The following is a 113,664-nucleotide window of genomic DNA, read 5'->3' on the forward strand; positions in this document are numbered from 1 at the left end:
CGGCGGCGGCGGGAAGGTCGACACGCCGGACCTCGACGGCCCCACGAGCCCGGACACACCGAACAGCCCGGACGGCGTCGACGGCACCCCGGGCACGCCAGGCGCCAGCCGCCCCGGCGACGGTTCCGGGAGCCCGCTCCGGCGGGACGCCGAAGATCCCGACCTCCGTTCCCAGGAACCGGTCGGGCGGTGCGGCCGCCGCGAGCCGATCGACATGGCGACCGGCGAGATGTACCTGGTGCAGAAGGACGTCCAGCTCCCCGGCCTGCTCCCGCTGGTGCTGCAGCGCGTCCACGTGTCGTCCTACCGCTCCGGCCGCCTCTTCGGCCCGTCCTGGGCGTCCACATTGGACCAACGATTGGAGCTGGACGAGCGCGGTGTGTGCTACGCCGGTCCCGACGGGGTGATCCTCGTGTATCCGCACCCGCCCGCGGAGGGCGAGGTCTTCGCGGAGGCCGGCGCCCGATGGCCGTTGGCGCGGGCGGCCGATGGCGGGTACACGATCCGCCAGCCGCAGAGCGGCCGCGTGCTGCGGTTCGCGCCCGCTCGGGGTGGTACCGCGGAACTCACCGCGATCGAGGAACGCACCGACCGGATCGACTTCGACCGTGACCCCTCCGGGATGCCCGTCGCGGTCCGGCACTCCGGTGGGTATCGGGTCGACGTCCGGACCTCCGATGGGCGCGTCACGGAACTCAGCCTGCAAGATCCGCCGTCCGGCGGGATTTCCCTGGTGCGGTACGGCTACGACGGTGGCAACCTCGTAGAGGTCGTCAACTCGTCCGGCCGTCCGCTGCGCTTCGCCTACGACCAGGCCGGCCGGATCATCCGCTGGGACGACCGCAACGGCGAGTGGTACGCCTACACCTACGACCACCGCGGTCGCTGCGTCCGCACGGAGGGCTCGGGCGACGCGCTCGCCGGCACGCTCGAGTACGACCTCGAGAACCGGGTGACGACCGAGACCAACTCGCTGGGCCACGTCCGGCGGTACCACTTCAACGAGTTCAACCAGCTGGTGCGGGAGATCGACCCGCTGGGCCACGAGACGCGGTTCGACTGGGACCGTTACCACCGGCTGCTCGCGCACACCGACCAGCTGGGCCGCACCACCCGCTACCGGTACGACGACCGGGGCAGCCTCACCGAGGTGACGCGCCCGGACGGTACGCGGGCGCTGATCGAGTACAACGCACAGGGTCTGCCCGCGACCGCGGTCGACCCCGACGGGTCGGTGTGGCGGTACGAGTACGACGATGCGGGCAACCGCACGCTCGTCGTGGATCCGACGGGCGCGGTGACCCGGTACGGCTACAACGAGTCGGGGCACCTTGCGACGATCACCGACCACTTCGGCAACGTGGTCCGCCGTGAGACCGACTCCGCAGGCCTGCTCACCGCCCTGACGGACCCCGACGGCGGCGTCACGCGTTACCGGCGGGACCAGTTCGGCCGGGTGATCCTCGTCCAGGACCCGGTCGGCGGCGAGACGCACCTCCGCTGGACGGTCGAGGGCAAGCTGTTGTCCCGCACGTTGCCGGACGGCACTACCGAGCACTGGAGGTACGACGGCGAGGGCAACGAGGTCGAGCGGGTCGACGCGAACGGCAACGTGACACGCGTCGAGATGACGCACTTCGACTTCTTCGCCTCGCAGACGGGCCCGGACGGTGCCCGGTTCGACTTCGTCTACGACAGTGAGATGAAGCTCCGCGCGGTTCGCGACCCGCTCGGCGACGAATGGCGGTACGAGTACGACGCGGCCGGCCGCCTGATCGCCGAGACGGACTTCACCGGTCGCGCCATCTCCTACGAGCGCGACGCGGCGGGGCAGCTGGTGTCCCGGACCAACGGTGCGGGCGAGACCACGGTCTTCGTGCGCGACGCCCTCGGCAACGTCGTCGAGCGCCGGTCCCGTGACGGTGTCGCGACGTTCGAATACGACCCGGCGGGGCGGCTTGTCCGCGCTCGCAACGCGGATGCCGACGTTCGTTTCGAACGGGACGCGGCGGGCCGGGTGCTCGCCGAGACGATCAACGGCCATTCCACCGTTTTCGCCTACGACGCTCTGGGCCGCCGCACGTACCGTCGCACACCCTCGGGCACGGAGAGCTTCTGGGACTACGGCTCGAGCCACCGGCCCGCTTCACTGCGTACCGGCGGGCGGACGTTCACCTTCGGGTTCGATGCCGCGGGCCGGGAGATCGAGCGGTTGCTCGACAGTGGAACGGCGCTGGCGCAGACGTGGACGCCCACGCACCGGCTGGGTTCGCAGACCGTGGCCGGCGTCGCCGACCGGGCGAACGGAACCATGCGGCACCTCTACGAACGCCGCTACCACTACCGGCCCGATGGTGTCGTGAACGCCATCGAGGACGACATCGCCGGAGTCCGGCGCTATGAGCTCGACGCGAACGGCCGGGTGGAACAGGTCGGCAGTCCGGACGGCTACGAGCGGTACTCCTACGATCCGGCGGGCAACATCCGGACCGCGGAGTGGCCGGACACCGACACGGACGGCCAGGGACGGCGCGACTACCAGGGCGCGCTCGTGGTTTCGGCGGGTCGCGTGCGGTACGGCTACGACCGTCAGGGCCGGATCACGTTGCGGCAGAAGAAGCGGCTGTCGGCGAAACCCGACACGTGGCACTACACCTGGAACTCCGAGGACCGGCTGACCTCGGTGGTCACGCCGGACGGCACGCGGTGGCGCTACCTCTACGACGCGCTCGGGCGCCGCATCGCGAAGCTGCGCCTCGCCGCGGACGGGGTCACGGTCGCGGAACGCACGGACTTCTTCTGGGACGGGTCCGTGCTCGTCGAGCAGATCAGCAGTGATGCCACCGCGATCTCCTGGGAGCACGAGCCGAGCGGACGGCGTCCCCTGGCTCAGGTCGAGCGCGTGTTCCGCGGGGACGGTTCGCAGCAGTGGTTCGACCGCGCCTTCTGCGCGATCGTCACCGATCTGGCCGGAACGCCGACCGAACTCGTCGACGGGTCCGGCGCCGTCGTGTGGCAGGGGCGCCGGACGCTGTGGGGCAAGGCATTGGCGCGCCTGGAGAACCGGGCCGGGACACCGCTGAGGTTCGCGGGTCAGTACTTCGACCTCGAAACCGGTCTGCACTACAACTTCCAGCGTTACTACGACCCGGAGTCGGGGCGCTTCGCGAGCAACGATCCACTCGGGCTCGAGGGCGGGTTCAACCCGCAGGCCTACGTCCCCAACCCGGTCAGCTGGATCGACCCGCTGGGGCTCACGGCCGCGGACGGATGCGGCCCGGACACGCCCGACGGCGAAGACGAGTACGTGCCGCTCTACAAGGCGCCGCAGCGCGGCCTCGGGCAGCAGCAGTACGAGCACGGCTACCGCGCGGACGATTACGGGGGGACGGGACCGTGGGAGGCGGGAGCGTTCTTCGCGCGTGATCGCGAGCTCGCGGACACCTATGCGGGCCACTACGGTGAGGGGGTCATCGAGATCCAGGTCCCGGCTTCGGAGTACGCGGATCGGTTCGCCCGGTTCGAACAGCCGTACCAGGGCGGGCCGCTGACCGAAGTCGAGATTCCCGCGTCTCGTGTGGAAGAACTCAACCAGTACCCGAGAAAGTGGCATCGATGATGAACGACGCGGAATGGGCGGCCGCGAAGGAACGCTTCCCGATCGGCTCGGTGGTGGAGGCCGTGGTCGCGGAGCACCTGCCGTTCGGCATGATCGTGACCCTGCCCGGGGAGGTGCCCGCGTTGATCGACGCCATCAGCTACCGGCCCGGCGGCGAAGACGTGTTCGACCATTCGAAGTGGCCTGCGGTCGGCGAACCGGTCCACGGCACGATCGCCGACCACCGGGACCGCAACCGGCAGATCCAGGTCCGGGTGGGGCCGCCCGTGTGGGAGAAGACCGGGAGTGACCGTTCCTGACGAGCTGCGGCGCCTGCCACCCGAGGAGCAGCGCGCCCGCTTGCGCGCGACCGAAGGTGGCGGCAACTGGCTCGGTCTCATCCAGACCGCGACCCTCTACGCCACCACCCCCGGCGAAAGCCGGGAGTCGTGGGCTCGTCTCGCGGTGGCGGCGCTCGAGGTCGCCCGGGAGACGGGCGCCCTCGCGGATCGGGAAGTCCGGCCGCGGGAAGCCAACCTCGCCCGCAACCTCGACGACCCGGTCGCCGCCGGGCTGCGGCCCGACGACGTGGCGGCCGCGTGCCTGGCCCTGGCCGGGATGACCCCGGCCAGGGCGGCGGCGGTGGAGTGGTCCCTGCGCTCCGAGGACGTCGGCAAGATGCGCACGCTGCGCCGGGTCCGCAACGTCGTCGTGCCCGCGGTCGAGCTGAGCGACCGGGTGGCGAGCGAGGAGCTGCGCCGGGAGCTGGAGGAGTGGCGCGCGGTGCTGCCGCGCCTGCCCTGACCTCGCGCGTACCGCCTGAGTCGTAATCCAAGAGCCGCTCTTCGACGGACGCGCGGGGCGGCCGTCTGCCGTAGCTTCGGGGGCGTGCGTGACCCCCGCCGGTGGCCGGCTCTCGTGGACGTGGTGCTCACCCTCGTCCCGCTGGGGTTCGTCCTCGTGACGACCACCGTGGCGGGCCGGGCGCAGCAGGATCCGCTCGACCTGTCCGGCTACCTGTGGCTCACCGCGGCCGCGTTACCGTTGTTCGCCGTGCGGCGGGTGCCGTTGCCGGTCTTCGTCGTCACCGCCGCGCTGACCTGGGCCTACTACAGCACGGACCACCCGGGCGGCCCGGCGGTCGTGGTGCCGACCATCGCGCTGTTCGTGCTCACCCGCGCCCGCGGGCCGCTCGTCGCGGGCATCGCCGGGTCGGCCGTCATCCTGGCCGGGCTGGTCGTCTACTTCGCCCGCGGCGGTGAACTCGTGCTCGACGCCCGCGCCGGGTTGTTCGTCGTCTGGCTGGTCGCCGTCCTCGGCATCGGCACCGCCGTCCGCAACCGCGTCGCGGCCAGGCTCGCCGCCGAGCAGGAGGCCGCCGAACGGCAGTCCCGCCTCGCCGAGCAGGAGCGGCTGCGCATCGCCCGCGAGGTGCACGACGTCGTCGCCCACAGCCTGGCCATGATCAACGTCCAGGCCGGCGTCGCGGTGCACGTCGCGGACCGGCGGCCGGACCAGGCCGTCGCCGCGTTGCAGGCGATCAAGGAGGCCAGCGCGACCGCGCTCGCCGACCTGCGCGCCACCGTCGCCGTGCTGCGCTCCGGCCAGGGCCTCGGGCCCGCGCCCAGCCTGAAGCAGCTCGGCGAACTGCTCGACCACACCCGCGCGACCGGCCTGACCGTCCGCGTCCACGGCTCGCCCGGCGACCTGCCCGCCCCGGTCGACGGCGCGGCCTACCGCATCCTGCAGGAGTCGCTCACCAACGTCGTCCGGCACGCCAACCAGCCCCGCACCGTCGACATCCGCTTCGCCCGCCGCGACGGACAGTTCCGGCTCGTGGTGCGGGACGACGGCCGCGGTGCGGAAACCCCCACCGTCGGCAACGGCCTGCGGGGCATGCAGGAACGCGCCGCCGCGCTCGGCGGCAAAGCCGAGGCCCACGTGGTCGACGGCGGTTTCGAGGTCCGCGCGGAACTACCCCTGGAGGAGACATGATCCGGGTCGTGCTCGCCGACGACCAGGCGCTGGTGCGCGCCGGGTTCCGCGTGCTGCTGGAGACCGAGGACGGGTTCGAGGTCTGCGGCGAGGCCGCGGACGGCGCGCAAGCGCTTGCCCTGGCGCGGGAACACCGGCCGGACGTGGTCGTCATGGACATCCGCATGCCCGGCGTCGACGGCCTCACCGCCACCCGCGAGATCACCGGCGACCCGGACCTGGCCGAGGTGAAGGTCCTGGTCCTGACCACCTTCGACGTCGACGAGTACGTGTTCCAGGCCCTGCGTTCCGGCGCCAGCGGGTTCCTGCTGAAGGACACCGACCCGGTCGAGCTGCTCCGCGCGCTGCGCGTGGTCGCCTCCGGCGAAGCCCTGCTCGCGCCGACCGTCACCCGGCGGCTGATCAGCGAGTTCGTCGGCCGCCCGGAGAACCGGCGCATCGACACGGCCGCGGTGCAGCGGATCACCGACCGCGAACGCGAGGTGCTGGCGCTGGTCGCGGGCGGTCTGTCCAACGACGAGATCGCCGCCCAGCTGGTGATCTCCACGGCCACCGCGCGCACGCACGTCAGCCGCATCATGACGAAACTCGGCGCGCGGGACCGCGCCCAGCTCGTCGTGCTGGCCTACGAGTCCGGCTTGGTCACGCCGCGCGGCTCACGGTGACGCAGCACGGCCACCAGCCGCACCAGGAACACCACGGCGATCAGGCCGACGAGGCCGATCTGGATCCACATCCGCGCCTCCTTCCCGTGCCCGATGCTCTGCTCGTTAGGCGCGCGGGAGTGGGAGGAGGTTGCGTGACACGCCGAAGTCACCCGTTGGGGGTGACCGGCTCACCTGCGAGGATGCGCGTCAGCGACCAGACGCGGTGCGGATCGAGGTCCACCGGGCGGGGCGCCGGATCGGGCCGCAACCGGCTCAGCAGGACCTGCTGGACCAGCGCGGTCGGCACACGGCGGGTGGCCAGCCGCCGCCAGAAGACGTGGTCCTCCAGGCCGTCGGCCAGCGGGTCCTCGGTCCAGCCGCCGAACGACTCGGCCAGTTCGCGGCGCACCAGGTACCCGCTGCCGAGGTAGGGCAGCTCCGCCAGCCGCCGCTCCTCCGGGGGCAGCGCGGCGACCAGTCCTTCGACCGGGTCGGCGACCGGGCAGTGCACCACGTCGACGTCGGCGGAGGCGGCGACCAGCCGTTCCAGCAGCCGGCGCGAGGCCCGCAGCCCGCCGTCGAGCACCAGCAGCCACGGCGCGGCCGAGCGCTCCAGCAGCCGGTTGCGCGTGTACCCGCGGCCCAGCGGCAGCTCGTGCCGCAGCAGGTCGGCGGGCCGGGGGCGGGGCCGCGGCGCGACACCGTCCTCGCCGACGAGGATCCGGCGCGGCAGCACGGTGCCGGCGAGCAGGTCGCGGACCAGCGGGTCCGGATCCGGTTCGCCGGGGCGGCGGACCAGCAGCACGTCCACCTCGGCCCGGTCGGCGTCCGGGAACACCGTGGGCACCGCCGAGGGCAGCCACTCCACGCCGGACGTGCGGCGCGCGTCCACGGTCTGCTGGCCCATGCGCGTGGCCAGCGGCGGGTTCTCGGCCGGCGCCCCCAGCGACCGGGTGCCGGCGAACCGCACGTCCCAGGAGGGGGTGTCGATAGCCAGCGGCCGCGGCTCCTCGACGGCTGTGGTCTCGGCGAGCGGGGCGCTCGCGGGCACCCCGGGCGAGGCGGTCAGCACCCGTTCAGCCAGTTCGACGAGCGTCTTCGCGGACGCCAGCGGGTCCAGCGCGGTGCGCACGAACTCGTACCCCGCCAGCCGCAGGTCGCGTTCCCGCTGCGGGTCCGCGGCCAGCGCCGCGGCCGCCGCGCCGAGCGACTCCGGCCGCGTCACGACCAGGTGCGTGCCGGACACCAGCGGCGCGAGGTCAGTGGACGGCTCGGTCAGCACCACGCAGCCGTTGCACAGCGCCTCCAGCACCCGCACCCACTCCAGCGCCCGCGAGCGCTCGCGGTGCAGGTTGAGCAGGAACCGCGAGTTCGCCAGGTGCGCGAACTTCGCCTCGCCGGGCAGGAAGTCGACCCGCCGCGGGCCCATCGGCTCGTGTGGCGGGGTGAGCAGCCGGACGCGCAGGTCGGCGAGGTCGCCGGCGTAGGACGCGAGCAGCTTCGACCGGCGCCGTTCCGCGGTGCCGAGGTAGGTCACGTCGATCTCGCGGGCGCTGTCCGGGTCGCCGCCCCACGCGTCCCAGAGCGGCGAGTACCCCAGCTGGAAGTGTTCGACCGGGATGCCGCGGCGGCGCAGTTCGGCGGTCGAGTCGTGGTTGATGTCCACCGCGCCTGCCAGCCCCGGCAGCAGGGCCGCGCTGCGCTCGAAGGTCGCCGTGCCCGGGTGCTCGACGCAGAAGGCGATGGTGCGGCGCCGCTGCTCCTCGGTCGGCTGGTCGGCCTCCGGGGTCACCACGAAGTACTCGTGCGGCACCACGACGTAGACCGTGTCGGCGTCCGCGTCCGGGTAGCGGCCGGTCGCGGTGGTCGCGTGGAACCCGGCTCGCCGCACCGAATCGGCGACCACCTCCAGCAGCTCCGCCATGAACCCGGAGCCGCCGGTCGCGGACACGAAGCAGAGCTGCGCGGTCATGAAGTCCGCCGCCGCACGGCCCGCAGCGGCGCGGTGACCCGCCAGCTCACCGTCGCCCGCGTCGCGTCCAGTTCCCGCGCCAGCTCGGCGGCCCGCTGCTCGGCGGCGAGCGTGCCGCTCTCGGTGAGCGGCGCCTCGGCAGGCGCCGCGCCGGACAGCTGCAGCTCGGCGTCCAGCAGCCGCAGCCGCAGCCGGTCGCGTTCGCCGCGGGTCTCGGCCAGCTCGGCGCGCAGCGAATCGCGTTCGGCGCGGGCGACCAGCACATCCCGCGCCAACGCGTCGGCCTGCTCGGCGCGGTCGGCGACGCCGGCCAGCTTCTCCACCTGCTTCACCAGCTGGTCGCGGTGCTTGGTCAGCTCGCGGATCTGCAGTTCCGACTCGCGCAGCTCGGTGCGCAACCGCTCGCGCTCCTCGGTGAACGCGACCCGCTCGGCCCGCAACCGGGTCAGCTCGGCGCGCACCGCACCTGGCAGCTCGTCGGTCATCCCCGCTCCTTCACCAGCTCGGTGAGCACGTCGGCGTACTCGGCGGCGTAGCCCGCCGGGTCCAGCCAGCCGCGCAGCTTTTCGTAGGCGTTCGCGGCGATCGCGCGCCGCCGGTCCGCCGGGGTGTCCAGGGCACGCAGCAGCGCGACGGTGAGCGCGTCCGCGTCGTTGGGCTCGAACAGCCAGCCGCTGTGCCCGTCGGCGATCATCTCCCGCGCGCCGAACACGTCGCTGGCCACGACCGGCAGGCCGCAGCACACGGCCTCCAGGATCGAGCGCGGCAGCGACTCCACGTCGGAGCTGTTCACGAACAGGTCCGCCGCCTCGAACCACGGCGCCGGGTCGCGCTGGATCGGCACCAGGTCGACCCAGTCCCGCAGCCCGGTCCGCTCGGTGAACTCGGCCAGCGCCAGCCCGTACGGCGACGGGTGGTGGCCGACGATGCTCAGCCGGATCCCCGGGTGCGCCCGCCGGACCCGGTCCATCGCGCTGATCAGCAGGCCCTGTCCCTTGCGCGGCTCCAGCACGCCGACGTTGAGCAGCAGCGTGGTGTCCTCGGGGATGCCGAGTTTCCGCCGCGCCGCGCGACGGTCGCGTTCGGACACCTGGCCGCCGTAGGCGACCATCGGCGTGCCGTAGCGGATCGTGCGGCAGCGCGCCGGGGACGAGAACGGCAGGAACATCTCGCGCGTGGCGTCGGCGACGAACAGCAGCCGGTCGGCCTCGCCCAGCGTGCTCACCCAGCGCTCGCGCACCGGCGGCAGCAGGCCCGCCGGACCCCAGTTCTGGTACGAGAAGTCGTTGAGGTCGAAGCTCTCGTGCAGCACCCACGCGGTCGGCAGCCCGGCCCGGATCGCCGCGTCCGCGCCGGGGAACGCGCCGAGCGTGTTCACCAGCGCGACCGAGGCGTCGGTGCCGCGCGCGAACTGGGCGAGCTCGGCGATGTGCCCTTCGTAGGATGCGACGTCGTGCACCCGGTACGGCGAGGTGAGGTGCACGTCGATGCCGTGCGCTTCGCAGTCCGCGCGCAGTTCGCCGTCGAGCTGGGTGACGACCGTGATGCGCCAGCCGTGCCGGGTCGCGAGCCGGTCGAGCAGTTCCTGCAACCACAACTGCCCGCCGCCGACCGCGAGGCTGTGCGTGAACACCAGCACGTGCCGCGGATCCGTGCCGCCACGCGGCCGCGCCAGCGCCTTCCGCGTGCGGTCGGCGAGCCGGGCGGCCAGCGCGACATCGGCGTCCTCGGCCGCCGGGTTGGACAGCACCACCTCGCGCGCCTCGGAGGTCCACTCGCCGGACAGCTCGCCGCGGACGCGGACCCGCACCGACAACGCGCGGTCCTCCCCGGCGGGCAGGTCGACCGGCACCCGCGCCTCGAACCCGCTGACCCCGGCGTCCGGGAAGTCCGGCAGGTGGTCGGCCACGTCCGGCCGCGGCAGGCGCGTGCGGGCGCGGACCGGTTCACCGCCGTCCACCAGGACCTCGACCAGCGACGGCGCCCGCGAGTCGAGCAGCACCCAGCCACGCACGAACACGACATCGCCCTGCGGGTTGTCGCCGTGCTTCGGGGTGTCGATCTCGTACAGCCGCAGCGGTTCCTCGTCGCCGAAGCGACCGACCTCGACGACGGCGCCGGTGAGCGCGTCGCCGTTCGCGGCGCGGACGACGACCTCGTGCCTGCCGGTCGGCACCGGGTCTTTCGTGCGGATCAGCAGACCGGTCGTGCCCGGCGGTTCGGTGCCCGTGTCGTGGCGCCGCACCTCCGCCTCGGACCCTCCGATGTGGACGGTCACGGTCTCGCCCGCGGTGACCCACCCGCGCAGCTCGAACAGGTGCCCCACCGGCCGTCCCGGCCGCACCAACCCGGCCGTTGCGTTCATCGTCCCGCCTTCAACGTCTCTTCGGCGTCCTTGACCAGGATCAGCACGTCCTGGTGGCCGTCCCAGCCCGCCTCGACGTACCCGGCAAGGCGCAGCCGCGGGGTGAGGACGTGCCCGGTCACCCACTCCGGCGTGCTCAGCGAGATGCCGTACCCGGGCTGGCCGGGGTAGTCGGCGTAGCCGAACCCGTGGTCACGGTAGTCCGCCAGCACCCGGGCGTGGTCCGCGGCCGTCAGGCCGTATTCGCCGCCGTTGGCCATCCGCCACGCGACGCGGCGGCCGTGCGTGGTGACCACCGCGACCCCGCCCGGCGCGAGCGCGCGCTCGAAGTAGCCCAGCAGCGCGTCCCACGCCGCGATGTCCAGGTGGGTCAGCACCGAACCGGACCAGATCAGGTCGATGTCGCTGACCTGCGGGATCTCCTCGATGCGCACCGACGCGGGCAGCCCGATCGCGCCGAAGAACCGCACGCAGTGCTCCACGCCGTCCAGTTCGATGTCGGAGGCGACGAGTTCGGCGTCCGGGAAGGCGGCCCGGAACGTGCGCAGCACCCGGCCGTAGCCGCAGCCGAAGTCGAGCACCCGCCGTGGCGCGGGACGGCCGGCGGCCTGCAGCCCGTGCAGGCACGCCCGCAACGCCTGCCCGGCCACCGCGAAGTAGTGCTCGGTGTTGCCGCGGAACATCGAGTCGCCGGACGCGATGATCCGGTCGACGCGGGCCATGGTGCGGGCGACCTGCGCGTCCAGTTCGGTCGGGGCCGGCGTGTGCCGCGTGGTCTCCTCGGCGAGACGGCGGCGCCAGGCCAGGCGCATCGCGTCCCGCTCGTGGTCCAGACCGGAACCGGAGGTGACGCCGCAGCGCCGGATGGCCTGGAACTCCGCCTCCCGCTCGGCGGCCGCGTCGACGAACGCCGTCGGGCGGTCGAGCAGGACACCGAGCCAGGCGGCCAGGTCCCGCACCGTCGTGCCGGGCGCGGCGCCCGCCCAGCCCGCGCGGGCGAGTTCGTCCGCGAGCAGCAGCAGGCCCCGGTCGATCACCTCGCCGGCGGTCGTCCCAGCGCGCTCCCACTCCAGGTCGATCGCCCGCGGCGGGTCGCTGACCAGCACGTTCGACGGGATCAGGTCCCACGACGGGTTCGCCCGCACCAGGTCCGCCCACGCGGTCAGCAGCTCCGCGGCCCGCCACGGCTGTTCCGTCAGCACCTCGGGCAGCGTCGGGGCGTCGACCACGACGTCCGTCCACTCGCGCACCGCGACCGGCCCCGGTTCCTGCGGCAGCAGGGGAGTGCGGCGGATCTCGTCGCCGACCACGTCCGCGCGGGTGCACCAGCGGGCCGCGCGGTCGGTGTTGAAGTAGGTGGCGAGCAGGTCGTCCGGCCACAGCCGGGCGGCCGGTTCGCCTGCCGAGGCGAGGAACAGCAGGCCGTCCACGGTGTCCAGGCCGAGGCCGCCCTCGACCATCTCGGCCCATCGCTCGTCGCGGCCGGCCAGCTCCACCGCCAGCCGCGGGTGCCGGTCGAGCAGTTCGGCGGTGATCACGGCGCGGGTGATCCGGTGACCGGGGAGGCAGCCGAGGACTTTGTGGACGGTCAGCCCGGCCGCGGCCAGCCGCCGCTCCCAGTGGCGGCGGGACTGCCCGCCCGGCCTGCCCACGCCGAGCCGGTTCGGCACCGCCAGGCACAGCACCCCGCCGGGCTTCAACCGGTCCGCGTGCTCGACGTCGGACGCGACGAGAAGGTCGTACCGCTCGCCGGGGACCTCGTCCAGCACGCGCACGCCGGGCAGATCGGCGGTGCGGGCCCGGACGGCCTCCGCGTGGTCGGGCTCGACGGCGTCGACCCGCGCCACCCGCTCGCCAAGGTACCGCGTCACCGCGCCGTGGCCCGCGCCCACTTCGAGCACGTGCGCGTCCGGCGGCAACCGGAGCGCCCGCAGCGCGTTGGCCCGGCCGTGGTCGAGCTGGTCCCGCTCGCCGGGCGCCAGCGCCGCGAAGTGCAGCTCGTCGGACAGCGCGGTGTGGTCGGCGGCGTTGCGGATGATCTCGGCGACCAGGTCGCTCACGATCAGCCCACCGGATAGGGCAACAACATCGAGCGGACGGTCCGCTGGTAGGCGCCCGACAACGCGGCCTCGTCGGCCAGGTCGCCCTGCGTCACGTTGACGCGGATCAGGTTCTCGCCCGACACCCAGGTGGCCCGGTACACGATCGGCGAGGCGACGAGCTTGTGGAACACCACCTGCGGCGGGATGTTCGGCAGCTGGTCGCTGATCAGCACCAGGCCGTTGCGCACGTAGTACTGGCGCAGCTGGCCGGCGAGCGCGGTCGCGGTGGCGGAGCTGTCCAGCGGGATGACCGTCACCGAGATCTTCTCGTTGCCGGGACCGCTGGCGTCCGGCTGGCGCTGCGAACCGCGCCAGGCGACCTCCTGCACCGAGCGGCTGCTCAGCAGCGTGGCCTCGCCCTCATCCATGATCCCCAGGTCGACCAGCCGGTTGACCGGCAGCAGACCGCTCTGGCCATCCGCGGTGCCCTCGGTCGGCGGGATCTTGTCCAGCAGCGCCTGGTTGGGCGAGTTGCTGGCGGCGCTCGAGGTGGGCGGCGCCTGCGTGGTCGTGGTGCCGGCCTGGGTGTCGTCACCGCCGGAGGTGGTCAGGAAGATCGTCAGGCCCGCGGCGACCAGCACCACGACGACCGCGACGGAGATCCAGACGGCCTTGCCCTTGCCCTTGGCCGGCTTGTCGTCGAAGGCCTCCGGACCCTGCGCGACCGGGCTGATCGGCGGGAAGTCGGAGCCGCCCCACGGCGGGCTCGCGTCGGACTCCGGCGCGTTCCACGGCTGCTGCACCGGCTGCGGGCCGGACTGGGGGAACCCGGCGGGCGGGGAGGCCGGGAAGCCCGCGGGCGGCGACTGCGGCGCGGGCGGGTTGGCGACGTACTGGGTGCGCTCCGGGTCCACCGGCGGCCTGGCCTGCCAGTTCGGCGAGACGGCCTGCGTCGGCTCCGCGGAGAAGTTCTGCGGCTGCTGCTGGGGCGGCTGCGGCGTGCCCTGCGGCGGGCTGATCGGCGCGATCACCTGCGTCGAATCCGCGGAGTTGTCCTGCTGCTGCGGCGCCGGCTGCTGTGGCTGGGACGCGCTGTCGCTGTAGGACACCGCGGACGAGAGCACCTGGTCCCGGCGGACGCGGTAGTCGTCCGCGGAGAGACGTCCCGAGGCAAGCTCTTCGTCCAGCTTGCGCAACTCCTCCTGCCAGGACACCCGGTAGCCCCCTAATCTGCTCTGGACGAGGCGGAACGCGTCCGCCGGATAGCGCTACGGTGACGACGCACATTGTGCACGCCTACCCTGCTCATCGCCGGTGAGGGTCATTTCGTGACCTTGTTCTGGTTAGGGTGTGACGAGGAGGGGGCGAAATGGCGGCACGCTGGCCCGCCGTGGCCGCGGTCGCCGGGGGAACCGCGCTCATCGGCCTGCACGGCTGGTCCTACGGCAACTGGATCAACGACGACGCGGCGATCACCTTCGCCTACGCGCGGGACCTCGTCGACGGCGCGGGGCCGGTGCTCCAGCCGGGTGCCGAACCCGTCGAGGGGTTCTCGAACCCGGCCTGGCTCGTCCTGCTGGTACTGGGGAAGGTGCTGCGCCTCTTCGACACCGGCGCGATCTTCGGTGTGCCCGACTACGTCCTGTTCCCGAAAGCGCTCGGATTGCTGTGCTGCGCCGGTGTTCTCGCCGCGTGCCACTTCGCGGTGAGCCGTGTCACGCGGTGGGCGTGGCTGGTGACGTTGTTCGCGGGCGGGTTGCTGGCCGCGATCCCGTCGTTCGTGATCTGGTCGCTGTCCGGTTTGGAGAACCCGCTGTACGCGCTGGCGGTGGCTTGGCTGGCGGCGCTGTTGTTCGGCGCGGTGGCGGACGGGCGGGTGGCTGCCGTGCGGGTCGGTCTCGCCGCCGGTCTGCTGGCGGTGGTGGCGGCGCTGACCAGGCCGGACGGGGCGATCTTCCTGGTCGCGTACCCGGTGGTGGCGCTGGTGTTCGCGCGGCGGTGGCGGACGCTGCTCCCGGCGGGGGTGTCGGTGCTGGCGTTCGCGGTGCCGTACGGCGCGTACCTGTTGTGGCGGCACGCGGAGTTCGGGCGGTGGGTGCCGAACACGGCGGTGGCGAAGAACCAGCAGCCGCCGTCGTGGTCGAACGCCGGGCGGGTGGTGGAGCCGGTGGAGTACCTCGGCTGGCCGGTGGTGCTGGCCGGGCTGGTGACTGTGGGGCTGGCGTTCTGGCTGGTCCCGGCGTTGCGGCGGCCGTTGGTGGCGTGGCTGGTGCCAATGGTGCTCGCGCTGGCGGCGTACTGCGTGCTCAACCCGGAGCCGGGCGGCGAGTTCCGGTTCGCGACTCCGTTTTGGACGTTGGCGGCGCTGGTCGCGGCGCTGGCGGTGGTCGAGGTGATGCGGGCGCTGTCGGTGCGGTGGCGGGCGGTGCTGGCGGTCGTGCTGGTGGCCGCGGCGGTGCCGAGCGCGCCCGCGCTGGCGGACTCGGGGCGCGGGTTCGCGAGCGGCCCGGTGGTGCCGCTGTGCCAGATCGCGGACCGGTACGGGCGGTTGTTCAACGGGTACGCGGACACGATCGGCTTGCGGCAGGGGTCGGTGCTGCTGCCGGACGTCGGCGGGACGGCGTTGACCAGCCGGTTGCGGGTGGTGGACTCGGTGGGGCTGGCGGACGCGCGCATCGCGGACCTGGTGTCCACGGGGGACTTCCAGGGGTTGCGGGACTACGTGTTCGACGAGGTCAAGCCCACGTTCATCCACACGCACGTGCCGTGGACCGACCTGACGGGGCTGACGTCGGACGGGCGCCTGGCGGTCGAGTACGCGGCGGTGGTGCTGGACCGGACGGGCAAGAACGGCGACTGGGTGCGACTGGACGCGCTCGACGGCGACGACCTGGTGAACCTGCGGGCGTACGCGCGGGTCACCGTGCCACGCGTGGAAGCCTCGCGCGCGGCGGCGGTGACCGGGCGGTGTGGTGACGTGCTGCGGCCCGGCCAGGTGCCCTAGTTCGGCGGGAGGGCCGTGGCCAGGGAGGTCTTGGTCTGGGCGAGGCGTTCGGCCAGCGAGTTCGGGTCGCCGTCGAGGCCCTGGGACACCCAGATCGCGACGGCGTAGCTGCCGGAGGTGTACCACGTGCCGCTCATCTGGCCTGCCGAGTTGCTGCCGGTGACGGCCTTCGCGTCGGTCGACCCGGACGGGACGGTCTGCAGGCCGGCGGTGAGGGAGTGCTCGTAGAGGCCGCGGGTGATCGAGGCCGCGGCGGCGGGCGAGCTGGCGGGGACGACCAGGACGAGGTAGCCCTGCGGGCCCTGGGAGGAGCCGCGGAAGATGACCTGGTTCGCGCCGTTGTCCTTAAAAAGCTGGCCTTCCTCGCGGGAGTACAGCTTGAGGTCGATGCCCTGCTCGACGGTCAGGGTGCCGTTGTTGGTGCTCGGGGTGCCCGGCAGGGTCGGCAACCGCGCCTCGACGGCCTCCGGCGAGCTGACGGCGGAGGTGGTCGGCTGGGCGGTCGTGGTGGTGTTGTCGCCGCGCAGGAACCACACACCGGCCGCGACCATCGCGAGCACGACGACGACGCCGAGGGTGATGAACAACCAGGTGGGCTTGCGCTTCGGCGGCGCCTGCAACACGGGCGCGGCGTCGAAGGGAAGCTGCTGACCGGGCCCGTGCAGCGGCGGCGGCGGGGACATGCTGGGCAACGGCCGGGCAGGCGGAGGCACCGGATTCGTGACGACCGTCGGAGCGTCCTCGATGGAGGGGAAGCGCATCGAATCGGTGGCCCGCTCGTCGGCCGGGCTGGGGGCGCTCGTGGGCTTCTTGGTGGCGAGCAGCTGCGCCGAGATGCTCTGGGTGGGCCCTTCCTCCGTGGCGAGCGCACTGCCCACCTCGGGAGCCTGCTCACCCTGCGGTTGGCTCTGGGATTGGCCGGCTTGCGGCTGATTCTGCTGCTGGCCCTGCGGTTGGTCGGCCTGCTGGCCCTGCGGCTGGCTCTGGCCGCCTTGCTGCTGCCCAGCCTGCGGCTGCCCGCCCGGCTGCCCAGCCTGAGACTGGCCGCTGTGCGGCTGCCCCTGCGCGACCTGCGCGTGCCCGGCTTCAGCCTGCGGCTGGCCGGCCTGCGGCTGCTCCTGCTCCGTCTGGCTGCCCCCACCCTGGGGCTGGCCTTGCCCGGGCTGCGGTTGGGCGCCCGGCTCAACCTGGCCGCCCTGACCCTGCCCGACCTGACCCGCCTCGACCTGAGCCGGACCAGCCTGCGGCTGCCCCGCCGGAGCTTGCCCCGTCGCGCCGGTCTGAACCTGCCCGTACCCGTCCTGCGGCTGCCCGACTCCAGCAGGCGCCTGCCCCACCTGAGGCTGAATCCCCACCTGCTGCCCCGGCGCACCCGGAGCCTGCGGCTGCCCCGGCACCCCGGCGGGCCCCTGCGGCACCCCACCCACCGGCTGCTGCCCGTACTCGCCCGGCGGAACCTGCCCCTGCGGCCACCCCTGCGGCGCGAAACCCTGCGGCACCCCGCCCTGCGGCACCCCGCCCTGCGGCACCCCGCCCTGCGGCGCGCCCTCCTGAGGCCACCCCTGCGGCGTCTGCGGCCACGGCGCCTGCCCCGGCTGCGGAGCGAACCCCGCACCGGCCGGATTCGCACTCTGCCACTGAGGCGCCCCGTCCACCCGCCCCCGCGGCGAGGCGACAGACGCCGGCGCCACATTGCCCGACGCGGCGGCGAGCAGCTCGTCCCGCATCTTGCGGTGCTGGTGCTGGGTGATGGTCCCGTTGGCGAGCTCGGCGTCCAAACGGCGCAGCTCGTCCTGCCAACTCATCCCGGGGCTCCTCGGTCAACTTGCGCACGGTGGACGTCACCGAGAAGATAGCGCGATCACCGGTTCGATGGGTGTGGATGTGTCCGATCCGCCCTGCTTACCCCGCCGGCAGCAGCGGCTCCACCTTCTCGGCGAACGTCCGTGCGTCCGGGCACGCTCGAATGCCGTCGGCGGTATCGGACAGCGTGGCTATGACCAACACCCGTGCGTGCTCGGTCACCTCGAGTGCGATAGCGCAACCGCCGGTTGTGGTCTGCGCCTGCATCGCCCTTCGGCCGTTGATCGAGGAATTCACCACACCGGTGTTGGCCCTCGCGAATTCACTGAGTCCCTGTTCGGGATCCATGGCCAACGCGAACGATCCCCAACCCGGCTTCACCGCGACGCACTGGTTCCGCGCGCTCTTGTTTTCCCCCGGGTTGAACCCCTGGCCTGCGTTGAGCTGATCCAGGAGCCGGCAAGCGTTCAGCCCGTTGAACACGTCCGCGCTCGCTGTCGGTGCGGTCGTGGGCGCGGGTGACGCTGTGCCGGCCACGGTGCTGGTACATCCTGCCGCCGCGGCCGCGAAGCACACGAGACCGGCCACAGCGTTGATGGTGCGGAACTTTGTGCTCACCGGGGTTCCTGGTCCTTGAAGGTGCTGAGAGTCTCGCTCACCGCGTCGTCGGCAACCTGGTACTTGCTGATCGCGATTTCGACCGCCTGCTGCAGGGTGGTCAGCAAGTCGACGGCGGCCGTGAAAACCTGGACGAGCGACTGGTCGTCCGAATCCATTGCGGTCAGGAAGTGGGCGGATGCCTTTTTGGCGTAGTCGTCGTTGCCGAATTTGGGCGCTTGCTGGAGCAGGTAGATCCTCGGCCGGATACCGTCCAGGCGTTCCTTCATCTGCTCGATGGCCCGGCGCAGGTGTGTGCCCGTCTCCTCGTCCACTGCCCACCGGCCGGCTTGCGCGTCCGCCAGCATGCGCTTCGCGTCGGTGTTCATCGTGTTCAGTTGTTGCTCGCCGCCGAAGACGTTGGCCACCTGGGTGGCCACGTCGCCGGAGTTGTCGCTCATGAGCCCTCCCTCGCTCGGCCAGCACGATATCGCCCGGGCTGCCCAGCTGCCAGCGACTACGCCGCCTCCTCCAGGTACGCCGCCGCTTGCAGGGTGAACAGTGACGCGTAGTCGCCGCCCTGGGACATCAGCTCCTCGTGCGTTCCTTCCTCCGCCAGGCGGCCCCGGTCGAGCAGCAGGATCTTCTCCGCCTGCCGCACCGTCGAGAACCGGTGCGAGATGTACAGCGTCGTCCGGCCCTCGGACAGCGCGCGCAGCCTCGCGAACAGGTCGTGCTCCGCCGCGGCGTCCAGCGCCGACGTCGGCTCGTCCAGGATCAGCACCGGCGCGTCCCGCATGAAGGCCCGCGCCAGCGCGATCTTCTGCCACTCCCCGCCGGACAGCGACACCCCCTGGTCGAACCACCGGCCCAGCGGGCTGTCGAAACCCCGCGGCAGCCGGGAAATCCGCGAAGCGACCCCGGCCCGCTCCGCCGCGTCCTCGATCCGCGGCCGGTCGTCCAGCGCGCCCAGCTGCCCGAGCCCGATGTTCTCCGCCGCCGTGCCCTGGTACGTCACGTAGTCCTGGAACATCGCCGAAATCCGGGACCGCAGCTCGTCCGGGTCGAACTCCCGCAGGTCCACCCCGTCCAGCAGGATCCGGCCCCCGGTCGGGTCGTAGAGCCGGCACAACAGCTTGATCAGCGTCGACTTGCCCGCCCCGTTCCGCCCGACGACCGCCACCGTCTCCCCGGGCCGGATCTCGAACGACACGCCGTCCAGCGCCTTCTCCCCGGCGCCCGGGTAGCTGAACGACACGTTCTCGAACTCGATGTGCCCCCGCACCGGCTCGGGCAGCGGCTTCGCCACCGCGGGCGCCGTGATCCGCGGCGTGGTCCCCAGGAAGTCGTACAGCGTGTCCAGGTACAGGTTGTTCTCGTACATTCCGGAGAACCCGCTGAACAACCCCTGCACCGACGTCTGCACCGCCGCCGCGGCCGCCGTGTACAACGCCAGGTCCCCGATCGTCAGCCGCCCGGCCACCGCCTCCAGCGCGATGTACAGCGCGATCCCGGAACCGGCCAATGTGGACAACAGGCTCCACGCCGTCCCCACGAAGTTGCGCCGCGTCGTCAGCTTTCGCTCACGCGCGTAGTAGTTCTGCCCGAGCCGCCGGAACCGGTCCACCAGGTACGGCCCGAGCCCGAACAGCTTGGTCTCCTTGGCGTAGGTATCGGTGGTGACCAGCGAGTTCAGGTAGTCCATCCGCCGCCGGATCGGCGACATCCACAGCGACAGCACGAACGCCCGGGACCCGTACTTCGACTGCGAGATGAACGCGGGCACCGGCGCGAGCAGCGCGACGACCGCCAGCAGCGGGCTCACCGACACCAGCAGCACCACCATGCTGCCGAACGTGATCGCGGTGCGCCCCAGCCCCAGCGCCGAGGTCAGCATCGACACCGGCCGTTGCGGCGCCTCCTGCGACGCCTGCCGCAGCTGGTCGTAGGACTCCGAATCCTCGAAGAACTGCAGGTCCAGCCTGCTCGCGTGGTCCATCACGCGGTGCCGGATGGTCAGCGTCATCCGCTCCTGCAGCAGCTGCTGCGCCGCGTTCGTCAGCGCCGTGCTGATCGCGGTCATCGTGAACACGCCGAACTCCAGCGCGGCCAGCTCGACGATCCGCGTGGTCGTCCCGTGTCCCTGCACCGCCGCGACCACCGCGTCCAGCAGCAGCTTCGCCACGTACGCGGTCAGCGTCGGCATCAAGCCGCTCACCACAGTGGACAGTGCGATCAGGACGGTGGTGAGCGGGCTCGCCTGCCAGGCCAGCCGGAACACCCGCGGCAACCCGCGCACCGTCCCGCTCGTCGCCTGCCGCAGCCGGGCCAGCCGGGACCGCAGGTCCTTCGGCTCGTCTGCCCGCGCCGGGTCCGGGATGTCGACCGGGCCGGTCAGGCCGCTCTGGGCGACCGAACTGCTGCGCCGCCGCATCTGCCGCCGCAAGCTGATCGACGGGCCACCGCCGTGCATCACGCCGCCACCGCCCCGTGCAGGAACACGTCGATCAGCTCCGCCGTGGCGAGCCCGCCCTGGTCGTCGCGGCGCCGGGCGAGCAGCAGCGACAGGAAGATCGCCGCCAGCTTGTCCGCGGGCAGCCGCAACGCGTCCTCGTCGGTGAACAGGTCGGCGAGGGACTCACGCATGGCGCGGAACGACTCGCCCCGCCTGCCCTGCTTGAACTCGCCGCGCTTGAGTCTGCCGGAGGAGTGCAGCGCGCCCATCAGCGCACCCATCCGCTCCAGGTGTGCCGACAACGCCTCCGCAGCTTCGGTGAGGCGGTCCGCCAGCGGCTGGTCGAGCGGGATCTCGGCGATCACCGCCAGCGCGCTGTCCGGTTTGAGCGCCTCGGCGACACACGCGTCGAGCAGTTCGTCCTTGTCCTTGAAGGCGCGGAAGATCGTGCCCTCGCCGATCCCCGCGGCGCGCGCGATCTGGGCGGTCGTCACGGCGGCGCCGTGCTCGACGACCAGCGGCAGCACGGCCTGCACGATCATCCGGCGCCGGTCTTCGGCGCTCATGCCGGGCGCGCGCCGGCGGGGAGGAGCGGTCATGGCACCAGTGTGCGGAGTGAGCGCTCACTCCGTCAAGCGGGTAACGGAACGGGGCCGCGCCGGAACGCGGCCCCGAACCGTCAGTACGTGATCGCCATGGCCGGATCGGCCAGCAGCGCGCCGACGTCGGCGAGGAACTGCGAGCCCTGCTGCCCGTCGACCAGCCGGTGGTCGAAGCTCAGCGACAGCTGCAGCACCTTCCGCACGGCGAGCTGCCCGTCCACCACCCACGGCGCGTCCTTGATCGCGCCGAAGGCCAGGATCGCGGCCTCACCCGGGTTGATGATCGGCGTGCCGGTGTCGACCCCGAACACCCCGACGTTGGTGATGGTGATCGTCCCGTTGACCATGTCCGCGGGCGGGGTCTTGCCCTCGCGTGCGGTCGTGGTCAGCTGGTCCAGCGCCCGCGCCAGCTCGGGCAGCGACATGGCGTCCGCGTCCCGGATCTTCGGCACCACGAGCCCGCGGGGCGTCGCCGCGGCGATGCCCAGGTGCACGTAGTCCTTGTAGACGATCTCGCCGGCCGCCTCGTCCCAGGTGGCGTTGACGTCCGGCGTCCGCTTCACGGCCATGCACACGGCCTTGGCCGCGAAGGCCAGCGGGGTCAGCTTCACCCCGGCGAAGTCCGGGTGCTTCTTCAGCCGCTCGCGCAGTTCCATCATCGGCGTGACGTCGATGGTCAGGAACTCGGTGACGTGCGGCGCGGTGAACGCGCTGGACACCATCGCCTGCGCGGTCGCCTTCCGGACGCCCTTGACCGGCACCCGCCGCTCACGCGACCCGGCCACCGGCGCGGGGGCAGCGGGAGCAGCCGGACGGGCCGCCCGCTCGACGTCCTCGCGCGTGATGATCCCACCGTCCGCCGACCCGGTCAGGGTCGACAAATCGACACCGAGGTCCTTGGCGAGCTTGCGCACCGGCGGCTTGGCCAGCGGCACGTAGCCACCCCGCGCCGCCGCGGGAGCCGGCGCTGGAGCAGCCGGAGCAGCCGGAGCGGCAGGCGGTGCGGCAGGCGGCGCGGCGGACGGAGCGGCCCGGCGCGGCCGGCGCCGCGCCTCGGTCGTCTTCGAGCCGTAGCCGACCAGCGGCTTCATCTCCTCCTCGGCGGCGGCAGGCGCCGGCGCGGACGAGCCGTTCACCGCCTGTGCCGGAGCGGCGGACGACCCGGCCGGGTCGACGTCGACGGTCAGCAGCGGCGCCCCGACCTCGACGGTCGCGCCGGGCTCGGCCAGGACCTCGGTGATCACACCGGCCCACGGGATGGGCAGCTCGACGGCGGCCTTCGCGGTCTCCACCTCGACGACGATCTGGTTGACCGTCACCTCGTCGCCGGGCTGCACCCGGACGTTCAGGATCTCGGCTTCGGTCAGGCCTTCGGCGGTGTCGGCGAGCAGGAACTGCTTGTACTCGGGCACCCCGCCTCACCAGCCCATCGCGCGGTCGACGGTGTGCAGCACCCGGTCCAGGTCGGGGAGGAAGTGCTCCTCGAGCTTGGACGGCGGGTACGGGGTGTCGAACCCGGTGGCCCGCAGCACCGGCGCCTCCAGCGAGTAGAAGCACTCCTGCTGCACGCGCGCGGCGATCTCCGAGGTGATCGACGATTCCGACGACGCCTCGCTGACCGCGACCAGACGCCCCGTGCGGCGCACCGACTCGAACACCGGCGCGAGGTCGAGCGGCGAGATCGTGCGGAGGTCGATGACCTCCAGCGACCGGCCCTCTTCCGCCGCGGCCTCGGCAGCATCCAGGCACACCTTGACCGACGGCCCGTAGGCGACCAGCGTGCAGTCGGTGCCCTGGCGCACCACCCGCGAGGCGAACAGCGGCCCCGGCGGCGTGCTGGTGTCCACTTCGGACTTGAGCTGCCCGTTGTGGTAGAGCCGCTTCGGCTCGAAGAACAGCACCGGGTCGTCGCAGTCGATGGCCTGCTGGATCATCCAGTACGCGTCGGCCGGGTTGGAGCACGACACGACCTTCAGCCCGGGGATGTGCGCGAACAGCGACTCCGGCGACTCGGAGTGGTGCTCGACCGCGCCGATCCCGCCGCCGAAGGGCACCCGCACGACCACCGGGACCTTGACCTTGCCCTGCGTCCGGTAGTGCAGCTTCGCCAGCTGCGAGGAGATCTGGTCGAAGCCGGGGAAGATGAAGCCCTCGAACTGGATCTCGCACACCGGCCGGAACCCGCGCACGGCGAGGCCGACCGCGGTGCCGATGATGCCGGACTCGGCCAGCGGCGTGTCCAGCACGCGCTGCTCGCCGAAGTCCTTCTGCAGCCCGTCGGTGATGCGGAAGACGCCGCCGAGCTTGCCGACGTCCTCACCGAGGACGATGACCTTGTCGTCGGCCTCCATCGCGGCACGCAGGCCCAGGTTCAGGGCCTTGCCGATGGTCAGCTTCTGCATCGCGGGCACGGCACCGTCCACAGGGGACTTGACGGGGGCGGCCATCAGCGCTCACCCGCTTCCACGAAACCGGCGAGGTAGGACAGGTACTCGTCGCGCTGCGCGTCGAGCACGGGCGACGGTTCGGCGTACACGTTGGCGAACACGCGTTCCGGCGGCGGTTCGGGCATGTTGAAGCAGAACTCGCGCAGGTCCGCGGCGAACGCGTCGGCCTCGGCCTGGATCTGCTCGAACCACGCCTGGTCGGCGAACCCGCTGCGCGCCAGGTGCACGCGCACGCGCTCGATGGGGTCCTTGTGCTTCCACACCTCGAGCTCGTCGGAGAGCCGGTAGCGGGTAGGGTCGTCGGTGGTGGTGTGCGCGTCCATCCGGTAGGTGAACGCCTCGATCAGCACCGGGCCGTTGCCGTGGCGGCACTCTTCGAGCGCCCACCGGGTCACCGCGAGGCAGGCCAGCACGTCGTTGCCGTCGACGCGGATGCCGGGGAACCCGTACCCGCGGGCGCGCTGGTACAGCGGCAGGCGCGACTGGCGCTCGGTCGGCTCGGAGATCGCCCACTGGTTGTTCTGGCAGAAGAACACCAGCGGCGCGTCGTACACCGCGGCCCACACGAAGCCCTCGTGCACGTCGCCCTGCGAGGTGGCGCCGTCGCCGAAGTAGACGATCGTGGCCTCGCCGTCGTCGTCGCCGACCTTGCCCTCGAACTTCTGGCCCATCGCGTATCCGGCGGCGTTGAGAACCTGGTTGCCGATCACGATGGTGTACGGGTGGAAGCCGTGGGCCTGGAAGTCCCAGCCACCGTGGTCGGTGCACCGGAAGATGCCCAGCAGTTCCTTGAAGTCGACGCCGCGGGTGTAGGCCACGCCGTGTTCCCGGTAGCTGGGGAAGGCCATGTCCTGCGGCTTGAGCGCGCGGCCGGAGCCGACCTGCGCGGCTTCCTGGCCGAGCAGCGGGACCCAGATGCCGAGCTGGCCCTGGCGCTGCATGGCGTTGGCTTCCCGGTCGGCCCGGCGGACCAGCACCATGTCGCGGTAGAGCCCGCGCAGCGCTTCCGGGTCGACGTCGGAGATGTAGCGGTCGAACTGCGGCGAAGCGATCCGCTCGCCTTCGGGGGTGAGCAGCTGAGTCACCTCAGCGCCACCAGCGTCCGTGTTTCGCAAACCGGCGATCACCTGCTCCCGCGATGGTTGTGCGGCCTGTGCGGCCGGTCCTTCGCCGGGCTCCGGGTGCGTCCACTGTTCGGGGGACGGCATGCGCGTTCTCCTCGGTGTCCTGCCACGAGGCCGCTTGTGGCGGCCGCTGATGGCTGACCGGCGGCCACCGACGTTTCGGATCCGAAGCGCTCGGCAGCCGTCGGCCGTGACGGCTTACGGGGAACATCCTGACACGAACCAGGCCCGCGAGTGCAGGTCCGCGCCTGATTTGTTGCTGTGGAAGTCCGCCCTGAGCTGGGCAAACGCTCGGAAGCCCGACCGACGACCCACCGATAGTCGGCCCTGGAGGCGCGCGCTCACCTGCCCGGAAGTGACGGACGGGCCACCTCCGTCGCGCGGAGCGCTCGGGAGGTGGCCCGTCTCGGTGGTGCTGGTGACCTGCGTCACGCCACCCGGTTACAGGTTGGCCTTGGTGAACTGGTACTGCTGTGCCGCCTGTGAACTGAAGTTGTACTTGAGGGTGGCGAGTCCGAACGGCTTCGACGGGTCGACCTTGAACAGCGTGCTCGACCGCGGCGGGTTGCGGGTGTCGGCCGGGCCGTACTTGTAGTCGCCGGTGAGGCCGTCGAAGGACACCGTGCCCAGCTCGCTGGACGCCTTGAGGATGCCGTCGCGGGACAGGTCGCCCAGCTCGACGGCCTTCTCCAGCACCGCGGTCATCGCGCGGGCCTGGTTGTAGCCGAACGCGAAGTAGTAGTCCGGCTCCTGCTGCGGCGCGAACTGGTTCTTCCGGTTGACCATGTCGGCCATGCCGGGCACGGAGTTGTCGCCCCACTCGGTGCCCTCGGCGACGATCGTGACGTACTGCTGCAGGTACGGCGCGATCGCGGACTTGGCGAACGCCGACGTGTAGCTCGGCGACTGCCCGTACCACTTCGGCGCGAACCGGGCCTGCGCCGCGGTGCCCCAGATCTTGGCAGCGTCCGTCGGGGTCGCGGTCAGGAACACCATCTGGCAGCCCGCGCCGGCGAGCGCGCCGATCTGCCCGGCGTAGTTCTCCGTGCCCGACTTGAAGCGCTGCGTGTTCGCCACGGTGAAGCCGTAGCTCTTCGCCGCGAAGTCGATCCCGGCCTGGCCCGCCTCGCCGTAGACGTCGTCCTGGACCATCGTGCAGATCCTGGAGTCCTTGGTGCCGCCGCCCTCGGTGAGGTAGTGGTCCATGGCGTTGATCGACTGCACCTGGTACGGGCCGCCGACCGGCAGCAGGTTCTCCTCACGCACCCACAGCGCGTCCAGCGACGCGGGCGCGGCGAGCATCTTGTCCGCGCGCAGCTGCGGCAGCACGGCCAGCGTCGACGGCGTGCCCAGCAGCTGGGTGAACGCGACGACGTCGCCCTTGACCTTGTTGTACTGCTGCACCGCCACTTCCGGCCGGTACTGGGTGTCCTCCTGGACCAGCTCGACCTTGTACTTGCCCGCGATGCCGCCGCGGGCGTTGAGCGCGTCGAACCAGACCTTGTTGCCCGAGGTCAGCGGCTGCCCGATGACCGCGACCGGCCCGGACAGCGGGGACAGCACGCCGAGCTTGATCGTGGTGCCGTCGAAGCCGGTGGTGGCGCCGGGGTTGCCGGCCTGCCCGCCGCCACCGCCTTCGTCGTCGCCCGCGCCGCCGCACGCGGCGAGCACGAGCGTCGCCGCGGCCAGTGCCGCCGCGATCCGCGTTCTCTTCATGGACGCCTCCTCGACTGGGTTCTGTTTGATAAGCGGCGGAGCCGCTTGCGGTGGGCCGCCCGCCGGCACCGCCGCGGGTTCTGAGGTGGTTCCTGGCGAGGACAGCGCCGACGTGGTGACCTGGCGGTCATGAGGAGGCGATCCCACAGCCAGGGGCCGCCTCAGGTTCCGCCACCCGCACCGCCACGCAAGCCACTTCGACAGCCTCTCTAGTAGGAAAACGGCCAGGCCTTGAAATAGGTCTTGACGCGCAGCCAGATGCCCGCGAGCCCGCGTGGTTCGAGCACCAGGAACAGCACGATCAGCAACCCGAAGATGGCCTGGTTGAGGGCGAACACACTGATGAACCCCGAATCGCCCACGCTCGTCTGGACGCCGGGAATGACGTCGCTGTAGCGGTCGATCAACGCGGGCAGCGCGCCGACGAACAGCGCCCCGAGCACCGATCCGAAGATCGTGCCGAGACCGCCGACGATGATCACCGCGATGTACTGGATGGACAGCAGCAGGTTCCACTCGTCGGGGCTGACGAACTGCTGGTAGGACCCGAACAGCGCGCCCGCCACGGACGCGATCGCGCTGGAGATCATGAACGCGCCGATCTTGTACCGGCCCGCCCGCACGCCGATCACCTCGGCGGCCTGGTCGCGGTCCCGCACCGCCTGCAGCGCGCGGCCGGGGCGGGTGCGGGCCAGGTTCTTCACCAGCAGCGCGACCAGCCCGACCAGCGCCCAGACCAGCCAGAACCAGCCCTGGTTGCGCGAGTAGCTCTCGCCGAAGATCGACAGGTCGGCGAAGTTCACCGGCCCGATCGCGACGTCGGCGTTGACCGAGGTGCCGGAGTTGCCGCCGGTGAAGTCGTCGAGGTTGCGCCACAGGTGCTCGCCGACGAACACCAGCCCGAGCGTGACGATCGCCAGGTAGTGGCCGCGCAGCCGCAGCGTGAACGGCCCGATCAGCCCGCCCAGCAACGCGCCGATCCCGGCGGCCGCGAGCAGCCACAGCGGGAACGGCAGGCCGAAGTCGCCGCCGACCTTGGCCGTCACGTACGCGCCCGCGCCGATGAAGAACGCGTGCCCGAGCGAGATCTGCCCGCAGTAGCCGGTGAGCAGGTTGAGGCCGATCGCGCCGACCGCGGTGATCCCGGCGTAGATCAGCACGGACAGCCAGAAGTCGTCCTGCAGCACCGTCGGCAGCACCAGGAACGCCGCGATCATCAGCGCCAGCCCGAACTTCGACATCGGCGAGCCGAACAGGCGCAGGTCCTGGGCGTAGTCCCGGACGAGGTTGCGGTGCGGCTTGGGCATCAGATCCTCCGTACGTCCTTGGTTCCCAGCAGGCCGTACGGCCGGATCAGCAGGATCACGATCATCAGCAGGTAGGGCACGATGATCGACACGTTGTCGCCCGCCCAGGAGAACAGCTGGTCCTGGTAGCCGCGGGTGAGCGCCTCGGCGAGCCCGATCACGATGCCGCCGAGCACCGCGCCCGCGGGCGAGTCGAGGCCGCCGAGGATCATCGCCGGGAACGCCGCGAGCGCGATGAACCCGATCGACGGGGACAGCCCGCCCGGCCCGGCCGCCATGGTGATGCCGGCGAGCGCGGCCAGCGCCGACGCGATGGCCCACGAGACCGCGTACACCCGGCGTGCGCTGATCCCCTGCGCCAGCGCCGCTTCCGGGTCGAACGCGGTGGCCCGCATCGCCAGGCCGAGCGAGGTGAAGCGGAAGAACAGGAAGAACCCGACGACGACCGCCGCGGTCAGCCCGATCGTCCACAGGTCCCGGACGCCGAAGACGATCCCGCCTGCTTCGACGGTCTGGATGTTCCACGGGTTCTCGACCTGCAGGTTGTCGAAGCCCCAGATCGCGGTGATCAGCGGCTCCAGCACGAACAGCAGGCCGATGGTGATCATGATGACCGCGAACGGCGGCTGGCCGACCATGCGCCGCAGCACGATCCGCTCGAACCCGGCGCCCACCAGGGCCGCCGACGCGCACGCCAGCAGGATCGCCACGCCGAAGGCGATCGCCAGGTTGTTGGCGAAGGTGAAGCCGAGGTAGGCGCCGAGCGCGAGCAGCCCGCCCTGCGCGAAGTTGATCACGCCGGTCGACTTGTAGATGACCACGAAACCCAGCGCCACCAGGGCGTAGGTGGACCCGAGGGCGAGTCCGGCGAAGCAGTTCTGCAGGAACGTCGTCACCGGTACATCGCCTCGATCTCGTGCTCGAACCGCAGCTCGATGGCCCGTCGCTTGACCTTCTGCGTCGCGGTCAGCTCGCCGGCCTCGTGGTCGAGTTCCTTGCCGATCAACGAGAACCGCTTGATCTGCTCGACCTGCGAGAACTCCCGGTTGGTCTCGTCGACCACCTGCTGGATCAGCACCACCACCTCGGGTTTGGCCGACAGGTCGGCGTAGGTCGTGTACGCGAGGCCGCGGCGGGTCGCCCAGTTGCCGACCGTCTCCGCCTCGATCCCGATCAACGCGGTGAGGTACTTGCGGCGGTCCCCGATCACGATCGCCTCGCGCACGAACGGCGAGACCTTCAGCCGGTTCTCGATCTCCGACGGCGAGATGTTCTTGCCGCCCGCGGTGATGATGATGTCCTTCTTGCGGTCGGTGATTCGCAGGAACCCGTCGGCGTCGATCTCGCCGACGTCGCCGGTGTGCAGCCAGCCGTCCGCGTCCACCGCCGCCGCGGTGGCCTCCGGGTTGCGGAAGTAGCCCTGGAACACCCCGGCCGAGCGGGTGAGGATCTCGCCGTCCTCGGCGATGCGGACCTCCACGCCGGGCAGCGGTCTGCCGACCGCGCCGAGCCGCACGTCGCCGTCCGGGGTGAGCGTGGCCAGCGCGGTGTTCTCGGTCTGGCCGTAGCCCTCGCGCACCGGAACCCCGATGGCCCACAGGTATTCCAGCACCTGCGGCGCGATCGGCGCGGCGCCGGACAACGCGGTGCGGACCCGGACCAGTCCGAGTTTCTCCCGCAGGGCGCGGAAAACGAGGAACTCCGCGAGCCACAGCCGGAACCGGTCGCCCGCGGACAGCCGCCCGGTCATGCGGCGGGGCGCGATCCGGCGGCCCTGCTTGAGCCAGAACCGGTAGAGACCGCGCTTGAGCCGCGAGGCGTCGGCCATCCGGATCTCGGTGCCCGCCAGCATCTTCTCCCACACTCGCGGCACGCCGAGGAACACCGTCGGCTGCACGTCGCGCAGGTCGTTGAGGAAGGACGGGCCGCCCTCGCCGAAGTTGACCACCGAACCCGCCCACACCGAGTCGATCACCGAGGTCAGCCGCTCGGCGATGTGGCACAGCGGCAGGTAGGACAGCACCTCGTCGTCCGGGCCGCCGCCGAGCGCGTCGATGAAGGTGCGCCCGGCCGCGACGAGGTTGGCGTGCGAGATCATCGCGCCCTTGGGCGGTCCGGTGGTGCCGGAGGTGTAGACGAGGATGGCGGTGGCGTCCGGGTCGAGCCGGGACACCGACTCCTGGTAGTCGCGCAACGCGTTGTCCCGCGGGCGTTCCAGCTGCTCGAACGTCATCAGGTCGGGCAGCGCCTCCACGCGCACCCCGCGCGGGTCCATCACCACCAGACGCCGCAGGTCGGGCAGTCTGCCGCGCACCGCGAGCGCCTTGTCCAGCTGCTCCTCGTCCTCGGCGATCAGCACCTTCGCGCCGGAGTGCGACAGCAGGTACTCGACCTCGGTCTCGGGCGAGGTCGGGTAGACGCCCATGCTGATCGCGCCGATGCCCTGCACGGCCAGGTCGGCGACCACCCACTCGGGCCGGTTCTCGGCGTGGATCGCCACCCGGTCGCCCGGCTCGACGCCGAGTTCGCGCAGGCCGGCGGCGACGTTGGCGACCCGCTCGGCGTAGGCGGACCAGGTCCACTCGCGCCAGCGGCCGCGGTGCTTCTCCCGCATCGCGGTCTTGTCGCCCAGCGTGCGGGCGTGTTCCAGCAGGCGCGCGGGCAGCGTCCGCACGTCCGGGGGAGCGGCCAGTGCCGTGCTCATCGCGCACCGCCCAGGTAGGCCTCGATGACAGCGGGGTGGTTCTGGATCTCCGACGGCTTGCCGGTGGCGATCGCGACGCCGAAGTCCAGTGCGAGCACCCGGTCGGCGAGGTCCATGACCAGGCGCATGTCGTGCTCGACGAGGATCATCGCCAGGCCCAGCTCCCGCCGGACCTCGACCAGGTAGCGCGCGGTGTCCTCGGTCTCCTCCAGGTTCATGCCGGCGACCGGCTCGTCGAGCAGCAGCAGCGACGGTTCCATCGCCAGCGCGCGGCCCAGCTCGGCGCGTTTCGCGACGCCGTAGGGGAGCATCCCGGCGGGCATCCGGCGGTACGGCTCGAGTTCGAGCAGTTCGACGATCTCCTCGACGGCCGCGCGGTGCCGGACCTCCTCCCGCTTCGCGCGGCCCCACCAGAGCATCCCGGTGCCGAACCCGGTGCGCATCAGGTGGTGGCGGCCGAGCATCAGGTTCTCGATGAGCGTGAGGTGCTCGAACAGGCCGAGGTTCTGGAACGTGCGGGCGACGCCCATCGCGGCGATCGCGGCGGGCGCGCGGCCGACCAGCCGTTGGCCGTCGAGCGTGATGCTGCCCTCCTGCGGGCGGTAGACCCCGTTGAGGCAGTTGAAGATCGACGTCTTGCCCGCGCCGTTCGGGCCGATCACGGCGAACAGCTCGCCGCGGCCGACCTCGAAGCTGACGCCGTCCAGCGCCGTGACCCCGCCGAACCGCAGTGTCAGGTCGCGGACTTCGAGGATCGGTCGATCGGTGTCGGCTTCGTCCTCCCGGGCGGGTGCGGGGTCGCTGGTGGTCACGCGCTCCATCGCTTCTTCCTCCGGTAGCTCTTGACTTCGGCGAAGCTGCGCCGCTCCTCGTGCTGGGCGGCGCCGAGGTAGAACTCGCGGATGTCCTCGTCGGCGAGGAGTTCGGCGGCGGGGCCGTCCTTGACGACCTTCCCGGTTTCGACGACGTAGCCGGACCCGGCGATCGACAGCGCCATCACGGCGTTCTGCTCGACCAGCAGGACGCTGGTGCCCTGGCCGTTGATCTCGACGATGATGTCCCGCACCTGCTCGACCAGCTTGGGCGCGAGACCGAGCGAGGGCTCGTCGAGCAGCAGGAGCTTCGGCGACGCCATGAGCGCGCGGCCGATCGCGAGCATCTGCTGCTCGCCGCCGGAGAGGTAACCGGCGATCGAGCGGCGGCGCTCTTTCAGTACCGGGAACAGGTCCATCACCCTGGCGTAAGACTCGCGGACCTCGGTGCGGGAGCGGCGGGTGTAGGCGCCGGTGCGCAGGTTCTCGTCGACGGTGATCTCGGCGAAGATCCGCCTGCCCTCCATCACCTGCGCGATGCCCTTGCGCACCACGACGGCTGGGTCGGCGCCGGTGATGTCCTCGTCGCGGAAGCGGACCGTGCCCTTGGTGATCTTGCCGCGGTGTGGCACGAGCAGGCCGGTGATCGCCCGCAGCAGGGTCGTCTTGCCCGCTCCGTTCGCGCCCAGCAGCGTGACGATCGCGCCGTCGGGGACCTCCAGGCTGAGGCCCCGGAGGACCAGCACCACGTCGTCGTACACCACTTCGAGGTTGTTCACCGCCAGCACGGGTGGTGACAAGGCGTGCCCTCCGTTCCTCGTCGAACCGGGCGTTTTGTCCCCAATGTGGGTGATTGAGATCACATTGAATACGGAAGGTGGCTAGCGGTCACGGGTGGAGGCCAATGCGGAGCCGAACTGTGACCTGGCGATGGCTGGCAGAATGGCCCGGGTGGAGCAGACGACCGTGCGTGAAACCGTGCAGCGCCTCTGGGACGGCGAGGTGCTGACGAGCCTGTCCGGCCTGGTGGAGATCCCCGCCCTGTCGCAGGCCTTCGACCCCGACTGGGCCGGCAACGGGCACCTCGACGCCGCGGTGCGGCACGTGCAGAACTGGATCGCCGGGCGCGGTCTGCCCGGCGCGACGCTCGACGTGGTGCGGCTCGACGGATGCAGCCCGGTGCTGCTCGTCGACGTCCCGGCGACGCCCGGCGCGGAGGACCGCGGCACCGTGCTGCTCTACGGCCACCTCGACAAGCAGCCCCCGGTCGGCGGCTGGGCGGAGGGGCTCGGCCCGTGGACCCCGGTGGTCCGCGACGGCAGGCTGTACGGCCGCGGCTCGGCGGACGACGGGTACGCCGGCTACGCGGCGACGGCCGCGCTGGAAGCCGTGCACGCGGCAGGCGGCGCCCACGCGCGATCGGTGATCCTGCTGGAGACCGGCGAGGAGTCGGGCAGCCCCGACCTGCCGCGGTACCTGGAGCACCTGTCCGAGCGGCTGGGCCGCGTGAGTTTCGTGGTGTGCCTGGACTCCGGCGGCAACGACTACGAGCGGCTGTGGCTGACGACGAGCCTGCGCGGGATGACGCAGGTGCACGTCACGGTGCGGGTGCTCCAGGCGGCGGCGCACTCCGGGCTGGCCAGCGGCGTGGTGCCGAGCTCGTTCCGGGTGCTGCGGCAGCTGCTGGACCGCATCGAGGACGCCGAGACGGGCGAGATCAAGCTGGCGGAGCTGAACGTCGACATCCCGGCCAACCGCCGTGAAGAGGCGGCCGCGACGGTCGCGGTGGCCCCCGGTGCGATCAGTGGTTCGTTCCCGCTGATGCCCGGGATGCGCCCGGTGTCGGACGACGAGCTGGAGCTGCTGCTGAACCAGTCGTGGCGGCCCACGCTGTCGGTGATCGGCGCCGAGGGCTTTCCGGAGCCGGCGAACGCCGGCAACGTCCTGCGCGACCACACGACGCTGGCGCTGAGCTTCCGCCTCCCGCCGACGGCCGACGCGGCGGCGGCGCTGAACGCGGTGGAGAAGGCGCTGACCACGGACGTGCCCTACGGCGCGGTGGTCGAACTGTCCGGTTTGGAGTCCGCGAACGGCTGGAACGCGCCCGACCCGTCGCCGTGGCTGGCTTCGGCGCTGGAGCGGGTCAGCGACGAGGTCTTCGGAGCGCCGTGGCGCAGCGTCGGGCTCGGCGGGTCGATCCCGTTCATGGGCCTGCTGGGCGAGAAGTACCCGGAGGCGCAGTTCCTGGTGACGGGCGCGCTGGGGCCCGACTCGAACGCCCACGTCCCCGACGAGTGGCTGCACCTGGCCCAGGCGAAGCGGCTCACCGAGGCGGTGGCGCACATGCTGGACGCCCACGCCCGCGGCTGATCGCGACCCCGGCGCCGACCACCAGCAGGGACGACTGCTGGTCCGGCGCCGGGAGCCGCCCACCCGACAGCCCCCCAGTCCCCGAGGACGAACACGCTGGCGGCGGGCGCCGCGGTGAAGCGGTAGGTGGGTCGGTCGCGCAGCAGGCCACGGTGCGAGCCGCCGGCCCGCCACTCGCTTGATGAACAGCAGCGGCCGCCACCGTGACGACGTTGGCGCCGCGGTTTCGGCCACAGCCGGCCTGTGCTCCGGGCCACGCAGGGTCACCCGCGTGTTACCGACTGGTTACCGGGTAGACCCGAAATGCGGCCGTAACCACTCGATGCTGTGCGTGACCGTCAACAAGTGGCAGGATGCGTGCACTCGATAAGTATGACCTACTAGGAGTAAACCGTGTCGCGTCGATCGTTACGCAATGCGCTTGTTCTGTCGGCCACGCTCGCCATCGCGGCGACCGCGACGGCCTGCGCGCAGGAGGTCAACACCGGCGGCGACACCCAGGCCGGCGGTGAGATCAGCCTCAAGGAGACCGGCTTCCTCACCACGTGCACACACCTGCCGTACGCGCCGTTCCAGTTCACCGAGGGTGACAAGACCGTCGGGTTCGACGTGGACCTCGTGGACATGGTCGCGCAGAACCTCGGGGTGCAGCAGAAGATCTTCGACACCCCGTTCGAGGGCATCGAGTCGGGCGAGTCGCTCAACACCGGCCAGTGCGACGTCGCCGCCGCGGCCATGACGATCACCCCGGAGCGGCAGGCCGTGATGGACTTCTCGGTCGGCTACTTCGACGCCAACCAGGCGCTGCTGGTCAAGAAGGGCTCCGGCATCGACAGCCTGGAGAAGCTGCGCGGCAAGAAGCTCGGCGTCCAGCTCGGCACCACCGGTGAGGACTACGCCGAGGCGAACAAGGCCCAGTACGGCTACGAGATCGTCCAGTTCGAGGACCTCGCGCTGGAGCAGACCGCGGTCAAGACCGGCCAGGTCGACGCGGGCATCAACGACAACTCGGTGCACTACGAGTTCCTCAAGACCAACCCGGACGTCGAGGTGACGACCGAGTTCAAGACCGGTGACCAGTACGGCGTCGCCGTGCGCAAGGGCAACGGCGCGCTGCTCGCGAAGGTCAACGAGGTCATCAACGCCGCCAAGGCGGACGGCCGCTACGACGCCATCTACCAGAAGTGGTTCAACAAGCTGCCGGAAAGCAAGTAACCGGAAGCCACTTCTGCGAGGAGTTCCACCGTGGCGATGTCTCGCCGTAAACGCGCCCAGCTGTTCCGGGGCGCGCAGTACGCGCTGCTGGTGATCGTCATCCTGGTCGCGGCGTTCGTGGCCGACTGGGGCGAGATCCAGCGCGCGTTCTTCAACGTCGACGCGGCCCGCGCGCAGTTCCCCGGTGTCATCACGACGGCGCTGGTCAACACCATCGTCTACACCGCGCTCGGGTTCGCGTTCGGGCTGGCCGTCGGTCTGGTGCTGGCCCTGATGAAGCTGTCGCCGGTCGGGCCGTACCGCTGGATCGCGACCGTCTACATCGAGTTCTTCCGCGGGGTCCCGGCGCTGCTGGTGTTCATCACGCTGGGCTTCGGTGCGCCGCTGGCGTTCGGGTTGAAGTTCGACATCTACTCGACCGTGATGCTGTCGCTCGGCCTGGTCGGCTCCGCCTACATCGCGGAGACGATCCGGGCCGGCATCCAGGCGGTGCCGGCGGGTCAGCGGGAGGCGGCGCGGTCGCTGGGCATGTCCCAGGGGCGGGCGATGATCTCGATCGTCATCCCGCAGGCGTTCCGCATCATCCTGCCGCCGCTGACCAACGAGCTGATCCTGCTCACCAAGGACTCGTCGCTGATCTACCTGCTGGGCCTGGCCCGCGACGAGTACGAGCTGACGAAGTTCGGCCGCGAGGGCCTGAACGCGACCGGGTCGCTGACGCCGATCCTGCTCGCCGGGCTGTGCTACCTGATCATCACGATCCCACTGGGCTACCTGTCCCGGTACCTGGAGCGGCGCACCGGGCGCAAGAGCCAGCGCGGACTGGAGGTCGAAGCGTGACCGGCGACGTGATCGTCCAGGTGTCCGGACTGCACAAGGCGTTCGGCAGGCTGGAGGTGCTCAAGGGCATCGACCTGGAGGTGCGGCGCGGGCAGGTGGTCTGCATCATCGGGCCGTCCGGCTCGGGCAAGTCGACGCTGCTGCGCTGCGTGAACCTGCTGGAGGAGCCCAACGAGGGCTCGGTCGTGGTGAACGGGTTCGAGATCACCGACCCGGACATCGACATCGACCGCGCGCGGCGGGGCATCGGCATGGTGTTCCAGTCGTTCAACCTGTTCAGCCACCTGTCGGTGCTGGACAACCTCACCATCGCGCAGCGCAAGGTCCTCAAGCGGGACAAGGCCGAGGCCGAGCGGATCGCGATGGAGAACCTGCGCAAGGTCGGGCTGACCGGCAAGGAGCGCTCGCTGCCCACGCAGCTCTCCGGCGGCCAGCAGCAGCGCGTCGCGATCGCGCGTGCGTTGTCCATGGACCCGGACGTGATGCTGTTCGACGAGCCCACGTCGGCCCTGGACCCGGAGCTGGTCGGCGACGTGCTCGCCGTGATGCGCCAGCTGGCCCGCGACGGCATGACGATGCTGGTGGTCACCCACGAGATGCAGTTCGCGCGTGAGGTGGCCGACGTGGTGCTGTTCATGGACGGTGGCGTGGTGGTCGAGCAGGGGCCGCCGTCCCAGGTGATCGCGGACCCGCAGCACGAGCGCACGCAGACGTTCCTGTCGCGCGTGCTGAACCCGGCCCACGTCGACGAGTAGTAGCGCGGGACCCCCCTCGTCCGCGACGATCGTCCGAACCAGGTGGCGATCGTCGCGGGGAGGGGTGCCCGGATGCCGGTGTTGTACTTCGCGCACAGCTACCGCGAGCGGGACGCGCGCATCGTGGACTACTTCGGCCGTCTGATGCGCAGCGAAGGCCTGGTGCCCAGCCTCGATCCGCCATCGGACTCGGTGAACGGCGCGAAGCTGCAGCGCCACCTCAACGCCAGTGACGGGATGATCGCCGTGCTGAGCCGCCGCGAGGACGGCACGTCGCCGCACATCCTGTTCGAACTCGCGCTGGCGATGCGGGCGGGGTTCCCGGTGCTCGTCTTCATCGAGGACACGCTGCCGAACGACGCGGTATCGCCGCACGTTCCGCAGCAACGGTTTTCTTACCGGTCGTTCCTGCGCCAGGCCCCGGCGCACCGCCAGGCGTTGAGGTTCTTCAAGGCCTACCTGGCCTCGACGCCACCCGGCGGTTACGTGCCGCTCGGCCGCCGCCGTTCCTGCCTCATCGTCCAGTCCGCTCCGGAACCGTTGGTCGAGGCGACCGCGCGCTGGATAGCGCAGTACGCGGAGTACGAGGTGGGCGTCCTGGACCAGCGGACCGACGCACCGCCGTGGCGGCCGTTCGACGAGATCCGGTCCGCTTCCGTGCTGGTCACCTTCGCGTCCAGCGGGCAGCCCCGGGATCACCTGACCGGCTTCGCGACGGCCGCGGGCGTGCCGACGATCGAACTGACCGCCGATCCCGGCTACCGTCACCACCCGGCGATCCCCGACGAGTACCAGCCTCGGCTGGTGCGCGGGACGGAGGAGCTGCCCGGAGTCCTCGCCACCGAGTTCGAGCTCTTCGAGCAGGACTTCCTGGAGCTGACCGACCAGGACGCGGTCGACCGCTACACGTCCTTCCTCGTCGATCTCGAGGGGGACTACGACTCGACGACCCGCGAGACCGCGATGGAGGTTGTGATGGGCGACAAGTACGAGGTCTCCGGCCAGACGGGCGCCGTCGGCCGGAACGCGCGCGCGAAGGACATGACGTTCCAGCAGGTCTGGCAGGGCGAAGGTGACCGCCTGGATCTGCCGAGGCTGGCCGGTGAACTGGAGATCCTCCGGTTGGAGCTGAAGCGCCAGGCGACGACGCGCGAGCACGACGCCGTCGTGGCCGAGATCGGTGCGGCCGCGGAGGCGGCCGAGCGCGGCGACGGCCCGGAGACCCTGAGCCGTCTGCAGCGGGCGGGCAAGTGGGCCCTCGGAGCGGCCACCGCGATCGGCACCGGAGTTGCTGCCGCGGCCATCAAAGTGGCGATAGGCTTCTAGCGCATCCGCCCGGGAACCCGCGGCGTCGCCTGTTCGTCGGAGCCTTGTGGGCAGGCGGGTGAAGGAGGGGGATTCACGGATGCCGGTAGGCCAGCCGGGTCAGGCGGAGCGGGAGTTGCCTGCCCTGGATCCCTTCCGCGGAGTGCCGGACCGGCGCTACCACCTCGCCGCGGAGGAGCTGCTCAGACCGTTGCTGGAGCCCGGCAGCGGCGGCCTGCTGCGCTGGCGCAAGCAGACCAGCAACGCCCCGATCGTCGCCGTGGAAAACGCTTACATCAGTGGGCGGCTCGACCTGCGCGGGGCGGACCTGGACTGCCTGTTCCGCTTCGAGAACTGCCGCTTCGAGCACCCGCCGGACGTGCGCGAGGCCAAGATCCTCGGGCTGGTCTTCCGGCGCTGCTGGCTGCCCGGGCTCAAGGCCCGCAACCTGCGCAGCCGCAACGACGTCCGCCTCATCCGCTGCGTCGTGCAGGTCCTGCCGGGCAGCGACGACGGCGAGACCGCGGTGCAGCGCGGCGACACCCGCGAGCGCGGCGTGCCGGACGCCGCCATCAACCTGACCGACGCCGTCGTCGAAGGATCCGTAGTCCTCACCCGCACGGCGGTCGACTACCCGCAGGGCCGCGCGATCCAGGCCGACCGGCTGATCATCGCCGGCGCGCTGCTGGCCTACCGCATGCAGACCGAGGGCGAGGTCCGGCTCCCCGGCATGCGCACCGGCGGCAACGTGAACTTCTCCGGCGCCAAGCTGCGCAACCCGGACGGCTTCGCGCTCGACGGGAACGGCGCGCACATCGGCGGCAGCCTGCTGTGCGAGGTCGACAACTACGGCGCGGCCAGCACGCGGCAGCCGTTCTCCGCGCACGGTGTGCTGCACCTGCCGAGCATGCGCGTCAACGGCGACATCGTGCTGCGCGCCGCCGAGCTGCAGAGCGAGCAGCAGGGCCGGATCGTCGTCGAGGCGTGGAAGTCGAGCGACCCGTACGTCGACCCGTGGCCGGCGCTGGTCGGCGACCGGTGGCAGGTGGACGGCAACGTCGAGCTGTCCGACGGGCTGTCCGCGGTCGGCACGCTGCGCATGATCAACGCGAAGATCGGCGGCACCCTGCGCCTGGCCCGCGCGCGCATCACGGTGCCGCGCGGTTCGGTCGAGCCGTACTACGACCGCGCGCTGCACCTGGACGGCTCGCAGATCAGCAGCGATCTGGAGGCGACCGGCCTGGAGATCCCGTCCGGACAGCTGCGGATGGCCGACGTGACGGTCCGCGGGAACCTGCTCGCCGGGCGGGTGCGCCTGCGGCACGCGGAACGCGACGTCCTGTCCGCCCGCCGGATGACGGTGGCGGGCAACTTCCACCTGCACGAGGCGACCATCGAGGGCACGCTGCGGCTTCAGGGCGTCGAGGTCGGCGGCAGCGTCTACCTCTACGGCACCGACGTCACCAAGCCGGCGGTGCGCAACCGGACCAGCTTCTCGGTGGACCTGCGCACGGTGAAGGTGGGCCGCGACATCACGCTCACCAGCGCCGGTGAGCAGCCGTTCCACGCCGAGGGCGGCGTCAACATGGACGGCGCCACCGCGGGCCGCCGCATCGACTTCACCGGCGCGGTGCTGGGCTCGTACAACAAGCACGCGATCGCGCTGGACGCGAGCGACGTGGGGGCGGACGAGTTCCTGCTCAACTTCGCCGAGCCGGCCACCGGCAGCATCGTGCTGCGGCACGCGCACTGCCAGACGCTGGAGGACAACGACAACTTCTGGCAGGCCGAGGGCGGCATCGAGCTGGAGGACTTTCGCTACGACGTCCTCAAGCGCCCGATCGACATGAAGGACGACGCCGCGGTGCGGGACCGCATCGAGCGGCTGCGCACCGCGATGGCCGGGTACCGGCCGGGCCCCTACGACCAGCTCGCCGCGATGCTGCGCAACAGCGGCAACGAGGAGCACGCCTCGACGGTGCTGTTCAAGAAGCAGCAGTACCGCTACGAGGCGCTCGCCCAGGGCTACCGGGTGCTCGGGCCTGGTGTGCGGTTGTGGAGCTGGCTGCAGCGGTGGATGGTCGGTTACGGCTACCGCCCGGTGCGGGCGCTGGCCTGGCTGATCGCGCTGCTGGCCGCGGGCAGCGTCTACTTCGGCACGGGCACCGACTCGTGTGTGAACGACCCGGTGCGGTACATGGTGAGCGGCCCGCGGTGCGCGGTCGACCAGCAGGAGACGGGCCTGGAGTGGAACCCGGTGCTGTACACGCTGGACCTGCTGGTGCCGATCGTCGACTTCGGCAACAAGGGCCGCTGGTACATGCACGACCTGGACAAGTGGGTGTCGAACGGGTTCACCGCGATGGGCTGGGTACTGGCGACGACCGTCGCGGCCGGCGCCGGCCGCATGATCCGCCGGGAGACCTGAGGGCCGCCGGAGCGGCCCCCAGGCCCGGGTTCAGTGGCAGAGTTCAGTGGCGGGGCAGCCGGGGCCGGTGGCCCTTCTCCTGGGTGGGCGGTTCGCTGACCGTCGGCGGCATCGCCGGGGCGGGCAGGTTCGCCGCCTCGTACCGGGACAGCGTCAGCGGCCCGCTGGTGTCGGGCAGCGTCGGCGGTTTCGTCCCGCCCTCGTGGAACCGGAACGCGGAGGTGAGGTCGCCGAAGGTGGACCGCCGCCACGCGGAGATGTTGGGTTCCGCGACCCCGGTGACGCGTTCGAGGAGCCGCAGCTGGGAGGTGTGGTCGAAGTTCTCGCTGCACACCCAGCCGCCCGCGGTCCACGGCGACACGATGATGCACGGCACGCGGAAGCCGCCGCCGATCCACAGCCCGTTGCCCTTGGTGCCGCCGGGTGAGGTGCCGGTGACGAACTCGCCGGGGGTGCCCGCGGGCGGGATGGGCGGGACGACGTGGTCGAAGAGGCCGTCGTTCTCGTCGTAGCTGAGGATGAACACGGTCTTGGCCCACACGTCCGGGTTGGCCGCGATGGCGTCGATCTTGCTGGCGACGAACGCGGCGCCGTCGGCCGGTGTGTAATCGGGGTGCTCGGACTGGGTGCTGGTGGTGATGATCCAGGAGACGGTCGGCAGTTTGTCGTTGCGCGCGTCGTACTCGAACTGGCCTTCGGGCCGGTGGGTGAGGCCGTTGACGGCGAGTTCGGAGTCCGGCGCGGCGTTTTTGAAGGCCGTGAAGTTCTCCAGCATGTTGCAGCCGTAGGTGTCGTCCTGTTCGTAGACCTTCCAGCTGATGCCGGCTTCGGTGAGCCGTTCGGCGTAGGTCTTCCAGGTGTAGCCGCCAGCCGGGGCCTTGTTGTCGAGGATCGGCCCGCCGTGTTCGCCGTCGGGGTCGATGGTGCCGGTCATCCACATCATGCGATTGGGCCAGGTGGGGCCGAGCACGGAGCAGAAGTAGCTGTCGCAGATGGTGAACGCCTCGGCGAGGGCGAACTGGAAGGGCAGGTCGGCACGGGTGTGGTAGCCCATGACGTAGGGCCCGTTCTTGCCGTCGGCCTTGCGGTGGGCAGGCAGCCAGTTGTCCATCTTGCCGCCGTTGAGCGAGTCGTGCTGGACCTGCCAGGCGTGTGAGGTGGACGGGATCTTCTGGGCGTTGGTCGCGTGCGTGTCGAGGTGGAACGGCAGCGCGTAGCCCGCCGGGTTCTGCGCGTCGGGCTGGTAGAACACCGACCGCCCGGACGGCAGCCGCACCGCGTCCGGGTCGTCGAACCCGCGGACGCCGGAGAGGGTGCCGAAGTAGTGGTCGAACGAGCGGTTCTCCTGCATGAGCAGGACGACGTGCTCGATGTCCCGCAGGGATCCGCGTTTCGGCGCTTCCTGGGCCAGCGCCCGTTGCACGTTGGGCGGCATCAACGCCGAGGCCGCCGCCGCAGCCCCAGCCCCCAAGACCCGCCGCCGAGTGACTCCAGACAAGAAAACCTCCAGTGGACGAGAAACCCCACCCACCCTGACCCCAGCCATCCACACGATCAGGTGAATCTTGGGAACGGCAGCCGAACACTGGCCAAAAACCAACAAAGACCCCGACAAACAAGAAAAACCGCAGCTCAAACCACGCGAAGGCGACGACCGCACCGATCCGGCGCCGGGAAGGGGTTCAGGGGACGGCACTGGCGAGATCCGCACGATCCGGCGCCGGGAGGGGGTCCAGGGGGCGGAGCCCTCCTGGCGGGGGTTTGGGGGTCGACCCCCAATGCAATGGCGAGTAGCCCCGGCGAAGCGCAAAGCGCGAGCAGGGGTCGGCCAGCTACGAGCGGACGACGGGATTCGAACCCGCGACCCTCACCTTGGCAAGGTGATGCGCTACCAGCTGCGCTACGTCCGCGTGCCCCGGGTCAACCGGTGCGATGGACAGTCTATACGGGCGCGATTCGCCGGGTTGACGGGGTGGCCATTTTGGGGTGATCTTGGGTGGCTGCGAGGTGTGCGTCGCCCTGTCGGAGGGAACTCGGTCACTCCGGGAGTACAAGGGGTGACGGCGAGCGTTTCGCTCCGTATGGTGTCTCCATTCAACCGAACGGGTTAGTCCCGCGGGGGAGGAGGTGGCTGGCCGCATGACGGACGACGCGGCGGTGCCGGAACAGCGCATGGCATCGGAGGATGAGCAGGCTCTGTTGAGCAGGCTGCGTTCCGGTGAGGATGCCGCGTTCCGCGAGTTGTTCGAGCTGCACGCTTCCGCCGTCCGCAGGCTGGCCCGCAGTCTGGCCGCCGATTCGTCCGAGGCGGAGGACATCACCGCCGAGACGTTCTTCCGCGTGTTGCAGGCGTTGCGCCGCGGGAACGGCCCGAAGGAGCACATCCGCGCGTACTTGCTGACGGTGGCGCGCCGGGTGTCGTGGGAGTGGCACGGCGCGCGCCGCGATGTGCCGGTCACCGACGACGAGCTGACGCACCGCGCGGGGGCGGGCGCCGACGCGCACGCCCGCACCGCGGAGCACAGCTTGATCACCACCGCTTTCACCAGCTTGCCGGAGCGCTGGCGGACCGTGTTGTGGCAGACCGAGGTCGAGGGTGAGCAGCCGGCGGTGGTGGCTCCGCACTTCGGGTTGAGCGCGAACGCGACGGCGGCGCTGGCGCGGCGGGCCCGGCAGGGCCTGCGTGCCGCGTACCTGCAGGCGCACCTGGCGATGAACCGGATTTCCGACGTCAGCTGCCGCGGGGTCATCGAGAAGCTCGGCGGCTACACCGCGGGCAGCGTCACCGGCGCCGAGGCGCGGCGGATCCGCGGTCACCTGCTGGGGTGCGCGTCCTGCCGGGCGATGCACGCGGAGCTGCGGGACGTCTGCTCGTCGCTGCGGGCGCACGCCGGTGCGGTGGCGTTGCTGGTGCCGGCCACCGCCGTCGCCGCGGGCACGGCCGCCAGTGGCGGTGCGACGTCGGGTGTGCTGACCACGTTGAAGACCGTGCTGGTGTCGAAGCTGAAGATCGGCGTGGCGCTGGCGTCGACCACGGCCGCGGGTGTGGTCGGGTTCGCGGTGGGCCCGGCGATGGTCGACGATTCGCAGCCGATCGGCTTGCCCGAGCAGGGCGGGGTCGAGTTGCGGATCGCGGAGCCGGAGTCGCGGCTGAGTTCGCCGCCGCAGGTGCTGATCGCGCCCGACGAGGTGACGCTGCCCTACCCCGGCGCGCCGTTGCCGAGCACGGTCGTGGAGAAGTCGCAGCCGCCCGCGAAGCCGATCGAGCCGGCCGGGCCGCCCGCGCGGCAGCAGCCGCAGACCGACGGTTCGAGCACCGGTGGCGAGCGGTCGGACCAGGTCGAGCCGACGCAGTCGTCGTCCCGCGGCAGTGCGCGCGACGACCTGCCGACCACGGACGCCACGCCGTACGAGAGCGAGGACTCGCCGACCCGGGACAAGCCGGGCAAGGGCTGGGGCCGGGACAAGGACAAGCCGACGCAGGCCGAGTCGCACGGGCCGCCGTCGTGGTCCGCGCCGTGGTGGCTGTGGCGGGACCGGGATCACGGGCACTCCGGCCGGGGGTCATCCGAGTAGTCGATCTCCGTCCGCGTCTCGCGCGGCGGGCCGCGGCCACGCTACGGTTGGACGGGCGAACGACCGTGGCGGGAGGCAGCGAAAGATGAACCGCGTGGTGCGGGGAGGCGACGGCCGCGAGTGGGTCGTCCGGGCGCAGATGGAATGGCGCCGCCCGGCAACCGCCGAGGACTTCGAGCGGGACATCTCCGGCAGCTACACCTCGGGCATCGCGATGCTCGCCGTGTGCGTGCTGCTGGCGGTCATCCTCGTCGCCTGGCTGCCCGACACCGTCGTGGTGCCGCCGTGGGTGATCTACGGCCTGCTGCTGATCGCGGTGTTCTTCCCGCTGCGGTGGGTGCTGAACCGGCCGTGGACGGTCGTCGCGGAGACCGACGGCGGCGTCACCGGCGAGCCGCCGCCCGAGCGCTGGGTCGGGATCATCTCCGGCATGTTCCGCGTGCGCAGCGAGCTGACCAGGCTCGCGAAGACCATCCAGCGGGAGGCGGGCCCGGACTTCGAGGGCCCGCTGCGGCCGATGGAGTAGCGATGCCGGAGTTGCCCGAGGTCGAAGCGCTGGCGTACCACCTGCGTGAGCACGCGGTGGGGCGGCTGGTCAGCCGCGTCGACGTGGCGTCGCTGGCGGTGCTGAAGACGTTCGACCCGCCCTACACCGACCTGCACGGGCGCGAGGTGACGGGGGCGGGCCGGTTCGGCAAGCACCTCGACCTCGACTGCGACGGCCTGCACCTGGTGGTGCACCTGGCGCGCGCCGGCTGGCTGCGGTGGGCGGACAACCTCTCGCCGGCGCCGCCGAAACCGGGCAAGGGCCCGATCGCGCTGCGCGTCCACTTCGGAGACCGCGGATTCGACCTGACCGAGGCGGGCACGAAGAAGGGCCTCGCGGTGTGGGTGGTGCGGGACCCGCAGGAGGTGCCCAGCATCGCCCGGCTCGGCCCGGACGCCCTGTCGCTGCACCGGGATTCGCTGGCCGAGCTGCTGGCAGGGCGGACCGAGCGGCTCAAGTGGGCGCTGACCGACCAGTCGCTGATCGCGGGCATCGGCAACGCCTACTCGGACGAGATCCTGCACGCCGCGCGGCTGTCCCCGTTCGCGACCGCGGGCAAGCTGTCCGACGACGCGCTGGACCGGCTCGCCGAGGCGGTGCACCAGATCCTGACGAGCGCGGTGGAGCGCTCGGTGGGCCAGGACGCGGCTCGCCTCAAGGGCGAGAAGCGGTCCGGCCTCCGGGTGCACGCGCGGACCGGGCTGCCCTGCCCGGTGTGCGGGGACACGGTGCGTGAGGTTTCCTTCGCCGACAAGTCCTTCCAGTACTGCCCGACCTGCCAGACGGGCGGCAAGCCGCTCGCGGACCGTCGCCTGTCGCGCCTGCTCAAGTAGCGCCTCACCCCGCAGGGTGGCGAAGTCAGCACAGAAAGTGCGCTGAAGAGCTTGCACCTTGCGTCACGAGCGCAGAGCATTGACGCCGTGTCCGGTCTGCCGATCTCGCAAATCATCCCGTGGAGCGTGTCGGGTGTGCTGCTGATCGTCCTGATCGTCGTGCTGGCGCGGACCCGCAAGCCGAGCAGCTCGATCGAGGACGCGGTTCTGGAAGCCGTCTACCACATGTCCCGCGCGACACCGGACCTCCGCGAGGGCTTCGACCAGGCCAGCGCCGACCGGATCACCTCGCAGCTGCTCGAACTGCTCAAGTGCGTCGCCGTCGGCATCACCGACAACGAGGGCACCCTGGTGTCCTGGGACGGCGAGGCCAACGACCACTACCTCGACCTCAGCAGCGCCGTGATGATGTCCATCCGCAAGGCCCGTCGTGAGGTCGTCTCGCACGACGACGTCCCGTGCGACCACCGCGGCACCTGCAAGATGAAGACCGCGGTGATCGTGCCGCTGCTCGTCGAGGACGAGGTCGAGGCGGCGCTCATCGTGGTGGGCCGCAGCTCCGGCAAGCGCCTGATCCAGATGGCCGACGCGGTCGCGCAGTTCGTCACCACCCAGTTCGAGCTGGCCCGCTTCGAGGAGTCCAAGCACCAGTTGCAGCAGGCCGAGATCAAGGCGCTGCGCGCGCAGATCTCGCCGCACTTCATCTACAACGCGCTCAACACGATCTCCGCGCTCATCCGGACCGACCCGGAGGAGGCGCGCGAGCTGCTGCAGGAGTTCGCCGACTTCACGCGCTACTCGTTCCGCACCTCCGGCATGTTCACCACGCTCGCCGACGAGCTGCGCAACATCGACCTCTACCTGACGATCGAACGGGCCCGGTTCGGCGGCCGCCTCGAGGTGCGGCTGAAGATCGCGCCCGAGGTGCTGTCGGTCGTGGTGCCGTTCCTGATCATCCAGCCGCTCGTGGAGAACGCGGTGCAGCACGGCCTGGCGAACAAGCCGACCGGCGGCATGGTCACCGTCACCGCCTCCGACTACGGCACCGAGGCGCTGATCAGCGTCGAGGACGACGGCATCGGCATGGACCCGGCGCGGCTGGCCGACCTGCGCAACTCGCACCGCACCGGCGCGCACGTCGGGCTGGGCAACATCAACGCGCGCATGCGGCAGCTGTTCGGCGACGAGTACGCGCTGATGGTCGAGACCGCGCCGGGCGCCGGGATGAAGGTGACGCTGCGGGTGCCGAAGTTCGCGCCCGGCGTGCGCACCGACCTGCCGGACTACGCGGAAGCCCCGCCGGAGCCCGCCCGCAACGGCCGTCTGCACAAACCGGACGGAGTCCGTAACCTGGCGCCATGACCAGCGTGACGGACAGGCTGAGCAGCAGGATTTCGCGCATCGGCGACCGGGGCGACCGCAAGGACGTGGTGGCCGTCGTCAAGCTGCACGGGGTGATCACGCCGACGCCCTCGCCGCTCGCGCGCGGCACCATCAACCTCGCGGCCGTCGAGTCCGCGCTGACCCGCGCGTTCGACCACGACCGGCTCAAGGCGGTCGCGTTGCAGATCAACTCGCCGGGCGGCGCGCCGACCCAGTCCGGGCTGGTCGCGGAGCGGATCCGCCAGCTCGCCGCGAAGAAGCCGGGCGTGCCGGTGATCGCGTTCTGTGAGGACGTCGCGGCCTCCGGCGGTTACTGGCTGGCGTGCGCGGCGGACGAGATCTACGCGCACCGCACGTCGATGGTCGGTTCCATCGGCGTGATCAGCGGCGGGTTCGGGTTCACCGGTCTGCTGGAGCGCTTCGGCATCGAGCGGCGCGTGCACACCGCGGGTGAGAACAAGAAGCGGCTCGACCCGTTCGCCCCGGAGAAGCCGGAGGACGTCGAGTGGCTGAAGAAGATGCACGCACAGTTGCACGAGATGTTCGTGGAGTGGGTGAAGGAACGCCGCGGCGACCGGCTCGCCGACACCGAGGAGCTGTTCACCGGTGACGTCTGGCTCGGCGCGAAGGCCGTCGAGCTGGGCCTGGTCGACGGGATCGGCAACCTGCGGGAGGTCGTCGAGCAGCGCTGGCCGGACGCCGAGATCACGATCGCCGAGCCGAAGAAGCCGCTGCTGGCCCGGCTCGGCATCGGCGCGCCGGCAGCCGCCCAGGCGCTCCTGGACGCGGTCGCACAGCGAGTTGCTTGGTCACGCTACGGGATTTGAAAGCGCTCGCCCGCTCGCGGTATGGACATCACAACCTGCAATAGGCAGGATGCGAGTCACTGTGAGTGCGCAACAAGACACCAGAAGACTGCTCGTCCTCGCGGTGGACGACGAGCCCCACGGGTTGAACCTGCTGGTCGACACGCTGCGGGGCAACCCGCACATCGGTCGCGTGTTCACCGCGGTCGACGCCTCCGAGGCGCTGCGCGTGCTGGCCTCGGAGGACCCGGAGGTGCGTGAGCGCAAGGAGCGGGGCCTGCCGCCGATCGACGCGGTGTTCGCCGACCTCCAGATGCCCGGCCTGTCCGGCATGGAGATGGCGCGCGTGTTCTCCGCGATGAGCCCCGCGCCGGTGCTGGTGTTCGTCACCGGGCACGCGCACGAGGCCGTCAACGCGTTCGACCTGGGCGCGGTGGACTACCTGCTCAAGCCGTGCAACCAGCACCGGCTGGACCGGGCGGTCGAGCGGGTGCTGGAGAAGCTGAAGACGGTGGCCCCGCCAGGGCCGGGCGCGGCCGCGCCCGCCGCGCCGGACGACGACGAGGTGATCCCGGTCGAGCTCGCCGGGACCACGAAGCTCGTGCCGCGCTCGTCGGTGCGCTGGGTCGAGGCGCAGGGCGACTACGCCCGCCTGTTCACCAAGGACGGCAACAGCCACCTGGTCCGCATCCCGCTGACCCAGCTCGAGGAGCGCTGGGAGAAGGCCGGGTTCGTGCGGATCCACCGGTCGTTCCTGGTCGCGTTGAACCTGATCACCGAGCTGCGCATGGGGCAGGGCGGCTACCAGGTCGTGATCGGCAACGAGGAGAAGCTGCTCCCGGTCTCCCGGCGGCACACCCGTGAGCTCAAGGACCGACTCACGGGTGGTCGATGACCGAGGACTTCTACCGTCGGGCCGACGGGGTGCGTGAGCCGGACCCGACGCTGGGCAAGAACTACCAGCCGGCGTCGGTGGAGCCGATCCCGCCCGCGCCGCCGCCCGAGGCGCCGCCGGAGCCGGCGAAACCGCCGAAGCGGCAGCGGGTGGTGCTGGCGGATCCGCGTTCCCGCAAGACGACGCCGACGCTGCGCGCGCGCCTGGAGCTGGAGCAGCAGACCAGCTGGGGCGAGCTGCTGATCCGCGACCTGGTCAAGCACCAGCTGCGCACCGCGCTCGGGTTGAGCGCGCTGGTGCTGGTGCTGCTCGGCGCGCTGCCGCTGGCCTTCTACCTGTGGCCGGGGTTCGCCGCGCTGCGCGTGGTCGGCGTGCCGCTGGCGTGGTTGTTGCTGGGGCTGTTGCCGTTCCCGTTGCTGCTGCTCGCGGGCCTGGCCTACAACCGGCTGGCCGAGCGGCACGAGCGGGACTTCGTGGACATGATCGAGTCGTGACCGGCCCGCGGAGCCGGAGCCGGGGCAGGGGACAATCCGGATCGTGCAGCTGAACCCGTGGGCGCTGAGCGGCATCGCGACCGTCGCCGTGCTGACCTTCTACCTGGGTCACCGCTCGTCCCGGTTCGCCAACACCACGCACGACTTCCTGGTCGCACGCCGCACTGTGCGGTCGCGCCGCAACGCCGCCGCCATTTCCGGTGAGTACCTCTCCGCCGCGTCGTTCCTCGGCATCGCCGGGATCATCCTCAAGGACGGCGCCGACGGGTTGTGGTTCCCGATCGGCTTCACCGCCGGCTACCTGGCGCTGATGCTGTTCGTCGCCGCGCCGCTGCGCCGCTCGGGCGCCTACACGCTGCCGGACTTCCTGGAGGCGCGGCTGGAGTCGGTCGCGCTGCGCCGGTGCGGCACCGCGTTCGTGGTGTTCATCGGGATCCTCTACCTGGTCCCGCAGCTGCAGGGCGCCGGGCTGGCGCTGACGACGGTGCTGAACGTGCCGGGCTGGGTCGGCGCGGTGACGGTCACCGTGCTGGTCGGTGTGAACGTGATGGCCGGCGGCATGCGCGCGATCACCGTGGTGCAGGCGTTCCAGTACTGGCTGAAGCTGTTCGCGATCGCGCTGCCCGCGTTCGTGCTGTGCGCGGTGTTCCTGGCAGGCGGCAAGCCGGGGCCAGCCGGTTCGCTGGGGTCGCCCGCGCCGCCGGTGTTCGCCGCGCAGACCACTGTGGACATCCGCACCGACGTCGCCTTCGAGGTCGGCACGCTGACGCAGGTCGTGATCGAGCACCCGGGCGACCCGGCGCCGCACGACGAGATCTGGGTGCAGGGCTCGACGCAGGAGCTGCCGCAGGGCACCCGCGTGTGGTTCGCGGCCGGCACCCCGGTCCCGACGGTGAGCGACGCGGAGGTCACCAACTCCGACTGGCTGCACCCCGGCTCCGAGGGCGTGCGGGACCTGCTGCAGACGTATTCGCTGATCTTCGCGACGTTCCTCGGCACGATGGGCCTGCCGCACGTGCTGGTCCGCTTCTACACCAACCCGGACGGCCGGGCGGCGCGCCGGACCACGGTGCACGTCCTGTTGCTGCTCGGGCTGTTCTACCTGTTCCCGACGATCCTCGGGGCGCTGTCCCGGATGTACGTGCCGGAGCTGCTGGTGACGGGCCAGACGGACGCCGCGGTGCTGCGGCTGCCGTCGGCGATGGTGCCGGGGGTGGCCGGGCAGGTGCTGGGGGCGGTCGTGCTGGCCGGGGCGTTCGCGGCGTTCCTGTCCACGTCGTCGGGGTTGCTGGTGAGCCTGGCGGGTGTGGTGTCGACGGACCTGTCGAAGGGCCGGGTGCTGGACTTCCGGATCGCCGCGGGTGTGGTCGCGCTGGTGCCGCTGGCGCTGGCGCTGCTCCTGCGGCCGAACGACCTGTCGCTGAGCGTCGGGATGTCGTTCGCGCTGGCCGCGTCGACGTTCTCGCCGTTGCTGCTGCTCGGCGTGTGGTGGCGCGGCCTGACCTGGCCGGGCGCGATGGCGGGCATGATCATCGGCGGCGGGCTGGTGCTCGGTGCGCTGGTGGTGGACCTGGTCAGCCGGTTCACCGGGGGCTGGGCGCCGTGGTTCGCCGACCAGCCCGCGTTGATCACGGTGCCGGTGGCGTTCGCGGTGACGATCCTGGTCAGCCTGGCGACGCCGAACGGCAAGCCGGCCGACGTGAACGCCGTGATGCTGCGGCTGCACGCCCCGGACCGGCTCGGGTTCATGCGCGATCGGGCGGTCGCGCGGTTCGGGCAGGCCGAAGAGCGTACCCGGATGGGACGCGGCCGACACCGCAAGTGACCCCGGTTCTCACCCGGGCGACTTTCACTCCATTGGCGGTTTCGTTTACCGTCGGTTGACATTTCGGCAAATCTTGCCCGTTTGGTGATTCGCGAAATGGACATTCCTACGTCTAACCGGCGTAAGATCGTCAACTCTCCGTAAGATCATTCACTCGAAAGGATTAACAACAAGACTCACGTTTCGCGGCAAGATCTACCCGCATCACACGACCGGAAGAGGTTGAGACCATGCACAGGGAGGTTGTCCCGTGAGCACCAGCGACCAGGACCTCGTCGACGAGACGGGTCCGGGTGACAACTGGCAGAAGGTGCAGGCGAGCCCCGAGTTCGCCGAGCTCCGCAAGAGGTTGCGGACCTTCGTCTTCCCGATGACCGTCCTCTTCCTCGTCTGGTACCTCGTCTACGTCCTGCTCGCCGACTACGCCCACGGCTTCATGTCGACGAAGCTGATCGGCAACTTCAACGTCGGCCTGCTCATCGGCCTGCTGCAGTTCGTGTCGACGTTCCTCATCACCGGGCTCTACGTGCGGTACGCGAACCGCAAGCTGGACCCGATCGCCGACAAGATCCGCGGTGAGATCGAAGGAGACGCGCAGTGAGGAACCTGGCGCAGGGCGTCGAAGGCAGCAACCCGACGCTGAACATCATCATCTTCGCGATCTTCGTCGCGATCACCCTCGTGATCGTGTTCCGCGCCAGCCGCAACACGAAGACCGCCTCCGACTACTACGCGGCGGGCCGCTCGTTCACCGGTCCGCAGAACGGCATCGCGATCTCGGGCGACTACCTGTCCGCGGCGTCGTTCCTCGGCATCGCGGGCGCGATCGCGGTCAACGGCTACGACGGGTTCCTCTACTCCATCGGGTTCCTCGTCGCGTGGCTGGTCGCGCTGCTCCTGGTCGCCGAGCTGCTGCGCAACACCGGCAAGTTCACGCTCGGCGACGTGGTCGCGTTCCGGATGCGGCAGCGGCCGATCCGCGCCGCGGCGGCGGTGTCCACCCTCGCGGTGTCGTTCTTCTACCTGCTCGCGCAGATGGCGGGTGCCGGCGGCCTGGTCAACCTGCTCCTCGGCATCAAGAGCGACTGGGGCCAGAACGCCGTCATCGCCATCGTCGGCATCCTGATGATCGTCTACGTGCTCATCGGCGGCATGAAGGGCACCACCTGGGTCCAGATCATCAAGGCCGTCCTGCTCATCCTCGGCGCGCTGGCGATGACGCTGTGGGTGCTGGGCAAGTTCGGCTTCAACCTGTCGAACCTGCTGCAGGGTGCGGTCGAACGCGGCGGCGCGACCGGTGACGCCCTGCTCAACCCGGGCAAGCAGTACGGCAAGACCGAGACCAGCAAGCTGGACTTCCTGTCGCTGGGCATCGCGCTGGTGCTGGGCACCGCGGGCCTGCCGCACGTGCTGATGCGCTTCTACACGGTGCCCACCGCGAAGGACGCGCGGAAGTCGGTCGTCTGGGCCATCGTGCTGATCGGCATCTTCTACCTGTTCACCCTGGTGCTGGGCTACGGCGCCGGTGCGCTGGTGGGCCCGCAGGCGATCAACTCGGCGCCGGGCACGACCAACTCGGCGGCGCCGCTGCTCGCGCTCGAACTGGGCGGTCCGATCCTGCTCGGGTTCATCGCCGCGGTCGCCTTCGCGACGATCCTCGCGGTGGTGGCCGGCCTGACGATCACCGCGTCGGCGTCGTTCGCGCACGACGTCTACGCCAACGTGATCAAGAAGGGCCAGGTCGACAGCAAGGCGGCCGAGGTGCGGGTCGCCCGCATCACCGCGGTCGTGATCGGCGCGCTGGCCATCGTCGGCGGCATCCTCGCGAAGAACCAGAACGTGGCCTTCCTGGTCGCGCTGGCCTTCGCGGTGGCGGCCTCGGCGAACCTGCCGACCCTGCTGTACTCGCTGTTCTGGAAGCGGTTCAACACTCAGGGCGCGCTGTGGAGCATGTACGGCGGCCTGCTCGTCTGCATCGTGCTGATCGTCTTCTCGCCTGCGGTCTCCGGCGGGTCGAAGCCGATGATCAAGGGTGTGGACTTCCACTGGTTCCCGCTGGAGAACCCGGGCCTGGTGTCCATCCCGGTGTCGTTCCTGCTGGGCTTCCTCGGCACGGTGCTGTCGAAGGAGCGCAACGAGAAGAAGTACGCCGAGATGGAGGTGCGTGCGCTGACCGGCGCACACGCCGAGAAGGCCACCGCGCACTGACCTGACGGACGGCGGAAAGGGCCACTCCCGCGACGGGGGTGGCCCTTTTTCGGGCTCACGTGCAGTTGATGGGTGCGCGTGCCAGTATGTGAACGTGCAACCAGGTGACATTCCGACCGCGTCCGTCTCCGAACTGCCCGCGGACGGGCTGGTGTTGCTGGACGTGCGCGAACAGGACGAGTGGGACGCCGGCCACGCCCCCGGCGCGGTCCACATCCCGCTCGGCGAGCTGCCCGCGCGCACCGACGAACTGGCCCAGCTGCCCGACGACCAGCCGCTCTACGTGGTGTGCCGCACCGGCGGCCGCTCCGCGCGGGCCGCGGCGTGGCTCAACGCGAGCGGCTGGGACGCGATCAACGTGGCGGGCGGCATGAAGTCCTGGGAGACCGAGGGCCGCCCGGTCGTCGGCGAGCACGACGGCCCGCCCGAGGTCCTGTAGGTCCCATGCACCCGACCCCGAGGCCGTACCGCCCGCGACCGCGTGTCAGCTGGGTGGCGAACCCTCCACCGGGTGCGATCCGTCCCCGGCCGGCGCGCCCGGCCGAGCGCTACGACGGCCCGCCGTCGTACCACGTGCCGCCGCGCTGGGGTTTCCCGCACCTGGCCTGGCGGGTGCCGACGGCGGTGCCCGGCACCCCGTCCGGCTATCCGAGCCCGGTCGAGCGCGTGCGGGTGCTGCACCGCAATGCCGTGACGATCCTGTGGTTCCTCGCCGGGCTGGCCGCGGTCGCGGCGGGTGCCGAGTTCTGGCGCTACGGGCTGCTCGTGATGAGCCGGTCGACGGCCCTGCACGCGGCGACCGTGGCGTTCTCCGACGCGCTGGAGATCATCGCGTCGCTGCTGACCGTGGTGTTCGGGCTGATCGCCGTCGCCGCGACGCTGTGGTGGCTGCTGGTCGCTCGCAGTGCCGCCGCGGAGGCCGCCGGACAGGAACCGGCCCGCTCGACGCGCGAGGTCGTCGCCGGGGTGCTGGTGCCGGGGGTGAACCTGGTGATGGCGGGCTCCATCCTCGCCGAGCTGGAGCACCTGGTGCTGGGCCGCGAGCCGGACCGCCGCCCCCGCCCGTCGCGGCTGGTGCTGGCCTGGTGGGCGGCCTGGGTGGTCAACGAGGTGCTGATGGTGCTGGTCATCGGGTGGCGCTTCAAGGACGGCGTGCAGGCGATGGCCGACGGCGTGCTGCTGACCGGCCTGCTGAACACCTCGGCCGCCGTGCTGGCCGGGTTGACCGCGGTGCTGGTGTACCGCCTGACGACGCTGCTGGCGCCGGTCCGCACCGACCGGCTGCGCCCACTGCAGGTGCGGTCCGTGAAGGGCGCCCCGGCGCCGGAGCTGCGCACGGCACGCCCCACCGGCGCGGCGCGCTGATCTGGGCTGCCGCTCCGCAGGACGAGCGCCGCCCCTCGCGCGGATCCCGGGACCGGCCGCGAAAGCGCGGCTCGCTAGACCGTCACCGGCAGGTTCTTCAGCCCCCGGATCACGAACTCCGGTCGGCGCTCCGGCTCACCCGCCAGGCGCAGGCCCGGCAACCGCTTGGTCAGCGCGACCAGCGCCGCCGCGATTTCGATTCGTGCGAGTGGCGCGCCGATGCAGTAGTGGATCCCCGCGCCGAAACCCAGGTGCGTGCCGTCGCTGCGGGCGACGTCCAGCGTGTCCGGCTCGGCGAACACCTCCGGGTCCCGCGCGGCCGCGCCGAGCAGCGCGGCGATCTTCTCGCCCTTCGCCACCCGGAAGCCCGCGATCTCCACGTCCTCGGTCGCCGTGCGCTCGAACAGCTGCAGCGGCGAGTCGAAGCGGATCAGCTCCTCCACCGCGGCCGGCATCAGGCCCGGGTCGTCCACAAGACGCTGCCACTGGTCCGGGTGCCGCAGCAGGGCCCAGACCCCGTTGCCGATCACGTTGACCGTCGCCTCGTGGCCGGCCATCAGCAGCAGCACCGCGGTGGCCACCACCTCGTCCTCGGTGAGCTCGGCCCTCAACAAATCCGTGATCAGGTCCTCGCCCGGCTCCCGGCGGCGCCGCTCGGCCAGCTCGCGCAGGAACTCGACGAACTCGGTCGCCGCCCGCTCGGCCGCCACCCGGCCCTCCTCGGGCAGCCCGTACTCGTACATCTTCACGATCGCGTTCGACCACGGCACCAGTCGCGGCCGGTCGGCCTCCGGCACGTCCAGCAGCTCGGAGATCACCGCGACCGGCAGCGGCTGCGCGAGCGCGTCCAGCAGGTCGGCCGACCCCGCATCGGCGATCCCGGCCACCAGCTCGTCCGCCAGTCGCATCACCGTCGGCCGCAACCGCTCGACGTGCCCGCGCCCGAACGCCGACGAGATCGACCGGCGCAACCGCGTGTGCACCGGCGGCTCGTTCTCCAGCAGCGAGTTGCGGTGCAGCAGGTTGAACGACACGAACTGCTCGGCCGGGCTCGCGTCGGTCCAGATCCGGCCCAGCCCGCGGTGCCGCAGCACCGCCGACGCCGCCGCGTGGGACACCGCGATCGCCAGGCCCAGCCCGTCGTGCTGGTGCACCGGCGCCTGCGCGCGCAGGCGGGCGAACTCCGGGTACGGGTCGGCGAGGAAGGCGGGGTCACGGGGATCGAACACGACCCGAGCCTAATCCCCCGATCCGGCGGGCCGTGCCTGGTTCGGTAGCGTCTGCGGCCTGTAGTCCGAGGAGGCGAGATGGGCAAGGGCGCGCGCAAGCGGGGTCCGAAGAAGGACAAGGCACCGAAGGTCCGCGAAGTGTTCGTGGGGCAGCCGTTCGAGGGGCTGGCCGCCGAGCCGGAGCTGATCGCGCTGCGCGAGTTCGTGCCGTCGGCCACCGCGCCGCTGTCCCTTGTGGACGCGGGCGAGCGGAAGATCACGCTGGCGACCGTGCTGCCGATGGCCGCGGCCGCGTTCGTGCGCACCGACGGCGAGGTGTTCGTCGGGCTCCAGGTGCAGACCCGCTCCAGCGACGTGAGCCGCGACCTGGGCCGCGCGATCCGCTGGGCGCTGACGGCCGAGCCGGGCGACGTGCTGCCGGTGCCGGACACCACGAGCCCGCCCGCCGATGGCGAGCGCCTGCAGGACCTGCTGGTGGCCGACGCCGAGCTGGACGTCACCCTGCACTCGAACTTCGACTGGTGGCTGCCCGAGGACACCGACCCCAGCGGCGAGGTCAAGGTGTCGCTGGAGCGGGCCAACGAGGCGATCATGCCGACCGAGCGCCTTGGCACCGGCTCGTACTGGGTACTGGCCGGCGAGAAGGCGCACCTGCGCTGGGTCCGGCCGGAGCCGGAGGGTCGCCTGATGCAAGCGCTTGCGCGCCTGTCCGCGGCCGGTGAGCTGTCGCTCGGCGAGGGCTCCCGCTACGCCGGGTCGTTCCGCGCGCACGGCCTGCTGGTGCCGGTGTGGGACCTGGACCCCGAGGCGCACGCCCGCGAGTGGGCCGAGCCTGCCGAGCAGCTGGGCGCCCGCCTGGAGGAGGCCCTGAAGTCGGTCGACGCCGAGCCGCTGACCGCCGCCGAGCGCCGTGCGCGCGACGGCCTGGTCGGCAGGCAGCTGACGCTCCGCTAGTGATCCTGCACCTCTGCGCGGCCGCGGAGTGGACGGGCGCGGACTACCGCGCCCCGTCCCTGGACACCGTCGGCTTCATCCACTGCTCCGACCCGGGCACGGTGGCGATCCCGGCGAACGCGCTCTACCGCGGCCGCACGGACCTGGTGCTGCTGGAGATCGACCCGGCGCGGCTGGATGTCCCGCTGCGCTGGGAGGCCGGCGACCCGCCGCATCCCGACGGCATCCTGTTCCCGCACGTCTACGGCCCGATCCGCGCCGAAGCCGTGGTGGCCGTGCACCCCTTCCCGCCGAACGCGGACGGCGCCTTCGAGCTGCCCGCGCGCCTCGCGCAACGAGACCCACGCTGAGGCGTCCACCTCAGAGCGCGCCGGACAACCTGAGGGGGCCGTCATGCGTGGACTCGGCGAAGGGGTAAGACACACGGTCGAGGGAGGCGATACGGTGACCTCGGCCGCGTCGGCCATCGCCTGGGGAGGCGGCCGCGCGGCGGGGAGGGGGTCAGCGGTGAGCGAGGAGCTGGCGGACTTCGGAGAGTTCGTCCAGGCGAGCCTGCCCGGGCTGCTCCGATACGGCCACGCGCTCACCGGCAACCCGCACGACGCAGCCGACCTGGTGCAGACCGTGCTGGAGAAGATCGGCTCCCGCTGGACCCACGTGCAACGCAAGACGGCCGACCCGCTGGCCTACGTGCGCCGTGCGATGGCCAACGCGCACATCAGCCGCTGGCGGCGCCTGAAGCGGGAGAGCCTGGTCGCCGACCTGCCCGAGCAGCGCACCGCCGAACCGGTGGACCCGTTCGAGCACGAGCCGCTGTGGCAGGCCCTGCGCGAGCTGCCGCCGCGCCAGCGCGCGGTGATCGTGCTCCGCTACTACGAGGGCCTGTCCGAGGCCGAGATCGCCGCGTCACTCGGCGTCAGCGCCGGCACGGTCAAGAGCCAGGCCAGCAAGGCGATCGCGACGCTGCGGACCAAGATCGGTTCGATCTCCGGAGGGAGGGACGACTGGTGAACCCCGACGACGAGCTCGGCGACGAGCTGCGGCGGTTGTTCGACGACGACCGGCTGGCGATCACGCCCGCGCCGGGCGCCGAGAGCGCCATCGTCCGCGGCGCCCGCCGTCGCCGTCGCCGCCGCACCGCCGTCGCCGCCTCCGGGGGTGTCCTCACCGCCGCCCTGCTCGTCACCGCCGGTCTCGTCGCCGAGCGCCACGACCCCGGCGTCCACCAGGCCGCCCAGCCCACGACCACCGCCCCCACGACGACCTCGGAAGCGCCCGGGCCGGTCGTGGTGCCGCCGTCGTTCTCCGAACTGCCCACCCAGCCGCCCGCGCCGTCGTCGACCACCACGGTCCTGCCCGCGCCGCCGCCGGCCGGCACGTCCACGCCTGCGCCGTCGAGCAGCAGCCGCACGACCGTGCGCCCCGAGCCCGCGGCGGTGGTGCTCGGCCCCACCGGCTACGGACCGTTGCGGCTGGGGATGACCTTCGACGAGGCCAAGGCGACCGGGCTGCTCGCCGACGCCGGTACGGCGCCTGCCGAATGCACCACCTACCGGCTCACCGAAGGCACGGCGAACGTCGCGTCGGTGACGATTTCGCCGACCGGGGGAGTGGTGGTCTTCACCGCGACCGGCGCGCGTACTCCGGAAAAGGTGGGCACCGGTTCCACGGTGACCGAACTGAGGAATGCCTATCCTGATCTAACGGCCGGTGCGGGGAATTACAGCGCCGCCGCCGGGTCGGGCGCCAACTACACGTTCTACGTCGATTCCGCGGAAACCGTCGTGCACTGGGAACTGGTCGCCCCGCCCGGCTGCTGACGCGAAAGAGCCCGGGCCGAAGCCCGGGCTCTCGTGCGCTCCGCGGTATGGCGGTGTCCTACAGGGCGCCACCGGCGACCGGCGGCATGTCGGGGGCGCCGTCGTCGCCGACGGACTCGCGGGCCAGCCAGGTCTCCACCTCGAACATGTTGCCGTTGGCGCGCTTGACCACGTTGACCAGTGTGGACATCTGCGACACCTCCTCGACCTGCTCCTTGAGGAACCACTGGAGGAACTGCTCGCCCTGGTAGTCGTCCTCGGCGCGGGCGGCCTTCATCAGGGTGCGGAAGTCGGCCGTGACCTCCTTCTCCTGCTCCAGCGCGAGCTCGACCAGTTCGAGCGGCTCCGCGAAGTCGTTGCGGACCTCGCCGGTGGGCGGGATGTCCACGTGGTGATCGGTGTCGATCAGGTACTGCACGATCGCCAGCGCGTGGTTCCGCTCCTCCACCGCCTGGCGGTAGAAGTGCTTGGCCAGCTGGGGCAGGTCCGCGTTGTCGAACCAGACCGCCAGCGCCACGTACTGCTGGGAAGCGTGGAACTCGTTCTGCACCTGCTGCTGCAGGAGCTCGTAGAACTTGGAGCGCGGTTCTTTCTTCAGCATCGCCATGACTCAAGAATAGGCCATTTTGCTGATCGTTAACCCCTTGGCCCTGGTGATTCCGATTTCGTTTGGGTAGGCTTACCGAGATTAGGAAGTGCTTATTTAGGACGTACTAATTCAGCTTAGCCTTTCCTAATTACCCGATCGGGTCACGGACAACGGGACAGGACATGCAACGCGGCCCGCCCCGGCCGGAGCCCAGCTCGGAGCCGGCGATGGCGAGCACCTCGATGCCGGCGTCCGCCAGCCGCGCGTTGGTCTCCACGTTGCGTTCGTAGCCGACCACCACGCCGGGCGCGAGCGCCAGCGTGTTGTTGCCGTCGTCCCACTGCTCGCGTTCCGCGGTCACCGGGTCCAGCCCGGTGTCGATCACCCGCAGCTTCTCGATGCCCATCGCCTCGGCCGCCGCGTGCAGGAACGGCTCCGGGCCGTCCACGCGCAGCGAGCCGTCGCCGTCCGGGCGCAGCGTGAAGGCCACCAGCTCGTCGCGGGCCAGCGGGTACATCACCACGGCGTCCGGCGCGACCATCGTGCAGACGGTGTCCAGGTGCATCGTGGCTCGGGCCTGTGCGATCGGGACCGCGAGCACGGTGTGGGCGATGTCGTCGGCGAACAGCGAGCGCGCCAGCGACTCCGCGCCTGCGGCCGTGGTGCGCTCGCCGATGCCGACGGCCAGCACGCCCGGCGCGAGCAGCAGCACGTCGCCACCCTCGACCGGCGCCGAGTGGGCGCCGTACGCGCGCGAGGCGTGGGAGAACCGCGGGTGGTAGGCGTAGACGAGGTCGAGCAGCGCGGTCTCGCGGCGGCGGGCGGGCATGGCCAGCGACGAGATCGCCACCCGGTCGCCGATCCACACCGACGAATCGCGGGTGAACAGCAGGTTCGGCAGCGGGTCGACCGCGAAGTCGTGCGGGTGGTGGATCTTGCGCACCAGCGACGCGCCATCGGCGGCGGGCAGCTCCTCGAATGTCAGCCCGGCCATCAGGACCTCGGCCAGGGTGGCGGCGTCCACACCGGACAGGTGCGAGCGCAGCGCGTCCCCAAGGTCCTCGCCGAGGCGCCGGTCGTCGACCGCGGCGTGCACCCCGGCGGCGTGCGCGCGCGGATCGGTGAGCGCCTCGCGCAGCACCTCGGCCAGCAGGAGCACCTCGACGCCGCGGCCGCGGAGCACCTCGGCGAACGCGTCGTGCTCCTCCTGGGCGCGGCCGACCCACGGGATCGAGTCGAACAGCAGCTTGTCGTTGTTGCGCGGGGTGAGCCTCGTGAGCTCGTTGCCCGGCCGGTGGAGCAGGACGGCGCGCAGCGGCCCGACCTCGCTGTCCACCCTGGGGGTTTTGGTGGTCACGCGCTGAGCGTAGTGCGCTGAGTGCCTGTTCAGGGCAGCCAGCTGACGTGTCCGCGGAGCAGCGAGTACCCGACGAACGAGACCACGTCGAGCAGGGTGTGCGCGACGATCAGCGGCACCAGCCGGTTGGTCCGCTGCCACACGCGGCCGAACACCAGTCCCATCACCAGGTTGCCGACGAACCCGCCGAAGCCCTGGTAGAGGTGGTAGGACCCGCGCAGCACGGCGGCGGCGAACAACGCGGTGTTCTCGCGCCAGGCCAGCTGCCGCAGCCGGGTCAGCAGGTACCCGACCACCAGGACTTCCTCGGCGAAGGCGTTGCCGAACGCGGACAGCGTCAGCGCGATCGGGCGCCACCACGTGTCGTCCAGCCGGGACGGGACGACGGCGAGGTTGAAGCCGAGCTTCCAGCCGACGAAGTACAGCACCAGCCCGGGGATGCCGATCAACGCCGCCGATCCGGCGCCCCAGAGCACGTCCCGGCCGGGGCGGGTGCGGTCCAGGCCCACCTCGGCCAGCTTCATCCCGCCGCGCCACAGCAGGTACGCGCCGAGCGCGCCCCACCCGACGAGCTGCACCGCGGACAGCAGCTGGGCGAGCAGGTCCAGCAGATCGGCGGCGCGCTGCGGGACGTTCAGCGCGACCTGCTGGTCGGACAGCGGTTCGGGCTGCAGGAGCGAGTCGATCAGCGACAGCAGGCTGCGCGCGCCGGACAGGCCGAGCGTGATCGAGAAGACGACGACCAGCTCGATCTTCAGCCGCCGAGCGGTCCCGGCGTCCACGGGTTCGGGCATCGCGGGACGTTCGGGGCGGAGCCAGGAGCTGAGCACGTCCGCACGCTACCGTCTGGAGACATGGCCAAGATTGCGACCGCTGACCGCGTCGACCGCGCCGAACTGCTGGAGTTCCTCCGCCCCCGGCACCGCGCGATCCTGATGACCACCCGCGCCGACGGCACGCCGCAGCTGTCGCCCGTCACCGCCGGGATCGACCCCGAGGGCCGGTTCGTCGTGGCGACCTACCCGCAGCGCGCCAAGACCCGCAACGCCCGCCGCGACCCGGCCGTTTCGGCGTGCGTGATCTCCGACGACTGGAACGGGCCGTGGGTGCAGTTCGACGGCACGGCCGAGGTGCTGGACGTGCCCGAGGCGGTCGAGCCGCTGGTGGAGTACTTCCGGTCGATCTCGGGCGAGCACCCGGACTGGGACGAGTACCGCGAGGCGATGGTCAAGCAGAACAAGAGCCTGATCCGCGTGACGATCGAGCGGTGGGGACCGATCGCCACCGGCGGTTTCCCGCCGGAGCTCGGCTAGGGCTGCACGCGCACCTGGTTCCGCGCCAGGAACGGGCAGCCCACCAGGCGCCGCAGCTCGGTGCTGAGCTGGGCGGGGCTGTGCACCGGCTTGGCGAAGGCCAGGCGCACGTCGTGGTCGCCGTCGCCGGACTCGACCCGCAGCCGCAGCCCGAACTGGTCCAGGCCGAGCGGGCGGATCCGGCCGCCGCGCAGCTCCTCGGGGATGTGCCGGGCGAGCTGGCCGACGACGTCGGCGTGGTCGGTCTCCAGGTGCCGCAACCAGCCGGACTCGTAGCCGGTGAACGGGTCCGGCGCGGCGGCGGAGAACAAGTGCGGCCGCAGGGAATGGGTGCCCTCGGCGTCGGCGAGGACGAGCGAGGCCGGCGTGAGCCGCAGCAGGCTCAGGCCGTGGCCGAGGTCCAGCAGGCGCGGATCGGGCCGCGTCTCGGCGATGGACAGTGCCCTAGCGCGGGCCGACTCCGGGCTGAGGTGCCGCAGCCAGCCGGTGATCCAGAGCAGCCCGCGGATCGGTTCCCGCAGGTCGACGGGCGCGTGGTCGGCGAGTTCGAACACGACGGCCAGCTCGCCGCGGTCCGCCTCGCGGGTGCGGGTCAGCAGCGGGTGGTCGTCCGGCAGCAGGACGCTGACGCTGCCGCTCGGGTGGACGTGGTGCAGTTCGGGCACCACGCGGTCGCTGCCGGTCGGGTCGCCCGCGGTCGGCAGCAGCGCGCCGGGGCCGTTCCGCACGGCGATGGTCTTCGCACGCTCGGCGGGGCTGGGTGCGGGCGGACGTCGGATCTCGGTCACTGGGCCACCACCTCCTACTTAGGTGAGCCTAACCTGAGTGACGGAGGAAGGGAAGTGGATCAGTAACGTTCCCCGTTGCCACTCCGACTGGCGGACCGTGGAATTCACCCGGCAGCGTGTCTACGAGCCGCACCTCGGCGAACCGGCGGCGACCGATCCACTCGAGGTCGAGATCGTCGAGAAGACCCGTGGTCGTCTGATCACGTCGAGCGTGTTCTACGCCTTCCCGGTCGCACTGGCGGTCCTGTTCCGGCTCACCGGTCCCGCGGTCTGGACGGTGACCGCGGTGTTCACCGCGCTGGCGGCGTTGTCGGTGTGGACGCTGGCCTGCCGGACCCGGCCGCTGGGCCGGCTGCTCCGGATGCCCGCCGTCGTCCTCACGCCGGGGCCGGGGCACCTGCTGGTGTCGGGCCGGACGGTGAGCATCGCGTTGCCCGGGCCGCAGCCGCGCTGGGTCGTCGCGCGGATGCCCCGCTCGAAGCGGCTCCTGCTGGCGCGCGAGCGCCGCGTGTTCATGCTCGGGCCGGACGCGCGCGGCCGGCTCGTGTTGCGGGTCCCGGGCAGCATCATCGGGCAGTTCGGCCGCGTGCGGACCGCACCCGCGCCCGGCTCCCGGGCGCCCGACGAGGTCGCACCGGACGCGGTGGTGATCGCGTTCGTCCGTGAACTCCGGCTCCGGGCGGCGCTCGTGTCCACGGCCTTTCTGGTCGCCGGCGCGTTCGTGTGGGTGCTCACCGAAGCGGGTGCGGAGGCGTTCGGCTTCCCGCGCCCGAACGGCGTGACGGCCGTGTTCTGCGTGGCTTACGCCTTGCTCGGGGTCGCCCGGCCGCTGCAGGTGCGGAGCATCGCGCGGGCGGCGCGCACCCAGCCGTGGACCGAACTCGGCGTCACCCTGGACACGCCGGTCGAACCACACGCCACGGGCACCGGGAACACGATGGGGCGGGCGACCCTGCCGGACGGGCGGGTCGCGCGGGTCCGGTTCGGCCGCCAGCCGCTCGACCTCCTGGTCAACGTGCGCGAGACGCAGCGGCTGTGGGTGCTCGGCGCGCCGGAGCGGGGCCGCAAGCTCGCGGCCGGGGTGCCCGGTCACCCGGTGCTCGGCCAGGTCCGGCTGGACTGACGGGTAACGCCGGTGGCCGCTTGATCGACTCGGAGGTGTGGAACCCACCCAGGAGCGCGTCCTCGTCCACGAGCCGCGCCACGGCGAACCGGCCGCGGCGGACTCGCTCGACGTCGAGATCGTGACCAAGCAGCGCAACCGCCTGATCAACTCGATGGTCGTCTACGTGGTGGCGGGCGCTGCGGTGGTGGCGCTGGACCCCGGCCCGCTCTCGGCCGGCTTGGCGACGATCCTCGCCGCGGTCACCGTCGCGCAGCTGTGGCTGCTGTTCTTCCGGGTGCTGCCCTGCCGGAGGCTGCTCGCGCACCCGGTGGTCCTGCTCACCCCCGGCCCCGGGCAGTTGCTGGTGGCCGGGTCGAAGGTCAGCGTCGCGCTGCCCGGTCCCGAGCCGCGGTGGCTGGTCGTGCGGCTGCCTGCGTCGAAGCGGGTCCTGCTGGCCGGGTTGCGGCGCCTCTACTTCATCGGCCCCGACCCGCGCGGCCGCGTGCTCGTCGGGTTGCCGGGCGGGATCAACGGCCGGTTCGGTCGCATCCGGACGGCACCCGAGCCGGGCTCGGTGGAATCGGCCGAGCAGCCGCGGCCCATGGTGGCGGCCCTGCGGGACCCGGTGGTGACCACGTTCCTGCGCGAGGTCCGGCAGCGGTCGTGGGGGATGGCGGGGTCTTTCGTGCTGCTGGCCGCCGGGATCTGGGCGCTGGGCAACCTCGCCTCCGACCTGCCCGGCACCCGCACGTTCACGATGATCCTCGCGGTCGTCTACGCCGTGACCGGGCTGCTGATGCCGGTCCGCGTCGCCACCCTGTCCTCGGCCGTGCGCGAGCAGCCCTGGCAGGAACTGCACGCCACGCTCGACACCGCGATCACGCCGGGCACTTCGGGCGCGGTCGGCAAAGCCACCGGCCGCGTGATGCTCCCCGACGGCGAAGCGGTGGTCCGGTTCCCGCGGGTGCCGCTCGACCTGCTGGTCAACGTGCGCGACACGCAGCGCCTGTGGGTGCTCGGCGTGCCGGAGCGGGGCCGCCGGGTGGTGGCCGGGCTGCCCGGGCATCCCGTTCTCGCGGTGGTGAACCTCCGGTGAACTGTCCGGGGAGCGTACGCGTTTGTCCGGTTCCCGTACGCTACTAGCGTGTCCCATGTGTCAAGCGCTGTGGAACTCACGCCCCCCGGCCCCCGCGGAATTCCGCCCCTCTTCGCGCGGCTCGTAGACGACTCGGCGCTCTTCCCGCCCGGAACGGCCACCATGCCGGACGCGCTGCGGAACTACCTGGCCGGCCGCGAGGGCGACCACGCGGGCCTGCTCGGTGTGTTCCTGTGCCAGGCCTCCCGCCTGCCGGAGCTGATCACCGAGCTGATCAAGATCAAGCCGAAGCAGCCGCTGCCGCTGTCGCTGATCATCGACACCGGTCTCGGCGGCGTGCCGAAGGCGATCTCGATCGTCGAGTCCCGCAGTGAGCTGCTGTCGCTGCGCATGGTCGAGATGCCGGCGCCCTCGGACGTCGACGAGGTGTGGCTGGAGCGCGTCTCGGAGTTCGTGCCGGAGGACGTGATCCGCGTGGTCGAGCCGCGGCGCGGGGTCGGCTGGCTGGACGGCGTGCGGCGGGTGATCGAGCACGGCAGCTGGCCCAAGATCCGCTGCGGCGGCCAGTCCAGCGAGAACTTCCCCAGCGTCGACGAGGTCGCCGACTTCCTCGCCGTCCTGTCCGGCTCGCCCGGCGCCTCCTTCAAGGCCACCAACAGCCTGCACCGCGCGGTCCGGCACGACGACCCGGACAACGGCATCGCCCACCACGGCTTCCTGAACCTGCTCGTCGCGGTGGCGCGCAGCCTGTCCGGCGGGGACGTCCGCGAAGCGCTCGCCTCCACCGACGGCGAGGCACTCGCCGCGGAGGCGAAGTCGCTGTCCGAGCCCGCCGCGAAGGCGGTGCGCGCGCTCTTCGCGTCCTACGCCTGCGACAGCTTCGAGGCTCCGGTCGCCGACCTCGAGGCGCTCGGCCTGCTGTAGTGAGCGCCGAAGGCTCGCTGACCCTCGACCGCGGCCTGGCATTGCTGCAGGCCGTGGCCGACGCCGACGGTGACGCGGCGACGATCTCGGAGCTGGCGACCGCGATCGGCGCCAGCCGCGCGGCGGTCTACCGGCTGCTGGTGCCGCTGTCCGCGCGCGGCCTGGTGTGGCGCGACGGCAGCAAGGTCCGGCTGGGCATCGGCGTGCTGCGGCTGGCCGGTCAGGTCGTCCCGCAGCTGCGCGAGGCGGCCCGACCCGCTCTGCGCGAGCTGGCGGAGAAGGCCGGCGCGACCGCCTACCTGTCGATCGCCGAGGGTGATCTGGTCGAGCCGGTCGTCACGGTGGAGCCGTCGTGGACCGATTTCCACGTGTCCTACCGGGTCGGCGCGCGCCACCCGATCGGTGTCGGCGCGGCCGGGAAAGCGCTGACCCTGCGTCGCGGCAGCCGCGGCTGGGCGGCGGTCACCGGCGAACCACAGCGCGGAACCTCGGGTGTCGCCGCGCCGGTGCGCGGCGTGCCGGGCCTGCGCGCGGCGGTCGGGGTGATCGCGCTGGGGCCGCTCAACGCGGACGCGGTGGGCCCCCAGGTGGTGGCGGCCGCCGCCGCGGTCGCCGAGGTCCTGCGCGGGGACTAACGGGTGCGGCGGTACTCGGCGGCCGCTGCCTCGTACTGCCGGTGCTCGGCCTCGTGGTCCGGCGCGTCGTCCGGGTCGGCCGAGGTGACGAACTCCTGGAGCGCCTGGTTGGCGCCCACCGCGAGTTCACCGGCCCGCGCGAGCATGCCCTTCTCGTAGCGGGTGATCGCGGCGTCCAGGGTGGGCTCCGCCGCGATCGCGTGCGCCAGTTCCGCGCCGTCGAGCAGGGCGAGGTTCGCGCCGAACCCGCCGAACGGGGCCATCACGTGCGCCGCGTCGCCGAGCAGGGTCACGCCCGGGGTGTGCGGCCAGGTCATCGGCGCGGGCAGGACGTGGATCGGCCGCTCGACGACGGCGTCCCAGTCGGTCAGCGCAGGCCGGAAGACGTCGGCCCAGTGGGCGAACTCGCCGAGCAGGAAGCGCTTCAGCGCCTCGGGGTCGTGCAGCGCGATGCGGTCGCCGCGCACGACCAGGTAGCCGCGGATGTGGCCGTTGCTGTTGCGCTGCAGGATGATGCCGTGCCCGTCGCCGTCGTTGGCGAACATCTGCCCGGGGCCGGTCAGCGCGGCGACGCCGGGGTGGCGGGTGTCGACGTCGTCGAAGCGGACGTCGAGGAAGCTGACGCCGGTGTACTGCGCGGTGGCGTCGGTGACCAGCGGCCGGACCCGGGACCAGGCGCCGTCGGCGCCGATCACCAGGTCGGTCTCGGTGGCCGAGCCGTCGGCGAACTCCAGCCGGTGCCTGCCCCCGCCGATCGGTTCCGCGCGCGCCAGCTTGTGTCCCCAGTGGACGGTGCCGGGTTCGACGTGCGCGGCCAGCAGCGCGCGCAACTGGCCGCGGTCGATCTCCGGGGCGGCGAGGTCGTCGTCGGCGGGCACGAAGGCCTTGAGGACCGTGCCGTGGTGGTCGAGCCGGCTCCCGGCCTGTGACTCGGGGCGGGACAGCACCAGGAACTCGTCCAGCAGCCCGGCGTCGGACATGGCGATCTGCCCGGTGTCGGCGTGCAGGTCGAGGCTGCCGCCTGCGTCCCGGGCGTCCACGGCGGCGTCGGCGTCGTACACGGTGACCTCGATGCCGTGGCGCTGGAGGACGCGGGCGCAGAGGAGGCCGCCGGGGCCGGCTCCGATGATCGTGATTCGTGGAGTCATGGTTACTTCTCCTATCTACTGAACGGGCGGTCGGTCAGTGGATAGGCTAGCTGAACGGGCGGTCGGTCAGCAACTAGACTGGGCGCATGGCCACGAGGGAGGACCGGCGCAGCGGCGCCGAGACGCGAGCCGAGATCCTGCGCGTCGCGCTGCGGTTGTTCATCGAGAAGGGGTACGAGGGCACCTCGACCAGGGACATCAGCACCGCGCTCGGCATCACGAAGTCGGCGCTCTACTACCACTTCCCGAGCAAGGAGGCGATCGTCACGAGCCTCCTGACCGAGCGCCGGAAGGAGCTGGCCGAGCTGGTCGAGTGGATTCGCGCGCAGCCGGCGTCACCCGATCTGCTGCGCCGGGCCGCGTTGCGCTGGATCGACGGCACGACGCCCGAGCGGCTCGACGGCATGCGGCTGATGCACGCCAACGGTCCCGTGCTGCGGAACCTGCTCGACGACGGCACCGACGTGCGATCGGAGTTCGAGCAGGTCGTCGACCTGCTCGTGCCCGGCGACGCGACCCCGGCCGACCGGCTGCTGGTGCGGATGGCGTTCGACACCGTGGGTGCCGCGCTGCTGTCCGCTCAGCGGACGGACGCGAGCCGCGAGGATGTGCTGGCCGCGGCCCGCCGGGCCACGATCGCGTTGACCGCCTAGACGAACGCCTGCACGACCGCCAGCAGCGCGAACACCGCGAACGCGAACCCGGCGATGCGCTGCAGCAGCTTCGGCTTGAGCCGGCCGCGCACCTTGTGCCCGATGAACACCGCGACCGCGGCCACCGTGATCAGCGCGAGCAGCGAGCCGGCGCCCACCATCAGCGGATGGCCGTACCGGGCGCTCAGCCCGGCGGTCGCCAGCTGGGACGCGTCGCCCCATTCGGCGGCGAACAGCACGCCGAACGAGGTGGCGGCCGAGCGCAGGAAGGTCACCGGCTTCACGCCCTGCCGGGCCGCGTCCTCGCCGCTCTCGTCGGCCGTCGAGAAGCCCTCGCGCAGCAGCAGGAAGGCCCCGAGCCCGAACAACGCGGCGACGACCGCCGCGACCAGGCTCTCCGGCAGCAGCGTCAGCGCGCGGCCGAAGAGCACCGCGATCGTGGATTGCACGGCGAACGCCAGGGAAACCCCGACCAGGACCGGCCACGCGCGGAAGCGGGTGGTCAGCACGAGGGTGGCGATCATCGTCTTGTCCGGCAGCTCCACGGCCAGGACAAGGACGTACGCGCTGAGCAGTGCCAGCAGTGCGGTACTCACGGTGATTTCCACTCCCCTTTCACTGCAACGATAAAGGGGAGCTCCGGCAATTACCAGCAGATCGGTTTCGCGAATTGCCGGTTTTCGGTTCGCCAGAATTATTTCTGGCTCGGGCGCAGATTTTTCTTCGTTGCGCCGAAACCTGCCTTGAGCTGGGCAGAACCGGTCCGCTCCAGCCACTGGGCGAAGGTCATCAGCGCTGGTAGGAGCGCTCGTAGCGCGGCGATGTCGACGGGCGGCTCGGGGTTGTTGTTGAGGTATTCGTAACCCTGGGCGAAGCGTGGATTCACGCGGCGCAACTCGTCGATCGGGAGCTGTTCGTAGGGCACTGTGACGCCGATCGCCGCGCTGATGGCGGCGGCCACCTCGCCCGGGGTCAGCGCGTCCCCGGCGAGGGTCAGCGTGCGACCGTCGAGCCGCCCCGCGAACCCGTCCGCGGCGAACGCGGCGATGTCGTCCAGTGCGATCAGCTGCTGCCGGACGTGCGGCGCGAGCGCGGTCCGCAGAGCGCCGTCCCGCAGGCCGAACAGCGGGTTCAGGTAGTTCTCCATGAACGACGACGGCCGCAGGATCGTGTACGGCATCCCGCTCGCCGCCAGGTGCTGCTCGACCTCCCACTTCGCTGCCTGGAACACGTCGGCCGCGAGGGCCGAGCTGTAGACCAGGCGCCGTACGCCGGCCCGCCGCGCGACGTCGATGAGCAGTTTCCCGGCGCGGACCTCGTCCTGTCCGGGCGCCAGCGGTCCGGGGTGCACGCTGAACACGCCGTAGGCGCCCGCCACCGCGGCGGCCACCGAAGCCTCGTCTTCCAGGTCGCCGCGCACCACCTCGGCGCCCGCCGCCGCCAGGTCCTGGGCCCGTGCCGGGTCGCGGGTGAGCGCCCGCACCCGCCAGCCGTCGGCCAGCAGCCGCCGCGCGACCGCCCCGCCCTGCTGCCCGGTGGCTCCGGTGACCAGTACCAGCTCGTTCATGACTTCCTCCAGAAGCGGGGCGACCGCCCCGGCTAATCCGGAAGATACGGAACGATCGCCCCGCTTGTCAAAGCCGTGTCGGTGACCGGGACCTAGGTCCCGGCAAGATCAGGACCCCGGGACCTGATGCCCGGCCGGGGAACAGAGCAGTCTGAATGACGTGGACGTGCTCCAGCTGGCGCGGTGGCAGTTCGGGATCACCACCGTCTACCACTTCCTCATGGTCCCGCTCACCATCGGACTGTCGGTCCTCGTCGCGGGGATGCAGACCGCCTGGGTCCGCACCGGTGAGCAGCGCTACTACAAGATGACCAAGTTCTGGGGGAAGCTCCTGCTGGTCAACTTCGCCATGGGCGTGGTGACCGGCATCGTCCAGGAGTTCCAGTTCGGGATGAACTGGAACGCCTACTCCCGCTTCGTCGGTGACGTGTTCGGGGCGCCACTGGCGATGGAGGGCCTGGTCGCCTTCTTCGTCGAGTCGACGTTCCTCGGCCTGTGGATCTTCGGCTGGGACCGGCTGCCGAAGAAGGTGCACCTGGCCTGCGCCTGGGCGTTCTCGCTGGCCACGATCGCCTCCGCGTACTTCATCCTCGCCGCGAACTCGTGGATGCAGCACCCGGTCGGCGCCGAAATCGTCGACGGCAAGCCGACGCTCAACTCGATCTGGGCGGTGCTCACCAACAACACCGCGCTCGCCGCGATCCCGCACACCATCGCCGGCGCGTTCTCGGTCGCCGCGGCGTTCCTCGTCGGCATCGCCGCCTGGCACCTGTGGCGCAAGCGCAAGACCGACGACGAGCACCGCGCGGTGTGGCGGTCGTCGATCCGCCTCGGCGGCTGGACCGGGATCGTCGCGTTCGCCGTGCTCGCCATCACCGGCGACGTCCAGGGCAAGCTGATGTTCGAGCAGCAGCCGATGAAGATGGCCTCGGCCGAGGCGCTCTGCCACACCGAGCAGCCGGCCAGCTTCTCGATCATCGCGATCGGCGACGTCACCTCGGAGAACTGCGAGGACGTCAAGACGTTCAACGTGCCCGCGCTGCTGTCCTTCCTGGCCCACAGCGACTTCACCACCGAGGTCAAGGGCGTCCAGGACCTGGTGACCGAGTACCAGGCGCGCTACGGCACGAACTACCCGGACGACCCGGCGCTCGGCGAGCTGGCGGGCAAGCCGATCGACTACGTGCCGAACCTCCCGGTGACCTACTGGGGCTTCCGGATCATGATCGGCTTCGGCGCGATCTCGGCGGGCACCGGGCTGCTGGCGCTCTGGCTGACGCGCAAGAACAAGATCCCGGACACCAAGTGGTTCCCGCGCCTGGCGCTGCTGAGCATCGCGACGCCGTTCATCGCGAACAGCGCGGGCTGGATCTTCACCGAGATGGGCAGGCAGCCGTTCGTCGTGGTGCCCAACCCGTCCGGTGTGGACGGTGTCTGGATGTTCACCGCGCAGGCCGTGTCGCGGATCTCCACCGGTGAGGTGTGGACCTCGCTGATCGCGCTGACCACCCTGTACGCCGTGCTCGGCGTGGTCGAGGTGTTCCTGATCCGCAAGTACGTGCGCGGCGGCATCGAGGGCGTCATTCCGCCCAAGAAGACCGATCACGACCAGGAGGGCAAGGATGAGCTTGCCTTCGCCTACTAGGGAACGGCCATGACCCTGGAAACCGTCTGGTTCTGCATCATCGTGCTCTTCTGGCTGGGGTACCTGTTCCTGGAGGGCTTCGACTTCGGCGTCGGCATGCTGCTGCCGATCCTCGGCCGCGACAACACCGAGCGGCGGGTCATGATCAACACGATCGGCCCGGTGTGGGACGGCAACGAGGTCTGGCTGATCGTCGCGGCGGGTGCGATGTTCGCCGCCTTCCCGGGCTGGTACGCGTCGTTGTTCTCGGCCACCTACCTGCCGTTGCTGCTGGTGCTGCTGGCGCTCATCGGCCGCGGCGTCGCGTTCGAGTACCGCGGCAAGGTCGACTCGGAGCGCTGGCGGTGCAACTGGGACCGAGTCATCATGATCGGCTCGTGGGTTCCGCCGCTGGGCGTCGGGCTGATCCTGACGACCACGATCCTCGGGCTGCCGCTCGACGAGCACGGCAACCGGATCGGCGGAGCGTTCGAGTCGGTGCGCTGGGACACGCTGCTCGGCGGGCTCGCCGTCGTCGGGTTCGCCCTGGTGCACGGCGCGGCGTTCCTGGCCCTGAAAACCGCGGGCGACCTGCGGGAACGGGCGCGGCTGTTCGCCATCCGCGCGCTGCCGGTCGCGTTGGTGCCACTGTTCGCCCTGCTGGCGGTCGTCCAGTGGCGCGAGGGTGCACTGTGGACACTCGTCGCGCTCGGCGTCGCGGCGGTGGCCGCGGTGGTCGCCTGGCGCAAGCTGGTGGCGGACCGGGACGGACAGGCCTTCGCCGCGCTCGGCGTCACGATCGCCGCGGCCGTGGTCACCCTGTTCGGCGCGCTCTACGCGGACGTGCTGCCCTCGACACTCGACCCGGCGAACTCGCTGACCGTCGCGGACACCGCGTCCAGCCCGTACACGCTCGAGGTGATCACCTGGGTCGGCGCGTTCGGCGCCCCGGCCGTGCTGGTCTACCAGGGCTGGACGTACTGGGTGTTCCGCAAGCGGATCAGCGCCGCCCACATCCCGCCGGTGCACACCCCATGAACTTTCCCGGACGCTCCGTCCTTCCCGCACCGGTGTCCACAACGGACACCACGCGTCCGGGAAAGGGTCCGCTCGGCGCGCTGCCCCTGTTGTCCGCGGCCGCGCGCCGGGCGCTCGCCCTCTCCGGTCTGCTCGCGCTCGGCAACGCCGCGGCGCTGGTCGCGCAGGCCTTCCTGCTGGCTTCGGTCTGCGCGGCGGTGGTCGCCGGGCACGGCGTCGGCGCCGGTCGACTGGTCGCCCTCGCCGGTGCCGTCGTCGCCCGTGCGCTGATCGCGTGGGCGCTGCGGGTGGTCGCCGCGCGCGCCGCGGCCGGGGCCAAGGAAGAACTGCGGGCGAAGGTCGTCGACCACGCGCTGCGGCTCGGTCCGGAGTGGATCGCGCGGCGCGGGCCGGGCGAGCTGACGACGCTCACCACCAAGGGCCTGGACGCGCTCGACGCCTACTTCACCGACTACCTGCCCGCGCTGGTCACCGCCGCGGTGGTGCCCCTCGGCGCGGGCGCGGCGGTGTTGTTCGCCGACTGGCCGTCCGCGGTGATCATCGCGCTGACCGTGCCGTTGCTGCCGATGTTCGCGATCCTCGTCGGCAAGTACACCGCCGACCGCTCGGCCGCCGCGAGCGATGCGCTGCAGCGGATGTCCGGCCACCTGCTGGAACTCGTGCGCGCGTTGCCGGTGCTGGCCGCGTTCCGCCGCGCGGAGGCGCAGGCCGAGGCGGTGCGGCGGGTGTCCGACAAGCACCGGCAGGCGACCCTGAAGACGTTGAAGGTCGCGTTCTCCTCGGCGTTCGTGCTGGAACTGGCGGCGACGCTGTCGGTCGCGCTGGTCGCCGTGGTCATCGGCGTGCGGCTGGTGGGCGGCGACCTGTCGCTCGCGATCGGGCTCAGCGTGCTGATCCTCGCGCCGGAGTGCTACCAGCCGCTGCGCGCGGTGGGCGCGGCCTTCCACGCCAGCGAGGACGGGGTCGAGGCGGTCCGCCGCGTCACCGACGTGCTCGCCGAACCGGTCGCGCCGGAAGGCACCGCGATCCCCGGCCGCGGCGAGGTGCGGGTCGAGGGGCTGCGGGTGGCCCGCCGCGGCGGGTTCGCGCCGGATGGCGAGACGTTCACGCTGCGGCCGGGCACGCTGACCCGGCTCGATTCGCCGAGCGGCGCCGGCAAGTCGACGACGCTCGCCGTCCTGCTGGGCTTCGTGCGGCCGTCCGCGGGGACGGTGCTGGTCGACGGTCTACCGCTGAGCGAGGTCGACATGTCGGCCTTCCGCCGGGACATCGCGTGGGTGCCGCAGAACCCGGCGTTCACCGGGGGCACCGTGCGGGCCGAGCTGGACCTGGCGGTCGAGGAGCCGCCGGACCCGGTCGAGGTCGACGCGCTGCTCATCGAACTCAACCTCGCCGGCCTGGCCGACGCGCCGGTGCACGAGTTGTCCACCGGCCAGCGGCAACGGGTCGCGGTCGCACGGGCGCTGCTGCGGGTCCGGCATGGAGCCTGGCTCCTGCTGCTCGACGAGCCCACCGCGCACCAGGACGCCGCCAACGCCGCACTGGTCGACGCCGCCGTCGCGTCGACACTGCCGCTGGGCACCGCGGTCCTCCTCGCCGCGCACCATCGGGACAACCACGTCGCGGTCACCCACGCGGTGGCACCCGCGCCGCACACCGCGACCGCCGCCGAGGCGCAGACGTCGACGTTGCGCGGCGTGGTGAGCCGGCGGTTCCTCGGCGGCGCCGCGGTCGGCGCGCTCGCGTTGCTGGCCGGCGTGGCGCTGACCGCGACCTCGGGCTGGCTCATCGCCAAGGCCTCGTTCCAGCCGCCGATCCTGACGCTGACCGTCGCCGTCGTCGGGGTGCGTGCCTTCGGGCTCGGCCGCGCGGCACTGCGGTACCTGGAACGGCTGATCACGCACGACGCCGCGTTCCGCATCGCCGGGCAGCTGCGGGTCCGGCTGTGGCGCGGGCTGGTCCGGCTCGGGCCCGCCCGTGCGCTCGGCCTGCGGTTCGGCGAGGGGCAGCGGCGGCTGGTCGCCGACGTCGACACGGTCCGCGACCTGCTGCCGCGCGTGGTCACGCCGCCGCTGGTCGCGGTGCTCGTGCTGGCTGGGGCGATCGCCGTGCAGACGGTCCTGCTGCCGGCCGCCGGGCTCGTGCTCGCCGTCGCCGTGCTGGTCGGGGCCCTCGCCGCGCCCGCGCTCGCGTTGCGGCTGGAGCGACGGGCGACCATCGTGCTCGCCGAGGGGCGCCGGACGGTGAGCGCCCGGGTGCTCGGCCTGTTCGAGTCAGCGGCCGAGCTGATCGCGTCCGGCGCGCACCGCAGGCGCCGCGCCGAGCTGGCGGAGGCCGACGAGCGGCTGGTGCACCAGGCGCGGCGCCAGGCCTTCGGAGCGGGCGCGGCCGACGCGTTGATCACGCTGGTCACCGGCACGGCCGCGGTCGCCGGGGTCGGTCTGGCCGCGGGCTCCGGCATCGACCCGGTGCTCGCGCCCGTCCTGGCCCTGGTGCCGCTGGCACTGGCGGAGGTCCTCGCGACGCTGCCGCCGGTGGCCCAGCACTGGGACCCGCTGCGCACCTCGATGGCCCGGATCGCCGACGTCGAACGCGCGCGGCCGCAGCCGCCCGTGCCGACCGGGCCGATCGCGTTCGAGCACGCCGACATCGGCTGGACCGCACCGGTGCTGCGGGACGTCGACCTGCGCATCCCGGCGGGCGCGCACGTCGCCGTCGTCGGCCCGTCGGGCGCGGGCAAGTCGACGCTGCTCGCCGCGCTGCTCGGGTTCCTGCCCGCCCAGCGCGGAAGTCTCACCACCGCCGCCGAGGTCGCCTGGGCGCCGCAGGAACCGCAGCTGGTGTCCACGACCGTCGCGGAGAACCTGCGGCTGGCCGATCCGCACGCCGACGACGACCGGTTGCGCGAAGCCCTGCGCCTGGCCTGCCTGGACCTGCCGCTGGACACCGTGCTCGGCGGCGCGGGCAGCGGCCTGTCCGGCGGGCAGGCGCAGCGCCTCGCGGTGGCGCGGGCGCTGGTCGCGGCGTCGCACGCGGATCTCGTCCTGCTCGACGAGCCGACCGCGCACCTCGACGAGCCGACCGCCCGGCGGCTGCGGGCCAACTTGCGCGCGGCGCTGGCCGGCCGCACGGTCGTGCACGTGACCCACCACCCCGAGGAGGCGGCCGAGGCCGACCTGGTCGTCGAGGTGGGTGACGGGCGCGTCAGCGTGCGGGAGCCCGCCCTGGAAGGCGGCTACGCTTGACCCTGCTCATGGAACCCACCCTCGCCGCCCGCGCGTTGTCCGCGGCCACGGAGATCACCACCGCCGCCCTGTCCGGCGGCGACCCCGACGCGGTCCTCGATTCGGTGGTGCACAAGGCCGCCGAGCTCGCCGGGGCCGACCTGTGCCTGGTGATGGTCCGCGCGGACGACGGCAAGGTGTCCGTCGAGGCCGCCCACGGCAGCCACCACGAGGACCCGCGCGGCGTCGTGCTGCCCGCCGAATCCGCGGCTGGGCAGGTCGCCCGCGGCGGTGTCACGGTGGTGGCCGACGACATGACCACCGACCCGCGCACGGCGCCGTACGTGCCGTCCGAGCTGCGCCGCTTCGGCCCGTTCGCGGCCGCGCCGTTCGGGTCCGGCGGCCGGGTGCTCGGCGCGCTGGCGGTGTACCGGGAGCGGTCCGGGCGGCCGTTCGACGAGGCGACGGTCGAGGTGCTGACCGCGTTCGCCGCGCAGGTCGGCGTCGTGCTGGCGCTGGCGGAGGCCGCCAACGACCGGCATCGGATCACGCTCTACCAGGAGCGCGAGCGCATTGCCCGCGAGCTGCACGACGTGATCGTGCAGCGGTTGTACGCGGCGGGCATGCAGCTGGACCGGGTGCGCCGCCGCATGCGCAAGCGGTTCGCCTCGACCGACGCGACCCGGCTCGGCGAGGCGATCGACCAGCTCGACCAGACCATCGAGGAGATCCGGCACACCGTGCGCGAGCTGCGGTCGCCGGAACCGGAGACGGCGGAGAAACCCGCGGCCACCGATCTGGCCGAGTCGGCGCGCGCGGAGGTGCGGATCGCGGGGGAGCTGCTCGGGTTCCCGCCCACGCTGGAGCTGTCCGGCGAGCTGGCCGACATCCCGGCCGAGCGGGCCGACCACATCCGGGCGGCGCTGCGCGAGGCACTGTCCAATGTGGTCCGCCATTCCGGGGCCAGCGAGACCAGGGTGACGCTGGTGCGCGACAACGACGGCGTGAAGCTGCGGGTCCGCGACAACGGCGCAGGCGTGCCGCAGGACGTGCAGACCCGCGGCCTGCGGCACCTGGAGGAACGCGCCAAGCGCGCGGGCGGGAAGTTCTACCTCAACTCCTCGCCCAGCCTGGGCACGCTGGTGGCCTTCGAGCTGCCGCTGGACAAGCGCGCCAGCTGATCACGCGACGCCGCCGCCACGTCGGCCGCGACGCCCAGCTCGCCCAGCATCTCCGCGGCGGCGGCCATTTCCGCGGTGCGGCGCTTCGCGTGCTTGACGCTGCCGGTGACCAGACGCTCCACAGTGGACTCGTCGGCGCGGGTCAGCTCCTCGACGATCACCCCGCGCAGCCAGTCCTGGACCCCCGCCGCGCGGGCGGCTTCCAGCGCCTCGACCACGGCGGCGGACATGCCCTTGAAGAACACGCTCCGCAGCAGCTTCCGTTCCGCGGCCACGCCGGCTTCGCCGGGCAGCACCTCGACCGTCGCCCCCAGCGCGCCGAGCAGCTTCGACACCGCCGCGGCGGCCGGACCGCTCGCGAGCATCGGCACCCGCAGGCCGCGGCCGGGGACCGGAGCCATGATCGCGACATCGGCGAAGTCGATGGCCGCTTCGGCGGCGATCGCGGCGAGCTCGCGCTTCTTGCCGGGCGACGCGGTGTTCAGGTCCGCCCAGACGCCGCTGACCTTCGGCAGACCGGCCCGCAGCGCGTCGACGGCGGCGGCCGAACTGTTGACGCTGAGCACCAGGTCCGCGCCCTCGGCGGCGTCGGACTCGGAGTCGAACCCGGACGGCACCACCGGGTCGTAGCCGCGCACGACGGCGCCGGCCGCGCGCAGGTCGCGGGCGAATTCACTGCCCGCTTCCCCGAGGCCGAGAATGGCGACGACGGGTGGCTCATCGGACATTGCGGACTCCTCCTCGACACCGACTACCATCCGAGTAGACGATGTGCTCGACAAAATTGTCAACAAAGCGTGTGGGGAGCGGGCGTGGGAGAGCGGGCCGAGATCGAGAAGCCGGTGGTGGACGCCATCCGGGAGGCGATCATCCGCGGCGAGTTCGTGCCGAACCAGCGGCTGGTCGAGGCCGACCTGTCCGCCCAGTTCGCCGCGAGCCGCGCCAACGTCCGCATCGCGCTGCTCGAACTCGCCAACGAGGGCCTGGTCGAGCGGGTGCAGAACCGCGGCGCGCGGGTCCGGGCGGTGTCGCTGGAGGAGGCCATCGAGATCTCCGAGGTGCGCATGGTCGTGGAGAGCCTGTGCGCGGAGAAGGCAGCCGAGCGCATCAGCGACGAGGAGATCGGCGAGCTGAAGGCACTCGGCAAGGCGATGCGCAAGGCCGTGGCGTCCGGGGACGTCATGGGGTACTCGGGGCTGAACCAGGAGCTGCACCGCCGGGTGCGGGAAATTTCGGGCCAGCACACGGCGGGCCAGGTGTTGGAGCGGCTGCGCGCGCAGAGCGTGCGGCACCAGTTCCGGCTGGCCATGCGCCCCGGCCGGCCGTCGGTGTCGCTGCCCGAGCACCTGGCGATCATCGACGCCATCTGCGCCCACGACGCGGCCGCGGCCGCCGCGGCGATCCGGCAGCACCTGAGCAGCGTGATCGAGGCGCTGCGGGAAGCCGAGCAGGCCTGAGGCGTGATCGCGGCGCCGCGGGAAGCCGAGCAGGCCTGAGGCTCAGCCGACCCCAGGCCGAGCCGCTCGAGCCGGTCGAGCCGCTTGGTGACCGCAGCGCTGCGGGAAGCCGAGCAGGCCTGAGGCGTGATCGCGGCGCTGCGGGAAGCCGGACAGGCCTGAGCGTCAGCCGACGCCTTCGACGGTTTCCAGCATCACCTTGAGCAGCCGGGCCAGTTCTTCCTGCTGCTCCGGCTCCAGGTTGGCCAGTGCGGCCTTTTCGCCTTCGAGGTGGGTGGGCAGCAGTTCGTCGATCAGCTGGACGCCGCGGTCGGTCAGCCGGACTTGCACCACGCGCCGGTCGCGTTCGCTCGCCGTCCGCGACACCAGGCCCAGCCGTTCCAGGCGGTCGAGCCGCTTGGTGATCGCGGCGCCCGAGGACAGCATCTCGCGGCTGATCTGGCCCGGGTTGAGCACCTCGTTGCGCCGCAGCGCGCACAGCACGTCGAACTCGGCGCGGTTCAGGTCGTTGGCCAGCAGGAGGTCGTCGGTCGCGCGGCGGATCAGCGACGCGAGCCGCAGCACCCGGCCGACGACCGCCATCCCGGTCGTGTCGAGGCCGGGGTGCACGTCCAGCCACTGGCGCCGCACTCTGTCGACGAGATCACTCACCGCTGAGCTCCTTCGTACACGAATCGTTCGGTAGTATTTTACTCGTGAATGATTTCGGCCGCCACGACCTGTTCCGCGCACTCTCGCCGCGCGGCTGGTGGCGCCTGCGCCCAGTCGACCGGGCGCTGGTGTCCGCGTTACGGGCCATGACCGGGGCGAACATAGTCCTGGTCGCGGTTGTGATCGCAGGGCACACCGAGCTGGCGCCCGCCGCGGCGTTCGGCGGGATGACCGCGGTGCACGCCCGGTTCGAGCCGTACCCGGTGAGGGCCCGGCTGCTCGCCGTGATCGGCGCAGGTCTGACGCTCGCGGTCGGCCTCGGCGGGGCGGCGTCGGCCGCCGGGTGGGGTCCGCTGCCGATCGCGATCCTGGTCGCGGCGGTCGCCGCGGTGGCGAAACTGGTCACGGACGGTATCCGGTCGGGCCCGCCCGGCGGGCTCATGTTCGTCTTCGCCGCGGGCACCACGTCGGCGTTCCCGGTCAGCTGGCCGGGTGTCGCCGCGCAGGTCGGCGCCGCGGCCGCGGGGGCGCTCGTCGCGTGGGTGGTCGCGCTGTCCGGGTGGCTGTTCTTCGACCACGACGGCGACCGGACGACGTCGTGGCGCGCGGGCTTGCGGGCCGCGGTGGACCGCTCGTCGCACGAATGGCCGCGCGCGGTGAAGGTGTTCGCCGCGGTGCTGGCGGCCGGTCTGCTCGCACACGCGCTCGGGCTCGGGCACCCGTACTGGGCGACGGTCGCGGCGGCCGCGGTGCTGCAGGCCACCCACCTGCAGCACACGATGCACCGGTTCGTGCAGCGCGTCACGGGCACGGTCGCCGGCGTCCTGGTGGCCGCGCTGCTGCTGACGCTGGACCTGCCGCAGCCGGTGAAGCTCGCGGTGATCGTCGTCGCGCTGCTCGGCGCGGAGCTGACCGTCATCCGCAACTACGCGCTCGCGATGGTGTTCGTGACGCCGCTGGTGCTGCTGCTCGGCTCGATGTCGGCGCCGGTCGACACGGTCGCCGTCACCGCGGACCGGCTGGTGGACACGGTGCTCGGCGCGGCGATCGGACTGGCCGCCGCACTGGTCCGGCCCGGTCGCGGCTACCAGCTGGCCTGAACTACTTGGCGCGCCGCGCCACCCACGCCACCGCCTGTGTGCGGCGCTGCATGCCCAGCTTCGACAGCACCGACGTGACGTGGTTCTTCACGGTCTTCTCGGCGAGGAACAGGCGCTCGGCGATCTCCCGGTTGGACAGGCCCTCGCCGATCAGCTCCAGCACCGTGCGCTCCCGGTCGGTGAGGCTCGCCAGCTCGTCCTCGGCGGGGTGGCGCAGCTTGTCCAGCACGCGGGCGGTGGTGACCGGGTCGAGCAGCGACCGGCCCGCGGCGACCTCGCGCACGGCGTTGACGACGTCCTGCCCGCGGACCTGTTTCAGCAGGTAGCCGGATGCGCCGGCCATGATCGCACCGACCATGGCCTCCTCGTCGTCGAACGCGGTGAGGACCAGGCAGTACGGCGGGTTCGGCCGCGCCCGCAGCTCCCGGCACAGCGCGACGCCGTCGCCGTCCCCGAGCCGCACGTCGACGACGGCGACGTCCGGCTCCACGTGCATCGCGACGGCGAGGGCCTCGTCGGCGCTCCCCGCCTCGGCGACCACCTCGATGTCCGGTTCGTCGCTCAGCATTTCCCGCAGGCCGCGCCGCACGACCTCGTGATCGTCGACGAGCAGCACCTCGATGGCCATACCACCGAGCCTAGTCAGCCGGAGAGTTCTTCGACCGCCTTCGCGATGCGGCGCTGCCGGGTCGCGTCGGTCTTGGCGTCCTCGATGGCGAGCGTGTACCGGCGCTGCTGGCTGTAGGAGAGCTTGTCGAAGGCCGCCCGCGCCCCGGCGGCTTCGAGCGCCTCGGCGAGGTCCGCGGGCACCTCCACGACGCGGGGTTCGGTGTCCACGGCGAGCTCGACCTCGACCTCGTCGCCCGCGGTCAGTCCCGCGGCCGCCCGGACCTCGGCGCTGACCGGCAGCATCGCCCTGCCGTCCATGCTGCCGACGCTGGTCCGGTACTCGTAGCCGTTGAGCCGGGCCCGGACCTTCGGCCGTCTGCCCGCGTTCAGGCCGTCCAGCACGTCGGACGGGACCTCGATCCCCGTCGCGGTCTTCTTGCTCTGCTCGAGCGTCGCCTGGAACTTCATGCCGCCGCCTCCCAGATCCGCCGGGACGCGGCTATCGGGTCGCTGGTGACCGAGACCGGGACGTCCCAGATCCGGGTGATCCGGTTGTCCTTGTCGTACTCCGGCCAGCCCGGGTCGCCGGTCGTGGCGAACGAGACCCACGCCTTGCGGATCTCCTGGGACAGCGTGTCGGCCTCGGGCGGGGCCGGGTTGCCCAGCAGCATCTCCGCGAGCGGGCCGGTGTAGTTGCCGAACGTGAGCGGCACGTCGAGCGCGTGGCAGGAGCGCAGGAGCCCGCCGAACGCGGGCGAGCGCCAGGTCAGCTCGTAGCACCAGCTGCGGCCGGGGTGGTTCTGCGCGGACCACAGCGACGGCAGGCGGAAGGTGCGGTCGGACAGGATGAGGACGTGCAGGTCGGCGTCGGAGATGCCGGGGTGGGCGGCCCGGTACTCGGCGACGGCGCCGGCGGGCAGGCCGACGGCGTCGGCGGTCGCGGCCGGGTCCACGCCGGAGAGGTCCTGGCCCGCGACGAAGAGGGTGAACTCGTCGTGGTTGAAGCCGGCGATCAGGTCGACCTCGGCGCGCAGGTTGTGCCAGGGCAGGCCGGTGAGCAGGTCACCGTCCACGACCGGCCCGAACGGCGTGATCTCGCCGGGCGCCATCTGCACGGCGTGGATGGCCTCGGACGGCACCTGCGCGAAGCCCTCGAGCGTGGCGGGGACGCCGAGGGCCGCCGCGATGCGCTCGGTGGTGCGCCGGACGCGGTTCTCGGAGAGGAACCCGTGCGCGACGCTCTGCCCGATGGCGCGGCGGAACAGACCGCGCCCGGCGTCCGAGGCGGTCAGCGCCGCGACCGACGTGCCACCGGCGGACTCGCCGAAGATCGTCACGTTGTCCGGGTCGCCACCGAAGTCGGCGATGTTCTCCTGGACCCAGCGCAGGGCCGCGAGCTGGTCCAGGAAGGCCCGGTTGGCGGGCGCCCCGGGCAGCCAGCCGAACCCCTCCAGCCCGACGCGGTAGTTGAAGGTCACGACGACGACCCCGGCACGGGCGAGGTTGGCGCCGTCGTACTCGGGCTGCCGCGCGGTCCCGATCAGGTAGGCGCCGCCGTAGATCCAGACCATGACGGGCAGACCGCTGCCGCCGGCGTCCGGAGTCCACACGTTGACGCTCAGGGAGTCGTCCCCTTCGTCCGGCCGCCAAGCCGACGGCATGCCGGGAAAGAGCGACCCCTGCGGCGGCGAGGCCGAAAAGCGGACCGCATCACGCGTCCCGTCCCACGGCTCCGGCTCGGCGGGCGCCTGGAACCTCGCGGGACCGGTCAACGGCCCGGCGAACGGAATGCCCTTGAAGGAGCTGACCACCCCGTCAGCCACGCCACGAACGGCACCGGAACGCGTCTGCACGATGGGATCCACCGGTCGTGGATATCACACGTTCTGCGACGAAGTCACTCGCAAGCGGTTCCGTCGCCGTCGCGGTCCAGCCCCGAGCGGTAGCCGGGGTCGCCGCGGTGAAGGGGAGCCGCGCCCGCGGCCCGCGCTTCCGAGCAGTTGGCGTAGTAGGCGCTGGAGACGTCCGGTTCCTCGGTTGGCTTCTGCGTGCTGGGCTTCGGCGCCGCGGGTTTGGGGGTGCTGGCGGGAGCGGGTGGAACGGTGACCGGCGGCGGCGCGACCGGCGGTGTGGTGGGGCTGCCGTTGCAAGGCGGTCCCCACAATCCTGCCTTCGCCGTGCTGGCCGCGCTTTCCGCGGACCGCAGGACGTTCGCGTAGGAGTCGGTGACCGCATCCGCGACGAAACGCGCGTAACCACCCTGCAGGGCGGCGACCGCGTAGTCCGTTCCATCGGCGAGCAGGACGTGCGCCAGCGTCCGCCCAGCCTCCTCGGTGACCGACTGCAAGCTCACTTCCTTGCCGACCAGAAATGCGGTGGCCCAGCTCGCGGTCTCCGTTCCGTAACAATCCGCGGCCGGCTGGATTCCGGGGACGTAAACGGTTTTCGAGATTCCCGCGGTATCGCTTACCACGATGCTAGATCCGGTCACCCGCGTGACCCGGAGAACGGGCTCCACGGGCGGACTGCTGCTGGTGGTGGCCACGGTGGTGGTAGTCGGCGCGGGCTGCGCGACCGGTTTCTCCGTGGGCTTTCCGAACACCGCGCCGAGCACGAAGAGCACCGCGAACACGGCTAGAACGATCTTGATCCAGGTGGGCACTCGCCGTTTCGGCGTGGCGGGAACATCGGGCACGGCTCTTTTCTCGCTGCGCGTCCCGAATGCGTTACAGAACCGCCGATGATCACGATTGTGTTTCACCAGGAACGTTTTCGCGCCCGCCGCGATGGACTACGCGTCAATCCTCGACCAGGGAAGCCGGAATGCTCATCGACATCATCCCCATGTCCGGTTCCGGCCGATTTCCGGCCGTCGGCACCGAGTTCACCGCGATCGACTTCGAGACGACCGGCCTGCAGCCCGGCCGGATCATCGAGGTCGCGGCCGTGCGCGTGCGCGCCGACGGCACAGTGCTGGGCGAGTTCTCGACCCTGGTCGATCCCGGGCCGGGAGTCGACTCGGGGCCCGCGCGGGTCCACGGCATCACGCGGGCGCAGCTGGACTCCGCGCCCGCGCTCGGCCAGATCGCGGGGCACCTGCTCGACCTGTGCCAGGGCAGCGTGCTCGTCGGCCACAACCTGGCGTTCGAGCAGGGTTTCCTGGCCGCGGAGCTGGAGCGGATCGGTCTGCGGCTCCCCACGTTGCCGGGCGTGTGCACGCTGGCTGCCGCGCGCACCGCCCTCCGGTTGCCGAACTACCGGCTGGCCACTGTCGCGGAAGCGCTCGGCCTCGGCGGGTTCCCCGCGCACCAGGCGGCTCCCGACGCGCGGGCCTGCGCGCAGGTCCTCGCGGCACTGGTGAGCACGCACGGCCTGGCCTTCGAGCGCCGGTTCGACCTGCCGCGGTTGCCGCGCCTGGCGGTCACCGGTCGCGTGGTGAGCCGTCCCGAGCCCGCCCGCGCGACCGCCGGGACGTGGCTCTCCGGCCTGGTCGACCGGATCGAGTCGGCGGACACGCCGTACGCGGACCTGCTCGCCGACGCGCTCGCCGACCACCACCTGTCCGACGCCGAAGCCGCCGACCTGGCCGCGCTGGCCACGGCGGCCGGCATGTCCTCGTCGGACGTGCACCGGGCGCACCTGAACTTCGTCGCCGCGATGCGGGCGGTGGCCGAGTCCGACGGCATCGTCACCGACGACGAGGAACGCGAGCTGCGGCACGTGGCCGAGGCGCTGGGCGTGCCCGAGGCGCTGCGGGACCTCCGCCGGGCGCCGTCCGCGGACCGGACGCGGGTGCTCGTCCTCGGACGCACCGCTGCCGCCGACGCGCTGCGCGCCGCGGTGCTCGCGGCTCGGATCCCGCTCGCCAAGAACCTCACCGCGTCGGTGACGCACCTCGCGGTCGCGGACGACGTGCCCGCCGCCGAACCGCGGCTGGCGCGGGCGCGGGAACTCGGTGCCGCCGTGCTCGACCTGCCTGCCGCGTGGCAGTCGCTGGGCCTGGTCCCGGTGCAGCCGCGGACGGCGCCCGCACCGCCGGTCGCCGTCGCGCCCCCACCGCCGGTCGCCGTCCCGCCGCAGCCGACTGCGGTGCTGCCTCCGACGCCCGTGCCCGCCTGGCCACGACCGGCCGCCACACTCCCGCCGGTTCCGCGGGACCGCCAGTGGATCGCCTGGATCACGATGGGCACGGGCCTCGTCCTGATGATCCTGACGGTGATCGCCCTGTTCGGCGGCGCCGGCCTGGCCGCGGGCATCCCGCTCGGCGCGATCGGCGTCGGTCTCCTGCTCGGCGGCTGGACCGTGGGCGACCCCAAGAGCCGCTACCCGGCCATCTCCTCGAGGAAGGCCTGAGTCTCCGGGTCCGTCGAGTACACGCAGGTCCCCCGCATCCCGCGGGTCAGCAGCACCTTGTACGTGTTCCGCACGAGCCGGCCGAACTCCAGGTCGTCGGCCTTCTTGGCGTCCGGGTCGTGGGAGTGCTCCCGGCGCGCGACCCAGCGTCCGTCGCGGCGGACGAGGTCCGGGCCGAAGATCACGCCGGACCAGTCGTACTCGAAGCCCTGCGCCGTGTAGATGCAGCCGACCTGCCCGAAGCCGCGCTCGTCGGAGGCCCAGTAGTACGACTCGGGCACGTCCGGCACCCGCTGTTTCGGCTTGGCGTTCCACGGACGGCGCCAATCCCCGATGACGACGTCGTCCACGAGTCGCTTGCCGTCGGGGGTGGACGCGGGGTCGCTCCACCGCCAGCAGTAGCCCGCCGACAGCCGGCCGGTGCCGCCGTGGGTCTCCATCCGCTGCCGCAGCCAGGCGTCCAGCGCGTCCGGCGTCGCGGCGCTGGCCACCACGAAGTCGTCGCCCAGCTTGCTCCACGGCACGGGCGGCAGCCGGTCGAGACCGAGCAGGCGGGCCACCCAGCTGTCGAACGCGTCCGACCCGCCGCACCGGAACTGCCCGGACAGGCGCACGACCTCCAGGCGGCAGCCCAGCGACTCGGCCGCCGCGGAGATCTCCGCGAGGGAACCCATTTCGCCGGGCCGCACGGTCTGGTTCTCGTCGAGCAGGAACACCGGCACCGACGCCACTTCGATCAGCTCGTCGACCTGCCGCCCGGCCTTCGCGCGCTGGTCGCGCTTCGTGTAGCGGTTGACGCTGGTCTCGCGGATGCGGTGCGCCTCGTCGCAGATCAGCACGTCCAGCTCGCGGGGCGGCGAGTCGATGTAGTTGTTGAAGTACTTGAACAGGGTCTGCACGCGCCGGTTCCGCGCCCCCGCCACCTTGCGCATCGTGTTGGTGAACGCGCTGGACCCGGTCGCGTGGTGCACCCGCCGTCCGCGGCGGGCGAGTTCACCGAGCAGGCTCAGCGCGATCACGCTCTTGCCCGAGCCGGGACCGCCCAGCACGACCACGACCGTCCGCGTCGCCGCCGCCTTGGCCCGCTCGACCGCCTGCATCACCACCTCGGCCGCGACCTGTTGCTCGTCCAGGAGCACGAACTGCTCCCGCTCCTGGATCTCCCGCGCGGCGAGGTCCAGCAGGGGCTTGGTCGGCGCGTGCTCGAAGCCGAGGAACTCGTCGGCCGAGCGCCGGGCCGCGTCCCGGCCGGCGGCGGGGTCGAGCAGCGACCGCAGGCGGTCGGCGAGCTTCGCCTTGTCGTCCTTGGTGAACAGCGTGCCGAACTCGCTGGGCTGGTACTGCCGCAACGACGAAATGCCGGCGGAGTCCGCGTTGTGCAGATACGCGACCCCGTGCACCGCGTTCGGCCGCTCGGCCAGCGCCGGGGTCGAGTCGACCAGGTACTCGCAGTACCGCCGGACCTGCTCGACCGGGTGCAGCACCGGATCGCGGCGGGAGGCGATCCGCACGAGGTCCGCCGCCAGCAGTTCGGCTTTCGACCACTGCTTCAGCTCGACCAGGACGTAGCTGGTCTCGCCGGTGCGCGGGTGCAGGCCGCAGAGCACCGCGTCGACGCGCTTCGGGCTGTGCGGCAGCTTGTGCTCCAGCAGCACCTCGACCTCACCGAGCCCGGCGTCGACGAGGTCGGCCAGGAACGGTCGCAGGCTGCGCTCCCAGGAGTCGATCTCGCTCTGGCCGGGGCGGTGGCCCCACTGGTGCCTGGCCTGCTCCGTCAACGTCGTGGCCAACTGACCGGCCTCCGCGAGAAGGTGCTCGGCGCTGTGCCGGACAAGAGCCACTTCGTTTCCCCCACTGGGCACGCGTCATGCACGTGCGGGTGGGGGCAGCGACGAAGTGGCTACTTCGGTGCCCGTCGGGCCGCGGGTGCCAGGTTAGTCGAAACGATCAACCGGGAACCGCGACTCGTTGCGGTTCACCTTTGCTTCGGCGGCTTCCAGGAGGTCCACGCCGAGCACGTCGGCCAGCCGGGCGAGGTAGATGGTCACGTCGGCCAGTTCGTCGAGCACCGCGGCGCGGGTGGCCGGGTCGTCGAGCACCGAGGCGGACTCCGCGGGCGTCAGCCACTGGAACAGCGCCGTCAGCTCGCCCACCTCCCCGGACAGCGCCATCACCAGGTTCTTCGGCGTGTGGAACCGTTCCCAGTCCCGGGCGGCGGCGAACTCGGCCAGCCGCCGTTGCAGATCGTCGAGCGTCACAGGGCGCAGTATCCGGTGCCGCACGACCCGATCGGGTTGCGGTATCACTGTGGGTATGTCGCCGATCCCCGAGCTCCAGCAACGCCAGATCGATCGCTGGTGTGAGCGGCGGGTTCCGGCTGGTCAGCGCGGTGAGTACAGCGTGATGTCCCGCTGGCGCGGGCGCATCGTGACCCTCGTCGAGCGGCGCGCCGAATGGGCCAGCGGCGGTGCGGCCGAACGGCCGTTCGCGCAGCTCCGCTACGGCCTCGACGAGATGTGGTCGCTCTACTACCTCGCCGACGCGGGACGCTGGCGCCCGTACCCGCGCAGCGTCCCGGAGATCTCGCCCGTCCCCCTCCTGGACGACCTCGATCGTGGCGCGGAGACCGGTTACTTCTTCCAGTGGCTCAGCCCCTGCTGATGCTCACGCAGCGTCAGAGAAGACGACGCTGTTGGGTGACGGTCTCCTTCCATCGGGTGCGGCAGGATTGTCCGCATGACCTCGGCCCCGGATCTGCGTGCCTACCTGCGCACTCTCGACGCGGAGACGCTGGCCGAACTCCTCCTCGAACAGGCGGACCGTGACCCGCGGTTACGACACGAGCTGGAGTTGCGCGCCGTCGCGCACGGCACCGTCGGTCCGGTTCTGGACACTCTGCAACGACTCCTCGACGCCGGCACCCAGGCCGACCTGACCCCGCTGGCCCGCCGGATGGCCGACACCGGAGCCACCGGCGCCGAGCTGCGCCGCGCGATCGGCCTCTACGCCCGCGCCTGCGCCGTCCACCCACCCGACCCGCGCGAGCTGGCCGACTGGATCCTGGAAACGCAGCTCGACCGGCCCGGCTGGCCCGAGATCAACCTCGCCGACTTCGCCGCCGCGCTCGGCGACGAAGGCTTCACGCACCTCAAGGCCGCGCTCGGCGAGGCCCCGGAGAACGACGCCACCCGCCGCCTGACCGAGCAGCTCGCCGAGGTCACCGGCGACGTCGACACCCTCCTCGCGATCCTATCCGCCCAGCCGCCCACCCCGGCCACCACGCTGCGCATCGTCCGCCTGCTGCGCTCCGCGGGCCGCCACGGCGAGGCCATCGCCCACGCCGCCCGCACCGTCGTGCACCCGCGCGAGGGCGTGCTCGCCCTGCGCCGTGCCGAGTTCCGCCGCCACCCGTCGCCGGACACCTACCGCGCGCTGCGGGCCGCCGCCGAGGAGCTCGGCCGCTGGCCCGAGGAGCGCGAGCAGGCGTTGTCCCGCCTCGCCGAACACGACCCGGCCGAGGCGATCCCGGTCTACCGCCTGCACGTCGACGAGCTGATCCAGCTCAAGGACCCGGGCGGCTACCGCGAGGCGGCCCAGCGGCTGCGTGAGCTGCGGGCCCTGCACAAACGCGCGGACCGGGTGCCGGAGTTCGGCGAGTACCTGGCCGGCCTGGTCGAGACGCACAAGCGCAAGACCCGCCTCCTCGTCGAGGTCCGCAACGCCCGCATCGCGCTGCCCAGGGTGGTCTCCGGCCGCGGAGCTGCCACCATGGGCGCATGAGCCCGGTCAGCCGGAAGCGAAAGCCCGCGAAGAAGAAGTCCGCCGTCTCCGACGAGCGGCGGCAGCTGCTCAAGACCGTGCTCGCCGACGCGGAGGACGCGCTGGCCGAGCGCGACCCGGTCGAGGTCGAGCTGATGGCCTCGACGATCCTCGGCGACCTGTGGCACCCGTCCGACGAAGGCCGCGACGTCGTGCTGCCGCTGATCGACGACGCCGCCCGCCGCCCGAGCCCGGCCGCCCGCGCGCTGCTGCGGATGCTGCAGCACCTGGCCCTCACCGAGGAGCAGCGCGACCGCGCCGCGGAGGCGGCCGACGCCTTCTCCGCCATGCCCGAACCGCCCTGGGACCTGGGCGACCTCACCGTCACCGAGTGCTGGCAGCAGGCCGACGTGTACGGCGACGGGGCCACCCTGCTGCTGTGTGCGGCCCGGGCCGGTCACGCGCACGGGCTCGTCGCCGAGGTCGAGCTCAGCGGCGGCGGCCTCGGCGACGTCTACCTCACCGACCAGGTGGGCGACCTGGTGGACAGCATGCGCGCGGGCGAGGAGGCCAGCGAGGTCTTCGTGACCGAGCGGATCCCGCTGCCGAAGGCACGCCGGATCCTGGAAGACGCGGTCGCGGTCAACGACAGCGCCGCGGCCCTGCTGCCGGACGTGATCGCCGAGGACCCGCTCACCCCGCTGCGCGCGCTGGTCGCCGCCCGGCTGCGCGCCATGCCGCCGGCCGAGCCGCCCGTGGAACCGCCGACGTTCACCGAGCAGGAGCGGGACGAGCTGGTGCGCGCCTTCCTCGCCGAGGCCGACGGCGTCCGCGACGACCGCTGGTTCACCGACTGCGTCCGGTTCGTCGTGGACTACGGCTGCGACGACGACTTCGGCCGCCCGCTGCGGGTGGGCCCCGGCAAGTTCGACCTCCTCCTGGAGGACGTCCTCAACACCGAGGGCTTCCCCGAGGAGTTCCTGGCGACCCTGCCGGAGGTCCTGCCGCCGTGGGGCCGCTGGGCCGGCGAGCGCTCCGGGCTGCGGCCCGCCGCGATCGAGCGGCTGCTGGAGGAGCTGGACGAGATCACCGAGGAGTTCCGCGACCTGCTCGCCGAGGAAGACGCGGATTTCGATCATGAAACAGGCGGTGCCGCGCCGATCGCGCTGCGACGCGAGTAGGCCAGGATGTGCGGGGTGACGGATCTCCGCGCCTACCTGTCCTCCCTCGACTCCGAGACGCTGGCCGGACTGCTCCACGAACAGGCCGAACGCGATCCGGAACTGCGACGGTCGCTCGAACTGCGGGCCGCGGCGCCGGAGCCGCAGGCCGAGGTCGCGAAGATCGGCCCGGTGCTGGACACCGTGCAGCGGCTGCTCGACTCCGGCACCCGCGCCGACGTCGCCCCGCTGGCCCGCCGCACCGTGGAGCGCATCTGCCGGGACGAGGGCGACGGCGCCGAGCTGCGGCGCGCCCTCGGCCTCTACGCGCGGGCGTGCGCGGCCCGGCCGCCGGACCCCGTCGAGCTGGCCGACTGGCTCGCCGGCATCGCGTTCGACGGGCGCACCGAGATCGACCTGGCCCAGTTCGCCGTCCCGCTCGGCGAGACCGGGCTGGCCCAGCTGCGGTCCCACGTCGACCGGGCCGGCCGCGACCGGGCGAAGCGGCCGGTCGCCGAGCGGCTGCACGAGCAACTGGTGGAGATCTCCGGCGACGTCGACGGCCTGGTCGCGATCCTGTCCAAGCAGCTGCCGACCATGGAGGCGAGCCTGCGGATCGTGCGCGTGCTGCGGGCCGCGGGCCGCACGAGCGAGGCGATCACCTACGCGGCGCGGGCGCTGAAGCAGGACCCGGCGGCCACCGAGCTCGCCGACGACGTGCTGGGCCTGCGGCGCGCGGAGTTCGACCGCGAGCCGACTGTCGCGAACGCCGACGCGCTGATCGAGGCGCTGGTCGCGGCAGGCCGCGAGGACGAGGCCGCGGAGCTGCTGGAGGTCCACCGGGCCCACGTGGAGGAGCTGATCGGCAGCCGGACCGTCGAGCACTACCGCGAGGCGGCGCGCGCCCTGCGCCGGCTGCGCAAGCTGTACCGGACGGTCGGCCGCGGGGCGGACTTCGCGCCCTACCTGGCCGAACTGGTCGGCAGGCACAAGCGGAAGGTCCGGTTGATCACCGAAATCCGGAACGCCCGGATCGCGCTGCCCAAGGAGTGAAACGCCGATCCCGCGCGTCGGCCCGGCCGCGGCTGGTGCGAACATGAGCGCATGACCGAGGTGCCGCAGCCGGAGACCGCTTTCGACGAGGTTCTGAACGCCTTCGCCGAACTGGGGAACGACGCCGATCCGACCCGCGTCGAGCTGGTCACCTCGGAGATCCTCGGCGAGTGGTGGGAGGCCGACGACGACCTCGCGGCCGGCCTGATCGACCTCGCCGCGAGCACCGCCGAGCCGGAGCGCCTGGTGGCGCCGCTGGCCGCGCTGCGGGTCCTGGCCGCGGACGAGGACCAGCGCGAGGCCGCGGGCCTGGCGCTGGAAAAGTTCGGGCTGCCCGAGCCGGCCTGGGCGGCGAAGCTGAACCAGGTCACGCCCGGCGCCTGCTGGCGCGCCACCGACGTCTACGGCGACGAGAGCTCGGTGCTGGTGTCGTTCGGCGACCACGGGCTGGTCGTGTCGATCAACTACGGCAGCTTCGGCGGCTGGGTCACCGACGCCGCGATCGTCGAGTCGCCGCAGGACGTGCTGGCCGAGCTGCGGGCGGTCGGCGAGTCCGCGGAGATCAGCCCCGAGCAGGCCCACGAGGTGATCGCGGACGCCTTCGCGGGCACCGAGTGGCAGGCCGAGCCCGAGGTGGGCGAGGACTTCGTCCGGTTCCGCGCGCTCGCACTGGCCCGGCTGCGCGCGTTGCCGGAGCCGGCGGAGGTCGCGGAGCCGGAGCCGCTGTCGGTCGAGGAGCAGGCCGAGGTCATCGACTCGTTCTTCGCCGCGGCCGGGAACGAGGTCGGCGACACCGAGGACGCCCGCGTGGTCGCGCTGCGGCTGATCGAGTTCGGCCTGGAGCACGACGCGCGGCGCCCGCTGCGGGTCGGCCCGGCCAAGCTGGAGTCCTTTGTGGACTTCGTGGACGACGGGCAGATCGAGCTGACCGAGGAGCAGGACGCGGCGATGGCCGCGCTGCTGCCGGTGTGGGCGCGCGTGTTCGGCGAGCGCCAGGGCCTGCCCGAGGACGCGCTGACCGCGCTGGTCGAGGCGGTCGAGGACCGGCTGGACGACCGCGAGCCGGAGGAGGAGTCCGCATTGGACGCCTACCTGGCCGGCTCGGAGGACCTGACTCCGGAGGACGTGCAGGACCTGCTGGAACGCCGCCAGTTCGCGCTGCCGTCGCTGACGGTCGAGACCGAGGACGACGAGGTCGAGCTCGACCCGTCCGACCCCGAGCAGCGCCGGATGCTGGTGCTGAGCGAGTTCGCGGCCGAGTTCGAGGACGACGACGAGTCCGAGCTGCGGGCGGTGGCGCTGACGACGGTGGTCGACCAGCTATGGGACGGCGAGCCCGCCGAGACCTGGATCGCCGCCCAGCGCCTGACCGAGTCGGGCCTGGAGCGCGACGAGGTGCTGGCCGAGCTGACGGCGGTCCTGGAGGAGCACCTCACCCAGGACGAGGACGGCGAGCTGGAGTTCGACCTCGACGACTACGTCGCCGCCCTCGACGAGCTGGACCCGGGCTCGGCGGACGAGTGAGGCAGCGGCAGTGACCCGGACCGTCGCGATCACCGGCGCCACCGACGGCCTCGGCCGGGCCCTCGCGGTGCGTCTCGCCGCCGAAGACGTCCGTCTCGTCCTGCACGGTCGTGATCCCGGCAAACTCGACCGGATCGCCGCGGAGGTGCGTGCCGCCGGGGCCCCGCGCCGGTCACAGTGACCGCCGACCTGTCCGAACTCGCCCAGGTTGCCCGGCTGGCAGGCACGATCGCGGAGGAAGCCGGCCGGCTCGACGTGCTCGTCAACAACGCCGGCATCGGGTCCGGCGAGCCGGACGGCCGCGAGCGCCGCACCAGCCGGGACGGCCACGAGCTGCGCTTCGCGGTGAACTACCTGGCGACCTTCGTGCTCACCGAGAACCTGATCCCGCTGCTGCGGGCCTCGGCGACCGCGGACCACGCCGCCCGCGTCGTGCACGTCGCGTCACTGGGCCAGCACCCGCTCGACTTCGACGACCTCATGATCGAGCGGGGCTACTCGGGTACGCGTGCGTACGGGCAGAGCAAGCTCGCGCAGATCATGCACTGCCTCGACCTCGCCGGGCGGTTCGCGCCCGCCGAGCTGACCGCGACCAGCCTGCACCCGGGCACCTACATGCCGACCAAGATCGTCCTGTCCGAGATCGGCTTCAGCTCCGACACCCTGGACACCGGGGTGGCGGCCACCCGCAGGCTGGCGGTCGATCCGGAGGTCGAGGGCGTGACTGGCCAGTTCTTCGACCGGGACCGGCCGGCCCGGGCGAACGAACAGGCCTACGACGAAGCGGCGAGGGCGACGCTGCGCGCCCGGAGCCTCGCTCTCGCGGGCGCGCACCTCACCGGCTAGGGAACGGCGGTCGTCGGGCTGTCCACGGCCACGGGGTCGAGCGGGCGCTTGCGGCGGCGGTCGGCGAGAGCGTCTTCGAAATCGAGGACGAACGCACCGAAGGCCATCACCAGCAGCACCGTGATACCGAGCACGGCGCCGATCCACGTGAAGATGATCGCGAACATCGGCGTGCCTCCTCCCTGGTCAGGGCGCATTTCCTGCACTCCAGGGTGAGCTTTGCGAGGTGCCGGCGGTATCGGCCAACCGGTTACCGCTCGGTCGCCGGGGTCAGCCGTTCGGCCGAGGCCGCGCCTACAGTTTGCGCAGGCGCACCCGGTTGATGCTGTGGTCCGGGTCCTTCCGGAGCACCAGCGTCGCGCGGGGGCGCGTCGGCAGGATGTTCTCCACCAGGTTCGGCTCGTTGATAGTGCGCCACAGGTGCCGCGCCTCGGCGCGGGCCTCGACGTCGTCCAGCGTGGCGAAGTGGTGGAAGTGCGAGGCCGGGTCGGCGAACGCCGTGCTGCGCAGCTTCAGGAACCGCTCCACGTACCAGCGCTCGATGTCCTCGATGTGCGCGTCCACGTAGATGGAGAAGTCGAACAGGTCCGACACCGTCAGGCTCGGGCCGGGCTGCAGCACGTTCAGGCCCTCGATGATGAGGATGTCCGGCCGGTTCACGACCTGCTCCTCGCCGGGCAGGATGTCGTAGGCGAGGTGCGAGTACACCGGCGCGCTGACCGACTCGGCGCCGGACTTGACGTCGGAGACGAAGCGCAGCAGCGCGCGGCGGTCGTAGCTCTCCGGGAAGCCCTTGCGGTGCATGATGCCACGGCGGACCAGCTCGGCCTTCGGGTAGAGGAACCCGTCGGTGGTGACCAGGTCGACGCGCGGGTGGTCGGGCCAGCGGGCGAGCAGGGTGCGCAGGATGCGTGCGGTGGTCGACTTGCCGACCGCGACGCTGCCGGCGATGCCGATCACGAACGGCACCTTCGTGCCGCGGCAATCCTCGCCGAGGAAGGTCGTGGTGGCTTCGTAGAGACGTTGACGCGCCGCGACCTGCAGGTTGATCATCCGCGACAGCGGCAGGTAGACCTCGGCGACCTCGGTCAGATCGATCTGCTCCCCGAGCCCCCGCAGACCGCGCAGCTCCTCGGCAGTCAGCGGCAACGGGGTGCTGCGACGCAGCTCCCGCCACTGCTCCCGGTGGAGCTCGACGTACGGGCTGAGCTCACGTACCCGTGGCATTCCCACACTCCTTGCCCGTCGGTGGGCTGGGCTGGCGTCGACATCTCCGGTAACGCAGGTTCAACGGTAGGTCTTACGGCGCGTAAATGCGCTGTGACCTTCTACACGCACCCCGGAAAGCGCCGCTGACCAGCGCGGGAGTGTTAGGGCGTGTCCGGAAGGGGCTTGCGTGGCGGTGCGGGTGGCGGCCCCTCCCGCCAGCCCGCCACCACCCTCAACGGACGCGCTTCGCGTGGCGGTCTCCATCTGCGTCACCCACCACCACCCTCAACGGACGCGCTCCGCGCGGCTCCGCCCGTTCAAACCCGCGGCGGCGCCAGGTGACGGCCCACCGCAAGCGGCTCCGCCGCTTGGGAAACAGAACCTAGTTGCGCCGGAAGACCTCGTCCCAGGCCGCCGCCACCTGGCGCGCGCAGGTCTCCGGGCTGACGCCGCCGACGCCGGTGCCGAGACCGGGCATCGCGATCGTCCCCACGACCGCGCGCACCGCCACGCCCTGCTCCAGCACGCCGTCGCGCCACTGCAGGAACACCGCCCGCGCCGCCAGGTACGGGTGGACCGTATCGGCGGGCAGTCGCTCGCCGGGTTCACGCATCGTCGGCGCGCTGATCAGCCACGCGGGCGCGGGCTCGCCGGTGGGGACCACGACCGCGCTGCCCACCGGCAGTTCGCCGCCGTGGTAGGCGAGGATCGTGCTGCGGACGTTCTGCTCGACGTTCGGGAAGGCGCGCGCGTAGACGGCGTCGATCCCGCCGCGCATCCAGCCGAACGAGTTCGCCGGGCTCACCACGGCGTCGGCGACGACGTCCAGCACCGAACCCTGGTGCACGCGCACCGATCCCGTCATGGTGTCCACAACGGAGCGCCACGCGCTGGCGAGTGGTTCGTCGACGGCACACAGCACCAGGGCGGGAGTCGAGGGAGCGACCTGGTCCTCCGTTCGGTTGCCGGTGGGTTGGGTGCCCGATTCGGCAGTCACCTCTACACCATGCCAAAAAACGCGACCCCGCGTAACCACGAGACGCACTCGAATGCCTGAACAGACCAAGTCCCGGCGCGGTGCGTAGCCTGTCCGCGTGTCACGGATCGCATACTTCGGGCCGGTCGGGACGTTCACCGAGCAGGCGGCGCGCACTTTCACGACGGCGGGGGACGAACTCGTCGCCGCCGAGACGATTCCGAAGGCGCTGGACGCCGTTCGGCGCGGTGAAGCGGATGCGGCGTGCGTGCCGGTCGAAAACTCAGTCGAGGGCGCGGTTCCCGCGACGCTGGACAGCCTCGCCGTCGGCGAGCCGTTGATCGGTGTTGCGGAAGCCTTGCTGCCAGTGCACTTCAGCGTCCTCACGCGGGACGACGTCGGCGAAATCCGTACTGTGGCGAGCCATCCGCACGCGCTCGCGCAGGTCCGGAAGTGGCTGGAGGACAACCTGCCCGGCGCCCGCGCGGTGGCGGCCGGCTCGACCGCGGCGGCCGCGGTCGCCGTGCAGGCAGGGGAGTTCGACGCCGCCGTGACCGCGCCGGTCGCCGTCGAGCACTACCCGCTGAAGGTGCTGGCGACGGAGGTCGCCGACGTCCGGGACGCCCGCACCCGGTTCCTGCTGATGCGGCGGCCACCGGTGACGTTGCCGGAGCCGACCGGCGCCGACCGCACCTCGATCGTCGCCGCGGCCGCCAACCGCACCGGCGCGCTCGCCGAACTGCTCACCGAGCTCGCGACCCGCGGCATCAACCTGACCCGCCTGGACGCCCGCCCGAACAAGCAGAACTTCGGCGAGTACCGGTTCTTCATCGACTTCGAGGGACACGTCGCCGAGCCGCGCATCGCCGACGCGCTCGCCGCGCTGCGCCGCCGCTGCCGGGATGTCCGGTTCCTCGGCTCGTTCGCCCGGGCCGACGGGGTGACGGCGACCATCGAACCGGCCGCCCGCAACGAAGACTTCACCGACGCCGCGGACTGGGTCGCCGCGGTGCAGAGAGGGGAGCAGGCGTGAAGCTGTACCTGGTCCGGCACGGGCAGACCCCGGCCAACGTCGCGAAGAAGCTGGACACCGCGCTGCCCGGGCCGCCGCTCACCGAGCTGGGCCACGAGCAGGCGCGGCAGCTTGCCGAGAAGCTCTCGACCGAGCCGGTGGAGGCGGTCTACGCGTCGCACGCGATCCGCGCGCAGCAGACGGCGGCCCCGCTGGCCGAGGCGCTGGGCATGACGGTGGAGCGGGTCGAGGGCGTGCACGAGATCGTCGTCGGCGACCTGGAGGGCCGCCACGACCGGGAGGCGATCGAGCACTACCTGACCGTGGTCAGCCACTGGACCCGCGGCGAGCTGCACGTCTCGATGCCCGGCGGGGAGACCGGCGAGCAGGCCAGGGCGCGGTTCACCGGCGCGATCGCCGGTCTCGCCGAGCGTCACGACCTCACCCGATCGGACGGTGTCGTGGTGCTGGTCTCGCACGGCGGGCTGATCCGCGTCGGCGCGGAGTGGCTGGCCCCGAATGTGCGGCTCGAGCTGGCCGATCAGGGCCTGATCCCGAACACCGGCATCGTCGAGCTGGAGATCGCCGCGGACGGTGGCTGGCAGTGCCTGAACTGGGTCGGTTTGCCCATGTAGGCGACTTCCCGGGCGGTGACGCAGGGTGGTTTGTTGTAGTTTCACCGCATGTCGCGATGGGTCGTCGGAAAATCGCGTGACACCACGCAACCCGGCGTGTGGACCGCACGTCTCCCGGGTAGTGCTCCGATCGGCACAGGGAGGGGAAAGATCGTGGTTCGAGGACATTTCCCGCGCATCGGGCTCGGTGTGGCGACGGCGGCACTGGCGGCCGTCCTGGCCGGCTGCGGCACCGCGGGCACCGAGAACGCCCAGCCCCAGTCGGGGGCGCCGACGACGCCAGGCTCCACCTCGAGCAGCCCGTCCACGTCCGAGTCGTCACCCGAACCGGACGCGGCGACCAGCACGAAGGCCGGCGAGACGCTGTGCAAGTCCAGCGACCTCAAGCTGACCCTCGGTCACGGTGACGCCGGCGCCGGCACGGTCTACCGGCCGCTGATCTTCACCAACGTGAGTGACCGTCCGTGTGTGATCCAGGGCTTCCCGGGCGTTTCGTACGTCGCCGGGGAGGACGGCCACCAGGTGGGCCCCGCGGCGGTCCGTCAGGGCGAGAAGGGCGGCGCGTTCACGCTGAACAACGGCGACACCGCCTACGCCGAGATCGGGTTCGTCAACGTGCAGAACTACGACACCGTGACGTGCCAGCCGCAGCCGGTGCGCGGCCTGCGGGTCTACCCGCCGCAGGAGACGGCGTCGATGTTCGTCGAGCTGCCCACCACGGGCTGCGCGAGCGAGAAGATCCCCGGTGACCAGCTCACCGTCCGGACGATCCAGAAGGGCAGCGGCGAGTAGCTAGACGGTGCCGCAGATCTCACGGGCCTGGGCGAGGTGCCGCCGGCCGTTGGGGTCGGCGAAGTTGAGGCTCAGCGCCATCCGCCGCACGCCGTCGATGTGGTCGGCGAGGTCGTCGTAGGTCGAGCTGACCTCGGCGGCCGCCGAGGCCAGCGCGTCCGCCGCCATGATGTGCTGCAGCACGCCCGGTTCGAGCGTGCCCCGGCCGACGCGGCCCTCCGGCAGCGGCTCGGCCCTGGCCAGCGCGGCGCACGCGGCCTTCGCGTCCGCGGTCGGGCCGCTCACCGCGGTGGTCGACGCCCACAGCACGCCGATCATCCCGGCGCCGACCGCGAACCCGGCGACACCCGCCAGCACCAGCCGGCGCCGCGCCGCGACCGGCTCATCGGAGTCGCTGATCCGCATAGGACATTCCAGCACCGACCGGACGCCCGCACCAGACGCTGATCGGCCCCCATCCGGGGGTGGCACGCGCGGGCCCCGGCGACGACCATCGGCTCCATGACATCGACGTCCCCCTACGACCGGCCGGACGCCTGCGTCGCCCGGCTGCTTTGCGACGACCACCCGGACGGCGACGTGGCCTTCACCGTCATCGAACCGGACCTGACCAGCCGCGACCTCACCTTCGGCGAGCTGCGGGACGCCTCCGCGCGCTTCGCCACCGCGCTGGCGGAACTGGGGGTCGGGCGCGGTGACCGGGTCGCGACGCTGATGGCCAAGTCGGCCGAGTTCGTCGTCGCCGTGCTGGGGATCTGGCGGCTCGGCGCGGTGCAGGTGCCGCTGTTCACGGCCTTCGCGCCGCCCGCGATCGAGACCCGGGTCGGCGGCGTCCAAGTGGTCATCGCCGACCCGTCGCAGCGCGCCAAGCTCGACGAGGTCCCCGGCGAGCGGCGGGTGATCGTCACCGGCGAGGCGAGCGGGGACGACCTCGCGTTCGCCGACCTGCTGCACGCGGAACCCCAGCCGGAGCCGGTCGCCGTCGGCGGCGACGGGACGATCGTGGAGCTGTTCACGTCCGGCACGACAGGTGCGCCGAAGGGCGTGCCGATCCCGGCGCGGGCGATCGCCGCGTTCCGGATGTACCAGGAGTTCGGCCTGGACCACCGGCCGGACGACGTGTTCTGGAACGCCGCCGACCCGGGCTGGGCCTACGGCCTGTACTACGCCGTGATCGGCCCGCTCGCGCTCGGGCAGCGCAGCCTGCTGCTGCACGCCGGGTTCTCCCCGGAGCTGACCTACTCGGTGCTGGAGCGGTTCGGCGTCACCAACTTCACCGCGGGCCCGACGGTCTACCGCGCGCTGCGCAACGCCGACGTCCCGGTGCCGGACGGGTTGCGGCTGCGGCACTGCTCGTCGGCGGGCGAGCCGCTGAACCCGGACGTCATCGAGTGGGCGGAGAAGGCGTTCGGCGTGCCGATCCTGGACCACTACGGCCAGACCGAGCTGGGCATGGTGATCGCGAACGGCTGGCACCCGGACATCCGCGGCGAGCTGCGGCCGGGCTCGATGGGACGCGCGCTGCCCGGATGGCGGGCCGAGGTGCTGCGCCCCGACGCCGACGAGGTCGCGCCGCCGGGCGAGCAGGGCCGGGTGGCCGTCGACCTGGAGCACAGCCCGCTGATGTGGTTCACCGGGTACCGCGACGCGCCGGATCGCACCGCGGAGCGGTTCTCCGCCGACGGCCGCTGGTACCTGACCGGGGATGTGGCCACGAAGTCCGCGGACGGCTACTTCACGTTCGCCTCGCGGGACGACGACGTCATCCTGATGGCCGGGTATCGCATCGGCCCGTTCGAGGTGGAAAGCGTGCTGCTGCAGCACGACGCCGTCGCGGAGGCGGCCGTCGTCGGCCTGCCGGACGAGCTGCGCGGCGAGGTGGTGGCCGCGTTCGTCGTGCTCCGCCAGGGCGCCGAACCGGGCGAGGAGCTGGTGGCGGAGCTGCAGCAGCTGGTGAAGACGAAGTACGCGGCGCACGCCTACCCGCGCCAGGTGCACTTCGTGCCCGAGCTGCCGAAGACCCCGAGCGGCAAGCTGCAGCGGTTCCTGCTCAGGAAGAGCTGACCGGCTCGCGATCCATCGAGAACCGCCACAGCAGCAGCACGGCGAGCGCGGCCAGCGCGATCTGGGCGCCCCCGGACACCGCGAAGGTGGCGCTCGCGCTGCCGAGCACCTGCGTCAGCGCGCCGCCGGCCAGCGCGCCGAGCGGGATCGCGCCCCACACGACCGTCCGCCACACCCCGAGCACGCGGCCGAGCAGCTCGCTCGGCACCAGGGTGTGGCGGGCGGTCGCCAGCACCACGTTCACCGCCACGACGGCCGCCGCGAACAGCCCGAACAGGGCGGCGGAGGCGATCGGCTGGTGCACCAGGCCCATCGCGCCGAACCCGACGCCACCGGCGAAGATCCCGGCCACCAGCACCGGCCGCCGCCCCGCGCGCCGCACCAGCCGCGGCGCGACCGCGGCGCCGGCCAGCCCGCCGATGCCGCCGACGAACGTGAACAGCCCGAACGCGGCCTCGCTCAGCCCGAGGTCCTCCAGCGCGTACAGCACCAGCTGGGCCTGTGCCATCTCGCTGGCGAAGCTGATCAGCCCGGCGATGACCACCAGACGGCACAGCAGCGGGTGGTGGACCAGCCACTTCAGCCCGTCGACCAGGTCGGTGCGCAACCGGGTCGGCTCGGCCCGGGTCTTCGGCCGGAAACTGCCCGCCAGCCCGACGAGCAACGCGGCCGCGATCGCGAACCCGGCCGAGTTCAGCAGGAACGGGAACGCGGCGAACACCGCGAACGTGAGACTGCCGATCGGCCCGCCGAGGAAGGTCTGGCCGAGGATCTCGGCGCCCTGGAACTTGCTGTTCGCGCTCTCCAGCTGATCCGGCCTGGCCAGCGCCGGGATCATCGCGTTGCCCGCGCTCTCCGCCACCGTCTCGGCAGCACCCAGCAGCAGCGCGGCGACGTAGACGAGCCAGATCGACAACGTGCCGGTGTACACGAGCAGCGCGGTCAGCCCGACGACCACCGCCCGCGTCGCGTTCGCCAGCAGGACGGCCCGCTTGCGGTCCACCCGGTCCGCGAGGGTCCCGGCGAACACGCCGAGCAGCAGCCACGGCAGGAACTGGGTGGCGGACAGCGCGCCGATCTGCACCGGGTCACGCGTCAGGGTCGCGGCCAGCAGCGGAAAGGCGACCTTGCCGATCCCGTCGGCGAGGTTGCCCACCGCATTGGCCGCCAGCAGCCAGCTCAGCCGCCGGTCCGGCATACGTCCTTCATGATCACCCTCGGTGGCGTCCCGATTCCCCAGTGCTTCCGATGCTGCCATGACGAGCGTCGGAAAGGCGAGTTGATGAACCCGAATCGGGGGTTGGCGAAAGACAAAAGATGCCTCGCCGGCGGGCAAGCTCTGGGGAGGAAGGGGCCGGGTCGCCGGGGTGGTTGGGTTGGTGGCAGCCAGGCGACGGGGAGAACGCGAGCGAGGCCCACCCTTGGTGGTCGCCTCTAGTGCGTGGCCGCTAGCCCCAGCCGAGTTCGTGCAGGCGGCTGTCGTCGATGCCGAAGTGGTGTGCGATTTCGTGCACCACCGTGATCAGCACCTCTTCCACCACCTGCTCCTCCGAATCGCACATGGCGAGGATCGGGGTGCGGTAGATCGAGATCCGGTCGGGCAGCACGCCGCCGTAGTCGCTCGTTCGTTCGGTCAGCGCGACGCCGTGGTAGAGGCCGAGGATGTCCGGCGCCTCGTCGTTATGGTCCTCCACCAGCACGACCACGTTGTCCATCGCGCCGGCCAGTTCCTCCGGCACCTCGTCCAGCGCGTCGGCCACCAGTTCTTCGAACCGGGCCTTCGACATCTCCACGGGCACGGGCCACTACCTGCCGGGGCTCGTGGGCGGAGCCGGCGTCCCGGCCTTGCGGATGCTGCCCGTCACCGGCGCGAGGCCGCTGTTGTCCGCCAGCTTCGCGCCGACCTTGCAGTTCACCAGCGTCGAACCGGCGTCCCAGCTCTCCTGCTCCCGGATGTCCCACGTCAGGATCAGCTTCTGCGCCGCCAGGTCGACCTCGCCCGCGTAGTCCTGGACCGCCCGGTTGCACTCGGTGTCCAGCCAGATCTTCTGGTCGTTCTGCGACGGGTAGCCGTCCGGGAACTTCGTCTTCAGGTCCAGCGTGGCGACGATCTCGTAGGAGTGCGGCTGCGCACAGTCGATCGGGTTGCCGACCGTCTTGTCGACCAGCGCCAGGCACGTGCCCGGCTCCCACACCGCCGACTGCGACTGGCCCGCCGCGTTGCCGATGATCGGCTCCAGCTTGCCGCCGGGCGCGGCCCACTGCAGCACGCACCGCATCTCGCGGTCGCCGTCGGCCCACTCGTCGTTTCCGGGGCGCAGCGCGCTCACCGTGAACCGGCCGAACGGGTCGAGCTGCTCGTTCAGGTACGTCTCCACACCGGCCGTGCAGCGTTCCAGCGCGATGTCCCGCCACTGGTCGACCGTCGGCGCGGGCGCGTTCGGCGGGTACTTGTCGCCGATGTTGACCACGCCGGTGACCTCGTACAGGTGCGGCTGGGCGCACGGCACGATGTGGATGTCCGACACGTCCGGCATGGTCCACGTGACGCAACTGCCGGGCGGCGCGGTGAACGCGGCCTTCGCCTCGGGGGACTCCTCGACCTCGCCGCCGCCGCTGACGGCGCCTCCCCACGAGAACGCGACGCTCAGCGACAACGCCAGGATGGCGCCCAAAAACACACCCGCCATCACCAGGCGGGTACGCAGCGTGGTCTTCTCCACTCCATCTCCGAGCATCGCGTCCCATAATGCCTGCGTCAGCGGGACGGGACACCCCTCGGGTGGTTAGGGTGAGCGCGATGACAGACGACGGTGCGCCGGGCGGCCAGCAGCCCCCGGAAGAACAGCCCCCGCGTGGCTCGATGCGGTTCCAGGACCCGTCGACGGCCAAACGACGGGAGCCCACGCTGGCCGAGCAGCGTGCTCGGCGGCAGGCGCTGGAGGACCAGGCCCGCCAGGAGGCCGCCGAGGAGCAAGCACGCGCCCAGGCGGAGCAGAAAGCCGCCACCCGGCGGAAGGTGCTGATCGGCAGCGGCGTGACCGTCGGCCTGGTCGCCGTCGTGGCGAGCTGGTACATCGCGGCCACCGGTGACGAGGTCAGCGCGGTCTGCACGGACAGCACCGGCACGGTGCGGCCCGACGAGTTCTGCGACGACAACTACGCCACCAGCCACGGCGGGTACTACAACTCGGCCTCGGGCTTCTGGTTCATCCCGATCGGCGGCGGCCGCTACGAGCAGTACCGCTACAACTACGGCGGCACCGGCACGGTCGGTCAGCCGGTGCGCGGCGGCACCTACACCGCGCCGTCCGGCAACACCACGGTCAAGACCCAGTCCGGCAAGACGGTGCAGCGCGGCGGCTTCGGCATCAGCGGCAAGTCCAGCGGCGGCGACGGGAAGAGCGGGGGATCCTAGGGTGCGGAGGGGGACCGCCCAGCCGCGGCGGGACTGGCAGCGCATCGTCGAAGAGCAGGGCCTCGTGTTCGGCACGCCCGCCCGCTACGGCTCCGGCCAGGAGCGGCCGTACTGGGACGAGTCGGTGCACTACGTCCTGGAGATGGACGAGGTGCTCAGCCTGGAAGCCGACGTCGAGCTGCTGCATTCGATGTGCCTGGAGGCCGTCGACAACGTCGTGCTGACCGAGCGCTACCGCGAGTTCGGCATCCCGGAGTGGGTGTGGCCGCACATCGCGGAGTCGTGGAAGCGCCGCGACCCGCACGTCTACGGCCGCTTCGACCTGCGCTACGACGGCAACGGCCCGGCGAAGCTGCTGGAGTACAACGCCGACACGCCGACGTCGCTGCTGGAGGCGTCGGTGCTGCAGTGGCACTGGAAGACCGACGTCTTCCCGGACGACGACCAGTGGAACTCGGTGCACGAGCGGCTCGTCGAGCGCTGGCAGGAGATCCGCGGCCAGCTGCCCACCAACGAGCTGTACTTCACCTGGTCCAGCGCCGACCCGACGGGCGAGGACCACATCACCACCTCCTACCTGCAGGAGACCGCGGCCGAGGCCGGCCTGGACACGGTGGGCCTGGCCATCGAGGAGATCGGCTGGGACCCGGTGCTGAAGCGGTTCGTCGACCTCGAAGAGGCGCCGATGAACACCGTGGTCAAGCTGTACCCGTGGGAGTGGGTGGTCGAGGAGGAGTTCGGCCGCTTCGCCGCCGAATCACTGCCGCGCACCCTGTGGATCGAGCCGCTGTGGAAGATGCTGCTCTCGAACAAGACGCTGCTGGCGATCCTGTGGGAGAACTACCCGGGCCACCCGAACCTGCTGCCCGCGTTCGTCGACCAGCCGGGCATCCTCACCGAGTACGTGCGCAAGCCGAAACTGGGCCGCGAGGGCGCGAACGTGCAGATCGTGGCGCCCGGCTACGAGACCGAGACCGGCGGCGTCTACGGCGCCGAGGGGTACGTCTACCAGGCGTTCGACCCGCTGCCCGAGTTCGACGGGTTCCGCCCGGCGCTGGGCGCGTGGATCGTCGGCGACACGTCCGCGGGCCTCGGCATCCGGGAGACCGCGGGCCTGGTCACCGACGACGGCGCCGCGTTCGTCCCACACCGGATCCCGCAATCGTGATAAACCACCCGCGATCACTCACACCACCAAACTGGGAGAATCCGTGACCCACACCCTCGCGCTGGCCGAGACGTTCGGTTCCGACCTCGTGCGCGGGATCGGTGCGATCCTGCTGTACGGCGTCATCGGGCTGCTGCTGATGCTGGTCGGGTTCTACGCGATCGACTGGACCACCCCCGGCAAGCTGTCCGACCTGGTGCGCCGCGGCCTGCCGAACGCGGTGATCGTCACGGCGTCCGGGATGCTGTCGATGGCGTTCATCGTGGTCGTCGCGATCTTCAACTCGGCCAGCGACCTCACCGAAGGCCTGATCACCTCGCTGGTCTACGGCCTGCTCGGGATCATCGTGCAGGTCCTGGCGGTGCGGCTGCTGGAGTGGTCGACCCGCATCGACGTCAAGGGGACCATGCAGAGCGAGGTGTTCGCGCCGGCCAGCATCGTGGTCGCGGCCGCGCACCTGGCGCTGGGTCTGGTCGTCGCGGTCTCGATCAGCTGACCGGTAGCCCCTAGGGTGGGTGTGTGCGCCTGCTGAGGACTCCCGAAGACCGGTTCACCGACCTCCCCGACTTCGACTACCCGCCGCTCTACTGCGACCTGGAGAGCGAGCACGACGGCATCGTCCGGATCTCCTACGTGGAGGCAGGCCCGTTCGACGGTCCCGTCGTGCTGCTCCTGCACGGCGAGCCCAGTTGGTCCTTCCTCTACCGCAAGGTGCTGCCGGTGCTGGCCGAAGCCGGGATCAGAGCGATCGCGCCCGACCTGATCGGCTTCGGCCGCTCCGACAAGCCCGTCGACGTCGCCGACCACACCTACGCGCGGCACGTCGAGTGGATCCGCTCGTTCGCGTTCGACGCGCTCGACCTGCGTGACGTCACGCTGGTCGGGCAGGACTGGGGCGGCCTGATCGGGCTGCGCGTCGTCGCCGAGAACCCGGACCGGTTCGCCCGCGTGGTGGCGGCCAACACCGTGCTGCCGACCGGCGACCAGTCCATGCCGCCCGAGTGGCTCGCCTTCCGCAACGCCGTGCAGAAGGCGCCGGTGCTCGACATCGGACGGTTCGTGCAGTCCGGCTGCCGCACCAAGCTGACGGACGAAGAGCGCGCCGCCTACGACGCGCCGTTCCCCAACGAGATGTACAAGGCAGGCCCACGCGCCATGCCCGGGCTGGTGCCGACCACTCCGGACGACCCGGCGAGCGAGGCGAACCGCCGCGCCTGGTCGGTGCTGTCCGAACTGGACATCCCGTTCCTCTGCGCCTTCGGCGACAGCGACCCGATCACCGGCCCGGCGGCCCCCGTCCTGCAGCGCGCCATGAAGGGCGCGGCAGGCCAGGACCACCGGACGCTGGCGAACGCGGGCCACTTCCTGCAGGAGGACCAGGGCGAGGAACTGGGCCGGATCATCGCCCGATTCGTCACCGGCTGACAGCCGCGGACGCCACGGTGGCGGCACCACCGTGGCGTCCCCGCGTCAGCGGTTGCGGCGCTGCTTGGTGTCGTCCTCCATCTCGACGCGCTCCTTGCGCACCTGGCCGGACACGGTCTGCTCGTCGCGCACGGTTTCCTTGGCCAGCCGCACCTTTTCGACCGGCACGGTCTCCTTCTCGACCTTCGGGCGCTCCTCGTGCAGGGTGATCTCCTGCTCCTCGTCGGAGATCCGGGCGCCGGTGCGGTCGCCGTCGGTGATCGGCTCGCGCTCCAGCCGCACCTCCTCGTGCGTCACCGGCACCTTGACCTGCTGCTCCTCGGTGACGGTGTACTTGCGCAGCTTCACCCGGCCGGTCTCGACGCGCTCGGTGCCGACGTTCAGCCGTTCCTCCGAGCGGGTCATCGACTCGCCCGCGGCGCCGCGCTTGCCAGGCTGCGGCGTGGTGCGGCCGCCGCCCCGGTTCTCCTGGCTGGCCCGCGGCGCCGGCATGTCGTAGAACCGGTACAGCTCGGCGGATTCCTGTTCGGACAGGTGCCGGTCGCCGTCGGTCTGCGGCGCCTCGGACACCTTCTCCTTGGTCACCTGCACGTGCAGGCCGTCACGGTCCATCGTGGCGCCCTTGAGCGGCACGAAGCTTTCCTTGTGCCCGAACATCCCGGTGCGGACCGTGACCCACTCCGGCTGCTGCGTGTCGTCGGCGACGTAGACCGTGCCGACCTTCCCGATCTTGCGGCCGTGGGTGTCCACCACCGCGTTCTCCATGAGCTCCTCGGGACGCATGGTGCCAGTCATTGCTCACTCCTTCCCCGTTTCCGTTCCGCCATGGGTGTAGACGGATCGGTGGGGGTGCGAAACTGACACCATCAGGGATCACTCACGTGGGCGTCACCCGCGCATCGGTTGCCGCTGCTTCGATCGCGTCGAGCAAAGCGTCCAGGGTGGACAGCTGACGCGGTTCGAGCCGGCCGAAGACGCGGGAGAGGATTTAGGTGACGGCCCGCCCCGCGCCAGGTGCTCGTCCACCGCCCGCCGCACCTGGTTGGAGACGGTCAGGTAGCGCAGCCCGATCTTCCCGGCTTCCGGCATGTGCACCTCTCGGAAAGTAGTGAGGTACCTCAGCGCGAAGGTGGACGAGCTCCGCCACGCGGCCGGGCAGCCGGTCGGCGAATACACCCGCCGCGAGTCGTCCGTCCACTACGGCCGGACGAAGCTCATGGCGATCGTGTTCAGCCAGGGACTGGCCCGCCGCCTCGCGGGCCCCGGCGGCTCCGCCGTGTGCTGCGACCCCGGCTTCGACACCACCGGCCTCGGCCGGGAACTGCCGTTCGCCGGGCTGCTCGAAAAGACCCTGCGCGGCTTGCGGATCGGCGATCCGCGTCGCGGAGCCGGGATCATCACCCGGCTCGCGACCGACGACACCCTCGCCTCCGGCGGCTACTACTCCGTCCGGGACGCCCAGCCGCTCGATTGCCCCAAATCGGGTCGCGGCGCGGAGATCCAGCGCCGCCTCTTGGACGAGACGGCGAGGCTGCTCTAGGCCGTGCTGCCGTCGGGGTTGATGAGCGCGAAACCGGTGTAGGGCACCAGCGCCTCGGGGATCCGGATCGAGCCGTCGGCCTGCTGGTTGTTCTCCAGCACCGCCACCAGCGTCCGCCCGATCGGCAGGCCGGACGCGTTCAGCGTGGCGATCTGCGCCCGCTTGCCGTCCTTGCCCTTGCCGCGGATGTTCGCCCGCCGCGCCTGGAACGTGCCGGTGTCCGACGCGCTGGAGATCTCCCGGTAGGTGCCCTGGCTGGGCAGCCACACCTCGACGTCGAAGGTGATCTGCGCGGAGAACCCGGTGTCCCCGGCCGCGAGCTTGATGACCCGGTACGGCAGCCCGAGCTTGCGCAGCGGCGCCTCGGCGTGCGACAGGATCTCGTCCAGCGCCTCGCGCGAGCGCTCCTCCTCGACGAACTGCACCAGCTCGACCTTGGAGAACTCGTGCTGCCGGATCAGGCCGCGGGTGTCCTTGCCGTACGACCCGGCTTCCGAGCGGAAGCAGGGCGTGTGCGCGGTGTAGCGCAGCGGCAGGTCCTCCAGCTGCAGGATCTCGCCCGCGTGCAGGTTGACCAGCGGCACCTCGGCGGTCGGGATGAGGAACAGCTCCCGGTCCGCCACCCCGGTGCGGAACAGGTCCTCCTCGAACTTCGGCAGCTGGCCGGTGCCGGTCATGGTCTGCCGGGTGACCAGCGCGGGCAGGCTGAACTCGGTGTAGCCGTGCTCGCCGGTGTGCACGTCGAGGAAGAACTGCGCCAGCGCGCGCTGCAGGCGCGACCCGGCGCCCTTGAACACCGCGAACCGCGGGCCGGACAGCTTCGTCGCGCGGCTCAGGTCGAGGATCCCGGCGCGCTCGCCCAGGTCGACGTGGTCGAGCGGCTCGAAGTCGAACTCCGGCGGGGTGCCGACGCGGCGCACCTCCTCGGCGAACTCCTCGGTGGCGCCGTCCGGGATCTCGTCGAGCGGGATGTTCGGGATGCCGAGCAGGAACTCGTGCAGCTCCGCCTCGACCTCCCGCTGCTCCTCCTCGAGCCGGGTGATCCGGTTCTTCAGCTCGCGGGCCCGCTCGCGCAGCTCGGTGACGTCCTCACCGCGCTTGGCGGCCGCGCCGACCTCGGCCGCGGCCTTCTTCGACTCGGCCCGCGCCTGGTCGCCCTCGCTGATGACGGAGGACCGCCTGCTCACCAGCTTGCTCAGGTGGTCGGTGTCGAGCACGTACCCGCGACGGCGCAGCTTGGCGGCCGCGTCCACCTCGGGGTCGAGCAGCTGGCGGGGGTCGTGCATCAGTACTCCTGGTGCGAGCCGGTACGGATGCGCTCCAGCGTAACGAGCCCGACCAGCGGGTTTCGCGCTACCCGGTCGGCAGCCCGATCTCCCGCCGCGACGGCGCGCCCAGGTCCCAGTCGAGTGGCACGCCGGCGGCGCGCAGGGCCGACCACATGGTCACCTGGTTGGCCGTGAGCACCGGGATGCCCAGGCGCCGCCGCAGGGGCTCGATCACGTCGTAGGTGGGGACGTTCGTGCAGCTCACGAACAACGCGTCGGCGCCGGTGGTGTCCAGCTCGGCGACCGCGGCCAGCACGTGCGCGTAGGTCATCTTCCAGATTTCGCCGAGCATGCCGAGCCCGACGCTCGCGGTGGTGGTGATGCCGTACTCGGCGAGGAACGACACCAGCCGGTCGGTGACCGCGTCCACGTACGGCGTCACGACCGCCACCCGGCGCACGCCCAGCGACTCCAGCGCGCCGACCATCGCGCCGGAGGTGGTGACCGCGCGTGGCGCCCCGGCGTCGAGCATCGCCGCGACCAGCGCGGCCTCGCCCGCGGCGCCGCCGATGAAGCTGCCGGACGTGCACGAGTAGGCGACCACCTCGGGTTCGGGGACGAGCAGGTCGCGGGTGGCGCGGCGGACGCCGTGCGGGTCGGCCAGCGCCTCGGCGAGCTGCACGGTGACCGGCTCGGGCAGGTAGGGCAGGCGCGTGGTGTGCAAGCACGCGTGGTCCGGCACCCACCGCCACAGCTCCCGGTCGAGGGCGAAGTCGAACGGCGCGACCACACCGATCCCGGTCTGGACCGGCAGGGTGATCTCGAACGGATCAGCTGTCATCGCGGCGTCTCCCTCTCCCGGCAGCGCCCGCCAGGCTAGGTTCGGCGTGGGACAACCGATCACGCCGCGAGTTACCGAGCGGTTAAACCTGGTCCGGGGAGGCATTCAGTGAGGTGGCGGATCGCCGCGGTGGTGGCAGCGGCCGGCCTGGTCAGCGCGTGCACGACCACGGTCAGCGGGACACCGCAGCCGGCGCCCGGGCGGATCACGGTCGCGCCGGCCGGCTCGACCGACCCGTGCACGCTGCTCACCACCGACGAGGCCGCCGAGCTGGGGCTCGGCCCGGGCACGCCGAAGGCGGCCCAGCCCTCCTACCGGGTGCCGCCGGGCTGCGAGTGGCGTTCACTCGACCCGGACGCCAGCCTCGACGACTCGCTGCAGGCCTACTACGGCACCGACCAGACGATGGAGGAGTACTTCGCCGCGCAGCCGCTCGGGGAGAAGCAGATCGGCGGCATCACGTGGCAGCACTACAGCTCCATCATGGGCGACTGGCTGTGCAACCTGGCCGTCAAGCTCGGTGAGATGGAGTTCGTGGTGCTCAGCGGGCAGAACCTGCTGGACCCGAGCAAGTCGTGCGTGGTGGCCGAACGCGCGGCGCCGATCGTCGCCGCGCACCTGCCCCAGCGCTAGGGCGAGCATGGGCCCAGCGTCCGGACCTCCGCGCCGGGGAACAGCTGCTCCAGGTCCGGGGCCACCTGCTCGGGCGTGGTGTCCGGCCGGGTCATCAGGACCACGGCCGCGGGCAGTGCCTCCGGCCGGGACTTGCTCAGCAGGTCCGGGTCGTCGGCGAAGATCCGCTTGAACTCCGCCCAGGCCTCCAGCCGGGTCTGGGTGCGGACGCTCGCGAACCGGGCGTCGCCGCGCAGCCGGTCCGCGGCGGCGGACATCACCGGGTCCGGGTCGGTGCCGTTGAAGTAGACGGTGATCTGGTGTTCGCACTGGTCCCGCGCCTCCGCGGCCTGCCGGTCCGCGGGCGATTCGCCCGCCCACAGGAGCGCGCCGCCCCCGAGGCCGGCGCCGACGGCGAGCACGAGCGAGAGGACGAACACCCACACCGGGATGCTCCTGGTCCGCCGCGGCACGGCCGCGGCGACGGGTCTGTCGGTCACCTGATCATCCTGGCAGGCCGGCGTCAGCCGACCTGGTCGGCCACGTGCTTGGCGATCTCCAGCGCGCTCGTCGCCGCGGGGGAGGGGGCGTTCAGCACGTGCACCTGGTGCGGCGCGGTCTCGATGAGGAAGTCGTCCACCAGCGAACCGTCCGGGCGCAGCGCCTGCGCCCGCACACCGGAGCCGTGGCGCACGATGTCGTCCGGGCCGACCGCCGGCACCAGCCGCGCCAGGCTGGCCGCGAACCGGCGCTTCGACAGCGACCGCCGCACCTCCTCCAGCCCGGTCGGGTAGGCCCACTTCCGCGCGAGCCGCCACGAGCCGGGGAAGCGGGCGACGTCGGCGAGGTCCGCGGGCGACACGTCCCGCCAGCGGTAGCCCTCCCGCCGCAGCGCCAGCACCGCGTTCGGCCCGGCGTGGACGCTGCCGTCGAGCATGCGGGTCAGGTGCACGCCGAGGAACGGCAGCGCCGGATCGGGCACCGGGTAGATGAGGCCGCGCACCAGGTGCCGCCGCTCCGGCCGGAGCTCGTAGTACTCGCCGCGGAACGGGACGATCCGCGCGCTCGGCCGCAGCCCGGCGAGCTCGGCGATCCGGTCGGACTGCAGGCCGGCGCAGTTGACCAGCGCGTCGGCGCGCAGCACCTCGTCGCCGGTGGCGATCTCCACGCCGCCGGCCCGGCCGGGCCGGATGCCGCGCGCCGCGGTGCTCAGCCGCAGGTCGGCGCCGTGGTCGGTGAGCAGCCGGACCAGCGCGGTGCAGACGCGGGGGAAGTCGATGATGCCCGTGGACTCGACCCGCAGCGCCCGCACGCACGACACCTCGGGCTCGTACTCGCGGGCCTCCGCGGCGCTGATCAGCTTCGCCGGGACGCCGTTCGCCTCGGCCCGCTGCGCGAGCACGCCCAGCGCGGGCAGTTCGGCCTCGCTGGTCGCGACGACGAGCTTGCCGCACACCTCGACGGGCACCCCGTGCTCCCTGGCGAAGTCCACAATGGACCGGTTGCCCGCGACGGACATCCGCGCCTTCGCCGATCCCGGCTTGTAGTACAGCCCGGCGTGCACGACGTTGGAGTTGTGGCCGGTCTGGTGCGCGGCCCACCGGGCTTCCTTCTCCAGCACGGTCACCGCCGACCCGCGCCGGGTCAGCTCCCACGCGGTCGCGAGCCCGATGATTCCGCCACCGATGACGACAACCCGGTTCACCACGCCGACAGCGTATACGCCGACGACCGGGGCGCTGGGCCGTTCGGGTGACGGGCCTCAGGTCAGGGCGGCCACGTGCTGCCGGAAGTCGAAGCCCGGCGTCAGCAGTTCGCGGCCCAGCGAACCGCCCGCGGTGAACAGTTTGCGCGCCGCCATGTGGTCGGGTGTCCGGTTCACCGACTCGACGCACACGAGCTGCCCCGCGCGGAAGCAGAACACCGAGAACGAACCCGCGGACGGGTCGCCGTGCACGACCGCCTCGTCGTGGCCCGCGCTGATCCCCGCTATCTGCAGCCGCGCGTCGAACTGGTTGCTCCAGAACCACGGCACCGACGCGTACGGCTCCGCGGCGCCGGTCAGCCGCGCCGCCAGGCAGCGGGCGTGGTCCACGGCGTTCTGCACCGACTCCAGCCGCAGCGGGGCGCCGGCGTGCCGGCTCGGGTAGACCGCGCAGTCGCCGACCGCGGAGATGCGCGGGTCCGATGTGGACAGGTGCTCGTCGACCACGATGCCGTTGTCCACGGCCAGTCCGGCGTCGGCCGCCAGCTCCGCGTTGGGCACCACGCCGATGCCCACCACCACCAGGTCGGCGGGCAGCACCGAGCCGTCCGCCAGCTCGACCCCGGTCACCTCGTGGCCGCCGTGCAGGGCAACCACCGACGCGTCCGACAGCACCCGCGTGCCCTGCCGCTCGTGCAGCTCCCGGTAGTGCGCCGACACCGCGGGCGACACGGCCCGGCGCATCAGCCGGTCCGACGCCTCCAGCACGGTGACGGACAACCCGAGCTTGGCCGCCGCCGCGGCGAACTCCAGCCCGATGAACCCGCCCCCGATCACCACCACGTTCCGCGCCCCGCCGATCCGCTCGCGCAGCGCGTCGGCGTCCTCGCGGGTGCGCAGGCCCAGCACGCCGTCGAGTTTCGCACCCGGCACCGGCAGTTCCCGGTTTCGGGTCCCGGTGGCGAGCACGAGGTGCCCGTACTCCAGTTCGCGCTCGTCGGCGAGCGCGACGCGGCGGCGGTCCCGGTCGATCCCGACCGCCCGGCCGCACACCAGCTCGATGCCGTGCTTGTCGTAGAACGCCTGCGGCCGCAGCGCGAGCCGCTCGCCGGGCAGGGCACCCGAGAGGTAGGCCTTGGACAACGGCGGCCGCTGGTACGGCACGCCCGGCTCGTCCCCGACGAGCACCACCCGGCCCGGGTGCCCCTGCTCGCGGAGCGAGGCGGCGACCTGGAAACCCGCCTGCCCCGCGCCCACGATCACGACGTCGGTCACTGTTCCTCCGGCACGGTCACGGTCAGGCTGTCGAGTTCCTCGGTGATCTCGATCTGGCAGGACAGCCTACTGTTCTCGGCGCGCGGGCACGCGGTGTTGTCCAGCATCGCGTCCTCGTCCGCCTGCGGCAGCGGCAGTTTCTCGACCTGGCCGGGGTCGACGTAGACGTGGCAGGTCGCGCAGATCGCGTTCCCGCCGCACTCGGCGACGATCCCGCCGACCCCGGCTTCGATCGCGGCCTCCATGACGGACATGCCTGCCGGCACGTCGAACGACTCGGCCGAGCCGTCCTGCTGAACATAAGTGATCTTGGGCATGACGCTGCTCCCACCTCTCCTCGCCGGCGGCGTGTTGCCCGCAGAACGCTAACAGCCGGGTATTTCGGAAATGTTAGTTCCGACCCCGGTTCGCGCGGGGCCTGCTGTGCGGAAGATTTCGTCGAGGGAGGAGTGGCCGGCGAGTTGGGATGATATTGCCTCAGCCGACTCGCGGCAATCGTGCGCGGAAAAAGAGGTTCCGCTCAGCGCTAGCTGTGACCTGGGTAAACGCGGCGAGCGAAGTGGCCGGAATTTGCCTTACCGGTAGCATCGGCCGCTTCTCGGGAACGGTTTGTGACATGTCGTTAACAGTGGTGCCACCTCCGCGACACGAGCACCGGCAGTATTGGGCAACGCCGCGACTTCCGCCGTCGCGGTGACAACCGAAAGGATCCGCATTGCGCGCACCGCATTTGCGTCGCACTGTCATGGCCACCCTTGCCGGAATCGCGGCGATGTTGTTGCTGCCACCGGCCGCGTGGGCGCACGTCTCGGTCTCGCCGGACACCGCCGAACCCGGCGAGCGCGCCACCGTCTCCTTCCGCGTGCCCAACGAACGCGACGACGCCACCACCGTCCGCCTCGAGGTCCGCTTCCCCGAGGACAAGCCGCTGG

At 71.7% G+C, this 113,664-nt stretch carries 109 protein-coding genes and 1 tRNA gene (1 of these 110 only partly in view); 59 read left to right on the forward strand and 51 right to left on the reverse strand.

Annotated features, from left to right (window positions below; genetic code table 11):
• The 5 genes from L2C96_RS21135 to L2C96_RS21155 form a co-directional block, all read left to right on the forward strand.
• Nucleotides 1–3,619: RHS repeat-associated core domain-containing protein (locus tag L2C96_RS21135; protein WP_237337456.1), on the forward strand; the 3,619-nt coding region annotated here is incomplete at its 5' end.
• Nucleotides 3,616–3,918, forward strand: a complete 303-nt coding sequence (locus L2C96_RS21140) for a S1 domain-containing protein (protein ID WP_020416329.1) — start codon at nt 3,616–3,618, stop codon at nt 3,916–3,918. The genes L2C96_RS21135 and L2C96_RS21140, both read left to right, overlap by 4 nt.
• The gene (locus L2C96_RS21145; RefSeq protein ID WP_237337457.1) at nt 3,905–4,402 is read left to right on the forward strand and encodes a hypothetical protein; all 498 of its coding nucleotides are present in this window, start codon (nt 3,905–3,907) and stop codon (nt 4,400–4,402) included. The genes L2C96_RS21140 and L2C96_RS21145 overlap by 14 nt, the downstream gene beginning before the upstream one ends.
• Nucleotides 4,403–4,516: 114 nt before the next feature.
• Nucleotides 4,517–5,593 (forward strand): sensor histidine kinase, encoded by a 1,077-nt coding sequence (locus L2C96_RS21150; RefSeq protein WP_237337526.1) that lies wholly within the window; start codon nt 4,517–4,519, stop codon nt 5,591–5,593.
• Nucleotides 5,590–6,258 carry a response regulator gene (locus tag L2C96_RS21155; RefSeq protein ID WP_020416332.1) on the forward strand — a complete coding sequence of 223 codons (669 nt, stop codon included), beginning with the start codon at nt 5,590–5,592 and terminating at the stop codon, nt 6,256–6,258. The genes L2C96_RS21150 and L2C96_RS21155 overlap by 4 nt, the downstream gene beginning before the upstream one ends.
• 148 nt (nt 6,259–6,406) lie before the next feature.
• On the opposite strand, the gene L2C96_RS21160 is transcribed toward L2C96_RS21155, so the two are convergent.
• From L2C96_RS21160 to L2C96_RS21180, 5 genes are read right to left on the reverse strand one after another with little or no spacing between them, the layout of a single operon-like run.
• Entirely contained in the window at nt 6,407–8,212 is a 1,806-nt protein-coding gene (locus tag L2C96_RS21160) for a glycosyltransferase family protein (protein ID WP_237337458.1), read from the reverse strand.
• Entirely contained in the window at nt 8,209–8,697 is a 489-nt protein-coding gene (locus L2C96_RS21165; protein ID WP_237337459.1) for a hypothetical protein, read from the reverse strand. The genes L2C96_RS21160 and L2C96_RS21165 overlap by 4 nt, the downstream gene beginning before the upstream one ends.
• Nucleotides 8,694–10,577 carry a glycosyltransferase family 4 protein gene (locus L2C96_RS21170; protein WP_237337460.1) on the reverse strand — a complete coding sequence of 628 codons (1,884 nt, stop codon included), beginning with the start codon at nt 10,575–10,577 and terminating at the stop codon, nt 8,694–8,696. The genes L2C96_RS21165 and L2C96_RS21170 overlap by 4 nt, the downstream gene beginning before the upstream one ends.
• Entirely contained in the window at nt 10,574–12,637 is a 2,064-nt protein-coding gene (locus tag L2C96_RS21175; RefSeq protein ID WP_237337461.1) for a class I SAM-dependent methyltransferase, read from the reverse strand. The genes L2C96_RS21170 and L2C96_RS21175 overlap by 4 nt, the downstream gene beginning before the upstream one ends.
• Nucleotides 12,638–12,639: 2 nt before the next feature.
• Nucleotides 12,640–13,815 (reverse strand): hypothetical protein, encoded by a 1,176-nt coding sequence (locus tag L2C96_RS21180; protein WP_020416337.1) that lies wholly within the window; start codon nt 13,813–13,815, stop codon nt 12,640–12,642.
• 173 nt (nt 13,816–13,988) lie between these two features.
• Between L2C96_RS21180 and L2C96_RS21185 the strand changes: the two genes are divergently transcribed.
• Complete coding sequence (locus tag L2C96_RS21185) at nt 13,989–15,623, forward strand: hypothetical protein (RefSeq protein ID WP_237337462.1); 1,635 nt, start codon at nt 13,989–13,991, stop codon at nt 15,621–15,623.
• Here the strand turns inward: L2C96_RS21185 and L2C96_RS21190 are convergent.
• The 14 genes from L2C96_RS21190 to L2C96_RS21255 all read right to left on the reverse strand — a co-directional run bounded on the left by L2C96_RS21190 (nt 15,620) and on the right by L2C96_RS21255 (nt 31,978).
• Entirely contained in the window at nt 15,620–17,428 is a 1,809-nt protein-coding gene (locus L2C96_RS21190; RefSeq protein WP_237337463.1) for a hypothetical protein, read from the reverse strand. The two genes, L2C96_RS21185 and L2C96_RS21190, sit on opposite strands and share 4 nt — an antisense overlap.
• A 97-nt stretch (nt 17,429–17,525) precedes the next feature.
• Nucleotides 17,526–18,044, reverse strand: coding sequence for a DUF3558 domain-containing protein (locus L2C96_RS21195; RefSeq protein ID WP_237337464.1), 519 nt, complete (start codon nt 18,042–18,044; stop codon nt 17,526–17,528).
• Nucleotides 18,041–18,484, reverse strand: coding sequence for a hypothetical protein (locus L2C96_RS21200; RefSeq protein ID WP_020416341.1), 444 nt, complete (start codon nt 18,482–18,484; stop codon nt 18,041–18,043). The genes L2C96_RS21195 and L2C96_RS21200 overlap by 4 nt, the downstream gene beginning before the upstream one ends.
• A 56-nt stretch (nt 18,485–18,540) precedes the next feature.
• Nucleotides 18,541–20,496: an ABC transporter ATP-binding protein gene (locus L2C96_RS21205; protein ID WP_237337527.1), complete on the reverse strand. Its 1,956-nt coding sequence runs from the start codon at nt 20,494–20,496 to the stop codon at nt 18,541–18,543.
• A complete protein-coding gene (locus tag L2C96_RS21210; protein ID WP_237337528.1) occupies nt 20,496–21,044 on the reverse strand; it encodes a TetR/AcrR family transcriptional regulator in 549 nt (182 codons plus the stop codon). Before L2C96_RS21210 ends, L2C96_RS21205 begins: the two co-directional genes overlap by 1 nt.
• Nucleotides 21,045–21,157: 113 nt before the next feature.
• Nucleotides 21,158–22,492 carry a dihydrolipoamide acetyltransferase family protein gene (locus L2C96_RS21215; RefSeq protein WP_237337465.1) on the reverse strand — a complete coding sequence of 445 codons (1,335 nt, stop codon included), beginning with the start codon at nt 22,490–22,492 and terminating at the stop codon, nt 21,158–21,160.
• A 6-nt stretch (nt 22,493–22,498) separates the two neighbouring features.
• Complete coding sequence (locus tag L2C96_RS21220; protein WP_237337466.1) at nt 22,499–23,527, reverse strand: alpha-ketoacid dehydrogenase subunit beta; 1,029 nt, start codon at nt 23,525–23,527, stop codon at nt 22,499–22,501.
• On the reverse strand, nt 23,527–24,735 hold the full coding sequence (pdhA, locus tag L2C96_RS21225) for a pyruvate dehydrogenase (acetyl-transferring) E1 component subunit alpha (RefSeq protein ID WP_237337467.1): 1,209 nt from the start codon (nt 24,733–24,735) through the stop codon (nt 23,527–23,529). Before pdhA ends, L2C96_RS21220 begins: the two co-directional genes overlap by 1 nt.
• A gap of 357 nt (nt 24,736–25,092) precedes the next feature.
• Nucleotides 25,093–26,367, reverse strand: coding sequence for an ABC transporter substrate-binding protein (locus tag L2C96_RS21230; RefSeq protein ID WP_020416347.1), 1,275 nt, complete (start codon nt 26,365–26,367; stop codon nt 25,093–25,095).
• 209 nt (nt 26,368–26,576) lie between these two features.
• On the reverse strand, nt 26,577–27,674 hold the full coding sequence (locus L2C96_RS21235; protein ID WP_020416348.1) for a branched-chain amino acid ABC transporter permease: 1,098 nt from the start codon (nt 27,672–27,674) through the stop codon (nt 26,577–26,579).
• On the reverse strand, nt 27,674–28,570 hold the full coding sequence (locus L2C96_RS21240; protein ID WP_020416349.1) for a branched-chain amino acid ABC transporter permease: 897 nt from the start codon (nt 28,568–28,570) through the stop codon (nt 27,674–27,676). The genes L2C96_RS21235 and L2C96_RS21240 overlap by 1 nt, the downstream gene beginning before the upstream one ends.
• Nucleotides 28,567–30,378: an AMP-dependent synthetase/ligase gene (locus tag L2C96_RS21245; RefSeq protein ID WP_237337468.1), complete on the reverse strand. Its 1,812-nt coding sequence runs from the start codon at nt 30,376–30,378 to the stop codon at nt 28,567–28,569. Before L2C96_RS21245 ends, L2C96_RS21240 begins: the two co-directional genes overlap by 4 nt.
• A complete protein-coding gene (locus L2C96_RS21250) occupies nt 30,375–31,199 on the reverse strand; it encodes an ABC transporter ATP-binding protein (RefSeq protein ID WP_020416351.1) in 825 nt (274 codons plus the stop codon). Before L2C96_RS21250 ends, L2C96_RS21245 begins: the two co-directional genes overlap by 4 nt.
• On the reverse strand, nt 31,187–31,978 hold the full coding sequence (locus L2C96_RS21255; protein ID WP_020416352.1) for an ABC transporter ATP-binding protein: 792 nt from the start codon (nt 31,976–31,978) through the stop codon (nt 31,187–31,189). The genes L2C96_RS21250 and L2C96_RS21255 overlap by 13 nt, the downstream gene beginning before the upstream one ends.
• 154 nt (nt 31,979–32,132) lie before the next feature.
• Here L2C96_RS21255 and L2C96_RS21260 point away from each other — a divergent pair, with 154 nt between their 5' ends.
• The 6 genes from L2C96_RS21260 (at nt 32,133) to L2C96_RS21285 (ending at nt 40,103) form a co-directional block, all read left to right on the forward strand.
• Nucleotides 32,133–33,560, forward strand: coding sequence for a M20/M25/M40 family metallo-hydrolase (locus L2C96_RS21260; RefSeq protein WP_020416353.1), 1,428 nt, complete (start codon nt 32,133–32,135; stop codon nt 33,558–33,560).
• A gap of 393 nt (nt 33,561–33,953) precedes the next feature.
• Nucleotides 33,954–34,775 carry a transporter substrate-binding domain-containing protein gene (locus L2C96_RS21265; RefSeq protein WP_020416354.1) on the forward strand — a complete coding sequence of 274 codons (822 nt, stop codon included), beginning with the start codon at nt 33,954–33,956 and terminating at the stop codon, nt 34,773–34,775.
• Between the two features lie 30 nt (nt 34,776–34,805).
• Nucleotides 34,806–35,615, forward strand: coding sequence for an amino acid ABC transporter permease (locus tag L2C96_RS21270; RefSeq protein WP_020416355.1), 810 nt, complete (start codon nt 34,806–34,808; stop codon nt 35,613–35,615).
• Nucleotides 35,612–36,370 (forward strand): amino acid ABC transporter ATP-binding protein, encoded by a 759-nt coding sequence (locus L2C96_RS21275; protein WP_020416356.1) that lies wholly within the window; start codon nt 35,612–35,614, stop codon nt 36,368–36,370. Before L2C96_RS21270 ends, L2C96_RS21275 begins: the two co-directional genes overlap by 4 nt.
• 72 nt (nt 36,371–36,442) lie before the next feature.
• Nucleotides 36,443–37,696, forward strand: coding sequence for a hypothetical protein (locus tag L2C96_RS21280; RefSeq protein WP_237337469.1), 1,254 nt, complete (start codon nt 36,443–36,445; stop codon nt 37,694–37,696).
• 79 nt (nt 37,697–37,775) lie between these two features.
• Complete coding sequence (locus L2C96_RS21285) at nt 37,776–40,103, forward strand: translocation/assembly module TamB domain-containing protein (RefSeq protein WP_237337470.1); 2,328 nt, start codon at nt 37,776–37,778, stop codon at nt 40,101–40,103.
• 43 nt (nt 40,104–40,146) lie between these two features.
• Here the strand turns inward: L2C96_RS21285 and L2C96_RS21290 are convergent, their stop codons facing one another.
• Together L2C96_RS21290 and L2C96_RS21295 are read right to left on the reverse strand one after the other, a co-directional pair.
• A complete protein-coding gene (locus L2C96_RS21290) occupies nt 40,147–41,538 on the reverse strand; it encodes an alkaline phosphatase family protein (protein WP_237337471.1) in 1,392 nt (463 codons plus the stop codon).
• Nucleotides 41,539–41,940: 402 nt separating this feature from the next.
• A tRNA-Gly gene (locus L2C96_RS21295) sits at nt 41,941–42,013 on the reverse strand.
• Nucleotides 42,014–42,242: 229 nt separating this feature from the next.
• Here L2C96_RS21295 and L2C96_RS21300 point away from each other — a divergent pair.
• The 12 genes from L2C96_RS21300 to L2C96_RS21355 all read left to right on the forward strand — a co-directional run bounded on the left by L2C96_RS21300 (nt 42,243) and on the right by L2C96_RS21355 (nt 54,035).
• Nucleotides 42,243–43,679, forward strand: coding sequence for a sigma-70 family RNA polymerase sigma factor (locus L2C96_RS21300; RefSeq protein ID WP_237337472.1), 1,437 nt, complete (start codon nt 42,243–42,245; stop codon nt 43,677–43,679).
• Nucleotides 43,680–43,764: 85 nt separating this feature from the next.
• Nucleotides 43,765–44,205: a hypothetical protein gene (locus tag L2C96_RS21305; protein ID WP_020416361.1), complete on the forward strand. Its 441-nt coding sequence runs from the start codon at nt 43,765–43,767 to the stop codon at nt 44,203–44,205.
• Between the two features lie 2 nt (nt 44,206–44,207).
• Nucleotides 44,208–45,059 (forward strand): Fpg/Nei family DNA glycosylase, encoded by an 852-nt coding sequence (locus tag L2C96_RS21310; protein ID WP_020416362.1) that lies wholly within the window; start codon nt 44,208–44,210, stop codon nt 45,057–45,059.
• A gap of 78 nt (nt 45,060–45,137) precedes the next feature.
• Nucleotides 45,138–46,421, forward strand: coding sequence for a sensor histidine kinase (locus L2C96_RS21315; protein ID WP_237337529.1), 1,284 nt, complete (start codon nt 45,138–45,140; stop codon nt 46,419–46,421).
• Complete coding sequence (locus L2C96_RS21320) at nt 46,418–47,269, forward strand: S49 family peptidase (protein WP_020416364.1); 852 nt, start codon at nt 46,418–46,420, stop codon at nt 47,267–47,269. Before L2C96_RS21315 ends, L2C96_RS21320 begins: the two co-directional genes overlap by 4 nt.
• Nucleotides 47,270–47,318: 49 nt before the next feature.
• Nucleotides 47,319–48,143, forward strand: a complete 825-nt coding sequence (locus tag L2C96_RS21325; RefSeq protein ID WP_051079479.1) for a LytR/AlgR family response regulator transcription factor — start codon at nt 47,319–47,321, stop codon at nt 48,141–48,143.
• Complete coding sequence (locus tag L2C96_RS21330) at nt 48,140–48,637, forward strand: hypothetical protein (RefSeq protein ID WP_237337473.1); 498 nt, start codon at nt 48,140–48,142, stop codon at nt 48,635–48,637. The genes L2C96_RS21325 and L2C96_RS21330 overlap by 4 nt, the downstream gene beginning before the upstream one ends.
• Nucleotides 48,638–48,680: 43 nt before the next feature.
• Nucleotides 48,681–50,462 (forward strand): sodium/solute symporter, encoded by a 1,782-nt coding sequence (locus tag L2C96_RS21335; protein ID WP_237337474.1) that lies wholly within the window; start codon nt 48,681–48,683, stop codon nt 50,460–50,462.
• Between the two features lie 250 nt (nt 50,463–50,712).
• Complete coding sequence (locus L2C96_RS21340) at nt 50,713–51,063, forward strand: DUF485 domain-containing protein (RefSeq protein WP_020416367.1); 351 nt, start codon at nt 50,713–50,715, stop codon at nt 51,061–51,063.
• Nucleotides 51,060–52,670, forward strand: a complete 1,611-nt coding sequence (locus L2C96_RS21345; RefSeq protein WP_237337475.1) for a monocarboxylic acid transporter — start codon at nt 51,060–51,062, stop codon at nt 52,668–52,670. The genes L2C96_RS21340 and L2C96_RS21345 overlap by 4 nt, the downstream gene beginning before the upstream one ends.
• A gap of 88 nt (nt 52,671–52,758) precedes the next feature.
• Nucleotides 52,759–53,109 (forward strand): rhodanese-like domain-containing protein, encoded by a 351-nt coding sequence (locus L2C96_RS21350; RefSeq protein WP_020416369.1) that lies wholly within the window; start codon nt 52,759–52,761, stop codon nt 53,107–53,109.
• 53 nt (nt 53,110–53,162) lie between these two features.
• Nucleotides 53,163–54,035 (forward strand): DUF4328 domain-containing protein, encoded by an 873-nt coding sequence (locus L2C96_RS21355; protein ID WP_237337476.1) that lies wholly within the window; start codon nt 53,163–53,165, stop codon nt 54,033–54,035.
• Between the two features lie 74 nt (nt 54,036–54,109).
• Here L2C96_RS21355 and L2C96_RS21360 read toward each other — a convergent pair whose 3' ends face one another.
• Complete coding sequence (locus L2C96_RS21360; RefSeq protein WP_237337477.1) at nt 54,110–55,264, reverse strand: cytochrome P450; 1,155 nt, start codon at nt 55,262–55,264, stop codon at nt 54,110–54,112.
• A gap of 78 nt (nt 55,265–55,342) precedes the next feature.
• Between L2C96_RS21360 and L2C96_RS21365 the strand changes: the two genes are divergently transcribed.
• From L2C96_RS21365 to L2C96_RS21380, 4 genes are all read left to right on the forward strand, one after another.
• Entirely contained in the window at nt 55,343–56,218 is an 876-nt protein-coding gene (locus tag L2C96_RS21365; RefSeq protein WP_237337478.1) for a DUF5926 family protein, read from the forward strand.
• Nucleotides 56,218–56,568, forward strand: a complete 351-nt coding sequence (locus L2C96_RS21370; RefSeq protein WP_237337479.1) for a DUF952 domain-containing protein — start codon at nt 56,218–56,220, stop codon at nt 56,566–56,568. Before L2C96_RS21365 ends, L2C96_RS21370 begins: the two co-directional genes overlap by 1 nt.
• A 157-nt stretch (nt 56,569–56,725) precedes the next feature.
• Nucleotides 56,726–57,229 carry a SigE family RNA polymerase sigma factor gene (locus L2C96_RS21375; protein ID WP_020416374.1) on the forward strand — a complete coding sequence of 168 codons (504 nt, stop codon included), beginning with the start codon at nt 56,726–56,728 and terminating at the stop codon, nt 57,227–57,229.
• Nucleotides 57,226–58,038, forward strand: coding sequence for a hypothetical protein (locus L2C96_RS21380; protein WP_237337480.1), 813 nt, complete (start codon nt 57,226–57,228; stop codon nt 58,036–58,038). Before L2C96_RS21375 ends, L2C96_RS21380 begins: the two co-directional genes overlap by 4 nt.
• 58 nt (nt 58,039–58,096) lie before the next feature.
• On the opposite strand, the gene L2C96_RS21385 is transcribed toward L2C96_RS21380, so the two are convergent.
• The 3 genes from L2C96_RS21385 to L2C96_RS21395 form a co-directional block, all read right to left on the reverse strand.
• On the reverse strand, nt 58,097–58,645 hold the full coding sequence (locus L2C96_RS21385; protein ID WP_272883006.1) for a ferritin: 549 nt from the start codon (nt 58,643–58,645) through the stop codon (nt 58,097–58,099).
• 130 nt (nt 58,646–58,775) lie between these two features.
• Nucleotides 58,776–59,963: an arginine deiminase gene (locus L2C96_RS21390; protein WP_027935604.1), complete on the reverse strand. Its 1,188-nt coding sequence runs from the start codon at nt 59,961–59,963 to the stop codon at nt 58,776–58,778.
• 50 nt (nt 59,964–60,013) lie between these two features.
• Entirely contained in the window at nt 60,014–60,778 is a 765-nt protein-coding gene (locus tag L2C96_RS21395; RefSeq protein WP_237337481.1) for a CPBP family intramembrane glutamic endopeptidase, read from the reverse strand.
• A 60-nt stretch (nt 60,779–60,838) separates the two neighbouring features.
• On the opposite strand from L2C96_RS21395, the gene L2C96_RS21400 reads away from it, so the two are divergent.
• The gene (locus L2C96_RS21400; RefSeq protein WP_020416379.1) at nt 60,839–61,297 is read left to right on the forward strand and encodes a PPOX class F420-dependent oxidoreductase; all 459 of its coding nucleotides are present in this window, start codon (nt 60,839–60,841) and stop codon (nt 61,295–61,297) included.
• On the opposite strand, the gene L2C96_RS21405 is transcribed toward L2C96_RS21400, so the two are convergent.
• Complete coding sequence (locus L2C96_RS21405) at nt 61,294–62,085, reverse strand: DUF2470 domain-containing protein (RefSeq protein WP_237337482.1); 792 nt, start codon at nt 62,083–62,085, stop codon at nt 61,294–61,296. The two genes, L2C96_RS21400 and L2C96_RS21405, sit on opposite strands and share 4 nt — an antisense overlap.
• A 97-nt stretch (nt 62,086–62,182) precedes the next feature.
• On the opposite strand from L2C96_RS21405, the gene L2C96_RS21410 reads away from it, so the two are divergent.
• The 4 genes from L2C96_RS21410 to L2C96_RS21425 all read left to right on the forward strand — a co-directional run bounded on the left by L2C96_RS21410 (nt 62,183) and on the right by L2C96_RS21425 (nt 65,845).
• On the forward strand, nt 62,183–63,208 hold the full coding sequence (locus L2C96_RS21410) for a hypothetical protein (protein WP_237337483.1): 1,026 nt from the start codon (nt 62,183–62,185) through the stop codon (nt 63,206–63,208).
• Nucleotides 63,209–63,245: 37 nt separating this feature from the next.
• Nucleotides 63,246–64,286, forward strand: a complete 1,041-nt coding sequence (locus L2C96_RS21415) for a hypothetical protein (RefSeq protein WP_237337484.1) — start codon at nt 63,246–63,248, stop codon at nt 64,284–64,286.
• 69 nt (nt 64,287–64,355) lie between these two features.
• A complete protein-coding gene (locus tag L2C96_RS21420; protein ID WP_269462683.1) occupies nt 64,356–65,210 on the forward strand; it encodes a hypothetical protein in 855 nt (284 codons plus the stop codon).
• Nucleotides 65,210–65,845, forward strand: coding sequence for a helix-turn-helix domain-containing protein (locus L2C96_RS21425; protein WP_020416384.1), 636 nt, complete (start codon nt 65,210–65,212; stop codon nt 65,843–65,845). Before L2C96_RS21420 ends, L2C96_RS21425 begins: the two co-directional genes overlap by 1 nt.
• Here L2C96_RS21425 and L2C96_RS21430 read toward each other — a convergent pair.
• The gene (locus tag L2C96_RS21430; RefSeq protein ID WP_237337485.1) at nt 65,842–66,993 is read right to left on the reverse strand and encodes an FAD-dependent oxidoreductase; all 1,152 of its coding nucleotides are present in this window, start codon (nt 66,991–66,993) and stop codon (nt 65,842–65,844) included. The genes L2C96_RS21425 and L2C96_RS21430 overlap by 4 nt on opposite strands.
• Nucleotides 66,994–67,079: 86 nt before the next feature.
• Between L2C96_RS21430 and L2C96_RS21435 the strand changes: the two genes are divergently transcribed.
• Nucleotides 67,080–67,646 carry a TetR/AcrR family transcriptional regulator gene (locus tag L2C96_RS21435; protein ID WP_237337486.1) on the forward strand — a complete coding sequence of 189 codons (567 nt, stop codon included), beginning with the start codon at nt 67,080–67,082 and terminating at the stop codon, nt 67,644–67,646.
• Here the strand turns inward: L2C96_RS21435 and L2C96_RS21440 are convergent.
• Nucleotides 67,643–68,230 (reverse strand): TMEM165/GDT1 family protein, encoded by a 588-nt coding sequence (locus L2C96_RS21440; RefSeq protein ID WP_027935606.1) that lies wholly within the window; start codon nt 68,228–68,230, stop codon nt 67,643–67,645. The genes L2C96_RS21435 and L2C96_RS21440 overlap by 4 nt on opposite strands.
• Before the next feature lie 110 nt (nt 68,231–68,340).
• A complete protein-coding gene (locus L2C96_RS21445; RefSeq protein ID WP_237337487.1) occupies nt 68,341–69,213 on the reverse strand; it encodes an NmrA family NAD(P)-binding protein in 873 nt (290 codons plus the stop codon).
• A gap of 160 nt (nt 69,214–69,373) precedes the next feature.
• On the opposite strand from L2C96_RS21445, the gene L2C96_RS21450 reads away from it, so the two are divergent.
• The 4 genes from L2C96_RS21450 to L2C96_RS21465 are packed head-to-tail and all read left to right on the forward strand — an operon-like array spanning nt 69,374 to nt 76,280.
• Entirely contained in the window at nt 69,374–70,858 is a 1,485-nt protein-coding gene (locus L2C96_RS21450; protein WP_237337488.1) for a cytochrome ubiquinol oxidase subunit I, read from the forward strand.
• A 9-nt stretch (nt 70,859–70,867) separates the two neighbouring features.
• The gene (cydB, locus tag L2C96_RS21455) at nt 70,868–71,875 is read left to right on the forward strand and encodes a cytochrome d ubiquinol oxidase subunit II (protein WP_237337489.1); all 1,008 of its coding nucleotides are present in this window, start codon (nt 70,868–70,870) and stop codon (nt 71,873–71,875) included.
• Nucleotides 71,872–75,120 (forward strand): thiol reductant ABC exporter subunit CydD, encoded by a 3,249-nt coding sequence (cydD, locus tag L2C96_RS21460; protein ID WP_237337490.1) that lies wholly within the window; start codon nt 71,872–71,874, stop codon nt 75,118–75,120. Before cydB ends, cydD begins: the two co-directional genes overlap by 4 nt.
• A gap of 8 nt (nt 75,121–75,128) precedes the next feature.
• The gene (locus L2C96_RS21465; RefSeq protein WP_020416392.1) at nt 75,129–76,280 is read left to right on the forward strand and encodes a GAF domain-containing sensor histidine kinase; all 1,152 of its coding nucleotides are present in this window, start codon (nt 75,129–75,131) and stop codon (nt 76,278–76,280) included.
• On the opposite strand, the gene L2C96_RS21470 is transcribed toward L2C96_RS21465, so the two are convergent.
• Nucleotides 76,208–77,008 carry an NAD(P)-dependent oxidoreductase gene (locus L2C96_RS21470; RefSeq protein ID WP_237337491.1) on the reverse strand — a complete coding sequence of 267 codons (801 nt, stop codon included), beginning with the start codon at nt 77,006–77,008 and terminating at the stop codon, nt 76,208–76,210. The two genes, L2C96_RS21465 and L2C96_RS21470, sit on opposite strands and share 73 nt — an antisense overlap.
• Before the next feature lie 84 nt (nt 77,009–77,092).
• Here L2C96_RS21470 and L2C96_RS21475 point away from each other — a divergent pair, with 84 nt between their 5' ends.
• The gene (locus L2C96_RS21475) at nt 77,093–77,737 is read left to right on the forward strand and encodes a GntR family transcriptional regulator (RefSeq protein WP_020416394.1); all 645 of its coding nucleotides are present in this window, start codon (nt 77,093–77,095) and stop codon (nt 77,735–77,737) included.
• A 165-nt stretch (nt 77,738–77,902) separates the two neighbouring features.
• On the opposite strand, the gene L2C96_RS21480 is transcribed toward L2C96_RS21475, so the two are convergent.
• Entirely contained in the window at nt 77,903–78,388 is a 486-nt protein-coding gene (locus L2C96_RS21480) for a MarR family winged helix-turn-helix transcriptional regulator (RefSeq protein ID WP_237337492.1), read from the reverse strand.
• A gap of 44 nt (nt 78,389–78,432) precedes the next feature.
• Between L2C96_RS21480 and L2C96_RS21485 the strand changes: the two genes are divergently transcribed.
• The gene (locus L2C96_RS21485; protein WP_237337493.1) at nt 78,433–79,488 is read left to right on the forward strand and encodes an FUSC family protein; all 1,056 of its coding nucleotides are present in this window, start codon (nt 78,433–78,435) and stop codon (nt 79,486–79,488) included.
• 1 nt (nt 79,489) lies between these two features.
• Here L2C96_RS21485 and L2C96_RS21490 read toward each other — a convergent pair whose 3' ends face one another.
• Genes L2C96_RS21490 through L2C96_RS21505 form a run of 4 tightly spaced genes read right to left on the reverse strand, consistent with a single transcriptional unit; the run spans nt 79,490 to nt 82,729 of the window.
• On the reverse strand, nt 79,490–80,116 hold the full coding sequence (locus L2C96_RS21490) for a response regulator (protein WP_017986145.1): 627 nt from the start codon (nt 80,114–80,116) through the stop codon (nt 79,490–79,492).
• A gap of 14 nt (nt 80,117–80,130) precedes the next feature.
• On the reverse strand, nt 80,131–80,565 hold the full coding sequence (locus L2C96_RS21495) for a YdeI/OmpD-associated family protein (RefSeq protein ID WP_237337494.1): 435 nt from the start codon (nt 80,563–80,565) through the stop codon (nt 80,131–80,133).
• Nucleotides 80,562–81,962, reverse strand: coding sequence for a carboxylesterase/lipase family protein (locus L2C96_RS21500; RefSeq protein WP_308191168.1), 1,401 nt, complete (start codon nt 81,960–81,962; stop codon nt 80,562–80,564). The genes L2C96_RS21495 and L2C96_RS21500 overlap by 4 nt, the downstream gene beginning before the upstream one ends.
• A 32-nt stretch (nt 81,963–81,994) precedes the next feature.
• Nucleotides 81,995–82,729, reverse strand: coding sequence for a thermonuclease family protein (locus L2C96_RS21505; protein WP_237337496.1), 735 nt, complete (start codon nt 82,727–82,729; stop codon nt 81,995–81,997).
• Between the two features lie 191 nt (nt 82,730–82,920).
• Between L2C96_RS21505 and L2C96_RS21510 the strand changes: the two genes are divergently transcribed.
• Entirely contained in the window at nt 82,921–84,450 is a 1,530-nt protein-coding gene (locus L2C96_RS21510; protein WP_237337497.1) for a 3'-5' exonuclease, read from the forward strand.
• Here the strand turns inward: L2C96_RS21510 and L2C96_RS21515 are convergent.
• Together L2C96_RS21515 and L2C96_RS21520 are read right to left on the reverse strand one after the other, a co-directional pair.
• The gene (locus L2C96_RS21515) at nt 84,420–86,291 is read right to left on the reverse strand and encodes a DNA/RNA helicase domain-containing protein (protein WP_237337498.1); all 1,872 of its coding nucleotides are present in this window, start codon (nt 86,289–86,291) and stop codon (nt 84,420–84,422) included. The two genes, L2C96_RS21510 and L2C96_RS21515, sit on opposite strands and share 31 nt — an antisense overlap.
• A gap of 93 nt (nt 86,292–86,384) precedes the next feature.
• A complete protein-coding gene (locus L2C96_RS21520; protein WP_237337499.1) occupies nt 86,385–86,708 on the reverse strand; it encodes a nucleotide pyrophosphohydrolase in 324 nt (107 codons plus the stop codon).
• 55 nt (nt 86,709–86,763) lie between these two features.
• Between L2C96_RS21520 and L2C96_RS21525 the strand changes: the two genes are divergently transcribed.
• The 7 genes from L2C96_RS21525 (at nt 86,764) to L2C96_RS21550 (ending at nt 92,792) form a co-directional block, all read left to right on the forward strand.
• Complete coding sequence (locus tag L2C96_RS21525) at nt 86,764–87,111, forward strand: DUF3024 domain-containing protein (RefSeq protein ID WP_020416402.1); 348 nt, start codon at nt 86,764–86,766, stop codon at nt 87,109–87,111.
• Between the two features lie 75 nt (nt 87,112–87,186).
• Nucleotides 87,187–88,230, forward strand: a complete 1,044-nt coding sequence (locus L2C96_RS21530) for a hypothetical protein (protein WP_237337500.1) — start codon at nt 87,187–87,189, stop codon at nt 88,228–88,230.
• Nucleotides 88,227–89,390: a hypothetical protein gene (locus L2C96_RS21535; RefSeq protein WP_237337501.1), complete on the forward strand. Its 1,164-nt coding sequence runs from the start codon at nt 88,227–88,229 to the stop codon at nt 89,388–89,390. The genes L2C96_RS21530 and L2C96_RS21535 overlap by 4 nt, the downstream gene beginning before the upstream one ends.
• Before the next feature lie 6 nt (nt 89,391–89,396).
• The gene (locus tag L2C96_RS21540; RefSeq protein ID WP_237337502.1) at nt 89,397–90,422 is read left to right on the forward strand and encodes a hypothetical protein; all 1,026 of its coding nucleotides are present in this window, start codon (nt 89,397–89,399) and stop codon (nt 90,420–90,422) included.
• Nucleotides 90,423–90,473: 51 nt separating this feature from the next.
• On the forward strand, nt 90,474–91,946 hold the full coding sequence (locus L2C96_RS21545) for a hypothetical protein (protein ID WP_237337503.1): 1,473 nt from the start codon (nt 90,474–90,476) through the stop codon (nt 91,944–91,946).
• A 10-nt stretch (nt 91,947–91,956) separates the two neighbouring features.
• Nucleotides 91,957–92,127 carry an SDR family NAD(P)-dependent oxidoreductase gene (locus L2C96_RS45135; RefSeq protein ID WP_308191169.1) on the forward strand — a complete coding sequence of 57 codons (171 nt, stop codon included), beginning with the start codon at nt 91,957–91,959 and terminating at the stop codon, nt 92,125–92,127.
• Nucleotides 92,124–92,792 carry an SDR family NAD(P)-dependent oxidoreductase gene (locus L2C96_RS21550; protein ID WP_308191170.1) on the forward strand — a complete coding sequence of 223 codons (669 nt, stop codon included), beginning with the start codon at nt 92,124–92,126 and terminating at the stop codon, nt 92,790–92,792. Before L2C96_RS45135 ends, L2C96_RS21550 begins: the two co-directional genes overlap by 4 nt.
• Here the strand turns inward: L2C96_RS21550 and L2C96_RS21555 are convergent.
• From L2C96_RS21555 to L2C96_RS21565, 3 genes are all read right to left on the reverse strand, one after another.
• A complete protein-coding gene (locus L2C96_RS21555; protein WP_020416408.1) occupies nt 92,789–92,959 on the reverse strand; it encodes a hypothetical protein in 171 nt (56 codons plus the stop codon). The genes L2C96_RS21550 and L2C96_RS21555 overlap by 4 nt on opposite strands.
• Nucleotides 92,960–93,086: 127 nt before the next feature.
• Nucleotides 93,087–94,019: a type I pantothenate kinase gene (gene coaA, locus L2C96_RS21560; protein ID WP_017986156.1), complete on the reverse strand. Its 933-nt coding sequence runs from the start codon at nt 94,017–94,019 to the stop codon at nt 93,087–93,089.
• Between the two features lie 364 nt (nt 94,020–94,383).
• Nucleotides 94,384–94,998, reverse strand: a complete 615-nt coding sequence (locus L2C96_RS21565) for a macro domain-containing protein (protein WP_027935612.1) — start codon at nt 94,996–94,998, stop codon at nt 94,384–94,386.
• Nucleotides 94,999–95,095: 97 nt separating this feature from the next.
• On the opposite strand from L2C96_RS21565, the gene pheA reads away from it, so the two are divergent.
• From pheA to L2C96_RS21580, 3 genes are all read left to right on the forward strand, one after another.
• Nucleotides 95,096–96,010 (forward strand): prephenate dehydratase, encoded by a 915-nt coding sequence (gene pheA, locus L2C96_RS21570; RefSeq protein WP_020416411.1) that lies wholly within the window; start codon nt 95,096–95,098, stop codon nt 96,008–96,010.
• Nucleotides 96,007–96,624: a histidine phosphatase family protein gene (locus L2C96_RS21575; protein WP_237337504.1), complete on the forward strand. Its 618-nt coding sequence runs from the start codon at nt 96,007–96,009 to the stop codon at nt 96,622–96,624. Before pheA ends, L2C96_RS21575 begins: the two co-directional genes overlap by 4 nt.
• Before the next feature lie 153 nt (nt 96,625–96,777).
• Nucleotides 96,778–97,416 (forward strand): DUF4232 domain-containing protein, encoded by a 639-nt coding sequence (locus L2C96_RS21580; protein ID WP_039791165.1) that lies wholly within the window; start codon nt 96,778–96,780, stop codon nt 97,414–97,416.
• Here L2C96_RS21580 and L2C96_RS21585 read toward each other — a convergent pair whose 3' ends face one another.
• Entirely contained in the window at nt 97,417–97,821 is a 405-nt protein-coding gene (locus L2C96_RS21585) for a hypothetical protein (RefSeq protein WP_020416414.1), read from the reverse strand.
• Nucleotides 97,822–97,917: 96 nt separating this feature from the next.
• Between L2C96_RS21585 and L2C96_RS21590 the strand changes: the two genes are divergently transcribed.
• Nucleotides 97,918–99,480: an AMP-binding protein gene (locus L2C96_RS21590; protein ID WP_237337505.1), complete on the forward strand. Its 1,563-nt coding sequence runs from the start codon at nt 97,918–97,920 to the stop codon at nt 99,478–99,480.
• On the opposite strand, the gene L2C96_RS21595 is transcribed toward L2C96_RS21590, so the two are convergent.
• The 3 genes from L2C96_RS21595 to L2C96_RS21605 form a co-directional block, all read right to left on the reverse strand.
• The gene (locus tag L2C96_RS21595) at nt 99,467–100,678 is read right to left on the reverse strand and encodes an MFS transporter (protein ID WP_020416416.1); all 1,212 of its coding nucleotides are present in this window, start codon (nt 100,676–100,678) and stop codon (nt 99,467–99,469) included. The two genes, L2C96_RS21590 and L2C96_RS21595, sit on opposite strands and share 14 nt — an antisense overlap.
• 250 nt (nt 100,679–100,928) lie before the next feature.
• Nucleotides 100,929–101,279: a metallopeptidase family protein gene (locus L2C96_RS21600; RefSeq protein ID WP_020416417.1), complete on the reverse strand. Its 351-nt coding sequence runs from the start codon at nt 101,277–101,279 to the stop codon at nt 100,929–100,931.
• A 6-nt stretch (nt 101,280–101,285) separates the two neighbouring features.
• The gene (locus L2C96_RS21605; RefSeq protein ID WP_235716051.1) at nt 101,286–102,218 is read right to left on the reverse strand and encodes a septum formation family protein; all 933 of its coding nucleotides are present in this window, start codon (nt 102,216–102,218) and stop codon (nt 101,286–101,288) included.
• A 125-nt stretch (nt 102,219–102,343) separates the two neighbouring features.
• On the opposite strand from L2C96_RS21605, the gene L2C96_RS21610 reads away from it, so the two are divergent.
• Genes L2C96_RS21610 through L2C96_RS21625 form a run of 4 tightly spaced genes read left to right on the forward strand, consistent with a single transcriptional unit; the run spans nt 102,344 to nt 105,491 of the window.
• Nucleotides 102,344–102,898: a hypothetical protein gene (locus L2C96_RS21610; RefSeq protein WP_237337531.1), complete on the forward strand. Its 555-nt coding sequence runs from the start codon at nt 102,344–102,346 to the stop codon at nt 102,896–102,898.
• A 1-nt stretch (nt 102,899) separates the two neighbouring features.
• Complete coding sequence (locus L2C96_RS21615) at nt 102,900–104,066, forward strand: glutathionylspermidine synthase family protein (protein WP_020416420.1); 1,167 nt, start codon at nt 102,900–102,902, stop codon at nt 104,064–104,066.
• Between the two features lie 43 nt (nt 104,067–104,109).
• Nucleotides 104,110–104,562: a DUF350 domain-containing protein gene (locus L2C96_RS21620; protein ID WP_020416421.1), complete on the forward strand. Its 453-nt coding sequence runs from the start codon at nt 104,110–104,112 to the stop codon at nt 104,560–104,562.
• Nucleotides 104,563–104,585: 23 nt separating this feature from the next.
• Nucleotides 104,586–105,491, forward strand: a complete 906-nt coding sequence (locus tag L2C96_RS21625; RefSeq protein WP_237337506.1) for a haloalkane dehalogenase — start codon at nt 104,586–104,588, stop codon at nt 105,489–105,491.
• Nucleotides 105,492–105,536: 45 nt separating this feature from the next.
• On the opposite strand, the gene L2C96_RS21630 is transcribed toward L2C96_RS21625, so the two are convergent.
• A complete protein-coding gene (locus tag L2C96_RS21630; RefSeq protein WP_237337507.1) occupies nt 105,537–106,286 on the reverse strand; it encodes a DUF2382 domain-containing protein in 750 nt (249 codons plus the stop codon).
• A 334-nt stretch (nt 106,287–106,620) separates the two neighbouring features.
• On the opposite strand from L2C96_RS21630, the gene L2C96_RS21635 reads away from it, so the two are divergent.
• Nucleotides 106,621–107,031 carry a Rossmann-fold NAD(P)-binding domain-containing protein gene (locus L2C96_RS21635; RefSeq protein ID WP_237337508.1) on the forward strand — a complete coding sequence of 137 codons (411 nt, stop codon included), beginning with the start codon at nt 106,621–106,623 and terminating at the stop codon, nt 107,029–107,031.
• On the opposite strand, the gene serS is transcribed toward L2C96_RS21635, so the two are convergent.
• A complete protein-coding gene (serS, locus tag L2C96_RS21640) occupies nt 107,028–108,317 on the reverse strand; it encodes a serine--tRNA ligase (RefSeq protein WP_237337509.1) in 1,290 nt (429 codons plus the stop codon). The two genes, L2C96_RS21635 and serS, sit on opposite strands and share 4 nt — an antisense overlap.
• Before the next feature lie 67 nt (nt 108,318–108,384).
• Entirely contained in the window at nt 108,385–109,140 is a 756-nt protein-coding gene (locus tag L2C96_RS21645) for a maleate cis-trans isomerase family protein (protein ID WP_237337510.1), read from the reverse strand.
• A 108-nt stretch (nt 109,141–109,248) separates the two neighbouring features.
• Between L2C96_RS21645 and L2C96_RS21650 the strand changes: the two genes are divergently transcribed.
• Nucleotides 109,249–109,773, forward strand: coding sequence for a DUF3558 family protein (locus L2C96_RS21650; RefSeq protein ID WP_020416427.1), 525 nt, complete (start codon nt 109,249–109,251; stop codon nt 109,771–109,773).
• Here the strand turns inward: L2C96_RS21650 and L2C96_RS21655 are convergent.
• From L2C96_RS21655 to L2C96_RS21670, 4 genes are read right to left on the reverse strand one after another with little or no spacing between them, the layout of a single operon-like run.
• On the reverse strand, nt 109,770–110,252 hold the full coding sequence (locus L2C96_RS21655; RefSeq protein WP_020416428.1) for a permease-like cell division protein FtsX: 483 nt from the start codon (nt 110,250–110,252) through the stop codon (nt 109,770–109,772). The genes L2C96_RS21650 and L2C96_RS21655 overlap by 4 nt on opposite strands.
• A 23-nt stretch (nt 110,253–110,275) precedes the next feature.
• A complete protein-coding gene (gene lhgD, locus L2C96_RS21660) occupies nt 110,276–111,457 on the reverse strand; it encodes an L-2-hydroxyglutarate dehydrogenase (RefSeq protein WP_237337532.1) in 1,182 nt (393 codons plus the stop codon).
• Between the two features lie 57 nt (nt 111,458–111,514).
• Entirely contained in the window at nt 111,515–112,732 is a 1,218-nt protein-coding gene (locus L2C96_RS21665) for an NAD(P)/FAD-dependent oxidoreductase (protein WP_237337511.1), read from the reverse strand.
• On the reverse strand, nt 112,729–113,049 hold the full coding sequence (locus tag L2C96_RS21670; RefSeq protein ID WP_020416430.1) for a 2Fe-2S iron-sulfur cluster-binding protein: 321 nt from the start codon (nt 113,047–113,049) through the stop codon (nt 112,729–112,731). The genes L2C96_RS21665 and L2C96_RS21670 overlap by 4 nt, the downstream gene beginning before the upstream one ends.
• A 428-nt stretch (nt 113,050–113,477) precedes the next feature.
• Between L2C96_RS21670 and L2C96_RS21675 the strand changes: the two genes are divergently transcribed.
• Nucleotides 113,478–113,664, forward strand: partial view of a YcnI family copper-binding membrane protein gene (locus L2C96_RS21675; RefSeq protein ID WP_237337512.1) — the start only. 458 nt of this gene lie beyond the right edge of the window; the window shows 187 of its 645 coding nt (coding positions 1–187); its start codon is at nt 113,478–113,480; its stop codon lies beyond the right edge, outside the window.

This window comes from Amycolatopsis tucumanensis (genome assembly GCF_021654135.1).
Taxonomy (GTDB): Bacteria; Actinomycetota; Actinomycetes; order Mycobacteriales; family Pseudonocardiaceae; genus Amycolatopsis_E; species Amycolatopsis_E tucumanensis.

Bases quoted from the DNA above. Each gene is read 5' to 3' on its own strand.
- L2C96_RS21245 (WP_237337468.1), bottom strand. From the start codon at position 30,378: ATGAGCACGGCACTGGCCGCTCCCCCGGACGTGCGGACGCTGCCCGCG.
- L2C96_RS21235 (WP_020416348.1), bottom strand. From the start codon at position 27,674: ATGCCCAAGCCGCACCGCAACCTCGTCCGGGACTACGCCCAGGACCTG.
- L2C96_RS21250 (WP_020416351.1), bottom strand. From the start codon at position 31,199: ATGGAGCGCGTGACCACCAGCGACCCCGCACCCGCCCGGGAGGACGAA.
- L2C96_RS21260 (WP_020416353.1), top strand. From the start codon at position 32,133: ATGGCCCGGGTGGAGCAGACGACCGTGCGTGAAACCGTGCAGCGCCTC.
- L2C96_RS21495 (WP_237337494.1), bottom strand. From the start codon at position 80,565: ATGAAGTTCCAGGCGACGCTCGAGCAGAGCAAGAAGACCGCGACGGGG.
- pdhA (WP_237337467.1), bottom strand. From the start codon at position 24,735: ATGCCGTCCCCCGAACAGTGGACGCACCCGGAGCCCGGCGAAGGACCG.
- L2C96_RS21540 (WP_237337502.1), top strand. From the start codon at position 89,397: ATGTGCGGGGTGACGGATCTCCGCGCCTACCTGTCCTCCCTCGACTCC.
- L2C96_RS21300 (WP_237337472.1), top strand. From the start codon at position 42,243: ATGACGGACGACGCGGCGGTGCCGGAACAGCGCATGGCATCGGAGGAT.
- L2C96_RS21210 (WP_237337528.1), bottom strand. From the start codon at position 21,044: ATGAGCGCCGAAGACCGGCGCCGGATGATCGTGCAGGCCGTGCTGCCG.
- L2C96_RS21165 (WP_237337459.1), bottom strand. From the start codon at position 8,697: ATGACCGACGAGCTGCCAGGTGCGGTGCGCGCCGAGCTGACCCGGTTG.
- coaA (WP_017986156.1), bottom strand. From the start codon at position 94,019: ATGCCACGGGTACGTGAGCTCAGCCCGTACGTCGAGCTCCACCGGGAG.
- L2C96_RS21585 (WP_020416414.1), bottom strand. From the start codon at position 97,821: ATGCGGATCAGCGACTCCGATGAGCCGGTCGCGGCGCGGCGCCGGCTG.
- L2C96_RS21200 (WP_020416341.1), bottom strand. From the start codon at position 18,484: ATGAGCGACAACTCCGGCGACGTGGCCACCCAGGTGGCCAACGTCTTC.
- L2C96_RS21385 (WP_272883006.1), bottom strand. From the start codon at position 58,645: ATGGCGATGCTGAAGAAAGAACCGCGCTCCAAGTTCTACGAGCTCCTG.
- L2C96_RS21545 (WP_237337503.1), top strand. From the start codon at position 90,474: ATGACCGAGGTGCCGCAGCCGGAGACCGCTTTCGACGAGGTTCTGAAC.
- L2C96_RS21170 (WP_237337460.1), bottom strand. From the start codon at position 10,577: ATGAACGCAACGGCCGGGTTGGTGCGGCCGGGACGGCCGGTGGGGCAC.
- L2C96_RS21400 (WP_020416379.1), top strand. From the start codon at position 60,839: ATGGCCAAGATTGCGACCGCTGACCGCGTCGACCGCGCCGAACTGCTG.
- L2C96_RS21280 (WP_237337469.1), top strand. From the start codon at position 36,443: ATGCCGGTGTTGTACTTCGCGCACAGCTACCGCGAGCGGGACGCGCGC.
- L2C96_RS21555 (WP_020416408.1), bottom strand. From the start codon at position 92,959: ATGTTCGCGATCATCTTCACGTGGATCGGCGCCGTGCTCGGTATCACG.
- L2C96_RS21590 (WP_237337505.1), top strand. From the start codon at position 97,918: ATGACATCGACGTCCCCCTACGACCGGCCGGACGCCTGCGTCGCCCGG.
- L2C96_RS21230 (WP_020416347.1), bottom strand. From the start codon at position 26,367: ATGAAGAGAACGCGGATCGCGGCGGCACTGGCCGCGGCGACGCTCGTG.
- cydB (WP_237337489.1), top strand. From the start codon at position 70,868: ATGACCCTGGAAACCGTCTGGTTCTGCATCATCGTGCTCTTCTGGCTG.
- L2C96_RS21490 (WP_017986145.1), bottom strand. From the start codon at position 80,116: ATGGCCATCGAGGTGCTGCTCGTCGACGATCACGAGGTCGTGCGGCGC.
- L2C96_RS21140 (WP_020416329.1), top strand. From the start codon at position 3,616: ATGATGAACGACGCGGAATGGGCGGCCGCGAAGGAACGCTTCCCGATC.
- L2C96_RS21510 (WP_237337497.1), top strand. From the start codon at position 82,921: ATGCTCATCGACATCATCCCCATGTCCGGTTCCGGCCGATTTCCGGCC.
- L2C96_RS21445 (WP_237337487.1), bottom strand. From the start codon at position 69,213: ATGAACGAGCTGGTACTGGTCACCGGAGCCACCGGGCAGCAGGGCGGG.
- L2C96_RS21285 (WP_237337470.1), top strand. From the start codon at position 37,776: ATGCCGGTAGGCCAGCCGGGTCAGGCGGAGCGGGAGTTGCCTGCCCTG.
- L2C96_RS21185 (WP_237337462.1), top strand. From the start codon at position 13,989: ATGGCGGCACGCTGGCCCGCCGTGGCCGCGGTCGCCGGGGGAACCGCG.
- L2C96_RS21305 (WP_020416361.1), top strand. From the start codon at position 43,765: ATGAACCGCGTGGTGCGGGGAGGCGACGGCCGCGAGTGGGTCGTCCGG.
- L2C96_RS21530 (WP_237337500.1), top strand. From the start codon at position 87,187: ATGACCTCGGCCCCGGATCTGCGTGCCTACCTGCGCACTCTCGACGCG.
- L2C96_RS21320 (WP_020416364.1), top strand. From the start codon at position 46,418: ATGACCAGCGTGACGGACAGGCTGAGCAGCAGGATTTCGCGCATCGGC.
- L2C96_RS21595 (WP_020416416.1), bottom strand. From the start codon at position 100,678: ATGCCGGACCGGCGGCTGAGCTGGCTGCTGGCGGCCAATGCGGTGGGC.
- L2C96_RS21330 (WP_237337473.1), top strand. From the start codon at position 48,140: ATGACCGAGGACTTCTACCGTCGGGCCGACGGGGTGCGTGAGCCGGAC.
- serS (WP_237337509.1), bottom strand. From the start codon at position 108,317: ATGCACGACCCCCGCCAGCTGCTCGACCCCGAGGTGGACGCGGCCGCC.
- L2C96_RS21325 (WP_051079479.1), top strand. From the start codon at position 47,319: ATGCGAGTCACTGTGAGTGCGCAACAAGACACCAGAAGACTGCTCGTC.
- L2C96_RS21470 (WP_237337491.1), bottom strand. From the start codon at position 77,008: ATGTCCGATGAGCCACCCGTCGTCGCCATTCTCGGCCTCGGGGAAGCG.
- L2C96_RS21645 (WP_237337510.1), bottom strand. From the start codon at position 109,140: ATGACAGCTGATCCGTTCGAGATCACCCTGCCGGTCCAGACCGGGATC.
- L2C96_RS21160 (WP_237337458.1), bottom strand. From the start codon at position 8,212: ATGACCGCGCAGCTCTGCTTCGTGTCCGCGACCGGCGGCTCCGGGTTC.
- L2C96_RS21435 (WP_237337486.1), top strand. From the start codon at position 67,080: ATGGCCACGAGGGAGGACCGGCGCAGCGGCGCCGAGACGCGAGCCGAG.
- L2C96_RS21630 (WP_237337507.1), bottom strand. From the start codon at position 106,286: ATGACTGGCACCATGCGTCCCGAGGAGCTCATGGAGAACGCGGTGGTG.
- L2C96_RS21190 (WP_237337463.1), bottom strand. From the start codon at position 17,428: ATGAGTTGGCAGGACGAGCTGCGCCGTTTGGACGCCGAGCTCGCCAAC.
- L2C96_RS21610 (WP_237337531.1), top strand. From the start codon at position 102,344: ATGCGGTTCCAGGACCCGTCGACGGCCAAACGACGGGAGCCCACGCTG.
- L2C96_RS21525 (WP_020416402.1), top strand. From the start codon at position 86,764: ATGTCGCCGATCCCCGAGCTCCAGCAACGCCAGATCGATCGCTGGTGT.
- L2C96_RS21220 (WP_237337466.1), bottom strand. From the start codon at position 23,527: ATGGCCGCCCCCGTCAAGTCCCCTGTGGACGGTGCCGTGCCCGCGATG.
- L2C96_RS21605 (WP_235716051.1), bottom strand. From the start codon at position 102,218: ATGCTCGGAGATGGAGTGGAGAAGACCACGCTGCGTACCCGCCTGGTG.
- L2C96_RS21205 (WP_237337527.1), bottom strand. From the start codon at position 20,496: ATGCACGGCGGTGGCCCGTCGATCAGCTTGCGGCGGCAGATGCGGCGG.
- L2C96_RS21535 (WP_237337501.1), top strand. From the start codon at position 88,227: ATGAGCCCGGTCAGCCGGAAGCGAAAGCCCGCGAAGAAGAAGTCCGCC.
- L2C96_RS21290 (WP_237337471.1), bottom strand. From the start codon at position 41,538: ATGCCGCCCAACGTGCAACGGGCGCTGGCCCAGGAAGCGCCGAAACGC.
- L2C96_RS21365 (WP_237337478.1), top strand. From the start codon at position 55,343: ATGGGCAAGGGCGCGCGCAAGCGGGGTCCGAAGAAGGACAAGGCACCG.
- cydD (WP_237337490.1), top strand. From the start codon at position 71,872: ATGAACTTTCCCGGACGCTCCGTCCTTCCCGCACCGGTGTCCACAACG.
- L2C96_RS21430 (WP_237337485.1), bottom strand. From the start codon at position 66,993: ATGACTCCACGAATCACGATCATCGGAGCCGGCCCCGGCGGCCTCCTC.
- L2C96_RS21465 (WP_020416392.1), top strand. From the start codon at position 75,129: ATGGAACCCACCCTCGCCGCCCGCGCGTTGTCCGCGGCCACGGAGATC.
- L2C96_RS21395 (WP_237337481.1), bottom strand. From the start codon at position 60,778: ATGCCCGAACCCGTGGACGCCGGGACCGCTCGGCGGCTGAAGATCGAG.
- L2C96_RS21670 (WP_020416430.1), bottom strand. From the start codon at position 113,049: ATGCCCAAGATCACTTATGTTCAGCAGGACGGCTCGGCCGAGTCGTTC.
- L2C96_RS21310 (WP_020416362.1), top strand. From the start codon at position 44,208: ATGCCGGAGTTGCCCGAGGTCGAAGCGCTGGCGTACCACCTGCGTGAG.
- L2C96_RS21155 (WP_020416332.1), top strand. From the start codon at position 5,590: ATGATCCGGGTCGTGCTCGCCGACGACCAGGCGCTGGTGCGCGCCGGG.